Here is a 112,655-nt window from a genome sequence, read left to right on the forward strand (position 1 = left end):
CACCTACGAGGACCACCGCATGGCGACGGCCGGCGCGGTCATCGGCCTGGCCGTGGAGGGGGTGCGGATCGAGAACGTGGCGACGACCGCGAAGACCCTCCCGGACTTCCCCGAGTTGTGGACCGGGATGCTCGGGCAGTAGGGACGTACAGCATGCGCCGCTATGGCAAGCACACCGACGAGGACGACATCCGCAGCCGCCCCAACCGCAAGGGCAACCGGCCGCGGACCCACATCCGGCCCAAACACGAGGACGCCGCCGAGGGCATGGTCCTCACCGTCGACCGCGGACGGCTGACCTGCCTGGTCGACGACCGGGTCGTGCTGGCGATGAAGGCCCGCGAACTGGGTCGCAAGGCCGCCGTCGTCGGCGACCAGGTGGCCCTGGTGGGTGACCTGTCGGGGAAGAAGGACACCCTCGCGCGGATCGTGCGGATCGCGGGGCGCACGTCGGTGCTGCGCCGCACGGCCGACGACGACGACCCCTACGAGCGGGTGGTCGTCGCCAACGCCGACCAACTGGCGATCGTGACCGCGCTGGCCGACCCCGAGCCCCGCCCCCGGCTGATCGACCGCTGTCTGGTCGCGGCCTTCGACGGCGGCCTGACCCCGCTGCTGGTGCTGACCAAGTCGGACCTGGCCCCGCCGGACGGGCTGCTGGAGCTGTACGGCGACCTGGACATCCCCTACGTCGTCACCAGCCGCGAGGAGCTGTGGAACGGCGACGCGGCGGACCGGGTGCGCGCCCACCTGGACGGCAAGATCACCGCATTCGTGGGGCACTCGGGCGTCGGCAAGACGACGCTGGTCAACGCGCTGGTCCCGGAGGACCGGCGGCGTACGACGGGACACGTCAACGCGGTGACGGGACGCGGCCGGCACACCACGACGTCCGCCCTCGCCCTGCCGCTGAGCGGCGCGGACGGCTGGGTCGTCGACACCCCGGGCATCCGCTCCTTCGGGCTCGCGCACATCGATCCCTCGCGGGTGATCCTCGCCTTCCCCGACCTCGTCCCCGGCACGGAGGGCTGCCCGCGCGCGTGCAGCCACGACGAACCGGACTGCGCGCTCGACGCGTGGGTCGAGGAGGGGCACGCGGACCCGGCACGGCTGTACTCACTGCGCCGGCTGCTGTCCACGCGGGAGGCCACGGAGGACGACTGAGCACCGCGTTGTGCGCCGGGTGGGCGGCCGGTGAGTGCATAATCACACCGAGCCGGAGATCCGGACCAACGGGAGGACCGCACATGGCGTGGCTGCTGGTCATAGTGGCCGGTTTTCTGGAGACCGGCTTCGCCGTGTGCCTGAAGCTCTCCCACGGGTTCACCCGGCTGTGGCCGACGATCGCCTTCGCCTCCTTCGCCCTGGGCAGCTTCGGCCTGCTGACCCTGTCCCTGAAGAAGCTGGACGTCGGCCCCGCGTACGCCGTGTGGACCGGCATCGGCGCGGCGGGCACCGCCGTCTACGGCATGGTCTTCCTCGGCGACCTGGTGTCCACCCTGAAGATCGTCTCGATCAGCCTGGTCATCCTCGGCGTCATCGGCCTCCAGCTGTCGGGGTCGGCGCACTAGGCATCAGGGGGCGGACATGGGCCCGCAGAAGCCGCCGCCGGCCCGGGCTCTTCTCGGCTGTGGGCCCTCGGCCACTCCGTCCCCCTCCACCAGCCGCCCCCAGGTCCTCGCCGTCCGCTCCGGCCTCGCGAACTACGGGGCGAACGGTCTCGCCGACGTCGACTGCACGAAGGTGGGCCGGCTGAAGAAGTGACGGCACCGGCGGCCCGCCCTCACCCCAGGTGCCGCGGCAGCACCGCCCGGACCAGCTCGGCCATGCCGCCCTCCCCCGGCGGGGCCGCCACACAGGACAGCGCCAGGCGCACCACCAGCTCGCAGACGAGCAGCAGCTCGGCGGTGTCGGCCGGGGAGACACCGGGACCGGCCAGCACGCTCACCGCGCGGTCCCGGACCAGCCGCACGAAGTCACGGGGCGCCGGCAGCGGCCCGTCCGCCCGGCGCCGCGCCGGCACGGTGGTGGACGAGGGGACGGGGGCGGACGGCGGGACGGGCAGCCGCTCCGTCCAGCAGCCGGTGAGCAGCGCCCGCACCAGGGTGTTCTCCCGCGCCGCGGCGGCCGTCCACTCGGCGGTGGCGGTGAGCCGCTCGAACGGCCCGGCGGCGCTGCCGAGCGCCCGCTCCACACCGGCCAGGTAGCCGTCGGCCGCCCGCCGCACCAGCGCCCGGGCCAGCCCGTCCTTGCCGCCGAACTCGTTGTACAGGGTCTGCCGGGACACCCCGGCCGAGACGGCCACGTCGACCATCCGCACCGCGGACCACGGCCGGCGCGCGAGCGCCGCGTAGGCGGCGTCGAGCAGGGACTCCCGGGCAGCAGGCATCCTCGCCTCCCTGACGCACAGTCGCTGAACCCAGATTTGACGCCCCCTCAGACCCTGTCAAGCCCCGCCCCCACCGGAGGGCCAGGCTTCAGCCGCGAAGCACCGGCCCGCCCGACGGGGACGGGACGACGGGACTCGGCCGGGGGGGCGGCGGGGTCGGGGGCGGGATGACGGGAGTCGGCCGAGGACGGTGAGGACCGGGAACGGGACGTCGGGACCCGGCCGGTGACGGCGAGGGCCCGGAGGGACGGGCTCGGCCGCGGAATCGGCGAGAGCCGGGACGGGTCGCCGGGAACTCCGCCGCGGGAACGACACAGGCCGGGGCGGCGAGGACCCGGAGGTCCGGGCTCGACCGCGGAATCGGCGAGAGCCGGGACGGGTCGCCGGGAGCTCCGCCGCGGGAACGACGCAGGCCGGAGGTGGCGGTGATTCGCCGCAAGCGGCCGGGGCCGGGAGGCGGGCTTCGGCGCGAGGCGGCGGAGCCCGCCTCCCAGCTCGGCCGCGGGATCGGCGAGAGCCGGGGCGGGTCGCCCGGAGCTCCACCGGGGGAACGACGCAGGTCCGGGGGCGGCGGCGATCCGCCGCAAGCGGCCGGGCCGGCCGCGGAATCGGCGCGAGCCGGGGCGGGTCGCCGGGAGCTCCGCCGCGGGAACGACACAGGCCGGGGGTGGCGGTGATCCGCCGCAAGCGGCCGGGGCCGGGAGGCGGGCTTCGGCGCGAGGCGGCGGAGCGCGGGACGCGCTTCGGCCGCCGGGCGGCGGGCGGCGGGCGGCGGGCGGAGCGGTGGACCTCGGCCAACGGGCGTCGCGGTCGGGGCGAGGCACCGTCACCGGCCGGCGGAGCCGGAAAGCAGACGGCAGCCGCGGGACGGCGGAGCCGGGAAGCGGGGCACGGTCACCGGGACGGCAGTACCAGGGTGCCCACCGCAGGTGGGGGCACCACGACCGCAGGGGTGGCGGAGCCTGGGGGTGAGGTACGGCCGAGCTGGTGGGCCGTGCGCCACCGGGACGGTGACCCCGGGAAGCCCACCACCGCCGCCGGGGCGGTGGCACGGCCGGGCGCCGGGTCCGCTCACCGGAACGGCCGGTAAGGACGCCTGCCGCGGCCGGCGGTGCGGCGGGACCGGGCGCCGGGTGTCACCCGTGCGGCTCGGGTGGGCGCGGCATCCGGCCGCACCCGGGCGGCGCGACCGTGTCGCCGAAGTCCCTGGTGGCCCCCGCGCCCACCCGGCAGCTACCGTTCGTCACATGCCGGACTATCTCGACGACCTCGGACTCGCCCACGTCCTCGCGGACGCGGCCGACGCCGCCACCACGGCCCGATTCAAGGCTCTCGACCTCAAGGTGGAGACGAAGCCCGACATGACCCCGGTGAGCGAAGCCGACAAGGAGGCGGAGGAAGTCATCCGCAGCCGGCTCGCGCGCGCCCGCCCGAGGGACGCCGTCCTCGGCGAGGAGTACGGCGTCGAGGGCACCGGCCCCCGCCGCTGGGTGGTGGACCCCATCGACGGGACCAAGAACTACATCCGGGGTGTCCCGGTGTGGGCGACACTCATCGCCCTGATGGAGGCGGGTGAGGGCGGCTACGAGCCGGTCGTCGGCCTCGTCTCCGCCCCCGCCCTCGGCCGCCGCTGGTGGGCCGCGAAGGGCCACGGCGCCTTCACCGGCCGCAGCCTCACCTCCGCTTCCCGTATCCACGTCTCCCGGGTCGGCGGGCTGGCGGACGCCTCGTTCGCGTACTCCTCGCTGACCGGCTGGGAGGAGCAGGGCCGTCTGGGCGGCTTCCTGGACCTCACCCGCCAGGTGTGGCGCACGCGCGCGTACGGCGACTTCTGGCCGTACATGATGGTCGCCGAGGGCTCCGTCGACATGTGCGCCGAGCCGGAGCTGTCCCTGTGGGACATGGCCGCCACCGCGGTCATCGTGACGGAGGCGGGCGGTTCCTTCACCGGCCTCGACGGCCGGCCGGGCCCGCACAGCGGCAACGCGGCGGCGTCCAACGGCCTGCTCCACGACGAGCTGCTGGGGTATCTCGCGGAGCGCTCCTGACACACGGGTAAAGCGCGCGCACGCCGTCGAAGGGCGTCGCGCGCCCCCTTGTTGACCCTCCCTTTGCCTGGCACTCTGGGTCCACCCCCACTTGTGAACTTGTGCAGCGCCGTACGGGCGCCATCGGTGCCGGGCGTGACAACAGGCGGGGAACCCTCAGGAGGTGGCCCCTTCATGCTCGTCCGTGACGCCATGAGCACGGTGATTCTCACCCTCGGCCCCGCCCACACCCTCCGCCAGGCAGCAGTCCTGATGTCGGCGCGCCGCATAGGCGCGGCCGTGGTCCTCGACCCGGACGCCGGCGGCGTCGGCATCCTCACCGAACGCGACATCCTGAACTCCGTCGGTCTCGGCCAGGACCCGGACACCGAACGGATCCACGCCCACACCACCACCGACGTCGTCTTCGCCACCCCCACCTGGACACTGGAGGAGGCGGCCCGCGCCATGGCCCACGGCGGGTTCCGGCACCTGGTCGTCCTGGACCAGGGCGAGGTGGCCGGCATCGTCTCGGTGCGCGACATCATCCGTTGCTGGGTGCCGGACCTAGAGCCCGCCCCGGCACGCTGAGCACGCGAAGCGGGCCGGACCCCGAGCACCTGGGGTCCGGCCCGCTCCGGCCGCGAGGGGCGGCCGGTTCAGCCGCGCAGTGCCTGCACCGCGGCGTCCAGCCGCTTGCCGAAGTCGGCGTCGGCGTTGCGGAAGTTGCCGATGGCGCGGTCGGCGATGTCCTGGCGCGAGACCTGGGAGATCGCGCCGGCCAGGTTGGCGACCAGGCGCTCCTTCTCCTCCTCCGTCATCAGCCGGTAGAGGTTGCCAGCCTGCACGAAGTCGTTGTCCTCGGCGTGCACCGGCGTGGGGTGGTCACCGGTGCCGGCGCTGAAGCCGTCGAACGGCTGCCACAGCGGGCGGCCGGTCTGCTGCGGCCCGCCGAAGCTGTTGGGCTCGTAGTTCTTCGCACCGCCGTGCCGGCCGTCGTACAGCTGGCCGTCACGGGAGTTGGTGCGCGCCTCGGTGGCGTGCGGACGGTTCACCGGCAGGTGGTCGGCGTTGATGCCGACGCGGTAGCGGTGGGCGTCGCCGTACGCGAACAGCCGGCCCTGGAGCATCTTGTCGGGCGAGGGGCCGATGCCCGGCACGAAGTGCGCCGGGGAGAAGATCGACTGCTCGACCTCGGCGAAGACGTTCCGCGGGTTGCGGTTGAGCTCCAGCCGGCCGATCTCGATGACCGGGTAGTCCGCGTGCGGCCACACCTTGGTCAGGTCGAACGGGTTGAAGCGGTAGGTCGCCGCGTCCGCCGCGGGCATGATCTGCACGCCCACGGTCCAGCTGGGGAACTCGCCGCGCTCGATCGCCTCCCGCAGGTCGCGCTGGTGGGAGTCGGGGTCACGGCCCGCGAGGACCTCCGCCTCCCCGGCGGTGAGGGTCTTGATCCCCTGGTCGGTCTTGAAGTGGTACTTGACCCAGAAGACCTCGCCGGCCTCGTTGTTCCACTGGAAGGTGTGCGAGCCGAAGCCGTCCATGTGACGGTACGACGCCGGGATGCCCCGGTCGCCGAACAGCCAGGTCACCTGGTGCGTGGACTCCGGCGACAGGCTCCAGAAGTCCCAGACGTTGTCCGGCTCCTGGCTGCCCGTGTACGGGTCGCGCTTCTGGGTGTGGATGAAGTCGGGGAACTTGATCGCGTCCCGGATGAAGAACACCGGGGTGTTGTTGCCGACGAGGTCGTAGTTGCCCTCCTCGGTGTAGAACTTCAGCGAGAAGCCGCGGGGGTCGCGGACGGCGTCCGGCGCGCCGAGGTTTCCGGCCACGGTCGAGAACCGCAGGAAGACCTCGGTCTCCTTGCCTACCTCGGAGAGGAAGGCGGCCCGGGTGTACGGCGTGACGTCGGCGGTCACCGTGAAGGTGCCGTAGGCGCCGGCGCCGCGGGCGTGCACCACGCGCTCCGGGATGCGCTCCCGGTTGAAGTGCGCGAGCTTCTCCAGCAGCAGCTGGTCCTGGACGAGGACCGGCCCGCCGACGCCCGCCGTCTCGCTGTTCTGGTTGTCGGCGACCGGGGCGCCGGCCTCCGTGGTGAGCGGTCCCTGCGTCACGTGCGCCTCCTGCTGCGTCATCTCTGACTCGTCCTGTCCTGTAACCAAAGCCAGGCTCGATCCTACAATGGACTTTGTCTAAGTCAAGCGGTGTTCCAAAGTCACACCTATTCCCGACCTGGTCCGGTTTCCTGTTAGGCTGGTGGCCATGAGCGACCTACTGGAACGGCTGCGTGGACGCGGATGGCGGATGACCTCGCAGCGACGCGTGGTGGCCGAGGTCCTGAACGGCGAGCACGTCCATCTGACGGCCGACGAGGTCCACGCCCGGGCCGTCGCGAAGCTGCCCGAGATCTCCCGGGCGACCGTGTACAACACGCTGGGCGAGCTGGTCAGCCTCGGCGAGGTGCTGGAAGTCACGACGGACAAGCGCGCCAAGCGGTACGACCCGAACGCGCACCAGCCGCACCATCACCTGGTCTGCGCCCGGTGCGGCTCGATCCGTGACGTCCACCCGACGGGCAACCCGCTCGCCGACCTCCCCGACTCCGAGCGCTTCGGCTTCACGGTGTCGGACGTCGAGGTGACGTACCGGGGCCTGTGCCCCCAGTGCTCCGGCATCTGACGAGACGATCCCGAGCAGCCCCGGTGCCCGCACGGGCACCGGGGCTTCTCGTCCGTCCGGGAAAACACCGAGGGCCGGAACCCATTTCTGGATTCCGGCCCTCGGCTGGCAGTAGCGGGGACAGGATTTGAACCTGCGACCTCTGGGTTATGAGCCCAGCGAGCTACCGAGCTGCTCCACCCCGCGTCGATGAATATGACACTACGCGACCCGACCCCCACGAGGCAAATCCCTCCCCGCGAACCCCTCGGGACACCTCCCGCCACCGGCGCCCGGCGCTCCCCCGAGATGTACGGGTGCCGGTGCCGGGGGGAGGCACCAGCGCCCGCGACCGCACCAAGACTGGCGGACGTACGCGCGGCACACCACGGGCGCTCCCCGCCCGCCCCCTGCCCAACCGGGGCGGCGCGTCAGGCGGAGAGTTCCTCCCTCAGGGCGTCCCGCAGCCGGCCCGCCCGTTCGGCGACCTCTGTCGGCCCCAGGGCGACGGCCCGGTCGGCCCACTTCTGGCCCTCCGCCAGCTCCCCGCGACGCGCGTAGACAAGGGCCAGCCGAAGGGCCGCCCGTCCGTGCCCGGCGTTCGCGGCGCGGGTCCACCAGACCGCGGCCTCCGGCTCGCTGCCCTCGCGGGCGAGCAGCAGCCCGAGGTTGAACGCGCCGTTGCGCGACCCGGCCTCGGCCGCCGCCCGGTACCACCGCGCCGCCTCCACGACATCGCCCCGTGCCGCCGCGAGCATGCCGACCCGCACCTGCGCCCGCCGGTGCCCCTGGGACGCCGCGCGCTCGTACCACTCCTCGCACTCGGTCTTCTCGTGGACGATCTCCCCCAGCTCGTGCGCGGGCTCCAGCGGCCGACGCGCGTCGAGCAGGGCGGCCAGCCGGTACGCGCCCTCCGCGCTGCCGCCGCCCGCCGCGCAGCGCAGGTGCCGCTCGGCCTCCTGCTCGTCCCCGTCGCGCAGCCGGGCGATGCCGACCTGGAGCGCGGCCTCGGCGTGACCGGCGGCGGCCGCGCGCTCGTACCAGCGCAGCGCCATGACGTCCTCGTCGCGCCCGGCGTAGAGGATGCCGAGGTTGAACGCGGCGTCGACGCTGCCGGCCTCGGCGGCCTTGGAGAACCACGGTTCGGCCCCGGTCGTGTCGCCGCCGCGCAGCAGCAGGATGGCGAGGGCGTTCGCGGCCTCCCGGTGACCGGCGTAGGCGGCCCGCCGGTACCACTGCTCGGCCTGCGCGGTCCGTCCCTGTTCGGCGCAGAGGAGCCCCAGGTTGTACGCGCCGTTGTCGTCGCCGGCGTCCAGCGCGGCCCGGTACCAGCGTTCCGCGGTCTGGGTCTCGCCGCGTTCGGCGTGCAGCGCGCCGAGCGCGTTGGCGGCGTTGCCGTCGCCGTCCTGGGCGGCGCGCAGCCACCACACGGCGGCGCTGTCGGTGTCCCCGGCGTCCCGCAGCAGGAAGCCGAGCGCGCAGGCGGCCTGCGGTTCACCGTCCTTGGCCGAGGTCAGGTACCAGCGCCCGGCCTCCTTGAGGTCCCCGCGCTTCTCCAGGATCGCTCCGAGGTGCAACGCGGCCCGCCGGTGGCCGCGCGCGGCGGCCTGCCGGTACCACTGCTCGGCCTCCGCGACAGCGTTGTCGGCGGCCCCCTCCTCGCCGTGCCCGGCCGTACGGTCCAGCGCGCGCGCCAGCCGGTAGGCGGCCTCCCGGTGCCCGCGTTCCGCGGCGGCGCGCATCCAGTGCGCGGCGCCGATGTCCCCGCGGTGCTCCAGCAGGTCGGCGAGGGCGTAGGCCCCGAGGACGTGGCCCTGTTCGGCGGACTGGCGCAGCCAGTACTCGGCGGCCGGTTCGTCGCCGCGCTCGCGGTGGTGGCGGCCGAGGGCGTGCGCGGCGGCCGCGGAGCCGGCCACGGCGGCGATCCGCCACCAGCCGGCGGCCTCGTCGGCGTAGCCGCGCTGGTGCAGCAGGACGCCCAGGTTGTTGGCGGCGGCGCGGTCACCGGTCGCGGTGGCGGCGCGCAGGTGGGGTTCGGCCGCGTCGAGGTCGCCGCGGCGCAGCAGCATGGCTCCGAGGACGCTGGAGGCCTCGGCGTCGCCGTTCTGCGCGGCGAGCGCGAGGCGGGTCTCCTCCGCGGCTTCCCCCATGTCGCCCAGCTCGTCGCGGGCCGGTTCAGCACCGGAAGGCTGCACAAATCGCCCTGTCTCGAACAGAGTTCCCTTGTCCCCCATAACGTCCATCGTCGCACCACCCGCAACCTGGGTACACCCGGTATACCGCAACCCGTAAGGTCACTTCAGCGTTTTGTCGACATGCCCACAGGGAGACAAGTCAAACACATACCGCCCAACTCCCCACGGCGGCGCGGCGGTTTCTCTGCCCCCGTATCCGGGTTCACACACCACGAAGGCCCGGATCCCTGATGGGATCCGGGCCTTCGATGCAGTAGCGGGGACAGGATTTGAACCTGCGACCTCTGGGTTATGAGCCCAGCGAGCTACCGAGCTGCTCCACCCCGCGCCGTTGCAGGTCAACCGTACCACGGCGCGGGGGTCGCTCGATCAGCCGCCGTTCTTGCCGTTCTTCTCGCCGCTGCTCCCGCCGTTCTTGCCGTTGTCACCGGCGGCCTTGGACTGTGCCTCCTCGGCCCGCTTCAGCGCGTCCCTCAGATCCTTCTGCGCTGTGGCGTACGCCCCCCAGTCCGGTCCGTCCTTCAGTGCCTGCTGTCCGGCGTCGAAGGCCTTCTGGGCGTCCTGGAGCGCCTGCTTCACGGTGGGGTCGGCGGTGTCGGGCGGGTTGGCGGTACCGGTGTCCGGCGGCCTGCTGCCCGTACTCTTCGCGCCGAAGACCTTGTCGAGCGCCCCCTGGAGCGTGTTCTCGAAGGCGGTCCGGCCCTCGTAGGTGACCAGCACCTTGCGCAGCAGCGGGTACTTCAGTCCGTTGCCGCGCACGTAGACGGGCTCCACGTAGAGCAGGCCGCCGTCGAGCGGCACGGTCAGCAGGTTGCCGTACTCGATGTCGGAGTCGCCACCCTTGAGGAGTTTGATCGCGGCGGCGATGTCCTGCTGGGAGTTGAACTGGCTCTGCACCTGTTTGGGGCCGTCGACGGTCGTGCTGGTCGGCAGTTTCAGCAGTCGGATCTTGCCGTACTCGCTGCTGCCCGCCTCCGCGTCGACCGACATGAACGCGCTGAGGTTGTACCGGCCGTTGGGCGTGAACGTCGTGGACAGCGAGAACGCCTGCCGGCTCTGGTCGGGCATCCTCATGCTCAGGTAGTACGGCGGCACCGCGTTGCCCGACTTGTTGGTCGGATCGTCGGGTACCTGCCACACCTCACTGCCGGTGAGGAACGTCTGCGCGTCCGTCACGTGGTAGCGGGTGAGCAGCTCGCGCTGCACCTTGAACAGGTCCTGCGGGTAGCGCAGGTGGTGCAGCAGATCCTGGGAGATGGCGCCCTTGGGCTTCACCGTGCCGGGGAAGGCCTTCATCCAGGTCTTCAGGACGGGGTCCTTGGTGTCCCACTCGTAGAGCTTGACGTCGCCGGTGTACGCGTCGACGGTCGCCTTCACCGAGTTGCGGATGTAGTTGACCTGGTTCTGCTGGGCCACCACCGCGCGCGAGTTGTTCGTCGCGGTCAGCGAGTCGGCCGTCGTGTCACCGAGGGTCGTACGGGAGGCGTACGGATAGCCGTTCGTCGTGGTGTACGCGTCGACGATCCACTGGATGTGGTGGTTGACGACCGCCGGGTAGGCGTCGCCGTCGATGGTCAGCCAGGGGGCGACCGCCTCGACCCGCTCCTTGGGGGTGCGGTTGTACAGGATCCGCGAACCCTTGCCGATGGCGCCCGAGTAGAGGATCTGCGGCTCGTTGAACGCCACCGCGTACGCGGCCCGGTTCACCGGGTTGTCGAGGTTGACCCCGCTGCCGCCCCGGTAACTGGTCGTCTTCTCCCCGTCGTTGTCGGAGTAGTCGATCTCCTTCTGGGGACCGCCGACGATGGAGTAGGCGGTGGTCTTCTCGCCGTAGTAGACCCGCTGCTGGTAGGTCCCTAGATCGCCCCGGGACGGGAGGTCGTGCTCGGTGAAGACCGGTTCGCCGTTACTGTTCGCCTCGGTGCCCTTGGCGGCGACCACGCCGTAGCCGTGCGTGTAGCGGAAGTGGTCGTTGATCCAGTTGTTCTTGGGGACACCGTCGAGGTTCAGTTCACGCAGTCCGAGGACGGTGTCCTGCTCCTTGCCGTCCTTGGTGGGGTACCGGTCGACGTCCAGGTTGGTCGGGAACCCGTAGTAGTTCTTCATCTGCTGGAGGACCTGGAACGTCGGCGAGACGATGTTCGGGTCCAGGATGCGGATGCTGGCCGCGTCGTTGGCGTCGTCGCGCAGCTCGGTCTTGTCCTGGGTGGTGGACGTGCCCGGGTACTCGGTGACCTTGGTGTCGTCGATGTCGTACGCCTCGCGGGTCGCCTTCAGGTTCTTCTGGACGTACGGCGCCTCCTTGGCCTGCTCGTTCGGCTGGACCTGGAACTTCTGCACGATCGCCGGGTACAGCCCGCCGATCAGGATCGCCGACAGGACCATCAGGCCGAACCCGATGACCGGCAGCTGCCAGGTGCGCCGCCACAGGGTGGCGAAGAACAGCAGCGCGCAGATGACGGCGATGCAGAACAAGATCGTCTTGGCCGGCAGGTAGGCGTTGGCGTCGACGTAGCGCAGACCTGTCCAGTTGTCCGTCGCCTTGAAGTCGCTGGACTTCACGGCGAGGCCGTACCGGTCGAGCCAGTAGGCCACCGCCTTCAGCGCCACGAAGATGCCGAGCAGCACCGACAGGTGCCCGGTCGCGGCGGCGGTGGCCCGCGTACCCGGGCTGGTGACCCGCAGCCCGCCGTACAGGTAGTGGGTCAGCGCGGCGGCGATCAGGCACAGGATGGCGGCGGCGAAGCCGAAGCCCAGCAGGAACCGGTACCAGGGCAGGTCGAAGGCGTAGAAGGAGACGTCGAGGTGGAACTGCGGGTCCTTCTGGTGGAAGGGCACGCCGTTGACCCACATCAGCCACGTCCGCCACTGGCCCGCCGCGGACGCGCCGGCGATCAGCCCGACGAGCGCGGTCACCGCGAGCAGCAGCCACGTCTTGTACGGCGCGATGCCCATCCGGTAGCGGTCGAGGCTCTGCTGCTCCATGGACATGGCGCTGAGCGGGGGCCGCAGCCGGTGCGCGAGCCAGATGTTCACCCCGACCGCGACCGCCATCAGCAGACCGAAGACGAAGAACAGCCCGATCTTCGTCCACAGGGTGGTGGTGAACACGGACGAGTAGTGCACCGACCGGTACCACAGCCAGTCCGTCCAGAAACCCGCGAACATGGTGAACGCCATGCCGAGGACGGCGAGGACGCCCAGGGTCATGAGGAGGGTCCGGACACGCCGGGACGGGCGGCCCGCTCTCATCCGCGGCCCCGTCGGGCCTCCGCCGCGGTCGGGCATCTGGAATGCCAAGGTGCGCACCTCGAAGTCGCTGTCGATCCGTCAGGCCCCCGTGATCGCGGGCCCTCCGTGGCCCCCCGTGATCGTGGGCCCACACCTATGCAACTTACTCACGGCTTACTCGGTTCCCGATTCCGGCCGGGAACGAGGCAGGATTGTGACCATGTCCAACACTCCCATGGCAGCGAGCCCGCTGACCCGGGCCGTACTCGAGATCGACGAGTACGCCTCCGGCCTCGGCTGGGACCAGCCCGCCCGCCTCTTCGCCCTCGTCGACACCGCACGGCTGCGGGTTCAGGAACCGACGCTCGCGGCCCAGCTGGGCCTCCAGGACGAGCCCGAGACCACCGGTCTCACCCCGATCGAGCAGGACGAGATCCCGTCCGGCAAGCCGCTGGACGAGTTCCTCGGCACCATCGCCTGGCCCGACGCCGTCGTCGGCTGCGCGCTCACGGTGGAGCGGCTGATGCTGCCGCCGTCCGCGGAGGCCCAGGTCCCCTCCGGCCTGGACGAGGCCGGGCTGACCAGGTGGGTGGCCCAGCACCCGGAGCGCCAGGAGGTGCGCATGACGGTGGCGGTGCTGCGCGACGGCGGCCGTGAGTCGGCGCTGCGCCTGCGCGAGAAGGACTCCCCGACGGAGGTCCTCACCGGGCCGGACCTGGTGCCGGGCCTGGCGGAGGCGCTGGTGGCGACGTTCGCGGACTGACGCCCCGCGCGCGGTACGGCGAAGGGGCGCCCGTGTGACCACGGGGCGCCCCCTGCCTACGGCCGGGCCCGCTCAGCCCTTGGCGGTGCACCTGGGCAGCGCGGCGGTGTCCTTGCCGCGGATGTCCTTCAGCGCCTCCAGCGCGTCCCCGATCGTCCTGACCTTCACCAGGGTGAGTCCGCCGGGGGCGTCCTTGGCGGCGGCCGCGCAGTTGTCGGCGGGCGTCAGGAAGTACCGCGCGCCCCTGTCGCGCGCGCCGACGGTCTTCATCTCGACGCCGCCGATCGGGCCGACCGTGCCGTTGTCGTCGATGGTGCCGGTGCCGGCGACGAACGTGCCGCCGGTGAGGCTCCCCGGGGTGAGCTTGTCGTAGATCCCGAGCGCGAACATCAGACCGGCGCTCGGGCCGCCGACGTCGGCGAGCTTGATGTCGATGGTGAACGGGAAGGTGTGGTCGGTCCCCGCGGAGATCCCGACGATGGCCCGCTTGGTGCCGCCGTCGGCGGACGTCGCGGTCGTGAGGGTGACGTCCCGCTTCACGTCCGCCGTCCGGTGCGCCTTCTCGGCGGCGGCCTGCTCCTTGGCGGGGACGACCGTGAAGACGACGTCCTGGCCCGGCTTGTGCTTGGTCACGAGCTTGGCGACGTCGGCCGGCTGCTTCACCGCCGTACCGTCGACCGCCTTGATCACGTCACCGGCATGCAGCCTGCCCTCCGCCGGGGAGCCCTTGACGACGGTGGAGACGATCACCCAGGACCGCACCGGGACGCCCAGCTTCTTCAGGGCGGCGACCTTGGCGCTCTCCTGGGACTGGCTGAACTCCTCGGCGTTCTCCTGGGTCGACTGCTCCTCCGTCTTGCCGTCCGGGTAGAGCGTGTCGTGCGGGACGATCTTGCTGTCGCGGGACAGCCAGCCGTGGACGGCCTCCACCAGGTTCATCCGGTAGTCGGCGCTGGTGACCCGGACGGTGGTCATGTTCAGATGACCGTCCGTCGGGTAGGTGGTGTGACCGGAGATCTGGAGCACCGGCTCGCCGTCGTGCTCTCCGAGCGTGTTCACGGTCGGGCCGGGAGACATCTCCGCGTACGGCACGGGGATGAGCACTCCCGCGCACAGGAGCGCGATCAGCATCAGGGTGGAGGCGAGCATCGTCGCGGTGCGGCGTGGCATGTCACGACAGTACGGGACAGTCCTGTCGGCGCACCGTCAGGGCACCCCTGTCAGGCCTTGCCGGCACCCGTGTGGGACCGCTCCATCGCCTCGCGGAACCGGGCGTATCCGTCCAGCTCGGGACCGTCACCGCGCGCCTTGCGCGTCCGATTGGCCCAACTGCCCCACAGGCCGCCGCCCACCGCGGCCACCAGCGGGATCAGCAGCCAGACAAGGACCGCCATGCCGACCTCCGTACGTACCCATGAGCGTCCGCAACTGACTGATCAGCAGATTAACCTTCCGCAGACACAACGCTCACGCCGGGGTGCCGGTTACGCAACCGGATGCGCCGGACGTGGCGGCGATCGGGGGACCGGCCGCCGCCGAACGGGGTCAGCAGGCGCCGACCCACTCCTCGGTGCCGTCCGAGAAACTCTGGTGCTTCCAGATCGGCACCTCGTGCTTGAGGTCGTCGATCAGTTGCCGGCACGCGTCGAAGGCCTCCGCCCGGTGCGGGCAGGCCACGGCGACGACGACGGCGAGATCCCCGACCCTGAGGTCGCCCACCCGGTGGACGGCGGCCAGCGCCCGCACGGGGTGGCCGGCGACGACCTTCTCCGCGATCCGCCGCATCTCCGCCTCCGCGGTGGGGTGGCACGAGTAGCCGAGGGCGTCCACGTCGGCGCCCCCGTCGTGGTTGCGCACGGTTCCCACGAACAGCGCGATGCCCCCGGCCGCGTCGTCCCCGACGGCCCGGAACACCTCGTCCACGGAGAGGGCGGTCTCCCGGATGCCGATCAGCCTGATGGGGTCCGGGGCGGCCTGCTCACCCGGATGGTCGTTCGTGTGCGCCATGGCCCCATCGTGCCGCACCCGTCCGGCATCGGGAAATACGAGATTCACCCGTCACGGCCACGGACGACCTTGGATGCTCCTACAGCACCGGGGAGGGACGGCCGGGGACGGGCACGGGCCGGCACAGGGACGACCGGCGGCAGGGGCAGCGGCCCGGACCTGTGCGTGGCCAGCCCGTACTCCGGTGGTAAGGACCCGCTAGCGGCGTTGCCCGGCTCACCCCGGCGCACGCCGGCCCGCCGCTGATCCCGATCGCGTGGGCGTCTCGGGCCTTGCCCCGCCGGTACGTGTATCCGGTGAGGCCGCCATGCCGGCGCCTGGGCGCCTCCAGGGCATCGGGCGCCGGGTGCACGCACCGGCGGCGCCCGGCTTCGCCCGGAGCGCCGGGCTCATCGCAGGCCGAGGGCGACCGTCCCGGGACCGTGCCCGCGCCGACGGCAGCAGGCCCGTGCCGACCGGCACGGAACCCACGTGGTCGGGCACTGCGGCCCGGACCAGGGGCAGGGACCGCCGATCGGCCCCATGCCGCGGCACCCGGCGCCGGGCACGAACCGGCGCGCGCAGGCGACTGCCGGCCGGACCACGTGCCCTGGCCGTGCCGCCCAGGTCAGGCGGCGGGGGACGCCGGCCGGAGGGGGCCGGCGTTCACACGCGGCGGCGGGCCTTGCGGGCCCGGCGTACGACCGCCGCCGCGCCGAGCAGCGCCACCGTCGCCCCCGCGGCGCCCGCGGCCGTCGCGTCCTTGCGTCCCAGGCGCCGTCCGGCCACCGTGTGCCGCCCGGACACCTCCGCCAGGAGCTCCGCGAGCACCTCCTCGTTGGTCCACCTGGGCCGCCACCCGGCGTCGTGCAGCCGGCTCCCGCTGACCACCCAGGGGTACATCGTGTACGCCAGGTCGCCCGCCGGGGACGGGGTGAGCCCGATCCGGTGCAGCCGGGCCGCCGCGCCGAGCGCGACCGCCGACGGCAGCTCCATCCGCCGGATCCCGCTCAGCTCCTCGACCTCCTCCTGCTCCAGCCACCCGTCGCAGCCGACGGCCAGCTCCCCGTCGACCTTCTCCAGGACGGCGTACTCCAGGGCGCTGCACAGGTCCTCGACGTGGCAGAACTGCCACGCGGGCCGCGACCCGGCGACGACGAGCAGCCGCGGCGACTCGAAGTACCTGGTCAGCGCGGTGTCGGTACCGCCGACGAGGACGGCCGGCCGTACCACGGTGACGTTCAGCCCCGGATGCGCGCGCGGGGCGCGCCGGGCCAGCCGCTCGATCTCCAGCAGGTCCCCGACCCCGGTCGCCTCCGCGGTGGCCCGCAGCTCGGCGTCCTCCGACAGCGGCAGCTCGTTCTCCGGCAGCGCGCCGTAGACCATCGCCGAGGTGCACAACACCACCCGGTGCACCCCGGCCGCCGCGGCGGCGGTCAGGACGGTCTGCGTCCCCCGGACGTTGTAAGCCGTGCGCGCCGCCGGATCGGTCTCCAGATCGATGTCGAGGGCGAGGTGGACCACCACGTCGGCACCGCGCAGCTTGTCCGCGACCGCGGGGTCACGGACGTCGAGGATGTGCCACTGCGCGTCGGCGCACTCGCCGCGCCGCTCGTCGATGGCGAGGACCTGTCTGATCTCCCCGGACGCGGCGAGCCGCTCGGTGAGCAGGGCACCGACCCCGCCGGCGGCGCCGGTCACCGCGACGACGGGCCCGCGCACGGCGGGAGGGGTTGAGGGGTTTCGCGCTGCGCGAACCTGCGGATCTGGGGAACTCACCGGGCGTCTCCAGCGGTTGTCTTCAGTACGGGCGCGACTGACGCGTACGTACCAGGTGCATCCATCCTGCCGCAGGCCTTCCGTGGGCCAAGCACCGAGGCCCGATCGGGTTCGGGTGTCTACGCTGGGTGGTGTCGGGCAGCCGCGCCGCCGGAGCGAAACCGGTGGCCTTACCAGCCGAGGAATCCTGTGAGTGACACCCCATTCGGTTTCGGCCTTCCGCCGGAGGAGCCGGAGGACGGCGACGAGGGCAAGAAGAAGGACCAGCAGAGCGGTGGTGGGCAGGGGCCGGGCAGTCCGTTCGGTTTCGGTGACCTGCCCGGAGCCGGCGGGTTCGGCGGCCCCGGCGCCGACAACCCGCTCGCGGCCATGTTCGGTTCCCTGAACCCCACCGACCTGGGCGCTGCCTTCCAGCAGCTGGGCCAGATGCTCTCGTACGAGGGCGGCCCGGTGAACTGGGACATGGCCAAGCAGATCGCCCGCCAGACGGTCTCCCAGGGCACGCCGGACGGCACGAAGGACGCCAGTGTGGGTCCGGCCGAGCGCCGGGCGGTCGAGGAGGCCGTCCGCCTGGCCGACCTGTGGCTGGACGACGCCACGTCGCTCCCGTCGGGTTCCGCGTCGGCGGTGGCCTGGTCGCGCGCGGAGTGGGTCGAGGCGACCCTGCCCGCCTGGAAGGAGCTGGTGGACCCGGTCGCCGAGCGGGTCGGCGCGGCCATGGGCGATGTCCTGCCGGAGGAGATGCAGGCCATGGCGGGCCCGCTGATCGGCATGATGCGCTCGATGGGCGGTGCCATGTTCGGCACGCAGATCGGGCAGGCCGTCGGTGTGCTGGCGGGCGAGGTCGTCGGTTCGACCGACATCGGCCTGCCGCTGGGGCCGTCCGGCCGGGCCGCCCTGCTCCCGGCCAACGTGGAGGCGTTCGGCAAGGACCTGGGGGTGCCGCAGGAGGAGGTGCGGCTGTATCTGGCCCTGCGGGAGGCCGCCCACCAGCGCCTGTTCGCGCACGTGCCGTGGCTGCGCTCGCACCTGTTCGGCGCGGTCGACGGTTACGCGCGCGGCATCAAGGTCGACACGGCGAAGCTGGAGGACGTGGTCGGCCAGTTCGACCCGCAGAACCCCGAGCAGCTTCAGGACGCGCTCCAGCAGGGCATGTTCCAGCCGGAGGACACGCCCGAGCAGAAGGCGGCGCTGGCCCGTCTGGAGACCGCTCTGGCGCTCGTCGAGGGCTGGGTGGACGCGGTGGTCCACGCGGCCGCGAAGCCGCGTCTGTCGTCCGCCGACGCCCTGCGCGAGACGCTGCGCCGCCGCCGGGCCACCGGTGGGCCGGCGGAGCAGACGTTCGCCACGCTGATCGGCCTGGAGCTGCGTCCGCGCCGACTGCGGGACGCCTCCCGCCTGTGGGCCTCGCTCACGGACGCGCGCGGTGTGGACGGCCGGGACGGCCTGTGGGCGCACCCGGACATGCTGCCGACCGCGACCGACCTGGACGACCCGGACGGCTTCGTCCACCGCGAGCAGCTGGACTTCTCGGAGCTGGACAAGATGCTCGGCGAGGCCGCGCACGGCGCGACGGGCGGCCCCGACCTGCGCAAGAAGGACGGTGACGCGGGGGACGGCGGCAAGGACGACGAGAGCAAGGGCGACGACGGCCGGTGAGCCTGTACGACGACGCGGTCCTCGTCCTGAAGGGGTACGAGGGCCAGCCCGAGCTGCGCCAGGCCTACCTGGACCACCTCGCGGCGCATCCGGACGGCATGTGGAAGGCCTGCCACGCGGGCCACGTCACGGCCAGCGCCCTGGTGATCGACCCCGAGCAAGGCCGGGTGCTGCTCACCCTGCACCGGAAGCTGCGGATGTGGCTCCAGATGGGCGGCCACTGCGAACCGGGTGACGCCACGCTGCGGGAAGCGGCCCTGCGGGAGGCGGCCGAGGAGTCCGGCATCGCCGGGCTGACGCCGCTGCCGGGCGGCCCGGTGCGCCTGGACCGGCACCCGATCCCCGCGCCGTGCCACTGGCACTACGACGTCCAGTACGCGGTGCTGGCCCCGCCCGGCGCGGTGCACGAGATCAGCGACGAGTCGCTCGATCTGCGCTGGTACGCCTACGACGAGGTGGCGGGTGTGGCGGACGAGTCGGTCGTACGCCTGCTGGACGCCGCCCGCGCCAGGCTCTGACGGCGGCACGGGGGTGACCGCCACGGCGGCCACCCCCGGCGCCGGCCGCGGCTCAGCTCCAGACGTTCCCCTGGTTCTGGCCGCGCGCCCCCTGCTGTCCCATGCCGAACTGGGCGGCCAGGCCCTGTCCGATCTGGGCGTTCTGCGGCGGCAGCAGCTCGCTGGGCTGCACGAGCGCGAACCCGGACCCCATGAAGCTCAGCTCCCAGCCCTCCCCCGTGCTGCCGCGCCGGCGCCACACCCCGGAGGAGTGCGTCTGCGCCTGCATCTGCACGCGCAGCCCGGTCGACCAGGCCACGATCGCGTCGGCGTCACAGTTGACGTACGTGTCGGGTGTGACCCGCATCAGCAGCGGCGCCCCCGACGTCATCAGGGCGACCTTGCCGCGTCCGGTGATGTTGAGCTGGTACTTCCCGGAGCCGGAGATGCCGTAGAGGCTGTCGACGGCGATGACCTCGTGGTGCAGCGAGGAGTCCATGGCCAGCACGTAGGAGCTGTCGACGGTCAGCCCGTCCTGCTCCACGTCCATGACGTGGACGTGCTGGGCGAGGTTGGCCAGGTAGACGGTGCCCTGCCCGTGGCAGCGCATCAGGTCCAGGCCCTCGCCGGTGAACGCCCGCGCGCGTGCCTGGCCGCCCGGCCGGTACTCGGCGTCGAACTCGACCAGGCCCTGGTAGGCGACCATGGTGCCCTTGCGGGCGAGGATGTCGTCGTGGCCCTCCATGGTGACCCGGAGCATCTGGGTGTTCTGAAGGCTCCAGCGTTCCCGCGTCTGGGAATCGTTGTGCGCGAAAAGCGGACTCTGCATGGCTTTCTCCGACTCCCCCTTCAGCCCCGGAACCGAAGCCGGTCGGTGCTGTCCTCGCTGGGCTGGACGACGACGATGCCCTGGCCGGAGAAGGCCATCTGGTAGGCCTCGCCGCTGCCACGGCCGATCAGTGACTGCGCCTTGAAGCTGCGCTTGCCCTTCACCTTCAGGTTCGGCGACCAGGCGACGAGCGCGTCCGGGTCGACGTACGTCTCGTCCTCGCCGCCGCCGCAGTCCACGACGATCGGCTTGCCACGGGAGGTCAGCGCGACCCAGCCCTGCCCGGAGATCCTGGTGTTCCACAGGCCCTGTCCGGCGAACTTGGCGAGCCCCTTCACCCGCTCGACCCCCCAGGTGAGGTGCGCGTCGAAGGCGAGGAGGTTGGTGGCGTTGACGGAGATGCCGTCGCCGTCGAGGTTGATCACGACGACGTCGGCGCCGTAGTCGGCGAGGTAGAGCAGGCCGTCGCCGGAGCACTTCATCAGCGGCGCCCCCTCACCGGTGACCCAGTCGCGGGCGATCTGGCGGACGGCCGGCGGGTTCGGCTCGTACTGGACGAAGCCCTCGTAGGCGACCATGGACCCCACGCGCGCGAGGAGGTCGTTCCCGGTCTGGAGGGCCACCTTCAGCATGTGATTGCCGTGGTTCTCCATGCGGGCGGTGACGGGTGCGGGGGCGAAGCCCGCGAGCGGCTGGTTCATGACGGGCTCCCTCAGACCTCGTACGGCTGGACGACGATGAAGTTGCCGGGGGCGCCCCGGAACTGGAGGTTGACGCTCTCGCCGGTGTCGCCCGGGTAGGCGTTGCGGCGCATCCGGACCTGGCTGGAGACGATGACCTGGGCGGCCGCCGACCAGGCGACGACGGCGTTGCAGTCGGCGAAGGTGGTGGGGGTGACCGGCAGCACCACGGGCGTGCCGTGCGTCTTGACGACGATCGTGCCGGTGCCCTGGAACTGCATGGTGAAGAGGGCACCGCCCGGGATGCCGTGGCCCTCGACGCGCCGGACCTCGTACTGGAGGCTCTCGTCGAAGGCCAGCACGTTCTCCGCCGACACGCAGATGGCGTCGCCCTGGAGCTCGACGGGGTGCAGGTGGGTGGAGTTGTCGGCGAGGAAGACCTGGCCCTGGCCGGTGCAGCGCATCAGCTGCATCTCCTGGCCGGTGGCGTTGCCGACGATCCGCCCCGCGAAACCGGCGCCCTTGTAGCCGAAGTCGACCTTGCCCTGGTAGAGCACCATGCTGCCCTGCCGGGCCAGCACGGGCTGGCCACCGATGCCGAGGTCGACGCGGATCAGCTTCTTGTTCTGCTGCGTCCAGCGCTGCCCGGTGGGCGTCTCCTTGAACGCCTGGAGGGCGGCCGTCACCCCGGCGGCGCCCCCCGGCGCGCCCTGCGGCACCCCGTAGGGCCCGCCCGGCTGGCCGGGGACCTGGCCGTAGCCGGGCGGCATGGGCGGGGCCGGCTGGCCGCCGTAGCCCGGGGGCAGCGGCGCGCCGGGCGCGCCGCCGTACGACGGCTGCTGCGGCGGCCGGCCGTAGGGCGCGGGTGCGGGGGCCGGCGGTGGGACGCTGCCCACGGCGGGCGGGGTCATCGGGGCGATGACCGTGGGCGCGCCGTGCATGTTCGGCGCGGGCGCCGGCGAGGGGGGCGGGGTGTGGCCGGGCGGCGGGGCGAAGCCCTGCGCGACGGGTGCCGGGGCGGGCTGGAAGGCCCGCGCGGGAGCGGCATGGGCGGGAGCGGCGGGGGCGCCGAACACGGGCGGGGGCGTGGTCTGGGCGGGCGGTGCGAAGCCGGGTGTCGCGCCCGGCCGCTGCTGCGGTTCGGGCTGCGGCTGCTCCGGGGCGGCGGGGGCCTCCTCCTCGGCCACCTCGCCGCCGAAGTTCTTCAGCAGCGCCTCCAGCCCGCCGTCGAAGCCCTGCCCGACAGCGGCGAACCGCCACCCGTCCTTGAAGTAGAAGTCACCGAGCATCACGGCCCGCTCGGTGGAGAACTCCGCACCGCTGAAGGAGTACCGCGCGACCTCCTCACCACCGGCCACGATCCGCAGATGACCGGGCCCGACCTGCGACATCTGTCCGGTGCCGTCGACGGTCGCCGTGAATGACAGCTTCCGGATGTGCGCGGGGACGCGGTCGAGCGTGACCCGGAACGACTCCGTGTCGCCCGCCTGGGCGCCCAGCAGCTGGACGGACTCCTCGGGGGACTTCGGCTGGTTGAAGAAGACGAAGTACCGGTCGTCGGAGAGACGCTCGTCGGCGTCCAGACCGAAGCAGCTGATGTCGAAGGACAGTCCGGGGGCGGAGATCTGCACGCCTACGTACAGATCCGTGCCCGCCGTGAGGTCACTGATCCTGGCCTTGTGGCCGCGTTGGAATTCCCTGGCCATGCGTTACGACCGTCCCCCATCCCGAATGCGAGTGCGTCGCGCCAGGCTAACGGCAAAGACCGACAACGGCTCCGGGCGGCCGTCGTCGGTACGAACCCGGTACACAACCGCGCCCCGGCCGTCCGTCCGACCGGGGTCAGGCCTCCCGCTCGTCCGGCGCGACGGGCAGGTGCGGCAGCCGTCCGGCGGCGACGACCCCTTCGAGGTAGCCCCGGGCCCGCTCGGTGCGTGGATAGGCCTCCAGCAGCCGCCAGAAGTCGGGGCCGTGCCCGGGGACCAGCAGGTGGGCCAGCTCGTGGCAGAGCACGTAGTCGATCACGTACTCCGGCATCCCCTGCAAGCGGTGCGACAGCCGGATACTGCCCTCGGCCGGGGTGCACGAACCCCAGCGCGTGTTCTGGTTGGTGACCCATCGCACAGAGGCGGGCCGGGCGCGACCGGCGAAGTACTGGGCCGACAGCCGTTCCGCGCGCTCGCCCAGCTCGGTGTCGCCCAGCACCCGCCGGCTCTCCTGAGCGGCGAGTTTGTCGAGCATGACGGTCACCCAGCGCTGCTCCTCCGCCTTGGACATCCGGGCGGGGATCAGCACGACGGTGCGATCGCCCTCGCGATACGCGGAGACGGTCCGGCGGCGCCGGGCACTCCTGCGAACCTCGATCGCGCTCGCCCCCGAGCCGCCGGGCGGCTGGCTCGTCGTGCTGCGCGGTGGCGTTCCGGCACTGTGCAGGGGGTCGGCGGACACGCCCCGACGTTACCCGGTGCGCGGGGGCAAAGTCCCGGCTCGGGGACGGCTCGCTGCCGATCCCCCTCCATGTGTTTGATTCGTACGACCGGTCGCGGGGGCCGGGTCCGTCGGCGGGCGGGCCCGGCCTCCCACCGGCGGGTTCCCGATCAGCCGGCAGGTTCCTGATCAGTACGACGAACTCCCTTCAGTACGACGAACTCGCCGGCCTGTGGACAACCCGCGTCACGGGATGCGGGGGGACGGGCATGCTGGCCGGTGTCGGCGGAGCACGACCGGTTCCGCCGGCGGGACGGGCGCCCGGGAGGTCCCGGGGCGCCACGACGGGAACGGGGGCCGGGCATGCATCCGGTGATGAAGCCCGCGCTGCGGCGCGGCTGGCGTGACCTCAACACGGTGCAGTTCGGGATGACCCCGGCGCACGCGCTGACACTGGGCCCGGTGGCCACGGCCACCGGCAGCTTCCTGGAACTGCTCGACGGCACCCGCGGCCTGCCGCTGCTGCGCGAGGAGGGTCGCCGCATGGACGTGCCGGACGACCATGTCGACGCGCTGGTGGAGCGGCTGACCCGCGCGGGCCTCGTCGACGACGCGCGCGGCGGCGGGCCGGACGCGGACGCCCTGCGGGAGCGGACGGACGTTCTCGAACGCCTGCGCCCCGATCTCGCCTCCCTGTCCCTGACCACGTCCGAACCGGGCGGCGCCCTGGCCCGGCTCGCCGCCCGGCGGGCCCGGCGGGTACAGGTACGGGGCGCCGGGCGGGTCGGCGCCCTGCTGGCCTCGGTACTGTCCGGGGCCGGCGTCGGCGAGGTCGACGTGCGGGACGTGGGACGCGTGGAGCCCTGGGACGTGGCACCGGGCGGACTGCCCGCCGACTCGCTCGGCACCCGCCGGGACGCGGCGGCGCGCAGCGCCGTCCGCCACGCGGCACCGGACCGGCCCCCGCGCCGCATCTCCTCCCCCGGTCCCGGTCCCGGCCCGGAGGAGCCCGGCCTCTCCCTGGTGATCCTCGCGCCCCGGGACGACGTCGCCGTGCACGCACCGGACCCGTTCACCGCCGAGCCGCTCATGGCCTCCGGCACCCCTCATCTGTACGCCGGTGTCGTGGAGGGCACGGGCGTCGTCGGTCCGCTCGTGCTGCCCGGCGAGTCGGCCTGCGCCCGCTGCCTGCACGAGGACCGCACGGACCGGGACCCGGTCTGGCCCCGGCTGGTCGCCCAGTGGCGCTCCGGCCGGGCCCGCCGGATCGGGGCGTGTGACCTGGCCCTGGCCACGACGGTCGCCGGCCTCGCCGCGGCACACGCCCTGGCCTTCCTCGACGGGGAGTCGCCGTCCGGCGCGGGAACCCGCTGGGAGGTCTCCGTACCCGGTCTGACCTGGCACGCCCGGCCGGTCCGGCCGCATCCCGGGTGCGGCTGCGGGGCGGCGGGGCGAGCAAAACGGGAGGACTCCTCAACCAACGAGGAGCCACGCGCGACAATGGCGGTGCAACGGCCGTCGACGAAGCACCGACGCGTGGCAGGCGCGGCGCGGCCGACTGGGACCTGGAGGGCGCATGTCTGATCTTCCCCGCAAGGCGGTCACCCGGACCGCCAAGCTCGCCGCGCTCCCGCTCGGCTTCGCCGGCCGGGCGACCTGGGGGCTGGGCAAGCGGATCGTGGGCGAGTCCGCGGAGATCGTCGGCCGTGAGCTGCAACAGCGGACGGCGGACCAGCTCTTCAAGGTGCTCGGCGAGCTGAAGGGGGGTGCCATGAAGTTCGGGCAGGCCATGTCCGTCTTCGAGTCGGCGCTGCCCGAGGAGGTCGCCGGCCCCTACCGCGCCGCCCTGACCAAGCTCCAGGAGGCCGCGCCGCCGATGCCGACCCGCACGGTGCACGCGGTGCTCCAGGAGCGGCTCGGCCCGGACTGGCGCGAGCTGTTCGAGGAGTTCGAGGACAAGCCGGCCGCCGCGGCGTCCATCGGGCAGGTGCACCGGGCCGTGTGGCACGACGGCCGCGAGGTCGCGGTCAAGGTGCAGTACCCCGGCGCCGGTGAGGCCCTGCTCTCCGACCTGGGGCAGCTGAGTCGCTTCGCCCGGCTGCTCGGTCCGCTCATCCCGGGCATGGACATCAAGCCGCTGATCGCGGAGCTCAGGGACCGTGTCTCGGAGGAACTGGACTACGGGCTGGAGGCCCAGGCCCAGAGCGCGCACGCCGAGGTGTTCGCGGACGACCCGGACGTGGTGGTCCCGGCGGTGGTGCACCAGTGCGAGCAGGTCCTGGTGACCGAGTGGATCGACGGCATCCCGCTGTCGGAGGTCATCACGGACGGCACCCCGGAGCAGCGCGACCGGGCCGGCCAGCTCCTGGCCCGCTTCCTGTTCTCCGGTCCGGCCCGCACCGGCCTGCTCCACGCCGACCCGCATCCCGGCAACTTCCGGCTGCTGCCCGGCGGCCCCGCCGGTGAGGACGACTGGCGCCTCGGGGTCCTGGACTTCGGCACGGTCGACCGGCTCCCCGGCGGTCTGCCGCTCCAGATCGGCGTCTCGCTGCGGCTCACGCTGGACGGCGACGCCGAGTCGGTCTACGAACTCCTCCGCGAGGAAGGGTTCGTGAAGGACACCATAGAGCTGGACCCGGACGCGGTACTCGACTACCTGCTGCCGATCATCGAACCGGCCCGGGTCGACGCGTTCACCTTCACCCGCTCGTGGATGCGCGGCCAGGCCGCGCGCATCGCCGACCCCCGCTCCCCGGCCTACCAGCTCGGCAAGCGGCTCAACCTGCCCCCGGCCTATCTGCTGATCCACCGGGTGACCCTGAGCACGATCGGCGTGCTGTGCCAGCTGGGCGCCACGGTGCGGCTGCGGCAGGAGCTGGAGGAGTGGCTGCCGGGCTTCGTCGCCGACGGTCCCGCCGAGGAGGAGGAGAAGCCGGCAGCGGGCGCCTGAGCCCGGCCTTCACCGGCTGCGGCGCCGACCGGGTCACCACCAGGCCGAGTCCAGCCGTCCCTCGATGGCCCGCAGGTTCTCGCGGGAACAGGCGTCGCAGAAGTACTGGCGGACGCCGTTCTCCACCGAACAGGTCCAGGTGGCCGGCTGGGCACCGGCGGACGGGGCGCCGCAGCGGGCGCACACTACAGGGCCGCGCTCGGCGACGGAGCCGCCCTGATCAGTTGCTCCGGGAAGACTCGTCATCCGGCGACGATAACGCCGCGACCTCAGCGGCGCCGGGTGGAGCGCACGGCGGGGGCCGGTCCGTTCGGCCGGACCGGCCCCCGTGGGAAGACCTCGCCTCCCGCGCCGGGGAGGCCACCGCTTCCGAGGTGTGATCGTCACCGCATGACGGTCGTCACCGCGCGACCGTCGTCACCGCATGAGCGTCGTTACCGCATGCGTCGTTACTGCATGACGGCCATGGCGAGCGCGCGGCGGGCACGCATCGAGGCGCGCTCGGCCCGGCGCTGCATCCGCCGGGCGGTGGCCAGGCGCACGGCCCGGCGTTCCTGTGCGGCGTCGTGCAGCCGCTCGTGCATATGCGCACGAGCCAGGGCTTCTTGCATGAGTTGCATCTCTCGGTTCCTGTTCTGTCGCGCTTCCGTAGCGCCGGTGGTGGTGAAGTCTGGGATCGCGGAGCCTGTGTGCTCGCTGGTGGACGGCTTCATCGGGGCCTGCTTCTTGGGGTCGTGCGTGAGGGGACGGTCGATCGTTCCTGTGATGTTCATGCTGTGACCGGGTTCTTCCGCGGACGGCCACGCGGCCGCTTCCGGGCGACGACGACCCCCTGGACGAACAGCTCGCCACCCCAGACACCCCAGGGCTCGCGCCGCTCCTTGGCGCCGGCGAGGCAGGCCTCCATCAGCGGGCAGGTGCGGCAGAGGGACTTGGCGTACTCGACGTCGGCCGGCGACTCGGCGAAGAAGACCTCCGGGTCGTAGGAACGGCAGGGAACGGGTACGCCGAGGTTCTCGATGGCGTCGTCGAGCGCGGTGAGCGTGGTGAGGGCGATCAAGGCGGGGTCCTCCGTGAGACCGGGCGGGGGGATCGTTTGCGAAGGCGGTACGGACGGGGCGTGCGTCTCGAGTTGCACGGGTGGTCTTCCTCGTCTGGTCGGTCCGGCCGGTTGACCGGGTGTCGGCTGGGTACCGGGTTCTTCCTTGTCCCGAGGCCCCTTCGCTCCGTCGTCCCCGTTCGGGGCAAACAGAAGGGCCGCGGATCCCGGGTGGGGTTCCGCGGCCCTGAAGGCGCCGGCCTGATCGACGATCAGGCTGGATCACTCCAGGGTTCTGGCCCACGGAAGGCCCACATCAGGTGGTGCTGCGTCGTCTGCTTCCGGAATCCGGCACCGGCAGCCGCGAAGGCATAGGCATGCGCCTGTGCCGTTACCGCTTCCAGTGCCTTGGCCGGTCGCTCATTGCGCTCACGGACGGGGAGTCCCGCGAGGGCGAGGGAGGACGCCGGACGGACGGCACGGATGCCGAACAGACCGGTGCCCTGGTTCGAGGCGCCGAGCATGCACGTGGAGACGGCAGAGCGATCGGTCAGTTTGGCCGTGCTGACGGTGGTGCTGAAGTTGATGGTGATCACTCGACTCGCCTCCTCTCGGCGTCTTCGGGGACTGGGGTGAACCAGCCCGTTCGGGTATGCAAGTACAGCACGGAACCGGTGCCTTCGAGAAGGCCGCGGCTTCCGTGCCTAGAACCTATGGGGATTGCCGGGGCATGTGCAAACTATTTTTGCGACGAGTTCGGATCAGTCGCACAACCCGCCCTCGCCGGGCTTCTGACCTGCGCAGATGGCCAGGACATCGGCCCCGTAACTGCGCAGCTTGCGGCTGAGGACGCCAGGGATGCGGGACAGCTCGGCGGGGCTCTCCGGGCACGCCTCGGCGATGGCCATCAGGGTCCGGTCGGTGAAGACGCAGAAGTCCGGCTGGCCACTGCGCCCGGCTTGGACGGCGCGCCACTCCCGCAACCGCTCGTAGAGCCCTTCGTCCATGTCCGACGGACAGTCCTCGCAGCGCATCAGCTTCATCTCGCCCGCTTCGGTGAGCGTGCGGCCGCAGACCCGGCAGCGGGCGGGGGTGCGCTGGGCGCGACGCGGCACCGGGGCGGCGCCACCGACGGTCCCGCGCTCGACACTGCCGCCGGCACCGGCGCCGGCGGGACCGACGGTGGCGGTGGTGCCGGGGCGCAGCCCGTCGAGGAAGCGGCTCGGTCTGCGGTGCGGGCGCCCACCGGGTGAGCGGGACAGCGACCAGGAGACGTGCAGCCGCTCCCGGGCACGGGTCACGCCGACGTAGAGGAGACGCCGTTCCTCCTCGACCTGTTCGTCGGTCCTGGCGTAGGTGATGGGGAGCATGCCCTCGGCGACGCCGACCAGGAAGACGGCGTCCCACTCCAGTCCCTTGGCGGCGTGCAGGGAGGCGAGGGTGACGCCCTGGACCGTCGGCGCGTGCTGGGCGTTCGCCCGCTCGTCCAGCTCCGCGACGAAGTCGGCGAGGCCGGCGCCCGGTCTGGCGGCGGCGAGGTCGTGGGCGAGGTTGACCAGGGCGGCCAGGGACTCCCAGCGCTCCCTGACGGCGCCGGATCCGGCCGGGGGCGTGCTGGTCCAGCCCTCGCCGGAGAGGACGGCGCGCACCTGGGAGGGCAGGTCCACGACGTCGTCGAGGAGGGCGTCGTTGCCGCCGAACCGGGCCGCGCCGCGCAGGGCGATGCCGGCCTTGCGCACCTCGGGCCGGTCGAAGAAGCGCTCGGCGCCGCGCAGCTGGTAGGGGACGCCGGCGTCGGCGAGGGCCTGCTCGTAGGTCTCGGACTGGGAGTTCGTGCGGAACAGGACGGCGATCCCGGCCGCCGGCACGCCCGCGTCGATCAGCTCGCGGATGCGGCGGGCGGCGCCCTCCGCCTCGGCGGGCTCGTCCGTGTACTCGGTGTACACGGGATCGGGGCCAGGGGGGCGCTGGGAGACGAGTTCCAGCCGGTGGTCGGCGGCACGTCCGCGGGCCTGGGCGAGCAGCCCGTTGGCGAGGCGGACCACCTGGGGCGTGGAGCGGTAGTCGCGGACCAGTTTCACCACGGTGGCGCCGGGGTGCCGGGCGCGGAAGTCGAGGAGGTGGTCGGGCGTTGCGCCCGTGAACGAGTAGATCGTCTGGCTGGCGTCGCCGACGACGCACAGGTTGTCGCGGTCGCCGAGCCACAGGTCGAGCAGGCGCTGCTGGAGGGGGCTGACGTCCTGGTACTCGTCGACGACGAAGTGCTGGTACTGCGCGCGGACCTGTTCGGCGATGTCACGCCGGTCCTGGAGGACGGCGACGGTCAGCAGCAGGACGTCCTCGAAGTCGATCAGCGAGCGGTCGCGTTTGAGGTCCTCGTAGGCCGCGTAGAGATGGGCGATCTCGGCGGGGTCGCGGGGGGCCTCGCGGCCGGCCTTGGCAGCCGCGTACGGATAGTCGGTGGGTACGGTCTGGGTGACCTTGGACCATTCGATCTCGGCGGTCACGTCCCGCAGCTCGTTGCGGTCGAGCCGGGTACCCAGGGCCGCGGCCGCGTCGGCGACGAGCTGGAGCTTGCGGTCGATGAGCCGGGGCAGGGAACCACCGATGGCTTTCGGCCAGAAGTACTGGAGCTGGCGGAGCGCGGCGGAGTGGAAGGTGCGGGCCTGGACCCCCTGGGCGCCGAGCTGGCGCAGCCGACCGCGCATCTCCCCGGCGGCGCGGTTGGTGAAGGTGACGGCGAGGACGGCGGACGGCGGCAGGATGCCGGCGCGCACCCCGTAGGCGATGCGGTGGGTGATCGCCCGGGTCTTGCCCGTGCCCGCGCCGGCCAGCACGCACACCGGCCCGTGCAGGGCGGTGGCCACCTCGCGCTGCTCGGGGTCGAGCCCTTCGAGCACCGCGTCGGCCGAGTCCGGTACCCGCGGGAAGAGGGAGGAGTGCGTTGCTGCTGTCACACCGCCATGCTGCCAGGTCGCCCGGGACGGCTGTGCCGGTTGTCCACAGGCGTGGGTGCGCGGTCGTACTTATGCTGCGGGCGTCGGCGCGGTTGTTCGGCGGCGGTGGCCTCCCGGGGGCGTGGACGGGTGTGGCGGGCTTCACGGCCGGCGGTGGGCACGCGTCGGCCGGGACGGCCGGGGAGGGGGTGGCCCACGAGTGCTGTGCTTGTATCCGTGGGGTGAGCGCGCGTACCCGGGCGGGAATGGTGGCCCGGGCCGGTGCGTTCTACCACCCGAGGAACTTTCCCGAGCTGCCTGAGGAGCGCGAGACATGCAGGGCACTGTGACGATGTACAGCACGACGTGGTGCGGTTACTGCCGGCGGCTGAAGAGCCAGATGGACCGCGAGGGCATCGCGTACAGCGAGATCAACATCGAGCAGGACCCCGAGTCCGCCGCCTTCGTGGAGAAGGCGAACGGTGGCAACCAGACGGTGCCGACCGTGCTCTTCGCGGACGGCAGCACGCTGACCAACCCGTCGCTGGCCCAGGTGAAGCAGAAGCTCGCCGCGTGAGGTTCCGCACCGCCGCGCGGTGACGCACGACGTCCGACAGGGCGGCCCCGATCGCTCCGGGCCGCCCTGTCGTGTGTGCTCCCCCGGCGGAGCCGTGCAGCTCAGACGAAAGCGCGCGTCGGCAGGGGCTTGCCGTACCACATCTCGATCAGGCGGGCCGCGATCGAGATGCCGTAGGGCGGCGAGACCTCGCCCGACTCGAAGGCCGCGTGCAGCTCCTCGCGGGAGAACCAGCGGGCCTCGTGGATCTCCTCCCCGTCGACGTCGATCTCGGTGGACGTGGCGCGGGCCATGAAGCCGAGCATGAGACTGGACGGGAACGGCCAGGGCTGGCTGGCGACATACTCGACCGGACCGACGGTGATGCCGGCTTCCTCGGACACCTCCCGGCGCACTGCCTGCTCGATCGACTCCCCCGGCTCGACGAACCCGGCGAGCGTGGAGAAGCGGCCTTCGGGCCAGTGGACCTGGCGGCCGAGGAGGATGCGGTCGTCCTCGTCGGTCACGGCCATGATCACGGCCGGGTCGGTGCGCGGGTAGTGCTCCGCGCCGCAGGCCTGGCAGCGCCGGATGTGGCCGGCGGCGGCGATGACCGTGCGCTCGCCGCAGCGGGAGCAGAAGCGGTGGGTGCGCTGCCAGTTCTCCAGGCCGACCGCGTGCACCATGAGCCCGGCGTCCCGCGCCGACAGCAGCAGGCCGGCCTCGCGCAGGCCCGCGGGGCGCGCGGACTGGTCGATGCGGCCGGGCAGCGTGTCCTTCTGGAGGGCGAAGTAGCTGACGCCCTCCTCGTCGATGCCCAGGAAGTAGCGGTGCGCCTCGGTGAGCGGTGCCTCGAAAGAGGGCGTCATGACGAGTTCGGTCAGGCCGTCCGGGGTCTCGTCGATGAGCACCTGGCCGCCGGAGACCACGAAGCACCGGGTCGTGGGGTGGCTCCACGCCGCCGCGAGCCAGGCCTCGTCCAGCCGGTGGTGGGCGGCGCGGTCGATGCCGCTCGGGGCGGTCAGCGAGATGGGTCGGTCGGCTGTGTGGTCGGTCCAGGTGGTCACGGGTGGTTCCACTCCCCCAGAGCAGCGGTTCGTTCGGCGGGCGGTTCGGCGGGACGTAGGGCGGCAGGGCACCGGGCCGGGCGGTTCGGGGCGGTTCGGGGCGGTTCTTCCAGTGTGCCCCGCGCGCGGTGCGCCGCCGTGCGGCCCCGGCCGGTCAGGGTGCGGGACGCCAGTTCTCGGCCAGGTCACCCCACAGGTAGGCGCTGGTCTCGACGCCTTTGAGGAGGAGGTCCAGCTCCACCTTCTCGTTGGGGGCGTGCCAGCCGTCGGACGGGACGGAGATGCCCAGGAAGAGCACGGGGGCGCCGAGGACCTCCTGGAGGTCGGCGGCGGGCCCGGAGCCGCCCTCGCGGGTGAAGCGGACCGGTTGCTGGAAGGCGCGGCCCATCGCGCGGGCCAGGGACCGCAGCGCGGGGTGGTCGAGCGGGGTCAGGCACGGGCGGGTGGCCGAGCCGAACTCGATCTCGCACCGGATCCCGGCGGGCACCTGTTCGGCGGCCCACTCCCGGACGGCCTTCTCGACATGGCCCGGGTTCTGGCCCGCGACCAGCCGGAAGGACAGCTTCACCATGGCGGTGGACGGGATGATCGTCTTGCTGCCGGGGCCCTGGTAGCCGCCGCCGATGCCGTTGACCTCCGCGGTCGGGCGGGCCCAGATGCGCTCCAGGGTGGTGTGGCCGGCCTCGCCGTGGGCGGCGTGGGACCTGGCGGTGCGCAGCCAGCGGTCCTCGTCGAAGGGCAGCTCGGCGAAGAGTTCCCGCTCGCGGTCGGTCAGCTCCACCAAGCCGTCGTAGAAGCCGGGTATCGCCACGCGCGCGTGCTCGTCGTGGAGGGCGGCGACCAGGCGGGCGGCGGCGGTGGCCGGGTTGGGTACGGCGCCGCCGAAGGAACCGGAGTGGATGTCCTGGTCCGGGCCGTACAGCCGGATCTCGCACTCGGCGAGGCCGCGCATGCCGGTGCACACGGTCGGGGTGTCCTCGGACCACATGCCGGTGTCGGAGACGATCACGGCGTCGGCGGCGAGCCGCCCGGCCCGTTCCTCCACCAGGGCGCGGAAGTGCGGGGAGCCGGACTCCTCCTCGCCCTCGACCAGCAGTTTGAGGTGGACGGCGGGGACGGTGCGGCCGGTCGCGGCGAGGTGGGCGCGGACGCCGAGCGTGTGGAAGAACACCTGGCCCTTGTCGTCGGCCGCCCCGCGCGCGTAGAGGCGGTTCCCGCGGACGACCGGCTCGAAGGGGTCACTGTCCCAGCCGTCCTCGCGGGCCGCGGGCTGCACGTCGTGATGGCCGTAGACGAGGACCGTGGGCGCACCGGGGTCGTCCGATGGCCATTCGGCGAAGACGGCCGGGGCGCCCGGCGTCGGCCAGACCTCGACGGTCGGGAAGCCGGTCCGGGTGAGCTGGGCGGCGAGCCAGTCGGCGCTGCGCCGTACGTCGGGCGCGTGATCGGGCTGGGCCGACACGGAGGGGATCCGCAGCCATGCGGTGAGGTCGTCGAGGAAGGCTGCGCGCTGCTGCTCGATGTACGTGCGGACGGCGCTGTCCGGGGTCTGGCTCATGCTCACGAGCCTATCCGCCCACACCGACATCGTCGGCGGGGGTTCGTCACACTCAGCTCCCCCGTGGTGTGCTCTCCGTCTCCCCGGTGAGCAGCCGTTCCAGCGCGGCCCGGTCCGGCAGGCCCTCGGGGCGTACGACCTCGCCGCCGCGCACGTAGAGGAAGGCGGCGGTGACGGACTCGGGCGGCACGCCCTGCTGCTCGGCCCAGGCGATCCGGTAGACGGCGAGCTGGAGCGGATCGGCGCCATGGGTGCGGCCGGTCTTCCAGTCCACGATCTCGTACGTCGTCCGGTCGCCGTCGCCGTTCCGGTAGACGGCGTCGATGCGGCCCCGCACGACACGACCGGCCAGGGTGAGTTGGAAGGGGGCCTCGACGCGGTACGGGGTGCGCCGGGCGTACTCGGTGCGTTCGAAGGCTTCCTTCAGGGCTTCGAGGTCGCGTTCGTCGGCGATCTCGGCGTCGCCGCCGGGCAGCTCCTCCGGCTCCAGCAGGGGCAGGGTGAGTTCCTCGAAGCGGGCTTCCACCCAGGCGTGGAACCGGGTGCCCCGGCGCGCGGCCGGTTGCGGGGGGCGCGGCATGGGGCGCGCGAGTTCCTGTGCGAGCCGGTCGGGGTCCTCGGCGAGCCGCAGCAGCTGGGTCGCGGTGAGGGTGGCGGGGAGCGGGACGTCGGTGACGGCCTGCCGGGCGCGCAGGAGCTCCCCGGTGAGCGCGTCGAGGTCGCGGTCCCAGGAGGCGACGGTGCGGGCCTCCTCGGGCGTGAGGGCCTCCCCGCGCGGTGACTCGCGGCGGGGTGGGTCCTGCGGGGCGGACGCCTGGCGCGGAACGGCCGGCCGCGCACCGCTCCGAGGGAACCGCCCGGGGACGGCTTCCCCGGGGGCGGCCGCTCCCTGGGGGACAGTTTCGTCGTACGGGGGTTCCTCGTCGTACGGGGGTTCCTCGTCGTACGGGGGTTCCTCGTCGTACGGGGGTTCCTCGTCGTACGGGGGTTCCTCGGCGTACGGGGGTTCCTCGGCGTACGGGGGTTCCTCGGCGTACGGGGGTTCCTCGTCGTACGGGGGTTCCTCGGCGTACGGCGGCTCGTCGGCGTACGGCGGCTCGTCGGCGTAGGGCCACCGGTCGTACGGCGGCTCCTCGGCGCCGGGGTCGTCGCCGTGCGGGTCGGCCGGTGGGGCGGGCCAGTCCGCGTCGTCGGCGCCGGCGGGGTCGTGGCGGGGCGGTCCGCCGTTCCCGGGGTCGGCGGCCAGGGCGTCCAGGTGGGCGAGGACGGTCTCGGCGGCGGCACGGCGGCGGGCCAGGGCGCCGGCGTCGAGCGGGAGCGGCCACACCTGGTCGGCGGTGGCCGTGTGCAGGGCCGGGTTCTCCTCGTCCTCGGCGGGCTCGTCCGCCCACGCCTCGATCTCGCCGTGCCCGGCGGCGCAGTGGTCGTACAACGCGCGGAGGAAGTCGGACGGGCCGCGTGGCTTCTTCTGGCTGGGGCCCCACCAGTGGCCGGAACCGAGCAGGAGGGACCGGGGGCGGGTGAAGGTGACGTAGCCGAGGCGCAGTTCCTCGGTGTGCTGGTGCTCCTTCATGGCCTCGTGGAAGGCCTTCATGCTCCGGGAGTCCCAGGTGTCGATGTCGGGCAGGGTGTCGCGGTCGCCGCGCAGGGCGTGCGGGAGCACCTTGGCCTGGGCGGTCCACTTCTCGCGGCCCTGGGCGCTGGGGAAGGTGCCGGTGACCAGCCCGGGGACGGCCACGACGTCCCATTCCAGGCCCTTGGACTTGTGCGCGGTGAGCACCTTGACGGTGTTCTCGCCGCCGGGCAGGGCGTTGTCGAGGCCCTTCTCGTACTGGGCGGCGGTGCGCAGGAAGCCCAGGAAGGCCAGGAGGGTGGCCTCACCGTCACCGGCGGCGAAGGAGGCGGCGACGTCGAGGAAGTTGGACAGGGTCTCGCGGCGGCGGGCGGCCAGCGCGTGCGGGGACGCGGACAGCTCCACCTCCAGACCGGTGACGGCCAGCACCCGGTGCAGGACGTCCATCAGCGGGTCGGACAGCGAGCGGCGCAGGTCGCGCAGTTCCGTGGCCAGGCGGGCGAAGCGCACGCGGGCGTCCGGCGAGAACGGCAGCCCGTCGTCGGCGCCCTCGCCGAAGGACCCGGCCGACGGGGTCTCCAGGAAGGTGTCCAGGGCGTCGGCGAGCGATATCACCTCGGCCGGGTCGATGCCTTCCACGGCGGCGGCGAGCCGGCGGTCCGGGTCGTCGGTGCCGTCCACGCGCGCGTGGGCGACCAGCAGGCGGGCGCGGCGGCCCAGCAGGGCCAGGTCGCGGGGGCCGATGCGCCAGCGCGGGCCGGTCAGCAGGCGCACCAGGGAGGCGTTGGCGCCGGGGTCCTGGAGGACCTCGCAGACGGCGACGAGGTCGGCGATCTCGGGCAGGTGCAGCAGCCCGGACAGCCCGACCACCTCGACGGGGATGTCACGGGCGACCAGGGCGCCCTGTATCTCCGCGAAGTCGGTCGCGGTCCGGCACAGCACGGCGATCTCGCCGGGGGGCGTGCCGGTGCGGACCAGGTGGGCGAGCGAGTCGGCGATCCAGTCGATCTCCTCGGCGTGCGTGGGCAGCAGGGCGCAGCGGACCGTCCCGTCGTACTCGGCGCCGGGGGCCGGGCGCAGGGCCTCCACGCCCGCGTGCAGGGCGCGCAGCGGCTCGGCGAGCCCGTTGGCGAGGTCGAGGAGGCGCCCGCCGCTGCGGCGGTTCTCGCTGAGCGCCTGCCGGGTGGCGGGCCGCCCGTCGGCGTGCGGGAAGTGTTCGGGGAAGTCGTCGAGGTTGGCGACGGAGGCGCCGCGCCAGCCGTAGATGGCCTGGCAGGGGTCGCCGACCGCGGTCACCGGGTGGCCGGTGCCGCCGCCGAAGAGACCGGCCAGCAGGACGCGCTGGGCGACCGAGGTGTCCTGGTACTCGTCCAGGAGCACGACGCGGAACTCCTCGCGCAGCAGGCGGCCGACCTCGGGGATGCCTGCGAGGCGGGCGGAGAGGGCGATCTGGTCGCCGAAGTCGAGCAGGTCGCGCTCGCGCTTGGCGGCCCGGTAGCGCCTCACGAGGTCGGCGAGTTCCCGGCGGGCCGCGGCCGTCTCCGGGACCTTGCGCAGGTCTGCGTTGGTGAGCTTGGCGCCGTCCAGGGCGCGCAGCAGGTCGGCGTCCCAGGCGCGGGCCTCCTCCGGGTCGACGAGGTGTTCGGCGAGTTCGGAGTCGAGGTTGAGCAAGTCGCTGACCAGGTCGGCGAAGGACCGGGTCAGCGCCGGATAGGGGCCGGGGGCCTCGCGGAGCACGCGCGCGGCGAGCTGGTAGCGGGTGGCGTCGGCGAGGAGGCGGGAGGTGGGCTCCAGGCCGATGCGCAGGCCGTGATCGGTGAGCAGGCGCCCCGCGAAGGCGTGGTACGTCGAGATGGCCGGCTCGCCGGGCGGGTTGTCCGGGTCGATGACGTCCGGGTCGGTGACGCCGGCCGCGATCAGCGCCTTGCGGACGCGTTCGGCCAGCTCGCCGGCGGCCTTGTTGGTGAAGGTCAGGCCGAGGACCTGTTCCGGGGCGACCTGCCCGGTGCCGACCAGCCAGACGACGCGGGCCGCCATCACGGTGGTCTTCCCGGAACCGGCGCCGGCCACGATCACCTGCGGGGCAGGTGGCGCGGTGACGCAGGCCATCTGCTCCGGGGTGAAGGGGATGCCGAGGAGCTGCTTGAGCTGCTCGGGGTCGGTGATACGGGCCGGCATGTCGAAAGAGGCTAGCGGCGGCCACTGACAGTCGGGGACGAAACGGCCGCCGGCGGCGGGAAACCGCAGGTCAGCGCACGGAGTGCGGTGCGTCACCCCGGCCCGGTGCCGCTGTCACTCCACCACGTGGCGTCCCTCGGGGCGGGCGCTGCACGAGGCTCGGAAGGCGCAGTGCGCGCAGTGCTGGCCGGTGGTCGGTGTGAACCGCTCGTCGAGGACCTTGCCGGCGGCGGTCGCCAGCAGGTCGCCGACCCACTCGCCGGCCAGCGGCTCCTGGCCCTGCACCCGGGGCAGGGCGTCGCCCCCGTCGCGCTTGGCCGCGCCCTGCCTGAGGTGGACCAGTTCCGCGCCGCCCGGTTCGGGGCGCGTGCCGTCGAAGGCCGCGTCGACGGCGCCTTCGCGGACGGCGAGCTGGTAGACGGCGAGCTGCGGGTGGTGCTCGACCTCGCGCGCGGTGGGGGCGTGTCTGCCGGTCTTGAAGTCGACCACGTAGGCGCGGCCGTCGCCGTCGGTCTCGACGCGGTCCATCTGGCCCCGGATGCGGACCTCGTAGTCGCCGGCTCCGAGGGTGACGTCGAAGTCCTGCTCGCTGGCGACCGGGGTGCGGCCGGTGCGGGCCAGGACGTGCCAGTTCAGGAAGCGTTCGAGCGCCACGCGCGCGTTGTCCTTCTCCTGCTGCGACTTCCAGGGCGCGTCGAAGGCGAGCGCGTTCCACACGGAGTCCAGGCGCTCCATGAGCACGTCGAGGTCGGCCGGGGTGCGACCGGAGGCGACCTCGTCGGCGAGGACGTGGACGACGTTGCCGAAGCCCTGCGCGGTGGTGGCCGGCGCGTCGGCCTTCACCTCACGTCCGAGGAACCACTGGAGCGCGCAGGTGTTGGCGAGCTGGTCCAGGGCGCTGCCGGAGAGCACGACGGGCTGGTCGCGGTCGCGCAGCGGCACCTTGCTCTCGGTCGGCTCGAACATGCCCCACCAGCGGTAGGGATGCGCCGACGGCACCAACGGGCGGCCGTCGTCGTCGGTGAGCGCGGCCAGCCGGGCCAGCCGGCGGGCGGCGGCCTCCCGCAGCGTGGCGGACGCGCGCGGGTCGACCGTGGTGGCGCGCAGCTCGGCGACGAGCGCGGCGACGGACAACGGGCGCCGGGGGCGGCCGGTGACGTCCTTGGGCTCGACGCCCAGTTCGGTCAGGAACCGGGAGGGCTGGTCCCCGTCGTCGGCCGGTGCCTTCACCGCGGTGACGACGAGTCGTTCACGCGCGCGCGTGGCGGCGACGTAGAAGAGGCGGCGCTCCTCGGCGAGGAGCGCGCCCGGGGTCAGCGGCTCGGCGAGTCCGTCACGGCCGATGCGGTCGGCCTCCAGCAGCGAGCCGCGGCGGCGCAGGTCGGGCCACAGGCCCTCCTGGACACCGGCGACGACGACCAGACGCCACTCCAGGCCCTTGGAGCGGTGCGCGGTCATCAGGCGGACGGCGTCGGGGCGTACCGCGCGCCGGGTGAGCGTGTCGGCGGCGATGTCCTCGGCCTCGATCTCCGCCAGGAAGTTCAGGGCGCCACGGCCGCCGGTGCGCTCCTCCGCGCGCGCGGCGGTGGCGAACAGCGCGCACACGGCGTCCAGGTCCCGGTCGGCGTTGCGGCCGGCCGCGCCGCCGCGCCGGGCGGCCCGCTCCAGACGGGCGGGCCAGGGGGTGCCCTCCCACAGATCCCACAGCGCGTCCTCGGCCGTACCGCCGCCTGCGAGGCGCTCGCGGGCCTTGCGGAGCAGCGCGCCGAGGCGCTGCGCCCCGCGGGCGTACGCCGGGTCGTGCACCGCGAGGCGCTCGGGTTCGGCGAGCGCCCGGGTGAGGAGTTCGTCGGAGGGCGGCGGCAGGGGGTTGCCGGCGGCCCGCTCCTCCTCCCGCAGGGCGCGTCCGAGGCGGCGCAGGTCGGCGGCGTCCATGCCGGCGAGGGGGGAGGCGAGCAGGGTGAGGGCGGTCTCGGTGTCGAGCCAGCAGGTGTCCGGGGCCGGCCCCGGTACGTCATCGGCGGCCGGCCCACGGTCGCCGGCCGGCGTGACCGGCGACTCGGCGCCCGCGGCGGACGGCCCGTCCGTGGGTCCCGCCGCGGTCGGGGTGGCGGGGGGTACGTCGTCGCGGCGCCGTGCCTCCGCCGTGGCGACCGCTCGCAGCGCTCTGAGCAGGGGCGCAACCGCCGGTTCATGGCGCAGGGGCAGGTCGTCGCCGTCGATGTCCAGCGGTACGCCTGCCGAGGTGAGGGCGCGGCGCAGCGTCGGGAGGGTGCGGGAGCCGGCGCGGACCAGGACGGCCATGTCGCTCCAGGGGACGCCGTCCTCCAGGTGCGCGCGGCGCAGGATGTCCGCGATGTTGTCCAGTTCCGTGCCGGCGGTCGGGTACGTGTAGACCTCGACCCGGCCGCCGTCCCGCACGGCGGCGGGCTCCCGGTGGACGCGGACCTTGTCGGCGGGCAGCCGCGTCAGCGGCATCCGCTGGGTGAGGAGACGGGTCGCGGCGAGCAGGGCGGCGCCGGAGCGGCGGGAGGTGCGCAGCACCTCGACGGGGGCGGGGCGGCCGTCCGCGCGCGCGAAGGCGGCCGGGAAGTCGAGGATGCCGTTCACGTCGGCGCCGCGGAAGGCGTAGATCGACTGGTCGGGGTCGCCGAACGCGACCAGGGTCCGGCCGCCGCCGGCCAGGGCGTGCAGGAGCCGCACCTGGGCGGGGTCGGTGTCCTGATACTCGTCGACGTACACGGCGTCGTACCGGGCGGCGAGCCGTTCGGCCGTGTCGGGGTGCTGGGCGAGCAGGACGGCGCGGTGGACCAGTTCCGCGTAGTCCAGCACGCCCTGGAGGTCGAGGGTGTCGAGGTAGTCGGCGAGGAACGCGGCCGCCGCGCGCCAGTCGGGGCGGCCGGTGCGGCGCGCGAAGGCGTCCAGGGCGTCCGGGCCGAGGCCCAGTTCGCGGCTGCGGGCGAGGACGGCGCGGACCTCGTCGGCGAAGCCGCGCGTGGTGAGGCAGGCGCGCAGTTCGTCGGGCCAGCGCACGTGGGCGAGCCCGAGCCGCTCCAGCTCGGGCTGGCCGGCGAGCAGCTCACGGACGGTGACGTCCTGCTCGGGTCCGGAGAGCAGGCGCAGGGGCTCGGTGAACCGGCCGGCGTCCTGGTGGGCGCGGACCAGCGCGTAGCAGTAGGAGTGGAACGTGGTCGCCCGGGGCGCGCGGGCCGCGCCCATGCGCAGCGCCATGCGGTCGCGCAGTCCGACTGCGGCCTTGCGGCTGAACGTCAGCACCAGGATGCGTTCGGGATCGGCGCCCCGGGCGATCCGCGCGGCGACGGACTCGATCAGGGTGGTGGTCTTGCCGGTGCCGGGGCCGGCGAGGACGAGCAGCGGTCCGCCGCGGTGGTCAACCACGGCACGCTGCGCCGCGTCCAGACGGGGGGGAGCCACGGTGGCCGGGGGTGTGCGCACCAGCCGGTAGGCGCCACGGCTGCCCTGCCGCACCGACGGGTGCGGCAGCTGCCTGGTGGTGGAGGAGGAGCTCACGTGATCGGCCGGTCCTGGTGGTTGTGCTGGTGGGCGGGCGGTCACGCGTGCGAGGCGGTGGCCGCGGGGTGAGGGGGACACGTGCCGCCGACGCTACGCCGCCGCTCCGGACGGAAGCAGGGCTTCCGATTCTTCCCTCGCGGCGCTCGGGTCCCGTGCGTCCCTCACCCCACGAACGTACGGCATGCCGCGGACGTCCCCCCTGTCACCCGTACGGGCCACGGGTCCCCCCTGCCGGCGGCCGATGGCGGAAGCTGTCAGGTGTGACCCTCCGCGCCCGCGCCGTCCCACCGGGCCCGTCGCATGTCGAGCCGCGGCACGTGGCCCGCCGCACTCCTGGCCGCCTGCTTCAGCGGCGTGCCCTCGGCGCGGTAGTGCGCGAGCGCGCGCAGCTCGTGGCCGGGCAGCAGCACGCCGTCGGACCGTACGACCCGCCACCACGGGACGGCGCCCCCGTAGAGGGCCATCACCCGGCCGACCTGGCGCGGGCCACCTTCCTCGAGCCACTCGGCGACATCCCCGTACGTCATCACCCGGCCCGGCGGGATGCGCTCGGCGACATCGAGCACGCGCTCGGCGTACTCCGGCAGCACGTCCGCGTGTCCCCCGCGGGCCTCGTCGGCCGGGCTCTGCTCGTTCATTCGACCATCCTGCCGCACGCCGCGGGGCGTCCCGGCGCGGCCGGGGGAAAGCGCTGCCCTCGCACCGGCGCGGTCCTTCGGGCAGACTGTGCGCCCGCGCATGCGCACCCTGATGCCCGTGTGTGCCGGTGGGGCATGCCACCATCGTGCGGGCGGTGACTGGTGATACGAGACCAAGAAGAGACCACGAAGGAGCAGGGCGTGCACCCCGAAGCAGCGGCGGGCACCCCTGACGCCTCCGCGCGGCCCGGCACCGCCCGGGCGGACGCGGGCGGCACCGACGCGCGGCAGGAAGACAGCGGTCCGCACATGGACGACGGCACGCGCGGGGACGGACCCGCGGCCGGAGCCCCCGGCGACGACACCACACCCGCACGGGAGGACGACTCCGGCACCACGGGCGGCGACGCCACGCACGCGCGAGAGGCCACCGGGGGCGACGGCACGCGCGCGCGAGAGGCCACCGGGGGCGACGGCGGAGAGCCGCCCCCCAAGGACACGCCCGGCGGCGACCGCGTGTGCGCCGCCGACGACCCGCACGCCGAACAGGTCGAGGGCGACGAACCGCTGCTCCCCGCGCGCGTGCACCGCCCCTCCGACCTCGTGCGGCTCCTGGTGGGCGTACTGGCCATCGCGGTGCTACTCGCGATCGCCGCCTTCGCGCACGGCACCACCTCGGGCCTCGAACAGGACATCAACAAGGGCACCGGGCAGGCCCCGGACCTGCTCATCAAGATCGCGGGGCTGGGGTCCAGCATCGCGATCCTCCTCGTCCCGGTCGCCTTCGCCATCGAGCGGCTGATCAAACGGGACGGACTGCGCATCGCCGACGGTGTCCTCGCGGCCGTCCTCGCCCACGGCGTGACCCTCGCCACCGACCTCTGGGTCGCCCGGGCCGCCCCGAGCTCGATCCAGGAGGCGCTGACCCAGCCCTCGCCGGGCGACATCCACGCCCTCACCGACCCGGTGCACGGCTACCTGGCACCCGTCATCGCCTACATGACGGCCGTCGGGATGTCCCGCAGACCCAGATGGCGCGCGGTGCTGTGGATCGTGCTGATGCTGGACGCGTTCTCGATGCTGGTCACCGGCTACACCACCCCTTTCTCGATCATCCTGACGGTGCTGATCGGCTGGACCATCGCCTACGGCACCCTGTACGCGGTCGGCTCCCCCAACGTCCGTCCCACCGGGCAGACGCTGATGGCCGGCCTCGCCCACGTCGGCTTCCGTCCCGTCTCCGCGGCCCGCGAGGAGTCCGGGGAGACGGAGAACGGAGACCGGGGCCGGCGCTACTTCGTCACCCTGGAGGACGGCCCCCCGCTGGACGTGACGGTCGTCGACCGCGAGCAGCAGGCACAGGGCTTCTTCTACCGGGCGTGGCGCAATCTGACCCTGCGCGGCTTCGCCACCCGCTCCAGCCTCCAGTCGCTGCGCCAGGCACTGGAGCAGGAGGCGCTGCTGGCGTACGCGGCGATCGCGGCTGGCGCCAACGCACCGAAGCTGATCGCCACCTCCGAGCTGGGCCCCGACGCGGTCATGCTCGTCTACGAGCACACCGGTGGGCGCACGCTGGACTCGCTGGCCGACGAGGACATCACCGACGAGCTGCTGCGCAACACCTGGGACCAGGTGCGGGCCCTCCAGTCGCGGCGCATCGCGCACCGCAGGCTGGCCGGAGACGCCATCCTGGTGGATCGTTCCGGCAAGGTGATCCTCACCGAGCTGCGCGGCGGCGAGATCGCGGCCGGTGAACTGCTGCTGCGGATGGACGTCGCGCAGCTGGTCACCACGCTGGGCCTGCGGGTCGGCGCACAGCGGGCGGTGGCCTCGGCCGTCGGGGTGCTCGGCCCGGACGCGGTCGCCGACTGCCTGCCGATGCTCCAGCCGATCGCGCTGACGCGCTCCACGCGCGCGACGCTGCGCCGGCTGGCGCGCGAGCGGGCACAGCGCGAACGCGACGCGGTGCTCGAGGCCTCCCGGCACAGCAGACCGGCCCGCCCGGAGGAGACCGCCGACACGGCGGCGCCCACCCTGGAGAAACCCGACAAGAAGACCGTCCGCGCCGAGCAGCGCGCGGAGAAACGGGCCATCGACGAAGCCCTCGACGAGGCCCGCGAAGAGGATCTGCTCACCCAGATCCGGCACGAGGTACTGCTCATCAGGCCCCAGGCGCCCGTGGAACCGGCCCGGCTGGAACGGGTCAGGCCGCGCACGCTGATCAGTTTCATCGCCGGTGCGATCGGCGCGTACTACCTGCTGACGCAGCTCACCCACATCGAGTTCGGCACGCTCTTCGCGCAGGCCCAGTGGGGCTGGGTGGCCGCCGCCGTGCTCTTCTCCGCGCTCAGTTACGTCGCCGCCGCCATGGCGCTGCTGGGCTTCGTGCCGGAACGGGTGCCGTTCCCGCGGACGGTGGCGGCACAGGTGGCCGGATCCTTCGTGAAGATCGTGGCGCCGGCCGCGGTGGGCGGTGTCGCCCTCAACACGCGCTTCCTCCAGCGCGCGGGCGTGCGCCCGGGACTCGCGGTCGCGAGCGTCGGCGCCTCCCAGCTGTTCGGGCTGGGCTGCCACATCCTGATGCTGCTGTCCTTCGGTTACCTGACCGGCACCGAGAAGACGCCGTCCCTGTCGCCGTCCCGCACGGTCATCGCGGGCCTGCTGACGGTGGCCGTGCTGATCCTCGTGGTCACCTCGGTGCCGTTCCTGCGGAAGTTCGTCGTCACGCGCGTGAGGTCCCTGTTCGCCGGTGTCGTGCCCCGCATGCTCGACGTGCTCCAGCGGCCCCAGAAGCTCGTCACCGGCATCGGCGGCATGCTGCTGCTGACCGCCTGCTTCGTGATGTGCCTGGACGCCTCCATCCGGGCCTTCGGCGACGGTTCGGCGTCGCTGAGCCTGGCCAGCGTCGCCGTCGTCTTCCTCGCCGGCAACGCGCTCGGCTCGGCGGCGCCCACCCCCGGCGGCGTCGGCGCGGTCGAGGCGACGCTGACCGTCGGTCTGATCGCCGTGGGGCTGCCCAAGGAGGTCGCCGCCCCGGCCGTCCTGCTGTTCCGGCTGCTGACCCTGTGGCTGCCGGTGCTGCCCGGCTGGTTCGCCTTCAGCCATCTCAGCCGCAAGGGAGCCCTTTAAAGGCTCTCACCGGGGCTGTTGCGTGTCCGTGGTGCCGTAGCCCGGACGGCCCGCGCCCCGCGCGCCCCGGCGCGCACGCCCCCAGGATGGGAGCATGGCGAACCCCTTCCGGCTGCGCGCCGGCGCCCTGACGTCCACCGCCGTGCTGCTCACCGCCGTACTGGCCGGATGTGGCGGTCACACCGAGCACGGGGACCTGTCGGCGCAGAAGCTGGACTGGAAGGACTGCCCGGCCCCGTCGGAGGCGGAGGGCGGCGGCAGCGCCCCGTCCCCGCTGCCGAACGGGACCGAGTGGCAGTGCGCCACCATGAGGGCGCCCCTGGACTGGGGCAGACCCAAGGGAGACACCATCGGGATCGCCCTGATCCGGGCCGAGGCCAGTGGGCCCGCGAGCCGGCGGATCGGCTCGCTCGTGTTCAACTTCGGCGGACCGGGCGGCAGTGGCGTGACCGCGCTGCCGTCGTTCGGCGAGGACTACGCGGCCCTGCGCACCCGCTACGACCTGGTGAGCTTCGATCCACGCGGGGTCGGTCGCAGCGCGCCGGTGGAGTGCGAGAGCGACGCCCAGCTGGACGGGTACTTCCAGCAGGACGCGACCCCGGACGACAGCGCGGAACGCGCCGAACTGCTGAAGCGCACCCAGCGGTTCAACGCGGCCTGCGAGAAGAACTCCCCCAAGGTCCTGCCGCACGTGCGGACCACGGACGCGGCCCGCGACATGGAGCTGATGCGCCAGGTCCTCGGCGACGACAAGCTGTACTACTTCGGGATCTCCTACGGCACCGAACTCGGCGGCGTCTACGCCCACCTGTACCCGCACAACGTCGGACGCGCCGTCCTCGACGGTGTCGTCGACCCCACCCAGGATCCCGAGCAGAGCGCGCTCGGCCAGGCCCGGGGTTTCCAGCTGGCGCTGGACAACTACGCGGAGGACTGCACCTCCAAGACCACGGAATGCCCGGTCGGGGACACCCCCAAGGAGGTCAAGGACCGCATCGCGAAGCTGCTGACCGACCTGGAGAAGAAACCGATCACCGGTATCTTCCCGCGCAGGCTGACCCAGACCGCCGCCACGAACGGCATCGCGCAGTCCCTGTACTCCAAGGACTTCTGGGAGTACCTCACGGAGGGGCTGGAGGAGGCGTACGACGGCGACGGCAGGACCCTGATGCTGCTGTCCGACCTGATGAACGGCCGCGGCGAGAACGGCGAGTACAGCAACATCACCGCGGCCAACATCGCCATCAACTGCTCCGACGAGAAACCGCGGTACAGCACCGAATACGTCCAGCGGAAGCTGCCCGAGTTCCAGACCGCCTCCCCGCTCTTCGGTCACTACCTGGCCTGGAGCATGGTCGGCTGCACCGACTGGGCGGTGCCGGGCGCCGCCGACCACCCCGACGTCAGCGCGCCCGGTTCCGCACCGATCGTCGTCGTCGGCAACACCGGCGACCCGGCCACCCCGTACGAGGGTGCGAAGAAGATGGTCGACGCACTCGGCAAGGGTGTCGCGGTCGAGCTGACGTACAAGGGCCAGGGGCACGGGGCGTACGACAGCAAGAACCGGTGCGTGCAGAAGGCGGTGAACGGCTACCTGCTGGACGGGACGGTGCCGAAGGCGGGCACGGTCTGCTCGTGACGCGACCCACCCAGCGGAGAAACTCGCAGGTCAGGAGGTTATCCACAGGCTTACACGGGCCAGGCCGGGGACGCCTACGATGGCCTGGACGCCCGGCGCGGCACGACGCGGAGGGCATGCGAGGGGGGACACATGAGGCGACTTCGGTGCGGGGTGGCCGCGGTGGCCGCGGCACTGCTGCTGGCCGGCTGCGGCCGTTCGTCCGGCGGGAGCGGGAACGAGGGCAAGGGGACCGGTACGCCCGCTCCACCGGCGGGCCTCCCCTCCTCGCTCACGGCGCAGCACCTGGACTGGCGGCGCTGCGAGGCGACCGGTGAGTCGGCCGCGCCCGGCGACGACTGGCGGTGCGCCACGCTCAGGGCGCCGCTGAACTGGTCGGAACCGGACGGTCCGACGATCGGGCTGGCCCTGATCCGCGCCCGGACGATCGGCGATGACCGCATCGGATCGATGCTGTTCAACTTCGGTGGCCCCGGCGGTTCGGGAGTCTCCACGATGCCGTACTACTCGGCGACCGTCTCCGCGCTCCACGAGCACTACGACCTGGTGAGCTGGGACCCGCGCGGGGTGGGCGCGAGCGAGGGCGTCCGCTGCCGGGACGACCGGGCCGTCGAGGCCGCCGAGGCCGTGGACACCACACCGGACACCCCGGCCGAGGAGAAGGCGTACCTCCGGGACGCCACCGACTTCGGCAAGGGCTGCCGGAAGGCGGCCGGATCCCTGCTGGCCCACGTGTCCACCACCGACAGCGCCCGCGACATGGACCTGATGCGCCATGTCCTCGGCGACGAGAGGATGCACTACTTCGGCATCTCCTACGGCACCGAACTCGGCGGCGTCTACGCCCACCTGTTCCCGAAACGCGTGGGACGGATGGTGCTCGACGCCGTGGTCGACCCGACCGCCGACACGGTGGGCCACGCGCGGAACCAGGCACTCGGCTTCCAGCGGGCGCTGGACGACTACCTGAGGTCCACCGGCCAGGACCCGGCGCGGGGTTCGCGGAGGATCGCGGACCTGCTGAGGCGGCTGGACACCCGTGCGCTGCCGACGTCGTCCGGACGGAAGCTGAACCAGACCCTGGCGACCACCGGGATCATCCTGCCGCTGTACAGCGAGTCGAGCTGGCCACGGCTGACGAGTGCCCTGAAGTCGGCGGAGGCGGGCGACGGTTCGGGACTGCTCGCGCTCGCCGACGCGTACGACGACCGTGACTCCTCGGGCCACTACGGCACGACGTCCCACTCCCAACGGGTCATATCGTGCCTGGACGACCGCCGGCGGCCGACGCCCGCCGAGACCCGGAAGCGGCTGCCCGAGTTCAGGCGGATCTCCCCGGTGTTCGGGGACTTCCTCGGGTGGGACACGGCCGGCTGGTGCCACGACTGGCCGGTGCCGGGCCAGTTCGACACGCCGGAGGTGAGCGCACCCGGCGCGGCACCGATCCTGCTGGTCGGCAACACCGGCGACCCGGCGACCCCCTACGAGGGTGCCCGCAGGATGGCCGACGAACTGGGCCGGGGCGTGGGTGTCGAAGTGACCTGGAAGGGCGAGGGCCACGGGGCGTACGGCAACGGCAGCGACTGCGTCGACTCGACGGTGAACGCCTATCTGCTGCGCGGCAGGGTGCCGAAGGACGGCAAGGTCTGCTCCTGAGGGACCCGCGGGGGTCCGGCGCCGGAACCGGGCCGGACGGCTGCCGCCACAGGCGGTGTTCAGCCCGCACGTCGGCGGTCCTGGCCGCTTGTCGCCGGCGGGACGGCCGGGAGCTTCGCGTCGAGCCGCACCCAGGACACGTCCGGGCCCCCGATCCCCCTGGGGCCCGGTGCGGACGGCGCAAGCCCACGGCTCCCGAGCGGGTCAGGGCCGTGGGCTTCGTCAGCCTCGCCGATGAGCGGGACCGGTGGTCAGTAGACCGGCTTCTCGGGTTCGATCTGGTTGACCCAGCCGATGACGCCGCCGCCGACGTGCACGGCGTCGGCGAAGCCCGCGGACTTCAGGACCGCCAGGACTTCCGCACTGCGGACACCCGTCTTGCAGTGCAGGACGATCTTCCTGTCCTGCGGGAGGCCGCCCAGGGCGGTGCCCATGAGGAACTCGTTCTTCGGGATCAGCTTGGCGCCCGGGATGGAGACGATCTCGTACTCGTTCGGCTCGCGGACGTCGATGATCTCGATGTTCTCGCCCTCGTCGATCCACTCCTTGAGCTGCTTCGGGGTGATCGTCGACCCGGCGGCGGCCTGCTGGGCCTCCTCGGAGACGACACCGCAGAAGGCCTCGTAGTCGATGAGTTCGGTGACGGTCGGGTTCTCACCGCAGACCGCGCAGTCGGGGTCCTTGCGAACCTTGACCTGGCGGTACTGCATCTCCAGGGCGTCGTAGATCATCAGACGGCCGACCAGCGGCTCACCGATGCCGGCGAGGAGCTTGATCGCCTCGTTGACCTGGATGGAGCCGATGGACGCGCAGAGCACGCCCAGGACGCCGCCCTCGGCGCAGGAGGGCACCATGCCGGGGGGCGGGGGCTCCGGGTAGAGGCAGCGGTAGCAGGGGCCGTGCTCCGACCAGAAGACGGACGCCTGACCGTCGAAGCGGTAGATCGAGCCCCACACGTACGGCTTGCCGAGCAGCACGCACGCGTCGTTGACCAGGTAGCGGGTCGCGAAGTTGTCGGTGCCGTCGACGATCAGGTCGTACTGACTGAAGATGTCCATCACGTTGTCGGCTTCGAGCCGCTCCTCGTGGAGGACGACGTTCACGTACGGGTTGATGCCCTTGACGCTGTCGCGCGCGGACTCCGCCTTGGAGCGGCCGATGTCGGCCTGGCTGTGGATGATCTGACGCTGGAGGTTCGACTCGTCGACCTCGTCGAACTCCACGATGCCGAGGGTGCCCACGCCCGCGGCGGCCAGGTACATCAGCGCCGGCGAGCCCAGGCCGCCGGCGCCGACACAGAGCACCTTGGCGTTCTTCAGCCGCTTCTGCCCGTCCATGCCCACGTCGGGGATGATCAGGTGGCGGGAGTACCTGCGGACCTCGTCTACGGTGAGCTCAGTAGCTGGCTCGACCAGGGGTGGCAGCGACACGGGGGCTCCGTTGATCGGTCAATCACTACAGTTGTTCTCCCCGTAACACTGCCACGGCCTTCTTCATTCCGAGACACCTGTCCCGAGCCGCGAGACAAGGCCGTCCCAGCAACCGGGCACACGCCCGTGCCGGTGCCCGGTTCCGGTCAGATCCGGCAGGCCGCCTCCATCCAGATGTCGGCCAGGGACTCCTCCAGGGCGATGCGCGGCCGCCAGCCGAGCCGGTCGCGGGCGGTGCGCACGTCGGCCTGCTGCCAGCTGCCGCAGCCGTCCGGGTACGGGTACGCCATCGGGATCGTGTGGTCGGAGTCCGACCGGGGGTGGCCGATGGCGCCGCGCAGCGGCCCGGGCGGGACGTCGAGTTCGTGGAGGGCGCCGCCGTACCCGGCCACGCGCGCGAGGACGGCGGCGGCGTCCCGGAGGCGGACCGCGCGGCCGGACCCGATGTTGATCACGCCCTGCGCGGCGGAGAGCGAGGCGGCGTGCACGGCCCGGGCGACGTCACGGACGTCGATGAAGTCGCGCTGCACGCCGAGGCCGCCGAGCTTGAGTTCGCCGTCGCCGGACTGCATCGCCCGGCGCATCGCCTCGGCGAGCCGGCCGAGCGGGGAGCCGGCGGGGGTCCCGGGACCGGCCGGTGAGAAGACGCGCAGGACGACGGCGTCCAGTCCGGAGCCGAGGACCAGTTCGGTCGCGGCGAGCTTGCTGACGCCGTACGGGCCGCCGGGGCGCGGTACGGCGTCCTCGGCCGTGGAGGAGCCGGGCTGGCTCGGGCCGTACTCCGCACCGCACCCGACCTGCACCAGCCGGGCGCCGCAGCCGCTGCGGCGCAGGGCCTCGCAGACGGTGGCCACGGCGACGGTGTTGTGCCGGGTGAGTTCGCGGGCGCCGCCGCGGGTGGCGCCCGCGCAGTTGACGACGACCCCGGGGTGGACCGCGTCCAGGAAGCGGGTGAGGGCGCCGGGACTGCCGGTGGCGAGGTCGAAGCGGACGTCGGCGTCGTCGCCGCGGCCGAGCGCGGTGAGCTGGACGGCCGGGTCGGCGAGGAGACGGTCGGCGACGAAACGGCCGATGAATCCGTTGGCTCCGATCAGCAGAATCCTCATCGGGCGGCTCCCGGGGTGTGCGTGGCGGGGGTACCGGCCGCTGCGAGCGTCCCTGCGGCTGCTCCGGCCGCTCCGGGTCGGGAGGTGGTCATCTGGTGTTCTCCTTCAACGGGGTGATGCGGGTGCCTCCGGCGGCTTGTCGGACCGGTGGGCGAAGAGTCACTCGGTTGCTCCCGTGGGCGCGTGGGCCGAGGCCTGGGTGAGGACGTGGGCGGCGTGCACCAGCAGGGCCAGTGCCGCGGTGCCGCAGGCGAGGGCGGGTACGGCGGTCTCCCCCGCGGCGGCGACCAGGGTCCGGACGGGGAGCGCGAGGAAGGCGCAGCCGGGCAGCCGGCCGGCCGACGACAGCCCTAGGACAGCCGCCTCGGTCGCCGCCGCGGCGCCGAGCGCGAGTACGGGGGCGTGCCGGTGGCGGTGCGTGGTGAGCAGGCGGGCCGACAGGAGGAGGGCGCCCAGGGCGAGGGCCTGCGGGCGGGCCGCGGGTTCGCGCAGGACCGTGGCGCACAGCTGGAGCAGACCGGCGAGAGCGCCCAGGAACAGGGCGAACGTGCCGAGCAGCAGCGGCCTGGCGGCGGCGGTGAAGTCCCCGAGGCCCCTGCTGCCGGCCAGCCTGCGGCGGGCACCGGCGGTGAGGAGGTGAGCGCACCAGGCCGCGGGGGCGCAGGCCAGCAGGAGAGCGAGGACCGGGGCGGTGGTGGTGGCGGTGGGCCGGAGGAGGTCGGCGGCGGTGACCGGGGCACCGGGACCGCCCGTCACGAGGCGGTGGAGGAGGTCGTCACCGACCAGGGCGTACGCGAGCAGCCACAGGGTGCACGCCCGTGCGGCGTACGCGGATCGTCCCGCGCGGGCGCCGGGCGGGGCGGCGAGGGGGCCGTGACGCAGCGCGGTGCGCGTGGCGAGGGCCACGGCGAGGATGCCGCCGAGGGCCACCAGCAGGCGGGGATGTCCGTGGGTCAGACGCAGTCCGGTCACGGTGAGCACGCCGAGCGTCCCGGGCAGGAGGCCGGCCAGGACCCAGGTCACCCGGACCCGGGGCACGTTCGCCGGTACCGGCGCCGGGCGTGGCTCACCGGGGCGGGGGACGCGCGCGTACAACTCCTCGGCGAGCGAGAAGACGTCACGGTGCCGGTAGCGGGCGGCGGTCCGGTCGGTCACGCCGCGTGCCTCCAGCCCGGCGGCGATCTCCAGCGGGTCCACGGCCCGCTCGCACAGCTCACGGTGCCGGTGCAGGAGGACCTTCACCGGGTCGGCCGATCCCCGACGGACCCCGGCCGACTCCCCCCGGCCGGGGTCCGGCACGTTCCCGACGCGAGGCACGGACACGGCTTCGGCTTCGGCTTCGGCTTCGGCTTCGGCTTCGGCTTCGGCTTCGGCTTCGGCTTCGGCGACACCGTCCCCTGCGTCCCAGGGCCCGGTCACCACCTCAGTGGCACCGCTCCCTGCCTCCCCGGGCGTGGGCACAGTCCTGGCGCCGCCATCCCCCGCCGAGTTACTGGACCCGGGCGGGGCCGGGGTGAGGCTGGGGAGCTGGTTGCCGGAGGGGGCGGTCGGCTCGGTGGGCAGCCACTCGCCGGACCGGGCGTCCCACGGATCGGCTCCGCCGGGCGTGCCCGGACGGTCAACGCCGGTCTCGTCCCGTCCGCCCCCGGCGCCCTCCATGAGGACCGCGCGCCCGGCGGCGGAATCCGGCGCGCGCCACGCGCCCGGCCACCCTGCTGCCCGGCTGCCCACGTCGCTCATCGGGGAACCTCCGCGGTGGCCGGCGCGGTCGCCCGGACGGGGGTGGCCGTGGCCCAGCCGGGCAGGGCGCGGGGCGTGGGGGCGGTCCAGTGGCCGGGGACGCGGGACTCGGCGGGCGTGGCGAACGGCAGCGGTGCGCCGGTCCCGTCGAGGACGACCCGGCGGACCGGGCTGTGCGAGACGATCTCCAGGTAAATGCCGTGAAATGCCGCGATGTTCTGCTCGACGGTGAACAGTTCGAGCGCGCGGGCACGCGCGGCGGCGCCGAGGCGCGCACGGCGTTCGGGGTCGCGCAGCAGTCCGGCGCACGCCTCGGCGAGCGCCCTGGGGTTGCGCGGGGGCACGACCAGTCCTGTGCCGCCGATGACCTCCACGACCGCGCCGACGTCCGTGGAGACCGTGGCCCGTCCGCAGAGCATCGCCTCGACGAGCCCGACCGGGAAGCCCTCCACGACGCTGGAGAGGACGACGACCGCGCCGGCGGCGTAGGCGTCGGCCGGGGTGGGGGCCTCGGGACCGCCGATCTCCTCGAAGGAGACGGGGTTGTCGCCGACGGCGTGGACACCGTCGGCCTCGTCCGGGAAGAGCTGCGCGGCGAGCGCCCGGCAGTGCCCGAGATAGGCCGCTCCCTCGACGCCCAGGGGCGCGCCGACGATCCGCAGGCGGGCCTCGGGTCTCTCCTTGCGCACCTCGGCGAAGGCGTGCAGCAGCGAGACGAGGTCCTTGCCGGGTTCGACGCGTCCGACCCAGACCAGGGTGTGCGGGTCGGCGCGGTCCGGGGACTCACCGGCCTGCGTGAAGCGGTCGGCCGCCATGCCGGGGTGGACCGTGCGGATGCGGGCCCGGTCGGCGCCGCACCGCTCCTGCCAGCGGCGTGCGTGCGCGTTGCCCGGGGTGAGGAGCGTGGCCGCGCGGTACACCTCGGCGGCGAGCCGGCCGTGGAAGGCGGCGAGCAGGGCGCGTACGGCGGGAGTGGCGGTGCCGGGGCCCGCGCCCAGGTAGCGCGAGCGCAGTTGGACGCCGTACTCGGTGACGAGCAGCGGTACGCCGGAGAAGTGCCGGACGAGGAGTCCGGCGAGGGCGGTGCGGCCGCCGGTGGTGGCGTGGCAGAGGTCGGCCGCGCCCAGGCCGTCGTCGCCGTACCAGTCGAGGGAGAGGGGGCGCAGGGCGTGTTCGAGGTGGGCGGCGACGGCGAGCAGCTCGGGCACGCGCGCCTCGCGTGCCGTGCGCGGTGCGCCGGGCGCGCGGCAGGCGCGTTCCAGGGCGCGCAGGGCGGTGTCGGAGCACAGGGCGCCGGCGGGCGCGCCTTCGTCGCGGGCGAGTTCGGCGAGCCCGTACAGGGCGTTGCGGAAACGGTCCGCCAGCTCACCGGACGCGCTGTCGGGGGCGGTGACGGGGGTGGCGACGGAGGCTCCGGCGGTCATCGCGGCCACCAGTTCGCCGTAGCACTCGGTGAAGCGCCGGCGTGCGCGCCGTCCGTACGCGACCTCGTGGGTCCCGGTCGTCCGCGGCGGTTCCGTGCGTACCCGGCGGACCTGCGGGGGGAGGGGGGTGGGGCGTTCGCCGCCGTCCCGACGCCGGTCGGGGCCGAGCGCGTAGACGTCGAAGTCGTGCTGCCCGAGCCCGCGCACGAGCCGGTCGCACCAGCGTGCGGTGTCACCGCTCACATACGGACAGCCACCGTCCGTGACCAGTCCTACGCGCATGTGTGCACCCCCGATCTCCCGTCTGGGGAGCCGCCGTTGTCCCGGCGGCTCGCGGCGGGACGAACGTAAGCGGACAAGGCGGTGGGGGGGGGGGGGGGGGGGGGGGGGGGGGGGGGCCCCCGGGGGGGGGGGGGGGGGGGGGGGGGGGGGGGGGGGGGCCCCCCCCCCCACCACCGGAAGGGGTGAACGGTCGTGACTTTCGCGTACGGACCGCGTTACGCCGCGCTAAGGAAGGAGCGATGGGCACCGGACGGAGGCCCAGTGACCACCCGAACCCGGTGGCCCGGAGCTACGCCGCCGCCGGTTCGCGGCGGGCCGCGCGGCGCCGGGCCGCCACCTCGGGGTCGAGCGCGGGCACGGCGGCCAGGAGCTGCCTGGTGTACGTCTCGCGCGGGGTGTCGTACACCTCGTCGGCCGGCCCGTACTCGACGAGCCGGCCGCGCCGCATCACCGCGACCCGGTCGCTGACCTGGCGGACGACGGCGAGGTCGTGCGCGATGAACACCAGGGCGAGGCCCAGTTCCCGCTGGAGTTCGCCGAGGAGGGCGACCACCTGGGCCTGCGTGGTGACGTCCAGCGCGGAGACCGGTTCGTCGCAGACGATGACGCGCGGTTCGGCGGCGAGGGCGCGGGCGATGCCGATGCGCTGGCGCTGTCCGCCGCTGAACTCGTGCGGGTAGCGGTCGTAGTGCGCCGCTTCGAGCCCCACTCGCTCCAGCAGTTCCGTGACGCGTCCGCGGATGCGGGCCTCGTCGTTCCCGCCCGCCCGGCCCCGTCCGCCCGCGCCGGGCGCCCTCGTCCCGCGCGCGCGGAGCGGATCGGCGATGGACTCGCCCACGCTGCGACGGGGGTTGAGGGAGGAGACGGGGTCCTGGAAGACCATCTGGACGGACGGGTTCACACCAGTGTGCGGGCGTCCCTCGTAGCGGATCGCGCCGGCGGTCGGCTCCAGCAGGCCGACGAGCATGCGGCCGAGGGTGGTCTTGCCGCTGCCGCTCTCCCCGACGACGCCGAGGGTCTCCCCGCGGCGCACGGTCAGCGAGATGTCATCGACGGCCGCGAACGCCTTCCTGCCGCGCCCGAACTCACGCCGCACGCCGGTGGCCTCCAGCACGACCTCGTCGGTGGCCGGGGAGCCGGTGCGGCGGGCGTCCACGCGGGGGACGGCGTCGAGGAGGGCGCGGGTGTACGCCTCGGCGGGGGCCGCGAGGACCGCGCCGACCGGTCCGTGCTCGACGGCCCTGCCGTGCCGCATGACGAGGACGTCGTCCACGCTCTCGGCGGCGACGCCGACGTCGTGGGTGACGAGCAGCAGGCCCATGCCGGTCTCCTCGCGCAGCGTGTGCAGCAGGTCGAGGATCTGGGCCTGGACGGTGACGTCGAGCGCGGTGGTCGGCTCGTCGGCGATCAGCAGGCTCGGCTCGCAGGCGAGGGCCATGGCGATGAGGGCGCGCTGGCGCATACCGCCGCTGAACTCGTGCGGGCGGGACCGGGACCGGCGGGCCGCGTCCGGGATGCCGACCCGGTCCAGTACCTCGACGGCACGCGCGCGGGCGGCGCGGCGGGACACGCGCGCGTGGACGCGGTAGACCTCGGCGATCTGGTCGCCGATGGCGTAGTACGGGTCGAGCGAGGACAGCGGGTCCTGGAAGACCATGGCGGCCCCGGCGCCGCGCAGCCGCCGCAACTCCTCGTCGGAGGTGGTCCCCACGTCGGTGCCGGCCACCCGGACCGAGCCGCCGACGCGGGCCCCGGTGCCCCGGTGCAGGCCCAGCAGGGCGCCCGCGACCGTGGACTTGCCGGAGCCGGACTCGCCGACGAGGGCGAGGGCACCGCCCTCGGCCAGGCTGAAGGAGATCCCGTCGACGGCCCGCACGGAGCCGAACTCCACGGTCAGGTCCCTGACGTCCACGAGGCTCATGCGAGTACCACCCGTCGGTCGGCCACCGCGTACAGCACGTCCGCGACGGCATTGGCGAGGATCACGAAGAAGCCGGTGACCAGCACCATGCCGACGACCACCGGCAGGTCGACGACCGTGACCGCGTGGACCAGTTCCTGGCCGATGCCCGGCAGGCCGAAGAGGGTCTCGGTGAGAACGGCGCCGCCGACGGCGGAGCCGAAGGTGACCGCGTTGAGGGCGATGACGGACGCCGTCGCCCCGCGCAGCGCGTGCCGGACGATCACGGCGCGTTCGCTGACGCCGTAGGCGCGGAACGTGCGGATGTGGTCCTCGGCCAGCGTCTCCAGCATGGACGCCCGGGTCAGCCGCGCGAAGTTGGCGGCCTCGATGAGCGCGAGGGAGAACCAGGGCAGCAGCAGGTTCCACGCCCACTGCTCGGGGTCGTCGGTGAAGCGCACGTACTGCGGGAAGGGCAGCAGCTGGAGCTCGCCGCAGACGACGATCATCAGGACGAGGCCGATGACGAAGACGGGGGTGGCCGTGCCCGCCAGGGTGACCGCGGTCAGGACGCGCTCGGAGAGCCGGCCGCGCCGCCAGGCGGAGAGGACGCCGGTGCCGACGCCGAGCAGCAGCCAGATCACCATCGCCCCGAGGACGAGCGAGAAGCTCACCGGCAGCTTGGTCAGGATGATGTCGGTGACCTGCTGGTCGGTGCGGTACGACTGGCCGAGGCAGGGCGCCGGGCAGTGCTCCACGGAGGTGCCGGTGGAGTAGTCCTGGCCCGCGACGAGCCCTTGGAGGAAGTGCCAGTAGCGCACGTACAGCGGGTCGCCGAGGTGCAGTTGCTGGGCCACCTGGTGGACCTGGGCCGGGGAGCAGCGCGGGCCGCAGGTGATCTGGGCGACGTTGCCGGGGGTGACGTAGAAGACGACGTAGACGATCACCGAGAGCACGAACAGGGTGACCAGTGCGCCCACGACGCGGCGCAGGACGAAGCCGGCGAAGCCGTTCACGCGCGCTCCTCCTTCCGCGGGGCGGCACCCGGTACGCCGTCCGGTACAGCGCCCGGTACGGCCCCCGAGGCGGCGCCCGGGGTGGCCGTCCGCGCGCGGTCCTCCCGCCTGCGGCCGGTGCCGACGCGCAGGCGGGAGGCCGCGCGCGGGTCGAGGGCCACGCGGACGCCGTCGCCGAGGACGGTCATCGCGAACACGGTGGCGAACAGGGCGAGGGCCGGCAGCAGCAGGTACTGCGGGGCGGCCTGGTACCAGACGTCGGCGGAGGTCAGCATCTGCCCCCACGACGGCGTGGGCGGCTTCACGCCGACGCCGAGGAAGGACAGGGCCGCCTCGGCGCTGATGTTCTGCGGGATCAGCAGCGCGGCGTAGGTGATGACCGGCGCGGCGAGGCCCGGGAGCAGTTCGCGCACGGCGGTCCGACCGATGCTCCAGCCGCTGAGCCGGGACGCGGCGACGTAGTCGAGGTTCTTCAGGGTGAGCGTCTGCGCGCGCACCATCTTCGCCGTGGTGCTCCAGCCGGAGACCAGGGCGATGATCAGCGCGACGAGGACGGGCCGCGGGAAGCCGCTGGGCACGACGGCCAGCAGCGCGAGCGCCATGACCATCAGGGGCAGCGCGACGAAGATGTCGGTGACGCGGCTGAGGACGGCGTCGACCCAGCGGTTGCCGAGCCCGGAGGCCACGCCCACGGCGACGCCGAGGGCCACCTGCACCACCGTGGCGCCCAGCGACACGCCGAGCGAGACCCGCGCCCCGTACACGAGCCGGGCGAACATGTCGCGTCCGGTCTGCGGTTCGACGCCGAGCCAGTGGTCGGCGCCGGCGCCGCCGAAGGAGCCGATGGGCACACCGCCGCGCGCGGAGTCGATCAGCGAGGGGTGGTAGGTGGTGGGGTCCTGGCCCTCCAGGGCGGTGAGCAGGGGCGCGGCGAGCGCCACCAGGACGAGCAGCGCGACGACGGCCGCGGCGACCAGGGCGGCGCGCTGCGCCCGCAGCCGCCGCCAGAACTGATGTGCCCCCGGTGCCGCCGGGACGGACGTGTCCGTCCCGGCGGCACCGACGGCGGCAAGTGCCTCGCTCACTTGGCTACTTCACCGCGATCTGGGAGACGTCCAGGACGCCGGTCCAGTCGCTGATGACGACGTTCCTGACGTGCGAGCCGTACAGCCGCTTGTAGACCGGGTGGAACAGCGGCACGACGAGGGCCTTGTCGCCGATCTTCTTGTCGAGGGCGCCCCACCGCTCGGCGGCGGCGGAGAGGTCGGTCAGCTTGTTGATCCGGTCGATCTCGTCGTTGACCGACTTGTCGTCCAGGAGGCCCGTGTTGAAGTTGGCTCCGTCCCTGACGATCTGCCGGCCGTCGAAGATCGGGGCGAGGAAGGGGCCGCCGGAGGGCCAGTCGGCACCCCAGTGGGCGAGGAAGAACCCGGGCTCGGTCTTCACGCTGTGGATCTCGTCCCGGTAGTCGTTGTCCTCCAGCCCCTGGAGCTTCACCGTGATGCCGGCCTTCTTGAGCGCGTCCTGGAGGGCGGTGGCGATCTCCGGGCTGGTCTCGAAGTCCTTGTTGTCGGAGTGGGTCAGCGTGATCGTGAGCCCGTTCTTGTGACCTGCCCGGGCGAGCAGTTCCCGGGCCTTGGCCGGGTTGCCGGCGCGGCCGGCCGGGAACGGGTCGTACGGCGTGTAGCCGAAGGACTTCTGGTTCGGCAGGAAGGTGGTGGCGGGCTCGGCGAGAGCGCTGCCGCCGGCCGCGTTGACCACCGACGACCGGTCGACGGCGTACGCGATCGCCTGGCGCACCTTGGGATCGTCGAACGGCTTCACGGCCGGGTTGAACGCGATGTAGTCCGTGTAGCCGAAGTGGCCGGTGCCCACGCGCGCGGCCAGCTTCTTGTCGCCGGTCACCTTGGCGAGTTCGGCCGGACCGAGGTTGGTGTCGGTGGTGACGGCGGCGGAGTCCGCTCCCTGGGACGCGGACAGCCGCTGGTTGATCACCGAGGAGTCGAGGCCGGAGCGGACGTCGATCCGGTCCGGGTAGGCCTTGCGCTCGGGGTCCGTGGCCGCCGACCAGGCGGTGTTGCGCGCCAGGACGAGGTGCTCGCCGTCGTTCTCGTTGCGGACCACCTTGTAGGGGCCGGAGGAGACGGGGTGCGACTCGTACTTGGTGCCCGTGTCCTTGCCCCTGGGCACGGGGGTGAACTGCGTCTGCGTGGCGAGGAACGGGAACTCGCCCTCGGGCTTGTTCAGGTGGAAGACGATGGTCCGGGAGTCCGGCGTCCGGATCGCGGACAGGCCCTTCTTGTCCTTGTAGGGGCCCTGGTAGTCGGCGGCGCCGGTCAGCCAGTCCCGCAGGTAGGGCGCTCCGCCGGAGAGTTCGGGGGCGAAGGAACGCTCGATGCCGTACTTGATGTCGGCGGAGGTGATCGGCGTGCCGTCCTCGTAGCGCAGGCCCTTCTTCAGGGTGTACGTCCACACGGTCGCGTCCTTGTTGGGGCGTCCGGTGTCGGTGGCGAGGTCCGGGACGACCTTGGCGCCGGCCGCGCCGTTCTCGCGGTTGCGCGTGGTCAGCGTGCGGAACACGAGCGAGGGGATGTTGCCGCCGCCGGAGGTGTACAGGCGCGCGGGGTCGAAGTCGCTCTGCGGCTGGGAGTTCAGCACCGTGAGCGTGCCGCCCTTGTGGGGCGTGGAGTCGCCGGAACCCTTGGCATCGCTGTCCTTCGGGCCGCAGGCGGCGGCGCCCGCTGCCACGACCAGGCTGACGGATGCCGCTGCCACGCGGCGCGCTATGACGGACGGTTGATGCATCGGAATGACGACCTCTCGGGGAACTGATCGAGGATTTCTCGAAGAGTGAGACATGCGGACAAGGGGTGAGACGTCTGCGGACAGACGTCGGCCCGGCGCCGGGTCGTCGAAACGCCCGTGACACGGTCACGGACGGAGGGGAGAAGGGTCGCGACGCGAGCGCCGGGGAGGCGGCGTCAGCGACAGTGGATGTCGGCCACGCAGAGCGCGGTCACGCCGATCAGCGCCAGCTCGATGGCGGCGCTGAGAGAGACGGCGTGACGGGACCACATGGGCAGAAATATGAACGAACATGCGACTCATGTCAATGTGACATAAGTGGCCGCGGTCAACTCCTGGGATAGGGCCACGGGTTGGGCCGGCAGTGGATGCCGTCGTGGTCGAGGAACTTGGTCTGCTGCTGCATGACCGGCGCCAACTCGTTGTCCTTCTGGCAGGTCACGTGCCCGTGACCGAGCCGGTGGCCGACCTCGTGGTTGATCAGCATCTGCCGGTACGCGTGGATGGCGCTGCCGTACGTCCGGCTCCCCTGGGCCCACCGGTACGCGTTGATCATCACGCGCTCGGTGGCGGCCGAGTCGCAGGAGACGTTGTCCTCCGTGGTGTCCAGGCCCGACTTGGCGCACCAGGTGGCGGTGGTGCCGGGGCTGGCCAGCGTGATCACGAAGTCGGGCCTGCCGGAGGAGACGCGCTCGAAGGTGCGGGCACCGCCGTGGGCCCAGCTCCGGTCGTCGTTCAGGGTCTTCTGCACGGCCTCGGCGAACAACTCGCCGTCCAGCCCCAGGCCCCGCTCGACGTCCACGCGGTACCGGTACTTGCGGCCGGTGCCGGGCGCCTCGGCGGAGCCGGGCACGACGTCGAACTTCCCCGAACCCTTCAGCGCGGCGCCGAGCGGGTACGTCCGGTTCATCTTCTGGTCGTACGTCAGCGCCACCACCGGCTCGGTGGACGGCGCGGGCGTGCCGGAGGCTCCGGCACCGGCGGTCCGCCCGGCGGACGGCGACCGTGCGTCGTCGTCCCGGCCCTTGGTCACCTGCCCGGCGACCACGACCGCGAGCACGGTGGTGACGGCGGCCGCCGCGATACCGGTGAAGGCCCGGCCCCGGTTCCCGCCCCGCTGGGCGGGCACCGATGCCCCGCCGGCCGGCTGTCCCGGCCCGGTGCGGCGGACGCGGTCCGCGCGCGCAGTGGAGACGCCGTCACCCTCGGGACGGTCCGCGTCGGCGTGTCCGTCGAAGGCCCGGAGGTACTCCTGCCGGGGCCCGGGGCCACGCCCCGGCCCGTCCGGTCCCGACTGCCGCTGCCTCGGCAGCACCACGCCGGTCCCGTCGGCACCGGCCGCCCGGCCCCCGAGCCGGCCCCAGCCGCCCCCGGCTTCCCGCTGCTCAGGGTGGGCGCCCCGCGCGACCCCGCCCTCCCGCGCCCGGGGCACATCGTGCCCGGAGCCGCCGTCGGACGGACCGGCCGCGCCCCGCGGGGGCGCGCCGGCCGGAAGCCGCGACTCGTCACCCCGACGGTCGTCGGGGCGTGCCTCACGAGGACCGTCGGGGAACGCCTCCCGACGCTCACCGGGACCGTCGGCCCGCGCGCCCCGGCGCTCGCCGGCCCGCGCCTCACGCAGACCATCCGCCCGCGCCTCCTCGCGGCCGCCCGAGTACGCGCCCCCGCGCTCACCCGAGAGACCATCGCGCCGGTCCTCGGAGCGCGCCTCCCGCCGGCCGACCGGATACGCACCGCCCGTCTCACCCGAGCGACCGTCACGCCGGTCCTCGGCACGTCCGTCCCCCCGATCGCCCGGATGTCCACGCCGGCGCTCGCCCGGACGCGCCTCCCCCAGGCCATCCGCCCGCGCTTCCTCGCGGCCGCCCGGATACCCGCTCCCGCGCTCACCCGAGCGACCATCCCGCCGGTCCTCGGAGCGCACTTCCCGCCGGCCGTCGGGGTGTGTGGTCCCGGGGCCGTCGACGGCCGGATGCCGCGCGTCCTCACGGCGCCCGGGGTTCCCGGGGTCCCCCTCGCGACGGTCGTCGCGCTGCGGCGCCGGTCGGGCCGCTATGTCCGCGGCGGCGTCCTTCGGCGCCGGTCCGCGGCGGCTGTGGCGTCCCACGCTGCCCCTCAGCCCCTCGTGTCCGCGGCGGTGTCCTCAAGGAGCTCCCGGAAGGCTCCGGCGACGATGTCCGGGTACTCCATCATCGCCACGTGCCCGGCGTCGGGCAGGGTCAGCAGGCGCGCGCGGCGGAAGGCGCGGGCGGCCTTGCGGGCCATGCGGAAGCCGACCAGCTGGTCCCGGGCGCCGTAGACCAGCAGCGTCGGGGCGAGCACCCGCTCGGCCTGGCGCCACAGTCCGTGCTGCCCGCCGAGCGTGTAGGCGTTGACGATGCCGCGCGCGGAACGGGCCATCGCGTCCCAGAAGTACGGCAGGCTCTGCCGGCGCTCCAGTTCCTCGACGGCCTGCTGGAACGCCTCGGGCGAGACCCGCCCGGGGTCGCCGTAGCAGAGGGCCGTGACCCCGCGCACCCGCTGCTCGGCCGTCCACTCGCGGGTGACCCGGGTGAAGAGGGCGGCGACGCCGGGTACGCCGAGCAGTCCCGTCGGTACCGCCGAGCGCTGCACGCGCAGCTCGGGCAGGGCGGGCGAGACGAGGGTGAGCGTGCGGACGAGGTCGGGCCGTACGGCGGCCACGCGGGTGGCGACCGCGCCGCCGAGCGAGTTGCCGAAGAGGTGGACCGGGCCGCGGCCGACCGCGTCGAGGTGGCGGATCACCGCGCGCGCGTGCCCGGTGACGGAGTAGTCGCCGTCGTCCGGGGGCGGGGAGTCGCCGAAGCCCGGCAGGTCCAGCGCCTCGCTGTCCACGACGCCGTCCAGCTCGGCCATGAGGAGCGACCAGTTCTGCGAGGAACCGCCGAGTCCGTGCACGTACAGCGCGGGTGCCAGGCCCTCGCGCGTGGCGGGCCGGGAACGCACCGTCAGGGTGACGCCGGGCAGCCGCACGGTCCGCAGCCGCTCGCCCTCGCCGACCCGGACGGGCGCCACCCTCGGGAGCACACTGGCGGCCGGTACGGACGGCACCTCGGTCGAAGACATGCGGCAATGTTACGAGGTGATCACGTCGGGATCCGTGTGTTCGCCGTCACAGCGTGAACCGGGGGTGGCCGGAGAACCGGACAGCGGGCTGGCCTGACGGCATGGCGTCCCCGTCAGGTGTCTCCTAGGCTCGTACAGAGGGCACCCTCGTGTGGCCCCTGCATTCACCAGGGACGTTCGTCGGAAGGGAGCCCATCATGACCCATGACCCCACCGAACCCGACGCGGTCGAGGAACTGGAGGCCGACGCGGGGCCCGACATCGACGTGGAGGCGCCCGACGCGGACGCCGTCGAGCAGCACGCGCCCGTCAGGCCGGACCGCGACGACCCGCTGACGGCGCTCGACCCGGACCGCGCGAACGAGGCCGACCTGGTCGAACAGGCGCGCGTGGTCTCACTCGACGAGGACGACTACCGCTGACCCCACCTGGGCCTCCGGAGCGCTCCGGGGGCGCCGCACGGCTTTCGCCGTCGTCCGGTACGTGAAATTCTGCGTCCGCACCGCGCACACCGGGGTTACCGAAAAGTACGATGGCCGCGCGGCCGACACCGCATGTGGACGACTCAGGGAGGCGGCGTGACAGCCATCGAGCAGACCGAGGCGGTACGCCCGCGTGGCACCCGCCTGCCGCGCCGCGCCCGGCGGAACCAGTTGCTGGGCGCCGCCCAGGAGGTTTTCGTCGCGCAGGGCTACCACGCTGCGGCGATGGACGACATCGCCGAGCGGGCCGGGGTGAGCAAGCCGGTGCTCTACCAGCACTTCCCCGGCAAACTGGATCTCTATCTCGCTCTGCTGGACCAGCACTGCGAGTCGCTGATCCAGTCCGTGCGCGGCGCACTGGCGTCGACGACCGACAACAAGCAGCGCGTACGGGCGACGATGGACGCCTATTTCGCGTACGTGGAGGACGACGGCGGCGCCTTCCGGCTGGTGTTCGAGTCGGACCTGACCAACGAGCCCGCGGTGCGCGAGCGCGTCGACAAGGTCACCAACGAGTGCGCCGAGGCCATCTGCGAGGTCATCGCCGAGGACACGGGTCTCTCGCGCGCGGAGTCGATGCTGCTGGCCTCCGGTCTGGGCGGGCTCGCGCAGGTGGTGGCCCGGTCCTGGCTGCACAGCGACCGCAGCGTGCCGCGCGACCAGGCGGTGCAACTGCTGACGTCGCTGGCCTGGCGGGGCATCGCCGGGTTCCCGCTGCACGGCATCGACCACCACTGACCGCGAGGTGCCGGGGCGCCGCCGGGCGGTGTTCGCTCCTGGCGTTCCGGCCCGCAGCGTGTACGTCCCCTCACCGGGCTAATGTGTGCGGAGTACGGCGCGGAAGATCGCGCACATCACTGACCGTCGGAGGGACATAGCCGTGGAGGTCAAGATCGGCGTGCAGCACGCGCCCCGCGAGATCGTTCTGGAGAGCGGTCAGAGCGTCGAGGAGGTCGAGCGTCTGGTCAGCGAGGCGCTCTCCGGGAAGACGCAGCTGCTGAGCCTCCAGGACGAGAAGGGCCGCAAGGTCCTGGTGCCGACGGACCGTCTGGCGTACGTGGAGATCGGCGAGCCCACCGTGCGCAAGGTGGGGTTCGGCACGCTGTAGGCCGAGGTCGTGAGGAGGGCCCGGCGGCCGTGTGCCGCCGGGCCCTTCTCCGTGCGGCGCGCGCACGGACGGAGCACACGTCCGCCACGGCCGATGATTGCCGTCCGCAGGTCACGGGTATGACGGGCTACGAACGTCGAGCGAGACCGGCTGTGGGAGGGACCCCCGACATGATCTTGGAAGCACTCGGCTCGGCCGCGCTCGGTCTCGTCCTCGCGTGGGCGGCGGCCCACCGCCTCGCCCACCGGCTGCCGGCCCGCCCGCTGGTGTACTCGACGGGCCTCGCGGGCGCCCTCTTCGGCGACTTCGTCACCCACTCCGCCCTGGGCCCGGGCACCGGTCCGCTGAGCCTGCTGGGCGCCGCGGTCATCGCGGTGGCGTCGCTGTCGTTGCTGCTGCGCCCCGCGGGCCACCTCGGCCGGCGGTCGGCGACGGCGTAGGCACCCGGGCCCCGCCGCGTACCAGCCGTCCGGGCTCCGCCGCGTGTCAGGCGGCCAGACCCAGCGCGGCCATGCGCTTGGTGTGCGCCTCGGTGATCCGCGAGAACATCCGCCCGACCTCGGCGAGGTCGAACCCGTCGGCAACCCCGCCCACGAGCATCGTGGACAGCGCGTCCCGGTCGGCGACGACCCGCTGGGACTGCGACAGCGCCTCCCCCATCAGCCGCCGCGCCCACAGCGCGAGCCGTCCGCCGACGCGCGGGTCGGCGTCGATGGCGGCGCGCACCTTCTCCACCGCGAACTCGGCGTGCCCGGTGTCGTCGAGGACGGCGAGCACCAGCTCGCGGGTGTCCGAGTCGAGCCGGGCCGCGACCTCCCGGTAGAAGTCGCTCGCGATCGAGTCGCCGACGTACGCCTTGACCAGGCCCTCCAGCCAGTCCGAGGGCGCGGTCTGCCGGTGGAAGCCGTCCAGCGCGGCGACGAACGGGTCCATCGCGGCCGTCGGGTCCTCGCCGACCTCGGTCAGCCGGTCGCGCAGCCGCTCGAAGTGGTGGAACTCGGCGGAGGCCATCTTCGCCAGCTCGGCCTTGTCCCCGAGGGTCGGCGCCAGCTTGGCGTCCTCCGCGAGTCGCTCGAACGCCGCCAGCTCCCCGTACGCGAGGGCGCCGAGCAGGTCCACGACGGCGGCGCGGTACTGCGGGTCGGCGGAGGCCTGCGCCCAGTCCTGGGCGGCGACACCGGTGGGTCCGGCGGGTGCGGCGGACGTGTTCTCAGGCTTGTCAGAGCTAGTCATGAGCCGCACAATAGCCCGCTCATCCCGCCGTCCGAGCCCTGGTCAGCCAGGGTGGTCACCACTACGTGACCGAATCGGCCATCGCATGTGCGGCAATCCGGGGTATGGTGGTAATGCGCCTGCTGAGTGCGTCGACGGTTTTCGACGTGTCCCGACGGGCCGCACGCATGAGGATGCCCGGTCGGTGGCCCGATCGGCTCCGACCCGACAGCCCTCCCTGGCCGTACGGAAGTGACCGTACGACGACAGGAGGGACACCCTCAGCGGTACGAGCGCTAGAGCGTCGGCAGAGGTCCCGTGTCTTACGGCTTGCCCGAGTGGCCGGCCCGTACGGCAGCCGACGTCCCCGGCACGGTCAGACATGACCCCCGCGCTCGCCTCGCACCGCGCACACAGAAGAGGCATAACCCTGACTACGACGTTCAGAGATCTCGGAATCCTCCCCGAGACCGCCGAGGCCCTCGAGGCCGTCGGCATCATCACGCCCTTCCCCATCCAGGAGATGACCCTCCCCGTCGCCCTCACCGGCACGGACGTCATCGGCCAGGCCAAGACGGGCACCGGCAAGACGCTGGGCTTCGGTCTGCCGCTCCTCGAGCGCGTGACCGTCCCCGCCGACGTGGAGGCCGGACGCGCCACCCCCGACGCCCTCACGGACGCGCCGCAGGCCCTCGTCGTCGTCCCCACGCGCGAGCTGTGCACCCAGGTCACCAACGACCTGCTGACCGCCGGCAAGGTGCGCAACGTGCGCGTCCTCGCGATCTACGGCGGCCGGGCCTACGAGCCGCAGGTCGAGGCGCTGAAGAAGGGCGTCGACGTCATCGTCGGCACCCCGGGCCGGCTGCTGGACCTCGCGGGCCAGAAGAAGCTGGACCTGAGCCACGTCAAGAGCCTGGTCCTCGACGAGGCCGACGAGATGCTCGACCTGGGCTTCCTGCCCGACGTCGAGAAGATCATCAAGCTGCTCCCGGCCAAGCGCCAGACCATGCTGTTCTCCGCGACGATGCCGGGCGCGGTCATCGGCCTCGCACGCCGCTACATGACGCAGCCCACGCACATCCGCGCCACCTCGCCGGACGACGAGGGCGTGACGGTCGCGAACATCAAGCAGTTCGTCTACCGCGCGCACTCCATGGACAAGCCGGAGATGATCGCCCGCATCCTCCAGGCCGACGGCCGCGGACTGGCGATGATCTTCTGCCGCACTAAGCGCACGGCCGCCGACATCGCCGAGCAGCTCCAGCGCCGCGGGTTCGCCTCCGGCGCGGTCCACGGCGACCTCGGCCAGGGCGCGCGCGAGCAGGCCCTGCGGGCCTTCCGCAACGGCAAGGTCGACGTCCTCGTCTGCACCGACGTCGCCGCGCGCGGCATCGACGTCGAGGGTGTCACCCACGTCATCAACTACCAGTCCCCCGAGGACGAGAAGACGTACCTGCACCGTGTCGGCCGCACCGGCCGCGCGGGCGCCAAGGGCACGGCGATCACGTTCGTCGACTGGGACGACATCCCGCGCTGGCAGCTCATCAACAAGGCGCTGGAGCTGGACTTCAACGACCCGGTGGAGACCTACTCGAGCTCCCCGCACCTGTTCGCGGAGCTCGGCATCCCCGCGGGTACCAAGGGCATGCTGCCGCGCGCGGAGCGGACCCGCGCCGGTCTTGAGGCGGAGGTCCTGGAGGACCTCGGCGAGACCGGCGGGCGGAACGCACGCGGCCGCGGCCGCAATGACCGGAACGACCGCAATGACCGCGACCGCAATGACCGTGACCGCGGTGGCCGTTCCGAGGCGGCCCCGGCCGAGCGGGAGCGCCCGGCCCGTACGCCGCGCCGTCGCCGCCGCACGCGCAACGGCGCACCGCTGGACGCCGCCCAGGGCGCCCGCACCGCCCCGGTGACCGAGTCCGCCTCGGCCGCGCCCGCGGCCACGGCGGCACCCGTGGAGGAGACCCCGGCGGGGGCCCGTACCCCGCGCCGTCGTCGCCGTACCCGCGGTGGCGCGGGCGCGGAGCCGGTGACGGCCGCCGTGGCGCAGGCCGAGGCCGCCGAGGTCGTCGGCAGCGCCACCGAGACGGTGCCGGTGGCGGAGGCTCCCGCCGTCCAGGACGTTCCCGTGGCGTCGGAGGCCCCGCGTCGCCGCCGCACCCGCAAGGCCGTGACGGCGGAAGCGGTGGCGCCGGAGCCGGTGGCCACCGCGGCGCCGGAGCCGGTGGCGGCGCCCGAGCCGGTGGCGGCGCCCGAGGCCGCCGAGCCCAAGCCGCGTCGCCGTACCCGCAAGGCGGCCGAGCCGGTCGCCGGCACGGAGTCGGCGCAGGCCACCGAGGAGCCCACCGAGGCGAAGCCCCGCCGGACCCGGAAGACCGCGGCTGTCGCCGAGACGGCCGTGGACACCGCCGAGGCCGCCGAGGCCAAGCCGCGCCGCACCCGCAAGACCGCGGCAACCGCCGCCGTCGACGCGACCGACACGGCCGAAGCCCCCGCCCCCAAGGCCCGCCGCACCCGCAAGACCGCGGCTGTCGCCGAGACAGCCGTGGACACCGCCGAAGCCCCGGAGGTCAAGCCGCGCCGGACCCGCAAGACCGCCGCGACCGCCCCCGAGGCACCCCAGGCCGACACCGAGGCCGAGGCCAAGCCCCGCCGCACCCGCAAGACGGCAGCCACCACCGCCGCCACCGCGACCGACACGGCCGAAGCCCCCGCCCCCAAGGCCCGCCGCACCCGCAAGACCGTTGCCGAGGTGACCGCTCCGGAGATTCCGGCGCAGGCCACCGAGGAGCCGCAGGTCAAGCCGCGCCGCACCCGCAAGACCGCGGCGTCCGCCGCCGAGGCGGCCGGTGAGGGCGCCGGGACGACGACGCCGAAGCCGCGCCGGACCCGCAAGGCCGCGGCGGCCGTGGAGGCTCCGGAGGCCTGATCCGGACGCCGCGTCCCGCGGCGGCGTCAGCCGGTCCGATGGCCGGGTCCACCGAGGTGGGCCCGGCCATCGGCGTTCCCGCCGGACGCCACCCCCGCCGCCCTGCCCGCCGCCGGCCCGCCCGTTAGCCTCTTCGCATGAGCAGGCCTCCCTCCTTCGTCCCGCCCCCCGGTGCGCGCGCGTACCGCCTCCGTACGGCTCGCGGTGAGTTCGCCGTGGTCGACGCCCCCGCGGCCGCCGGGGTCGAGCCCAGGGGTGTGGCGCTGCTGCTGCCGGGGTTCACGGGCAGCAAGGAGGACTTCAACCCGCTGCACGTGCCGCTCGCCGGGCGCGGCTACCGGACCGTCGCCGTGGACGGGCGGGGCCAGTTCGAGTCGGACGGCCCCGAGACGGACGAGTTCCCTTACGCACAGGAGGAGTTGGCGCGGGACGTGCTCGCCCAGGCGGAGGCGGTCGGCGGCCCGGTGCATCTGCTGGGGCACTCCCTGGGCGGGCAGATCGCGCGCGCGGCCGTTCTGCTCGACCGCGCGCCCTTCCTGTCGCTCACCCTGATGGCCTCGGGGCCGGCGCAGATCTCCACCGCCCAGCAGGAGCGGGTGAAGCTGCTGCGGGACGCGCTGGCCGTGCTGGGCATGGCGGAGGTGTGGCAGGCGATCCAGGACATGGAGGCGCCGGAGGAGACGGGGACGCCCGCCCTGGACGACGGGCTGGACGACCGGGACGACCTGCGGCGCCGTTGGCTGGCCACCAAGCCGGCCCAGCTGCTCGCCACCGGACGCCAGCTGTGCGTGGAACCGGACCGGGTGGCGGAACTGGCCGCCGTGGACCTGCCGTTCCACGTCCTGTCGGGTTCCCGGGACGAGACCTGGCCGCTGCCGCTGCTCGACGACATGGCGGTGCGGCTGGGGGCCCGGCGCACGGTGGTCGAGGGCGCCGAGCACTCCCCGAACACCGACCGTCCGCTGGAGACGGCCCGCGCGATCGCCGGTTTCTGGGACGGCACCGCGCGGACGCTCCCCCGGCGCTAGGCGGCGGTGGGACCGCGCGGGGTCAGTACTGTCCCTGGAGGTGGTCCCAGAAGCCGTCCCGCAGAGCGCGGCGGAGGTCGGCCTGGCCGCGCAGGGAGTACTGGAGCAGGGCCTCGGCCTCGACCAGCAGGTCCTGGTCGACGGAGCCCGGCAGGTAGGGGTGGCCGGGGAACAGTTCGACGAGTGTGTCGCGGCCCCGGGAGACGAGCCATTTGGCGGCGATCTGGGCGCCGACGAAGCGGACGTCCTCCCGGGTGGGCCGGGTCCCGGCGGTGGCGTCGTAGGCGGCGGCCGTGCGCCGGGAGACGTACGGCTTGAAGAACTCCAGGTCGAAGGTGCGCTGGCTGTCGACCTCCCAGAGCAGCGGCTCGGCCTGGTTGCGCCCCTCGGGGGCCTCGATGCCCCACAGGTGCACGCGGGCGCCGTAGCCCTGGGCCGCCTCGACCGCCGAGACCAGGTCCTCGTCGCCGCCGAGGAGGGCGGCGTCGCTGATCGCGCGGTGCCGGGCCAGTGACTCCAGGTCCGTGCGGATGAGGGAGTCGACGCCCTTCTGCTGGTTGTTGGCGTTGAGGTTGCCGAGGCGGACCTTGACGTCGGGCAGCTCGGCGATGGTCTGCTGCTCGGCGGTGTGGATGCGGCGGCGCGCGCCGTCGTACCAGTACACGCGCAGCAGCCGGCTGTCCGCGAAGATCGAGCGGGCCTTGTCGATCAGCGCGTCGATCAGGCCCTCGGCGTCCACGTCGAACGCCCGGCGGTCCTCGGTCCCGGCGACGAGCCGGCCCGCGGCCGCGTACAGGTAGCCGGCGTCCACGAAGATCGCGTGGGTGGAGGGCGTCTTCGCCACCTCGGCGAGCATGCGTTCCAGCAGCTCGTTGGTGTGGCTGATGCGGGCGCCGAGGTCCGCCAGGTCGTCGTTCATCGCCCTCATTGTCCCGGTGGTCACGCTCCGGACACAACCGGTCCCGGTCGGTCCCACGAGTGCCGCTTACCGGTCAGTAATTAGCCGTTCGAAAAATTTATTTAGTGTAGGGAATGTTTGTAACAAGCAGCACGTTGACTCTGTACGAGACCGGATACACATCCGGTGCTCTCGAGTAGTTCTCCGCAGGAGGATGACCAGACGAAGGGAGAAGCCATGCGCTTCGAAATCATGCGACTCGACGAGGTCGACGGCACCACCGTGGACAGCACCGTCGTGGACGCCGCCTCCGTCAACCGGATCGTGCAGCAGGCAGCCGCCATAGGGCAGCGCCTGTGGATCCGCCCGGCCGACACCCCGGCCTCGTAGCCCGTACGCGGGCGCTCGCGGGGGTCCGCCACTCAAGCTTTCCGGGGGAGCCGAGACGACGAAGGCTCAGCTCCCCCGGATCACCTGAGTGACCCCGTTGATGATCTGCTGCACGGCGATCGCGGACAGCATCATGCCCGCCAGCCGCGTCACGAGGACGACACCGCCGTCCTTGATGACCCGGATGATCAGCAGCGAGTAGCGCATCACCAGCCACAGCACGACGTGGATCGCGAGGATCGCGGACCACACCGAGACCTGCGTGGCCACCGTGCCGGCCTTCTGCACGGCCAGGATCACGGACACGATCGCGCCGGGCCCCGCCAGCAGCGGCATGCCCAGCGGTACGAGAGCGACGTTGACGTCCTTGGTCTGCTTCGGCTCGTCGTTCTTGCCGGTGAGCAGGTCCAGCGCGATCAGCAGGAGCAGCAGCCCGCCCGCGATCATCAGCGCCGGGACGGAGACGTGCAGATAGTTCAGGATCTGGTGGCCCAGGACGCCGAAGACGGCGATGACCCCGCCCGCCACGCAGACGGCCTGGAAGGCCATCCGGCGCTGCACCTTGGCCGGCCGGCCGGCGGTCAGGGCGAGGAAGATCGGAGTGATCCCGGGGGGATCCATGATGACGAAGAGGGTCAGGAACAGGGAGCCGAAGACGGCGACGTCGAACATGGGGGAAGTACAGGCCTTGCGGGAAGAGGAAGTACGGGCGTGAGGTGGCGCGGGCGGCCCTTAGGGGCCGTCAGGATCCGCCGGCGCCCGGCACGGGGAAGGCGCCCGTCGCCCGCCGGGTGATCTCGCCGTACACCTCGGGGTCGGTCGTGTACGCGCCGAGCGCCACGGTCTTGCGGCTGCCGTGGTAGTCCGAGGAGCCGGTGACCAGCAGTCCGAGATCCTTCGCGAGACCCCGTAGCCGGGCCCGGGCGTCCGGGTCGTGGTCCATGTGGTCGGCCTCTAGGCCGTCGAGACCGGCCGCGGCCAACTCGGCGATGCGGGCCTCCGGCACGGTGCGGCCGCGCTTGGCGGCGGCCGGGTGCGCGAACACGCAGACCCCGCCCGCGGCCTTGACCAGCCGGATCGCCTCGAACGGGTCGGTCTCGTGCTTCGCCACGTACGCGCGCCCGCCGTCGGCCAGCCACTCCTCGGTGAACGCGTCGCTCACCGTGGGCACGACTCCCAGCTCGACCAGCGCGGACGCCACGTGCGGGCGGCCCACCGAGCCGCCGGCGGCGATCCGCTCGACCTGTTCCCAGGTGACCGGCACACCCAGCGCGTTCAGCCGGGCGACCATGGCCTTGGCCCGCGGCACCCGGTCGTCCCGCAGCAGCTCGCGCTCGGCGAGCAGGGCGGGCTCCTCGGGGTCGAAGAGGTAGGCCAGCAGGTGCATCGAGACGCCGTCGACCCGGCAGGACAGCTCGGCACCGGTGACCAGGGTGAGTCCCTCGGGCAGCGCGGCGATGGCCTCGCCGTACCCGCGGGTGGTGTCGTGGTCGGTCAGCGCGACGACGTCGAGACCGGCCGCGGCGGCGGCCCGCACCAGCTCGGCCGGGGTGTCCGTGCCGTCGGAGGCGGTGGAGTGGCAGTGCAGATCGATGCGCACGGCGACTCCAGGATGGTGACGGACGGGGACGGGTCGCCTAAGGATAGCCGGGTTTCCGGCACGCCCCGTCACACCCGCAGGCGCCCAGCGCCCCCTACGGTGCCGCCCCGAAACGGGACGCTACGGGCGCAGCAGGCGCGGCGACAACGCCCCGCACGGCACCAGGTCGATCTCCGCGCCCGCCTCCCGCAGGTCGGTCAGCACCAGTTCGTCGTACATGAGCAGGCCCGACTGCTCCGGCCACATCACCGCCCACACCCACATCCCGAGGGCCTCGCCGGCGAAGACGGCACGGTCGTCGGGGGTGCGGAAGACATGCCAGAGGGGGGTGGGGCGGCCCGCCGCCAGCACCTTGGCCTGGGGCGGCTTCTCCACGTTCATGTACGACCCCGGGTCCGGGCCGTCGATGCCGGCGTAGCGCGCGCCGAGGCCGACGCCGAGTTCCTCGGCGATCAGGATCATCTCGCCCGGGCCGCCCAGCGGGCCGGGGCCCGAGCAGGCCACGGCGGTCGCACGGCCGCCGCTGCGGTCGTCCCCGGCGTAGGCGACGCCGGTGAACAGCCAGCCGACCGGCAGCGGCCACGGCATCCACACCGGCACCCGGGTGCGGTGGACCACGACGTTGAGCGCCTCGACGCTGGGCGGGATCACGGGCTGTAGCGGGTGGACCGTGCCGTGCACGTCGCACTGCCACGTATCGGCGAAGAGGCCGGGAGCCCTGACCCGGCCACCACATCTCGGGCAACTGGGTTCGCCCCTCATAGGGCTCCACGGTCCTACCCCGGCCCGTCCGCGTCAAGGACGATCACCCGTCCGGACGGAAGAGCCGGTCGCACCCCGGCCGCGAACAGGTAGATGCGTCTTGCATTAATTAGCCGACCTAACTTACTATGTGCATATACCAACTATCTGTCCGCCCGAGACGGGAGAAGCACATGGACCCCCTCGACGCGGGAGCCGGCGGCCTCCTGCGGCAGCCCAAGGCGGTCTGGGCCACGGCCGGCGCCTCGGTCGTCGCCTTCATGGGCATCGGCCTCGTCGACCCGATCCTGCCCTCGATCGCGCAGGGCCTGCACGCCACACCCGGGCAGGTGTCCCTGCTCTTCACCTCGTACTTCCTGATCACCGCCGTGGCGATGCTGCTGACCGGCTTCGCCTCCAGCCGGATCGGCGGACGGAGGACCCTGCTGCTCGGCCTGGCCTTCGTGATCGTCTTCGCGGGCCTCGCCGGCACGTCGGACACCGTCGGCCAGCTCGTCGGGTACCGGGCCGGCTGGGGCCTCGGCAACGCGCTGTTCGTCTCCACCGCCCTCGCGGTCATCGTCGGCGCGGCGGCCGGCGGCAGCGCGGCGGCGGTCCTGCTGTACGAGTCCGCGCTCGGCCTCGGCATGGCCTGCGGCCCCCTGCTCGGCGCGGTCCTCGGCAACCTCAGCTGGCGCTACCCCTTCTTCGGCACGGCCACGCTGATGGCGGTCGGCTTCCTGTGCATCACCGCGTTCCTGAAGGAGCAGCCCAGGCCCGCCCGCCGGACCTCGGTCCTGGACCCGCTCCGGGCGCTCGGCCACGGTGGTCTGGCCTCGGCGGCGGTCTCGGCGTTCTTCTACAACTACACGTTCTTCACCGTGCTGGCCTTCACGCCGTTCGTGCTGGACATGACGCCGTACCGCTCGGGCGCGGTGTTCTTCGCCTGGGGCGTGCTGCTCGCCGTCTTCTCGGTGATCGTCGCCCCGCGCATGCAGGCGCGGTTCGGCTCGCTGAAGGTGCTCGGCGGCTCGCTGGTGCTGCTCGCCGCGGACGTCCTCGTGCTCGGCTACGGCGACCACACCACGGCCGTCGTCTGCACCATCCTGTCCGGGGCCTTCATCGGCGTGAACAACACCGTCTACACCGAGCTGGCCCTCGGGGTGTCGGACGCGCCACGCCCGGTGGCGAGCGCGGGCTACAACTTCGTGCGCTGGTTCGCGGCCGCCGCGGCGCCCTACTTCGCGCCGAAGATCGAGGAGTGGACCGACGTCCACGTCCCGTTCGTCGTCGCCGCGGCCACCGCGGCGCTGGGCGCGCTCGTGGTCGTCGTACGGCGCCGGGCCCTCACCGCGGAGGCCGAGGAGCGGGCGCCGGAGCACGCCACCGAGGACGGCGTCACCGTCTTCGCCGACTGACCGGACCGGGTGCGCGCGGTGCCGGCCGGACCGGCGCACGCGGTGTCAGTCGTCGAGCGGGACGGACCGGCGGACGGGATCCCTCAGGTCCGTCCCGTGCGCGAGCCAGCGCTCCTGGAGCGCCTGGGCGCCGTGCACCCGCTTCCAGGCGGCCTCGTTCGGGGTCATCGGCAACAGCGGCAGGAACCGCACGGGGTCCATCGGGGCGTCCAGGTCCAGGTCCTCGACCAGGCCGCCGGACTCGCCCACCAGCACCGAGGTGAACGGGGCGCCGGGCCACAGCGGGCCGCCCACGTCCAGCGAGGCGCCCGGCGCCACGACCAGCCCCTCCACCTGCGGGGAGGCGGCCAGCACCGCGAGCGGGCGGAGCACCCTGTCGGTGTCGGCGCGGCCGGCGCGGACGGAGAGGACCAGTTCGGCACGGGGCCCCGCGACCGGGTCCGCGAGCATCGCCGTGGGGTCGGTCATGGGGTGCGCGGACATGCCGAGGGTGGCGTAGCGGACGACGTCCCCCTCGTGGAAGCGGAGCACCTCGATGCGGTCCGTGCCGAGGAAGGTGACCGCCGCCCGGGCGTCCGGCTCGCCCAGCGCGCCGCTCAACCGGGCCTCGACCAGAGGAAGAACATCAGCCATGCGCCGAGCATAGAACTCGTCAGCGGCGGGCAAAGCGGCGCCTTGACAGTATGGGCGGCTGGTACTCTGAGCCGGTGGTTCGGGGCAGCGCGCCGTCAGGAGTGCCCCCAGGCCCTCCAGGCGCAGGCGGATTCGCTGTCGAGTCCCGGCGCCGTTGAGACTCCCTCACGAGGGACCGGCTGGAGGAGGTGGGGCTGTCATGGATCGAAGTCGACCGTGCAGTACCACTCGCTCTTCCGACCGCTGATCTGATTACCGGCTGGCCGTCGCCTTCCCTTTCGCGTCGTCGTTCGGAAGAGCACTTCGTCTCGCTTTGCCTGATCCGTCTGACCTGAATCAGTTCTGCATCAGTAGCGAAGTCGCCACCGCGACGGTGCGGTGCTCCCCGCTTTGTGGACGTGCCAAACATCCGCACTCAGGACGTCCCCATTCCGGGTGGTTCCATCCGTCGCCGCGCGCTTTCGCTGCCCGCCCGCGAAGGAGCCCGCCCATGTCGATGATCCGCGACCTGCGCGCCGTGGTCCGCCCGTCGTCCCGTGTCTCGCTGCGCAAGGAAGCGAACACCTCGTACGACACCACGCGTGATCCGGGCACGCCCTCGGCCGTGGTCGACTGCGCGGTCTACCGGGACGGCGCCCGGGTGCACACCCCCGCGCCGCTGACCCCGCACGAGGCGATGCGGCGGGTGCGCCGCGACGGCGGTTTCGTCTGGATCGGCCTGCACGAGCCGACCGAGGCCGAGTTCGCCGGGATCGCGGGCGAGTTCGGGCTGCACCCGCTGGCCGTGGAGGACGCGGTCCAGGCCCACCAGCGGCCCAAGCTGGAGCGCTACGACGACTCGCTGTTCACCGTCTTCAAGACCATCCACTACGTGGAGCACGACCGGCTCACCGCCAACAGCGAGGTCGTCGAGACCGGCGAGGTCATGTGCTTCACCGGCCGGGACTTCTTCATCACCGTCCGGCACGGCGGCCAGGGCTCCCTGCGGGCCCTGCGGCACCGGCTCCAGGACGACCCGGAACTGCTCGCCAAGGGCCCCTCGGCCGTGCTGCACGCCATCGCCGACCATGTCGTGGACGGCTACATCGCCGTCGCCGACGCGGTGCAGGACGACATCGACGAGGTGGAGACCGAGGTCTTCTCGCCGGGCCGAAAAGGCGGGGTCTCCCGCGGTGTGGACTCGGCGCGCATCTACCAACTCAAGCGTGAGGTGCTGGAGTTCAAGCGCGCGGTGGCGCCGCTGCTGCGGCCGATGCAGCTGCTGAGCGAGCGGCCCATGCGGCTGGTCGACCCGGACATCCAGAAGTACTTCCGGGACGTCGCCGACCACCTGGCCCGGGTCCAGGAGCAGGTCATGGGCTTCGACGAACTGCTCAACTCCATCCTCCAGGCCAACCTCGCCCAGGCGTCCGTCGCGCAGAACGAGGACATGCGCAAGATCACCGCATGGGCGGCCATCATCGCCGTACCCACGATGGTGTGCGGGGTCTACGGCATGAACTTCGACCACATGCCCGAACTGCACTGGAAGTACGGCTATCCGGCCATCATGGGCGTCACCGTCGTGCTGTGCCTGGGCATCCACCGCACGCTGAAGCGCAACGGCTGGCTGTGAGCGGGGCCGGGCACCCTGGATAGGCTGGGCCGCATGACTGGTGAGCTGCTCGACCGGGCCCTCGTCGAGGAGGCCGTGAAGAAGTCCGGCCTCGTGTGGGTCCGGGGCGCCGGTGCGTCGGCCGCCCGTGCCCTGTGGCACGTGTGGCACGAGGGCGCGGTGTGCCTGGTCGGCGGCGGGCCCGGTGAGCAGCCGCTGGAGGCGCTGGCCGACGGCGGGACCGCCGAGGTGACCGTGCGCAGCAAGGACAAGGGCGGCCGGCTGGTGACGTTCCCGGCGGCCGTGACCGAGCTGGCGTCCGGGTCCCCGGAGTGGGAGGCGGCCGTCGCCGAGCTGAAGGGCAAACGGCTGAACGCCCCCGACGGCGAGCGGATGCCGGACCGCTGGGCCCGCGAATGCCGGGTGCTGCGCCTGGTACCGGCGGGCACCGGGGAGCCGCTGCCCTCCGGCACGCTCGCGCAGCGGCCGGTCCCGACCCCGGCGACGACCCGCACCCCGGCCCCGGCGGGCCTGCCCAGACTGCTGCTCAAGAGGCGCCGGCGGAAGTGAGGGGCGGGCGGCGCCACGCCCCGTGCCGGTCCGCCGCTCAGGACGCCGGCAACTGCTTGCCGTAGTCCACCGTGTCCGAAGGGGACGGCTCGGTGAGGGCGAAGCCGCGGCCCCAGTCCGAGAAGCGAAGCGTGCCCGCGCCGCCGGCGCGGACCAGGCGCAGCGGGTACGGCGTGCCCCGCAGGGACACGTCCAGCGTGCCGCCGGAGCCCTTGTCGCCGGTGATCCGGACCGTGGGGGTGCCCGCCTGGTCGTGGTGGCCCTCCGTCGCCAACTTGCCGTGCAGCGTCAGCAGACCGTCGAGGAGGACGTCCTTGTCCGTGAAACCGCTGAACTTGCGGTACGCCGGGTCCCCCTGCGGCACCTTCACGTACTTGCCGTCGAGCTTGCCGACCGTGCCGTCGCCGCTCTTGCCGTCGGCGTGGTCCCAGAAGTCCGCGCCGGCCTTCAGGTACAGCTCCCGCCCGATCCGCAGCAGCCTGAACGCGGCCCCCTGCGAGGTCACCGACCCGGTGCCGCCGTCGGCCTTGAGCCGCATGTCCAGCCGGTACGTACGGCCGCTGGTGACCACGGTCCCCGACAGCCGCACCGTCGGCGCGCCGTCCGCCGCGGCCCGCGTCCGCGACTGGATCGTGCCGGCGGGCAGCTTGCCCACCCCGTTGGTCCCCGCGTCCGGATCGTCACCGCCGCCGCACCCCGACAGTGCCATGACCCCTGTCACGGCCAGAGCGCAGGACGCGGTCACCAGCACGGCGCGGCGGGTACGGCCCCGGCGAATCGCAGTCACGGATGGGGCTGCCTTTCTGACGGATCCTGAACGGCGTACCGCAGCGTACCGGTGCCCCGTCCACCCCACGGAGCCGGACCGTCGGGACCGCCCACCAGGGCGTGGCCGACCGGTACGAGCTAGCCTGAAGCGCACCCGAGCGGGTAGATCCGAGCAGATCACACACCCAGCGGTCACCCGCGAAACCCCAGGCAGAGGAAGCAGAGCCATGGCAGCCGGCGCCCCCCGGATCTTCGTCTCGCACATCGCCGGGGTCCCCGTCTTCGATCCGGCCGGCGACCAGGTGGGCCGCGTCCGCGACCTGGTCGTCATGCTGCGCGTCGGCAGACGGCCCCCACGCGTCCTGGGGCTGGTCGTCGAACTCTCCACCCGGCGCCGCATCTTCCTGCCCATGACCCGGATCACCGGCGTCGAGTCCGGCCAGGTCATCACCACCGGCGTGCTCAACGTCCGCCGCTTCGAGCAGCGGCCCACCGAGCGGCTGGTCTTCGGCGAGCTGCTGGACCGGCGGGTGACGCTGGTGGAGACCGGCGAGGAGGTCACCGTCCTCGACGTGTCCGTGCAGCAGCTGCCCGCCCGCCGGGACTGGGAGGTCGACCGGGTCTTCCTGCGCAAGGGACGCAAGGGCGGCGCGTTCCGGCGGGCCAAGGGCGAGACGCTGACCGCCGAGTGGTCGGCCGTCACCGGGTTCTCCCTCGAGGAGCACGGGCAGGGCGCGGAGAGCCTGCTCGCCACCTTCGAGCAGCTGCGCCCCGCCGACCTCGCCAACGTCCTGCACCACCTGTCGGCCAAGCGGCGCGCCGAGGTCGCGGCCGCCCTGGACGACGACCGGCTCGCGGACGTCCTGGAGGAGCTGCCCGAGGACGACCAGATCGAGATCCTGGGCAAGCTGAAGGAGGAGCGGGCGGCGGACGTGCTGGAGGCGATGGACCCCGACGACGCCGCCGACCTGCTCTCCGAGCTGCCCGAGGAGGACAAGGAACGGCTGCTGAGCCTGATGCGGCCCGCCGACGCGGCCGACGTGCGGCGCCTGATGTCGTACGAGGAGCACACGGCCGGCGGGCTGATGACCACCGAACCGATCGTGCTGCGCCCGGACGCCACCGTCGCCGACGCGCTGGCCCGGGTCCGCAACCCGGACCTCTCCCCCGCGCTCGCCGCCCAGGTGTACGTCTGCCGGCCGCCCGACGAGACCCCGACCGGCAAGTACCTCGGCACGGTGCACTTCCAGCGGCTGCTGCGCGACCCCCCGTACACGCTGGTCAGCTCGCTGGTCGACGACGACCTCCAGCCGCTGGCCCCGGGAGCCGCGCTGCCGGTCATCGCCGGGTTCTTCGCGACGTACGACATGGTCGCCGCACCCGTGGTCGACGAGTCCGGGTCGCTGCTCGGGGCGGTGACCGTGGACGACGTACTGGACCACATGCTGCCCGAGGACTGGCGGGAGACCGAGTTCCACCTGGACGAGGACGAGGGAGAGGAGGCGCCCACACATGGCTCCTGAGCGCGAGACCGGGACCAGGGAACGTCATCCGGCGGGCGCCACGGCCGCCGGCCGGCCCCGCGGCGCCCGGCTGGACCAGCCGCGCACGCCGCGCCACCGGATGCTGCCCGAGTGGGACCCGGAGGCCTTCGGCCGGCTGTCGGAGCGGATCGCCCGGTTCCTGGGGACGGGACGCTTCATCGTCTGGATGACGATCGTCATCATCGCCTGGGTGGTGTGGAACATCGCCGCCCCCGACCACCTGCGGTTCGACTCCTACCCGTTCATCTTCCTGACGCTGATGCTGTCGCTCCAGGCGTCCTACGCCGCCCCGCTGATCCTGCTGGCGCAGAACCGGCAGGACGACCGCGACCGGGTCAACCTGGAGCAGGACCGCAAGCAGAACGAGCGGTCCATCGCCGACACCGAGTACCTGACCCGGGAGGTGGCCGCGCTGCGCATCGGCCTCGGCGAGGTGGCCACCCGGGACTGGATCCGCTCGGAGCTACAGGACCTGGTGAAGGAGCTGGAGGAGCGCAGGCGCCACGACGGGCACGTCGTATTCCCGGCAGAGCGGGCGGAACGGTCGCCGGGACGTGACGCAGACGACCGCTGAGGGGCTACCCGCGGGCCCCTCGGCGCGCCGTACCATCGTCCTTATGGCTACGGAAGACGCGGTGCGCGAGGCACTGGCGACGGTGAACGACCCCGAGATCAACCGTCCGATCACCGAACTGGGGATGGTCAAGTCGGTGGAGATCGGCGCGGACGGAGCGGTCGCGGTCACCGTGTACCTGACCGTGTCCGGCTGCCCGATGCGCGACACCATCACCCAGCGCGTCACCGAGGCGGTCTCCCGGGTGGAGGGCGTCACCCGCGTCGACGTCACCCTCGACGTGATGAGCGACGAGCAGCGCAAGGAGCTGGCGAACGCCCTGCGCGGCGGCCAGACCGAGCGCGAGGTGCCCTTCGCCAAGCCGGGCAGCCTCACCCGGGTCTACGCGGTCGCCTCCGGCAAGGGTGGCGTCGGCAAGTCCTCCGTGACGGTCAACCTGGCGGCGGCGATGGCGGCCGACGGCCTGAAGGTGGGCGTGGTCGACGCCGACATCTACGGCCACAGCGTGCCGCGCATGCTGGGCGCCGACGGCCGTCCCACCCAGGTCGAGAACATGATCATGCCGCCGTCCGCGAACGGCGTGAAGGTCATCTCGATCGGCATGTTCACCCCGGGCAACGCGCCGGTGGTCTGGCGCGGCCCGATGCTGCACCGCGCGCTCCAGCAGTTCCTCGCGGACGTCTACTGGGGCGACCTGGACGTGCTGCTGCTCGACCTCCCGCCGGGCACCGGCGACATCGCGATCTCCGTGGCGCAGCTGGTGCCCAACGCCGAGATCCTGGTGGTGACGACCCCCCAGCAGGCGGCGGCCGAGGTGGCCGAGCGCGCGGGCTCCATCGCCGTGCAGACCCACCAGAAGATCGTCGGCGTGGTCGAGAACATGTCCGGCCTGCCCTGCCCGCACTGCGGCGAGATGGTCGACGTCTTCGGCACGGGCGGCGGCCAGCGGGTCGCCGACGGCCTCACCCGGACGACGGGCGCGACCGTCCCGGTCCTCGGCAGCATCCCGATCGACGTCCGCCTGCGCGAGGGCGGCGACGAGGGCAAGCCGGTGGTCCTGACCGACCCGGCCTCCCCGGCGGGCAGCGCGCTGCGGGCCATCGCCGGGAAGCTGGGCGGCAGGCAGCGGGGGCTGTCGGGCCTGTCCCTGGGGATCACGCCGAAGAACAAGTTCTGACGGGTCGCCCGGCGGCGGACATGCCGTCAGGGGGCCTGTGACGAGGGGGTGCCGGCCGCGGGCCGGCGCCCCCTCTTCGTGCGTGGGCGCCGGTGCCGTCAGGCGTAGGCGCCGATGTCCTTCACCACGGCGAAGCCGAGCCCGTACGCGCTCATCCCGCGCCCGTAGGCGCCCAGGTGCACGCCTTCCCCGGTCGTGCCGGCCAGCACCCAGCCGAACTCCGACTCCCGGTAGCAGAACGAGGCGGCGACCCCGTCCACCGGGAGGGAGAGTCTGGACCACTCCGGGCCGTCGAGGTCGTCGGCCAGGGCCCACGCGGTCTCGGTCTGCTGGTCCAGCCAGTCGTCCCGCAGGGTGTGGTCCATCTGGCCGGGCCAGGTGAAGGACAGCAGTCCCACGCCGGCCAGCCACGCCGCCGAGGACACCGATGTCGCCTCCAGCAGCCCCGTGCCGTCGGCGCTGCGTCTGGACGGCTGTGCGGCGACGGTCACCACGACCGCGAACTTCTCCCGCGCCTCCCCGGCGGAACCGGTCTCACCGCGCACGGACGGCTCGTCACCGTGCCCGATCGACCCGTGCTCGACGGCTCCGTCGGCCGCCGTGCCGACCTGCATCAGCCAGCGCGGCCCCGTGAACGCCTCGTCGAGGCCGTACCAGGGGAAGGGCGCCCGCAGGTAACCGTCGACCGTGCGCCGGGCGGAGGGGAGCTGCTGCGCGCCCTCCGCGGCCGGCGGCTGCGCGCCCACCCGACTCGTCGTCTCCATCTGCCCGGACGCCTCCTCGCTCTCGTCGGACCGGGGTCGCCCGCCCCCCTTCGGGCGTACGCGTCCGGTCCGCACAACAACTCGGCAGCATATCCACACCACCGGCGGCGACAGGGCAGGCTCCGGCCGCGCGAGGCGCGGGAAGCGCCTGTTCAGGCCGTGCGCGGTGGGTGCGCGCTATGACACGCGTCACGTGGGCGGAGCGCGCCCGCACGCGCGTGTCGGCGTGGGCGGGCGGCCCTCAGGTGGCGTCCGCGTCGAAGACCGGCCGTTCGTCCACGCCGGCCGCCTCGGGCTTCTTCGTCATGTCGACGCGGCCGCCGGACGACGTGGCGGGCGGGGACGACGGGGCGGAGGAGTCGCCGGCGCGGCCGTTGACCGCGTCCGTGACCTCGGCCATCTCCTTCTTCAGGTCGAAGCCGCTGCGGATCTCCTTCAGCCCCAGGTCGTCGCTGTCCAGGTGCTTGCGCAGGTACGTCTTGGGGTTGAGGTCCTCGAACTCGAAGTCCTTGAACTCGGGGCCCAGTTCCTGGCGGATGTCGTGCTTGGCGCTCTCCGAGAACTCGCGGATCTTCCGGATCGTGCGCGTCACGTCCTGGATGACCTTCGGGAGCTTGTCCGGACCGAAGACGAGCACGGCGAGCACGATGATCGTCACCAGCTCCAGCGGTCCTATGTCATTGAACACCTGACGCTCCTTGCGATGTCCTCGGTCGCTCAACCGTACCCGGCGTTCCCGCCGGACCGGTACCGCCCCGAGGTGAGACTTCGGTCAGTTCCGTCCCGGGGCGCCGGCACGGTTGACCGCGCCCCGGCGCCGCCGGCCGGCGGCGCCGGGCCCGTGCGGGCCGGTCAGGACGACGGGCGGGGAGCGATGGGGAACACGGAGGGCGCGGGGGTGGTGTCCGGGAGGACCGCGTCTGCGGCGGACAGCAGACCCGAGCCGGTGGCCCCGGGGAGCGCGGACCGGTCCGGGAGCGGCAGGTCCGGCACGGACATGGTCCGCTCCAGGGGGCGTATCAGCGGGGACACGGCGGCCACGCCGGCCAGTACCGGCGCCGTCAGGCCGCCCGCCGCGCCGGCCCGGGCCCGGGCCGCGCCGGGCGGCGGTCCGGGCAGCAGCGGCGCGGACAGGGAGGTCGGGACGCCTGGCACCGGCGCCGTCAGGGCGCCGGCGCGGGCGAGCAGCGGTCCCACCGGGCGGCGCCGCCGGCTGTCCGGCGTGACCGCCCCCGGACCCGCCGCGGTGTCCGCCGAACGCGCCGGGGTCACGTTGCTGCCGGTGCCCGCGCCGCCGCGGGCCTCCGCGGCCGGGCCGCCGGGGACGGCGGTGGTGACGCCGCCGAGGGCGACGGCGGCCAGTGACACCGCGCCGGCGGCGGCGAACGCGAAGCGCAGCCCGCGCGAGGACGGGCGGCCGTCGTCGGAGCGGCCGACGGGATGGACGCGGAAGCCGCGGTCCACCGGTGCGGCGCGGTCCTCGGCGAGGGGCGGCCAGCCGGGGGCACGGTGCGGGGCGTACCCGAACGGGAGGTGGTCGCCGCGCCGCGCGCCGAAGGCCCCGGTGCTCCCGGTGCCGGGGCCGGCCGCGAACGGGCCGCCGCCGGGCACCGCGCCGCCGTCCTGGCCTCCCCCGGGCAGGCCCTGGAGGCGGGCCAGGAAGCTCGCCGAGGGCGGCGGTGGGGCCGCCTCCGCGAAGACGTTCTTCAGGGCGCGCTGGGCGTCCGCCTCCGCCTTGCACCGGGCGCAGGTGGCCAGGTGGGCGAGGACCCGCTCGCGCGTCTCATGACCCAGCTCGCCGTCCACCAGGGCGGAGAGGCGGTCTCCCAGGTGCTGCTCTGCGAGGTGCGGCTCCTCGACGGGGTCCGGCCGAGATCCACTCACGCGGTCGCGCCCCCTCCCCCCAGTGCGGGGACCCGGGCCCGGAACGAGTGCCGCTCGGCCGCGCGGGCCTCCGGGGAGCGGTGCGCGAGGGCCTTGCGGAGCTGGGACCGGCCGCGGTGGATGCGGGAGCGGACCGTGCCGAGCTTCACGCCCAGGGTGGCGGCGATCTCCTCGTAGGACAATCCCTCGATGTCGCACAGGACGACGGCGGCCCGGAACTCGGGCGCCAGGGTGTCCAGGGCCTGCTGGACGTCGGCGTCGAAGTGGGCGTCGTTGAAGAGCTGCTGCGGGTTGGGTTCGCGGCTGGGCAGGCGCTCGGCCGCGTCCTCGCCGAGGGCGTCGAAGCGGATGCGCTGCTTGCGCCGCACCATGTCGAGGAAGAGGTTGGTGGTGATGCGGTGCAGCCAGCCCTCGAAGGTGCCCGGCGAGTACGTCGACAGGGAGCGGAAGACCCGGACGAAGACCTCCTGCGTGAGGTCCTCGGCGTCGTGCTGATTGCCCGTCAGACGGTAGGCCAGCCGGTAGACGCGGCCGCTGTGCGTGCTGACGATCTCGTCCCACGTGGGCGGGGTCCACGCCTGCGCGTCCGCGTCGGTGGCGAAGGTCGCGGTCTGGGTCCCGCCCGCGGCGGGACCGGAGGCGTGGCTGTCAGCGGTGTCGGTCACGGATTTCGGCCTGCCCGCCGACCCGAGGAAGCGCCGAAGCACTCCGCCCCGGTCCCCGGGTACGGCCGCACCTCCCCTGTCGGCTCTGGTGGTGTCCAGTGGAGCCCCTACCATAGCCACCTCGCCCGTTAGCTCCGGATAAGCGGTTTTACGAAAATTTGATACACGCTGATACAGCTCATACTGCTGCGTCAGCAGTTGCTCCGCCGCCTGCGCCACCTCTGCCCCCCGTCGTCTCCCCGGCCATCGGCCCCGCCAGGTAAACGCCCGGTCCCATCTGCGGGTTCCCGACGCCAACGGATACAGTCACGCCCAGGCAACCAGGGGACAGGAGAGGGTCATTACCGGCAACCGGCAGACGAGCTGGGCGTTCGCCGACGCCTTTGTCGCCGAGGACGAAGCGCTGCGCTGGGCCCGCGACCGGGCCCGCGAGGCAGGGCTGCGCTCGGTGTCGCCCGCCACGGGCGCCGCGCTCGGACTGCTCGCCGCCTCCGTGGACGCGAAGGCGGTCGCGGAGATCGGCACGGGCTGCGGGGTCTCCGGGCTGCACCTGCTGCACGGGATGCGGCCGGACGGCGTGCTCACCACGGTGGACCCGGAGCCGGAGCACCAGCAGTTCGCGCGGCAGGCCTTCCGCATCTGCGGTTTCGCCAGCAACCGGGCCCGCTTCATCCCCGGCCCCGCCCTGGACGTGCTGCCGCGGCTCGCGGACGCCGGCTACGACCTCGTCTTCTGCGACGGGGACCGGCTGGAGTACCCGGACTACCTCGCTGAATCGTTGCGTCTGCTGCGCCCCGGCGGGCTGGTGGTCTTCGAGGGCGTCTTCGCCAACGGCCGTACCGTCGACTCCGGGCCGCAGCCGACCGAGGTGCTGCGGCTGCGGGAGCTGCTGCGCGCGGTGCGCGAGAGCACGGAGCTGATCCCCTCGCTGCTGCCGGTGGGCGACGGGCTGCTGTGCGCGGTCAAGCGGTGAGCGCGGCGGGCGGCCCGGCCGGGCCGCGTGAGCGCGGCGGGCGGTGGAGCCGCGGGTGGGAGATCGGAAGACGCGGCTGCCCCGACATCGCTCACGATGCCGGGGCAGCCGGGAGGACTGATCTCCGGGACCTCAGACGACGACCTTCTTGAGGGCGTCGCCGAGCGCCTCGGCCTCGTCAGGGGTCAGCTCGACGACGAGTCGACCGCCGCCTTCGAGCGGAACGCGCATGACGATGCCCCGCCCCTCCTTGGTCACCTCGAGCGGGCCATCACCCGTCCGCGGCTTCATGGCCGCCATGCTCGTTCCCCTTCCTGAAACCAGCTCATCGTCTGCCGATACCTCCCGGAGGGAGGCACCCGCCGTCCGGAACGGACACGCGACACCGGCATCGAACACATTGCTTCCAGGCCATTATCCCGCATGGCAGGACCCGATGACCAACATCGGTCGGCATCGCTTGGGCAACGCGCGCGAGCAAAACCACTCAATTCGGCGATGTGACTGCGATACTGCGCCACCGCACGGAGCCCCGCCGACCCGGTCCGCCGGGTTTTTCTTTGACGCAGGTCACACGTCCGCTCCGGCTGCCGGGCGGTGATCTCCGTCATGCTGTCCTCAGACCTGGGCGTACCGAGCGGTACGTCACCAGCCCGGACACCGGAGGGGACCGCCATGACCGACACCGTGCTCTACGAGGTGAGCGACGGACTCGCGACGATCACGCTGAACCGCCCGGAGGCGATGAACGCGCTGGACATCGCGACGAAGACCGCCCTCCGGGAGGCGGCGGAATCCGCGGCCTCGGACACGGCCGTACGGGCGATCCTGCTGACCGCCGCCGGGGACCGGGCGTTCTGCGTGGGCCAGGACCTCAAGGAGCACATCGGACTGCTGGCCCGCGACCGGGAGACCGGGTCGGGACAGACGATGAGCACGGTCAGGGAGCACTACAACCCGATCGTGCGGGCCCTGACCGGGGCGCCGAAGCCGGTGGTCGCCGCGGTGAACGGCGTCGCGGCCGGCGCCGGCTTCGGCTTCGCGCTCGCCGCGGACCACCGGGTGGTGGCCGACACGGCCGCGTTCAACACGTCGTTCGCGGGCGTGGCGCTGACCGCCGACTCCGGCATCTCCTGGACCCTGCCGCGGGTGATCGGCCCGAGCCGCGCCACCGACCTGCTGCTCTTCCCGCGCAGCATCGGCGCGGCGGAGGCGCTGGAGCTGGGCATCGCCAACCGGGTCGTCCCCGCGGCGGAGCTGCGCGCGGAGGCGGAGCGGACGGCGCGGGCGCTGGCCGCGGGGCCGACGGTGGCGTACGCGGCGATCAAGGAGGCGGTGGCCTACGGGCTCGCCCACTCGCTCGCCGAGACGCTGGAGAAGGAGGACGAGCTCCAGACCCGGGCCGGCAGCTCCGAGGACCACGCCATCGCCGTGCGGGCGTTCGTGGCCAAGGAGCGGCCGACCTACCTGGGCCGGTAGCGCGGGGCGGTCCCGCGCCCCTCAGCGGGCGCCCCTGGCCACGCACCCCTCCAGGTGGTCGTCGACCAGCCCGCACGCCTGCATCAGGGCGTAGGCCGTCGTCGGGCCGACGAACCTGAGGCCACGCTTCTTCAGGGCCTTGGACAAGGCGGTGGACTCCGGGGTGATCGCGGGGACGTCGGCGAGGGTCCGCGGGACCGGGCGGCCCGCCGGGTTGGGTGCGTGGGACCAGACCAGGTCGTCCAGCTCGCCCTCCGCCCAGCCGGCCAGGACGCGCGCGTTGGCGAGGGTGGCGTCGACCTTGGCGCGGTTGCGGATGATGCCGGGATCGGCCAGCAGGCGGGCGCGGTCCTCGTCGGTGAAGGCGGCGACCTTCTCGATGTGGAAGCCGGCGAAGGCCGCGCGGAAACCCGGGCGGCGGCGCAGGATCGTGATCCAGGACAGGCCCGACTGGAAGGCCTCCAGGCTGATCCGCTCGAAGAGGGCGTCGTCGCCGCGGACCGGCCGGCCCCACTCCTCGTCGTGGTACGACACGTAGTCCTCGGTCGACAGGGCCCACGGGCAGCGCAGCGCGCCGTCCGGCCCGGCCAGGGCCGCTGCACCGGTCATCGCTGCTCCTCCTGCTCGCCGCCGCGGTCGGCGCGGGCGTGCGCGGCGGCCCGGGCGCCGGCCAGCGCGGACTCCAGGTCGGCGATGCGGGCGTCCCGTTCGGCCAGTTCGGCGGCGAGCCGGCCGAGCGCGTCGTCCACGTCGGCCATGCGGTAGCCGCGCGGGGTGACCGGGAAGCGCAGCGTCTCCACGTCCGCGCGGCCCACCGGGCGGTCCGCGGGCAGCGGGTCACGCAGCCGCTCCGGCGCCGCCTCGGGCAGCGGGCCGCTCTCCCCGCCGCCCACCACGGCCAGGGACACCGCGGCGACCACGACGGCCAGCGCGACGACCAGGAACAAGAACATCACCATCGCGAGGGGTCCCCACGCTCGTTACCGGACGCTGTGCCGGCAGCTGAATGTGTCAGGCTCCGATCGTGCCATGCGCGTGCGGCGGTTAGGGTCGCAGGCGGCCGTACTGCGGGACGTACTAGGAGAGGGCACAGCGGATGCTCAGGCTGGGCAGGCGGGAATTCGGGCCGCACGAGCCGGTGATCATGGCGATCGTCAACCGGACACCGGATTCCTTCTACGACCGGGGAGCGACCTTCCGCGACGAACCGGCCCTCGCGCGCGTGGAGCGGGCGGTGGCCGAGGGCGCCGCGATCATCGACATCGGCGGGGTCAAGGCGGGGCCCGGCGAGGAGGTCACGGCCGAGGAGGAGGCGCGGCGCACGGTCGGTTTCGTGGCGGAGGTGCGGCGCCGCTTCCCGGACGTGGTCATCAGCGTCGACACCTGGCGGGCCGAGGTCGGCGAGGCGGTGTGCGAGGCGGGCGCGGACCTGCTGAACGACGCGTGGGGCGGGGTCGACCCGGGGCTCGCGGAGGTCGCCGCGCGGTACGGGGCGGGGTTGGTGTGCACGCACGCGGGCGGCGCGGACCCGCGGACCCGTCCGCACCGGGTGACCTACGACGACGTGGTGGCCGACATCCTGGCGGTGACGCTGGGGCTGGCCGAGCGGGCGGTGGCCCTCGGGGTGCCCCGGGAGTCCGTGCTGATCGACCCGGGGCACGACTTCGGCAAGAACACGCGGCACAGTTTGGAGGCGACGCGGCGGCTGGACGAGATGGTCGCCACGGGGTGGCCGGTGCTGGTGTCGCTGTCCAACAAGGACTTCGTCGGCGAGTCCCTGGACCGGCCGGTGAAGGAGCGGCTGATCGGCACGCTGGCGACGACCGCGGTGTCCGCGTGGCTCGGCGCGCGGGTGTACCGGGTGCACGAGGTCGCCGAGACCCGTCAGGTGCTGGAGATGGTGGCGTCCATCGCGGGCCACCGGCCCCCCGCGGTGGCCCGCCGGGGTCTGGCGTAGGTCCGGTGGCGCCCCCCGGTCCGCCGGGAGGCGGGACCGGGGAGGGGACGCCGGGCACGGTCCCGCGCCGCGGACAGGTCCTAGCGGCCCGCCTCCTTGGAGACGAGGGCCACCGCCTCCTCCACGTCGTCCGTCACGTGGAACAGCAGCAGGTCCTTCTCCGCGGCCTTGCCCTGGGCGACCAGGGTGTTCTTCAGCCAGGCCACCAGGCCGCCCCAGTAGTCGGTGCCGAACAGGACGATCGGGAAGCGGGTGACCTTCTGGGTCTGGACCAGGGTGAGGGCCTCGAAGAGCTCGTCGAGGGTGCCGAGGCCGCCGGGGAGGACCACGAAGCCCTGCGCGTACTTCACGAACATCATCTTGCGGACGAAGAAGTAGCGGAAGTTGAGGCCGATGTCGACGTAGGGGTTGAGCCCCTGCTCGAAGGGAAGCTCGATGCCGAGGCCGACCGAGATGCCCTTCGCCTCGCACGCGCCCTTGTTGGCCGCCTCCATCGCGCCCGGGCCGCCGCCGGTGATCACCGCGAAGCCGGCCTCCACCAGACCGCGGCCGAGCCGTACGCCCGCCTCGTACTCCGGTGAGTCCGCCGCCGTCCGCGCGGAGCCGAACACGCTGATGGCCGGCGGGAGTTCGGCGAGGGTGCCGAAGCCCTCGATGAACTCCGACTGGATGCGCAGCACCCGCCAGGGGTCGGTGTGCACCCAGTCGGTGGGGGCGCGTTCGTCCAGCAGCCGCTGGTCGGTCGTGCTGGCCGTCACCTGCCCCCGCCGCCGGAGGACCGGTCCGAGCCGCTGCTCGTCCGGCGGCTGCTTCTTCCCCTCGGGGTTTCCGGTAGCCATGTGCGCTCCCTCCGCTTGCCGGTAGTTCGATCTCAGCCTAGATCCACCCGGGTTACGGAGGGGGGACGCGCGCGTGACCGCCGCGGGTTGCGCCGCGCGCGTCCGCTACGCGGTGAGCCAGTCGCGCAGGCGCTCCTCGCCGGCCAGGATCTTCGCCGTCTCCACCCTCTCGTCGCGCTTGTGGGCCAGGTGCGGGTTGCCGGGGCCGTAGTTGACCGCGGGGATGCCGAGCGCGGAGAAGCGGGAGACGTCCGTCCAGCCGTACTTGGGCCGCGGGAGGCCGCCCACCGCCTCGATGAAGGCCGCGGCGGCCGGGTGGGAGAGGCCGGGCAGCGCCCCGCCGCTGTGGTCGTCCACCACGAACTCCTCGACGCCGCAGTCCGCGAAGACCTCGTGGACGTGCGCGACCGCCTCCTCCTCGGTGCGGTCGGGGGCGTAGCGGAAGTTGACGGTCACCACGCACTCGTCGGGGATGACGTTGCCCGCCACTCCTCCGGCGATCCCCACGGCGTTCAGGCCCTCGCGGTACTCCAGGCCGTCGATGACCGGCCGGCGGGGCTCGTAGGACGCCAGCCGGGCCAGCACGGGGGCGGCCGCGTGGATGGCGTTGGAGCCCATCCAGCCGCGCGCCGAGTGCGCCCGCTCGCCGCCGGTCCGCAGCAGCATCCGCAGCGTGCCCTGGCAGCCGCCCTCGACCTCCCCGTCGGAGGGCTCCAGCAGGATGGCGAAGTCGCCCGCCAGCCACTCCGGGTGGGCCTCGGCGACGTGCTTGAGGCCGTTGAGGTCGGCGGTGACCTCCTCGTTGTCGTAGAAGACGAAGGTCAGGTCGCGGTTGGGGGCGGGGACCGTGGCCGCGATGCGCAGCTGGACCGCCACGCCCGACTTCATGTCACAGGTGCCGCAGCCCCACAGCACGCCGTCCTCGTCCAGCCGCGAGGGCACGTTGCCGGCGATCGGGACGGTGTCGATGTGGCCGGCCAGGATGACCCGCTCGGCCCGGCCCAGGTCCGTACGGGCGATCACGTTGTTGCCGTGGCGGTCGACCGTCAGGTGCGGCAACGCGCGCAGGGCGGCCTCGATCGCGTCCGCGAGCGGCTTCTCGGTGCCGCTCTCCGAAGGGAGGTCCACGAGCCGCGCGGTGAGCGCGGCGGCGTCCAGCGTGAGGTCAAGCGAGGTGTCGGCCATGGCCCCGACCCTAGCGCGCCGGCCGGCGGCGCCGGGGTCCGCACGGAGCGGTCCCCCGGCCGGGGCCGGCCGCCCGCTCCAGTACCTTGTACGCGTGTCAGAGCCGACCCCCACCCGTTCCCGGCGTCGAGGCCGCCTCCTGCGCCTCGCCGCGGCCCTGTTGGTCCTGTGCGGTGTCGTCGCCTACCTCGTCGTGCAGTACGTCACCGGCGGTGGCGGACGCGGCTGCGAGGTGGTCCCGGCCGCGGGCGGCGGGGCGTCGTACCAGTTCACTCCCGAGCAGGCGGTGAACGCGGCGACGATCGCCGCCGTCGGCACCGGGCGCGGGATGCCCGAGCGGGCCGTGACCATCGCGCTGGCCACCGCCCTCCAGGAGTCGGGGCTGCGTAACATCGGGCACGGCGACCGGGATTCGCTCGGCCTGTTCCAGCAGCGGCCCTCGCAGGGCTGGGGCACCGAGCGGCAGATCATGGACCCCGCGTACGCGGCGGGCATCTTCTACGCGCATCTGGCGAAGGTGCCGGACTACACCGGCCTGCCGCTGACGGTGGCCGCGCAGCGGGTGCAGCGCAGCGGCTACCCGGAGGCGTACGCCAAGCACGAGCCGGACGCGGCGCTGCTGGCGGCGGCTCTGACCGGGCGGGCGGCGGCCTCACTGACCTGCGACGGGCGCCCGCAGCGCACGGCCTCGCCGACCGGCCCCGACGCCGTACGGGCGGCGCTGGTGCGGGACTTCGGGCGCGACGCGCTCCAGGAGACCGGCGCGGAGGTCGGCGGGACGCCCGTGCCGTCGCCCTCGCCCTCGCCGAGCGTGACGGCGAGCGCGCACGGGCGGACGGTGACCGTTCCGGTGTCGCGGGGCGCGCGGCGGGACGCGAGCGGGCGCGGCGAGCTGGCGCGGGGCTGGCAGCTGGCGCAATGGGCGGTCGCCAACTCCTCGGCGCTGCACATCCGGCGGGTGTCGTACGCGGGACGGGTGTGGACCGCCGAGAGCGGGGGCGACGCGTGGGGCCGGTCCCGTCCGCAGGGGGCCGGCGGCGCGGAACGGTCCGTGGGGGCCGTGCGGATCGAGGCCGGACAGTAGTACGACGGGTCACTCCGGCGGGTTGCGCGGTGCCGGGGTGCCCGGCGGCCCGGCCGGTGGGGGCGCGGACCGGCGAAGCCCTTGGGGCACACGGGGTGGAAGGATTCTGCCGACTACTTACGCCACACTGTTTGCCCGTTTTTATCCACACCTGATAATGCGATGCGTTATCCATTCTTTACCCGGGCCGTCCGCAACCTTCGCGGCGCTCGAGCGGTAGTCACGGCGTCCGGGACCGGACACACCCCGTCCCGGACACACCGTTTACCTCCCGTCGAATGGAGCACCATGTCCCTCCCCCTGACCCGCCGGATCGCCCGTGCCGCGCTGCTCGTCGCAGCGGGAGCGGCCGCCGGGGTCGGTGCGGCCGGCTCCGCCGGTGCGGCCACGAACCTGCCGGCCACCCCGAACCTGGGCGGCCTGACCGCCCTGGACGGGGCGCACCTCGGCAAGACCGTGGACGGTGCCGCGCAGGGCGCCACCGGTCTCGCCGGCGAGGCCGGCGCGAAGACCGTCAAGCAGGCGGTGCCGGCCGCGGGCAGGACCGGCGGCGGCGCCGTGAAGAAGGCGGCGCCCGCGGCGCAGCGGGCCGCGGGGGACGTGGCCGGGGGCGCGGGCGGTGTCCTCGGGGACGCCGCGGCCGGCGCGACGAAGGGTGGGCTGCCGACGGACTCGCTGACCAAGGGCGGCCTGCCGACCGGGTCCCTCACCAAGGGCGGCCTGCCCACGTCGTCCCTGCCGACCAAGGGCCTGCCGCTCGGCTGAGCCTCCGGTCCGGCCGCCGAAGGGGTCCAGGTCCTCCTGGGCCCCTTCGGTCCGTCCGGCGGACGGCGCCCGGCGGTGCGGCGGCTACGCGGTCAGCCGGGCCGCCGCCGCGTGGACGCGTTCGTCCGTCGCGGTCAGGGCCACGCGGACGAAGTTCCCGCCCGCCGGACCGTAGAAGTCGCCCGGGGCCACCAGGATGCCCAGGTCGGCCAGGTGGGACACGGTGGTCCAGCAGGACTCGTCCCGGGTGGCCCAGAGGTAGAGGCTCGCCTCGCTGTGCTCGATGCGGAAGCCGTGGGACAGCAGGGCCGCCCGGAGCACGTCGCGGCGGGCCGCGTAGCGCGCGCGCTGCTCCAGGACGTGCGTGTCGTCGCCGAGGGCGGCGACGATCGCGGCCTGCGTCGGCGCGGAGGTCATCATGCCGCCGTGCTTGCGGATCTCCAGCAGCGGGCCGAGCACCGCCGGGTCGCCGGCGACGAACGCCGCGCGGTAGCCCGCCAGGTTGGACCGCTTGGACAGGGAGTGGACGGCGAGGATGCCGTCGTAGGAGCCGCCGTTGACGTCGGGGTGCAGCACCGAGACCGGGTCGGCCTCCCAGCCCAGCTCCAGGTAGCACTCGTCGGCGACCAGCAGGACGCCGTGCTCACGGGCCCAGGCGACGATCCGGGCCAGCTCCCGCTTCGGGACGACCTTGCCGGTCGGGTTCGACGGGGAGTTGAGCCACAGCAGCCGCAGCCGCGACGGGTCCAGCTCGGTGGGGTCGTCGTACACCTCGTGCTCCGCGCGGGCGAGGCGGGCGCCGACCTCGTAGGTCGGGTAGGCGAGGCGCGGATGAGCGACCGTGTCGCCGGGGCCGAGACCGAGCTGGGTGGGCAGCCAGGCGACCAGTTCCTTGGAGCCGACGACCGGCAGGACGTGCCGGTGGGTGAGGTCGCGGGCGCCGAGGCGACGCTCCAGCCAGCCGGTGATCGCGTCACGCAGCGCCGGGGTGCCCCAGACCGTCGGATAGCCCGGGGAGTCGGCCGCGTCGACGAGGGCCTTCTGGATCAGCTCGGGGACCGGGTCGACGGGGGTGCCGACGGAGAGGTCGACGATGCCGTCCGGGTGGGCCGCCGCCGTCTGCTTGTACGGGGCCAGCCGGTCCCACGGGAAGTCGGGAAGGCGGTCGGTGACTGCGGACACGATGGATGGCTCACTTTCGTCGGGGCGGCCCTGCGCCTCGGTCCCGTGCGGCGGCGATCGGGACGATCGGGCCGTACGGGACCGGGGCGGCACCGGAGTCCCCCGGTCCGGGCGGGGCCGGGTTCCGGGGGCGGGGCCGCTCGGCGCTCAGACGGTCACTCGCCCTGCGGCGGCAGCGCGGCGACGAAGGGGTGGTCGCGCTCGATCAGTCCCAGTTTGCTGGCACCGCCGGGCGAGCCCAGGTCGTCGAAGAACTCGACGTTGGCCTTGTAGTAGTCCTTCCACTCCTCCGGAGTGTCGTCCTCGTAGAAGATCGCCTCGACCGGGCAGACCGGCTCACAGGCACCACAGTCGACGCATTCGTCCGGGTGGATGTACAAGGACCGCTGGCCCTCGTAGATGCAGTCGACCGGGCACTCCTCGATGCACGCCTTGTCCTTCACGTCGACACAAGGCTGCGCGATGACGTAGGTCACGCTGTCGTTCCTCCTCGATAGGGCGCTGGCGGGCCTCCTCAGGCTCCGCCGCCTGGCGCGCGGGAGCGCGGCGTCGTCGATGCCCGCCCCTAGTATCTCCGTTCCGGAGCATGATCCGAACAGGAGGGGTGAACTGACCAGTGGAAATCTCGGCGAGTGGACGCCTCGAAGTCCGTATCACCCCAGATGACGTGGGAAAACGAGTCTCCGTCAGGCGCCTGGCCGAACCCGGTGCGGCGCCCGAGAAGTTCACCGACACGGTCGGTGTTCTCACATCATGGGACGATGGCGTGCTCATGATCACACGACGGGACGGCGAGCGGGTCGGAATCCCGCAATCCGCGCTGGTGGCGGGGAAGGTCGTCCCCGCCGCGCCGGCGCGCCGCCGGGGGCCCGCCGCCTCCTACCGGGAGCTGGCGCACGTCGCCGCGCGCGCGTGGCGACCGGTGGAGAGCGAGCGGCTCGGCGAGTGGGAGCTGCGGGCCGCCGCCGACGCGGCGCCGCACGAGCCGGGCCGGGCGCCCGCACCGCGCACGGGCTTCACCCGGCGGGCCAACAGCGTGCTCCCGCTCGGCGACCCCGGCCTCCCGCTGGACGCCGCCCTGGACGCCGTACGACGCTGGTACGGCGAGCGCGGCCTGCCCGCCTACGCGCAGATCGCGACCGGCGCCGAGGGCACCCAGGAGGTGCTGGCCGCCGAGCTGGAGCGGCGCGGCTGGACGCGGGAGGTGAGTGCCGGACTGTGGACCGCCGCCCTCGCGCCCGTCGCCGACCGGGCCGGCGGCGCGGACGTGGTCCTGTCCCGCACCGTGGACGAGGCCTGGCTCGCGCGCTACCGGCGCGCGGGGGTGGGCGAGGCGGCCCTGCGGGTGCTCGGGGGCGGGAGCGGGGACGGGCCGTCGCTGTGGTTCGCGTCCGTGCCCGGCCCGGCGGCCGGTGAGCCGCCGGCGGCGATCGGGCGGTGTGCCGTGGACGGGCGGTGGGCCGGGTTCGCGGCGGTCGAGGTCGATCCCGGCCGGCGGCGGCAGGGACTGGCCACCGAGGTGATGGCCGCGCTGGCCCGGCGCGCGCTGGACGAGGGCGCGTCGGCGGCCTGGCTCCAGGTCGAGACGGACGACGAGGCCGCGCGGGCGCTGTACACGGCGCTCGGTTTCACCCCGCACCACGTGTACCACCACTACCGGGCACCGTCCTCGGGACCGCGGGAGCCCGCCGGTCCCGGACCGACGTAGAACCGGGACCGGAAGACGGTCGTAGAACGGCCGTGGGAAGGGCAGGAGCCTGCCATGCATCACCCGTATCTGCCGCCCCCCTACCCGCCGCCGCCGGAGCGCTCCGCCGAACTGCGGCAGCGGTTCGCCGAGGAGGCCCGCTCCGAGCGGCCGGACCTGTCCGCCCTGTGCCTGCTGATCGGCGCGGAGGCGGACGGCTCGCTGGACGAGGCCGGCATCGACACCGCGCAGGCGGAGCTGGACCGGCTGGCGGGCGAGCTGCCCTACCGGCCGGGCGGGCCGCGGGCGTGGGCCGAGGCCGTGCGGGGGCTCCTGGGCGCCCGCCACGGGTTCCGCGGGACGCCCGGCGACTACCAGCGGCTGGAGTCCTCGCTGCTGCACGAGGTGCTGCGGCGGCGGCGCGGGCTGCCGATCCTGCTGTCGGTGGTGTGGCTGGAGGTCGCGCGCCGGGCCGGCGCCCCGGTGTACGGCGTCGCGCTGCCGGGGCACTTCGTGGTCGGGTTCGGGTCGGGACCGGAGCAGGTGCTGGCCGATCCGTTCGACGAGGGCCGGGTGCTGACCGGGGCGGACGCGGAGCTGCTGGTGGCGGGCGGCACGGGCGCGTCGCTGGATCCGGCCCTGCTGGAACCGGCGCCGCCCCTGGAGGTCGTGCAGCGGGTCCTGAACAACATCCGGGCGTGGGCCGCGGCGCGGCCGGAACGCTCGGACATCGCCCTGCGCGCGGTGGAGCTGGGGCTGCTCGTCCCCGCGCATCCGGCGCGGCTGCGCTACGAACGCGGACAGCTGCTGGTGCAGCGCGGCCAGTTCACCGCGGGCGCCGACGAGCTGGACGCGTACGCCGAGCTGATCGAGGTGGTCGACGAGCCGGCCGCCGGCAAGGTGCGCCAGGAGGCGCGCATCGCGCGGTCCAAGCTCAACTGAAGACCGGCCCGCGCCACCGTCGTCCGGCGGCGGCCCCTCACAGCCAGCCCTTCTCCCGGGCGATCCGCACGGCCTCCGCGCGGTTGCGCACGGCCAGCTTCTGTATGGCGGTGGAGAGGTAGTTGCGGACCGTGCCCTGGGACAGGTGCAGGGCGCGGGCCAGTTCGGCGTTGGTGGAGCCGTCGGCCGCCGCGCGCAGCACCTCGCGCTCGCGCTCGGTGAGCGGGTTGGCGCCGTCGGCGAGCGCGGCGGCGGCCAGGGTCGGGTCGATCACCCGCTCCCCGGCCAGCACCCGGCGGACCGCCTCGGCGAGCTGGGCGGCCGGGGCGTCCTTGACGAGGAAGGCGTCGGCGCCCGCCTCCATGGCGCTGCGCAGGTAGCCGGGCCGGCCGAAGGTGGTGAGGACGACCAGCTTGACCAGCGGGAAGGCGCGGTGGACCTGGGCGGCGGCCTCGATGCCGGTGCAGCCGGGCATCTCGATGTCGAGCAGGGCGACGTCCACACCGTGCTCGTCGACGGCCGCGAGCACCTCGTCGCCGCGCGCGACCTGGGCGACGACCTCGATGTCGTCCTCCAGGCCGAGCAGTGCCGCCAGCGCCTCGCGGACCATCGACTGGTCCTCGGCCAGCAGGACTCTGATCATGCTCGTCATGCCCCGGATCCTATGTCCGCCGGGGCGGCCGCGGGCACGCGGGCCACCAGCCGGAACCCGTGCCTGATCCGGCCCGCCTCCAGGCCGCCGCCCGCCTTCTCCAGCCGCTCGGTCAGCCCGGTCAGGCCGTTGCCGGGGCCCGCCCCGGAGCCGCCCTTGCCGTCGTCCTCGACGCAGAGTTCGAGCACCGGCCCGTCCAGGGTCTGGCGGCGATGCAGCCGGACGGCGCAGCGGTCGGCGCCGCTGTGCCGGACCACGTTGGTGACCGCCTCGCGCAGCGCCCAGGCGAGCGCGGACTCGGCCTCCTCGCCGACTCCGTCGAGGTCGGGCTCGGCGGGCAGGTCGGCGGTGACCCCGGCGGCGGTCAGGGCGACCTGGACACCGGCGAGTTCGGCGGCGAGCCGGGGCCGGCGGTAGCCGGTGACGGCCTCCCGCACGTCGATCAGGGCCTGCCGGCTGACCTGCTCGATGTCGGCGACCTGCTGCGCGGCCCCCTCGGGCCGGTCGGGCAGCATCCGGCCGGCCAGCTCGCTCTTCAGCGTGATCAGCGACAGCGAGTGGCCGAGCAGGTCGTGCAGGTCGCGGGCGAGGCGGAGGCGCTCCTCGTTGGCGGCGAGCTGGGCGACGGTCGCCCGGGCCTTGCGCAGCTCGATCGTGGTGCGCACGAGCTGGCCGACCCCCGTCATCGCGAACCCGATGAGCAGCACGAGGATGAGCAGCCCTCGCGCCTCGCGCTCGTCGGAGCGCAGGCCGATCAGATACATCACCAGCGCGGAGGCCGGGATGGCCCAGTAGGCCGCCCGCAGCGGCAGGGTGGCTCCCCAGGCGACCGACAGGTAGACGAAGAGGCCCAGCCAGGCGCTGCCCAGGGTGAGGGCCAGCACGGGGGCGAGGACGCCCAGGACCCCGCCCAGGGTGAGCACCACGCGCGGGGCGAACGGGCGGCCGATGTTGCGGAAGACCAGCGTCAGGTAGACGCCCACGAACGCGGCGAGGCCCAGTGAGCCGGCCACGGTGGCACCGGTGGTGTGGTCGCCGTGGACCAGGTCGCCGACCGGGGAGCTGAGGAAGACCAGCCAGACGCCGATCCAGAGCGTCTTGACCATCAGCTCGCGCCGGTTGCGGGGCGGCCAGCCCACGGGGGCGGGCCGCGCGGTTCCTGCCTGCCGGTCTTCCGTCATGACGCTCACGCCTTCAGCGTGTCCTTCCGGTACAGCCAGGCCGCGCCACCCGCGAAGACGGCGAAGGAGACGGCGAGGACGGCGAGGTCGCGGGTGTGCGGGGCCTGGCTCTGTTCGATCGCCCGCCCGAGGGAAGCGTACGCGTGCGTGGGCAGCCACTCGGCGATGTCCTGGAGCCAGCCCGGGAAGGTCGTCGTCGGCATCCAGAGGCCGCCCAGCATGGACAGCCCGAAGTAGGTGATCATGGTGATCGGGCGGACCGCGTCGCCGCTGGCGAGGTAGCCGAGGGCGACGCCGAGCGCGGCGAAGACCAGGCTGCCGGCCCAGATGGCGCCGCTGAGGGCCAGCCACTGCCAGGCCTCCAGGCGTACGTCCTTCACCGCCGCGGCGACCACGAACACGATCAGGATGGACGGCAGGCTGACCACGGCCGCGCCGGCGGTCTTGGCGAGCACGTAGCCGCGCCCGGGCAGGGTGGTCAGCCGCAGTTGCCGTACCCAGCCGTTCTCGCGCTCCTTGGCGATGCGCTCGCTGTTGCCCATCAGGACGGCCGTCAGCGCGCCGAAGGACGCCATGGAGACCATCATGTACGTCGGCAGGGTCAGGCCCGTGCCGTCGATCTTCTCGTGGCTGTCGGCGTTGCCCGCGATGAGCAGGAACAGGCCGGCGGGATAGATCACGGAGAAGAACAGGAACTTGCGGTTGCGCAGGGCGCGGGTGAGTTCCAGTCTGATCAGGCTGTTCACGACTGCTTCGCCTCCTCGGCGGCGGTGATGGCGACGAAGGCCTGCTCCAGGCCGAGCCCGGCGACTTCGAGGTTGCGGGGGTACAGGCCGAGGCCGTACAGGGCGTGGACGGTCGCGTCGGCGTCGGCGGACTGGATGCGGACGGTCTGGCCCGACACGTCCAGGGACGTGAGGTGCGGCAGGGCGCGCAGGGCGCTCGTGTCGATGTCGCCCGTCAGGTCGAAGGAGACGCGGCGGGCACCGGCCCTGGCCTTGATCTCGGCGGCGGTGCCGTCGGCGAGGAGCCGTCCCCGGTGCAGCACCAGCACCCGGTCGGCGATGGCGTCGGCCTCCTCCAGGTAGTGCGTGGCGAAGAGGACCGTACGGCCCCGGTCGGCCTGTTCGCGCATGGTCGCCCAGAACGCCTGCCGGGCGGAGACGTCCATGCCGGTGGTCGGTTCGTCCAGCACGATCAGGTCGCTGTCGCCGGCGGTGGCGAGGGCGAAGCGGACGCGCTGGGCCTGGCCGCCGGAGAGCTTGTCGACCTTGCGGCCGGCGATCTGCGTGACACCCGCCCGGGCGAGCACGTCGGCCACCGGGTACGGCCTGGGATGCAGCGAGCAGGCCAGCTTGACCAGCTCGGCGACGGTGACCTCGTCCATCAGGCCGCCGCTCTGGAGCATGGCCCCGACCCGTCCCGCGACGATCGCCTCGCGCGGGCTGGTGCCGAACAGGCGGACCGCGCCGCTGTCGGCCTGCTTCAGCCCGAGGAGCAGGTCGAGGGTGGTGGACTTGCCGGCCCCGTTCGGGCCGAGGAGGGCGACGGTCTCGCCCGGTTCCAGCCGGAGCGTGAGGCCGTCGACGGCCCGCACGCTCCCGTACGTCTTGGTCACCTGGTCGAACCCGACCACCGGGGTGGTGGTGGCCGGCGCCGCTGTCGTCGTCATGCCGTCCATGCTGGCGGAGCGGGCACCCGACCCGGCAGTGCCGGGGGTCCTGTGTGCCGGATGACAGATGTCATGCGGCCCGGATGACACCGCCCGGGGGCGCCCGCGAAGGGGGCGCCCCCGGGCGGGCGCGGCTAGGGCCTGTCGTTCGGATCACGCCGGGCTCGGGGGCCCTGGCACCGCGCCTCGCCGCGATGCACGGCACCGGACCCCGCTCCCTGATCCGGCCCGATCCGAACGAACGAACCTAGTTGGGCTCGGTGTCGATCACCGCGACGCGGTTGGTCCTGCTCATCAGGGCCTGGCGCAGGGCGGCGTAGACGTCCTGGGGGGTGACGGCCGTCTTCTTGCCGTTGCCTCGGGTGATGAGCACCCCGTCGAAGGCCTGCCCGTACAGCTGCTTCAGCGCGGTCAGGTCGGGCTTGTCGACCAGCTTGCCGTCGACGGCGGTGACCCGGAGGAACTTCCACAGCGAGTTCTGCGGGCTCATCGGCACCGCGTGGGCCGCGTCCGTGCGCACGGTGACGTTCCCGGACATCGCCGGCTGCGCGAAGTCCTTCATCATCCGGTCGACCTCGGCGTTCGACACCGTCGGCTGCTTGGTGGTCGTCGGCACGCCGACCGACGACGCGGTGCCCGTCTCCACCAGGGTGCGGTACGCCTGTTCGACCGCCTGGGTCGAGCGGGCGGCGTCGATGGCCTTGCCCGGCCTGCCGTAGACGGCGACCGCCCGGCCGTGGTCGAACCTGATGGTGCCGTCGGTGACCGAGCCGGAGCCGCCGCCGGCCTGCTGGAGGGCGGCTTGGAGCTTCTCCTCGTCCACCGGCATGGCCGGCTGGACCACGCGCTTCTGCCCGAACAGGGAGCCGACCACGTGGACCGGGTTGTAGTCGCTCTTGGCGGCCTCGCTCACCGTGGCCTGGTAGTCGAACTGGAGCCCGGCGTTCTCCGGGGTCAGGGTGACCGTACGGCCGCCCACCGCCAGCTTCAGCGGCTTGTTCACCCGGCTGCCGAAGGCGTCGTCCAGCTTTCTGACGGCCTCGTCGCGGGTGCCGCCGCCGATGTCGACGCCGAGCACGGTGGTGCCCTTGGGCACGTCGGTGTGGTTCATCAGCAGTCCGGCGCCGTAGGCACCGCCCGCGACGACGATCACGCCGACGGCGAGCAGCACCAGCTTGCTGCGGCCCTTCTTCTTGGGCCTGGCCGCCGCCTTGGGCGCGGGGGCCGGTTCCGGCCGGGGCGCGGCGGGCGCCGCCGGACCGCCGTCGGCACCGCCGAACGGGGGCTTCCCAGCGCTGGGGACGACCGGGATGCCGCTGGTGACGGTGTGTCCGGAGACGTTGTCGGCGGCCGGGGAACGGTAGCCGGGCGTGCCCGGTTCCGGGGCCGGCTTCTGCGGGGTGAGGATCGCGGTGTCGTCGCTGAGCCCGCCGGGACCGCGTCCCGCGGGACCGCCGCCGGGGGTGGAGCGCGGGCCGCCGGGGCCGCCCGGACCGGTGGGCCCGTCGAGGCCGGCGAGGGCGCTGCGGCCGGGCGCGGTGCCCTGGCCGGCGCCCGGGGTGCCGTGGGCGGGGCCGCCGAAGGGCTCGCCGACCGGCGGGACGAGGGGACCGTCGCCGGTGGCCGGACCGCTGGTCGGGCCGGCCGGTCCCTGCGGGCCACCGGGACCGCCGTGGCCGCCCGGGCCGCTGAAGCCGCTCGGACCGCCGGGTCCGCCGGTGCCGTTGGCGCCGCCCGTGCCCGGGGTCCCGCCGAAGCCGCCGTCCTGCCCGGCCGCACCGGCCTTACCCGCGCCCGCGCCTGCGGCGAAGCCGTCCTGGCCGCCCGCCGCGCCCGCGCCCGCCGTGCCGGGGCCGCCGTAGCCGTCCTGGCCGGAGCGCTCCGAGAAGTACGGCAGGTCATCGCGGCGGGGCTCGCCGGGGCCGGCCGCGACGGGGCGGGAGCCGCCGCCCCGAGGACCCGAGGTCAGCGCCTCGGTCACGTCGAAGGAGCCGGTACCGCCGCCGTGGCCGGGGGCGACCGGGCCGCCGGTGGCGCCGGGCAGGCCCTTGCCGTTGGTACCGCCGGACCGGGCGCCCGGCACGCTCATGGAACCGACCACACCACCGGGACGCGCGCCGGTGGTACCGGCCGCACCGGGTGCTCCCGGACCACCCGTACGGGCGGCCGGCACGGTGGGGGCGGCCGGGGTCGACGCGGAACCACCGGGCGTCCCGGCGCCGTTCGTGCCGCCGCCGCCCGGAGCGCCCTTGCCGGGCGCGGACTTGCGGGGCGCGAACCAGTCGCTGGTCTTCTCGTCGCCCGGGGCCACGGGCTCGGCGGGGGCCTCGGCCGCGCCGGCCGGACTCCGCTCGGCCGGGGCCGCCTGCACCGGCTCGGCGGCGGGCTGTTCCTCGCCCGCGCCCTCGCCGTCCCCGACGGGCTTGCGCATGACCACCGGCGGGATGGGACGCGATCCGGGGATGTTGATCCGGATCCGGGTCGTCAGCGTGGTCTCGGTCTTCTTCTCCTCCGGCCGCGTGCCCGAACGGCCCGCGCCGGCGGCGTCGTCGGGAGCCAGGGGGGTCCCGTACGGCGGCGTGCCGGAGGGGTACGCGGCTCCGCCGCGCCCGCTGGGCCCGGAGGACGGAGTGTCAGTTTCACGACTCAAGGCAGGTTCTCCCGGTTGGCTCCGCCGCCCGTTACGACCTCACTGCACGTGAGGGTCCCCCGGCACCAGCGAGGTCGAGCGCTAGGGGGAGGCTCGGCGGCGCGCACCACCATACTGGCCACTTCTGGCGCGTATCCCATGACCGCTGACTTAACCCCCACAGGACCCGCACCCGCGGCCCACGGCGAAGTGGTACGTCACTTGTCAAGTCGGGCGGGAGGGCCGCCGGGTTGCCGCCCGAGGCCGACGGTGGCGCAGATCACAGCCAGTGCCATGCCGCCGAGCAGGAAGAGGTAGGAGCCGGCCCCGGCGCCGAACAGGAAGTCGCCCTCGGGGCGTGAGGTGGTGAGCAGGATGACGGTGACGATCCAGCCGGCCGCCGGTGCGACCGCCCCGCCCCGGCCGCCGGTGGCGTACGCCCCGCCCAGGAACAGTCCGCCGGCGCCCGCGAGGGCGAGCAGCAGCCCGCCGGGGAACCAGCCGGCCTGGACCAGCGCCCCGGCCAGCGCCACCACCGCGCCGAGCAGGAAGAGGCCGGCGTGGGCGGCGGCCCGCCCGGCGGACGGCGGGCGCAGCGGCTGGGCGAGCAGGGAGCCCGGTCGGGTGTCGCTCATGCCGTCTCCTCGACGCCGGCGAACAGGTCGGTCTCGCCGGGCTGCCCGCTGCCGCGGACCAACTCGTAGTACTCGCTGGTGAACAGGGGCTGCGCGAGGGCGTTGGAGAGCGCGAAGTACGGCTCGGCGACCGCGATCTGGGTGGCGTGCGCGCGCATCGCGGCGGCCTTGGCGGCGGCGTACGCGGTGCCGTCGACCGCGGTGGTGATCCGCTCGTCGTCCACGACGCCGGGTACGTCGTCCACGGAGGCGGCCTCGTCGAACGGGAGGACGGGCAGTTCCTCGTGGAGGCGGGCGAAGGCGGCCTCCACGACGGAACGGGGAACGCGGTTCCAGTACACCTTGGCGACCCGGTGCCCCCGCGCCTCCGCCAGGTCGACGGCGCGCATGGCGACGCGGTGGGCCTGGATGTGGTCCGGGTGGCCGTAGCCGCCGTCGTCGTCGTAGGTGACGAGGACCTGCGGGCGGACCTCCAGGATCACCTCGGCGAGGCGGGAGGCGGCCTCGTCCACGTCGGCCTGCCAGAAGGAGCCGGGGTCGTCGTTGTCGGCGAGGCCCATCATCCCGGAGTCGCCGTACCGCCCGGCGCCGCCGAGCAGCCGGGCGTCCGTGACGCCGAGCGCGCCCAGGGCGGCGGTGAGTTCACCGCGCCGGTGGGCGCCCAGCGCGGGCCCGGTCAGGTGCCGCAGCTCCGGCGGGATGACCTCCCCGCGCTCCCCCAGGGTGCACGTGACCAGGGTCACGTGGGCTCCCTCGGCCGCGTACCGGGCCATGGTGGCGCCGTTGTTGATCGACTCGTCGTCCGGGTGCGCGTGCACCAGCAGCAGACGCCGCGCTGGCAGTTCCGTCATGGGGCCAGCCTAAGAGGCACCCGGACGCTTCGCCGAACCCCGGCCGCTCACCCCTCGTCACCGGGCGGCCTCCTCCGGTGCGGTTCGGCAGTCGCGGCAGCGGGCCGCGGGGTCGGGTGAGCGGATGGCGCGGTCGCAGCCGTCGCAGTTCCGCATGGCATACCGGGGTGGTCGCGGGGCGGCCGGCGCCCGGAACGGCGGTGGGGGCGGCAACTGGGCCGCCAGGCGGTGCGCCAGGAGGGCCACGGGGCGGCGCACGCCCTCGGGCGGCAGGTCGGCGGTCAGGGCGTGGCGGACGGCGGCGGGGGCGACGTCCCGCTCCAGCCAGGCGGCGACACCCGGGGCCAGGTGGGCCGTGTCGCGGGCGGAGAGGAGCAGCCGGGGGTCGTGGCGGTGGAGGTCCGCGAGCAGGGCGGTGGCGGCCTCCAGGAGCGGCGGGGCGGCGCAGGCGGGGCTCGGCACGGCGGGGAGCGGTCTGCGGGGGGCCGCCTTCTCGCGCGCCTCGCACGCCGTGCCCTCCTCGCGCGTCTCCTGCCTCCGCGGCGCCTCAGCCGACCGGGTCCGCGGGTGGCCGGGGACCTCGGGGTGCCGGTGGGCCGCCGCCGGCTGGTTGCAGGAGGTCGTGCGGGTGACGATGCGGCCGGTGGCCGTGCGGTGGCGTTCGCGGCGCAGGTAGCCGTGGGCCTCCAGCTCGCGCAGGGCGGCGGCGATCCGGGTGGCTCCCTCGGGGAACCGGGTGGCGAGGGTCTTGATGTCGGCCGGGGCGCCCTTCGGCAGCGACTGGAGGTGCACGCCGAGCCCGATCGCGAGGAGCGAGAGTTCCCCGTGCTGGGCCAGGTGGTTGCCGACCACCGTGAAGCACATGGTGTGGCGGGTGTTGTCGTGCTGGAGCCCGCCGGGGCGGTGGGCCGGGCCGGGCCGCCGGTTCGGGTGCTTGTTGCCCGCAACGCGGGCCGGGGCACGCGGGGGCACGCTACGGTTCTGGGTACCCATCGGGAAGCTCTCTTCTTCCTCGGTGGTCAGGCCCTCGCACTGGGATTGCCGTCCCGGCGGGGGCCGTCTCATGTCTGCGGTTGTGGTGGTGCGCTGCGCCGAGCGTCGGGCCTCGCGGGTTGCGAGGTCCAGCCGGTCCGGGGATGTTCACCCTCCCGGGTGAGTGCAGGCCGTGGGCGGGAGGGGTGGGGCTCGGCGGGGTTCTTTCTCCCGCCGTTCTTTGTCCTTCAGTCGCCGAAGGCACCGGAGCACGTGGTCCCGGGTTCCGGTGGCGCGAGGCCGATCTCCGCCCAGACGGTCTTGCGCGGAATGCGCCCCTCACTGGTTCCCCAGCGGTCGGCGAGCGCGTCCACGAGCAGCAGACCCCGGCCCGACTCGGCACAGGCTCCGGACTCCCGGAGCACGGGTCGCCGGTCACCGCGCGTGTCGGTGACCTCGATGCGGAGGGTGCCGCCGACCACGTAGAGCGTCAGGCGGAAGCTCCGTCCGGGGACGCGGCCGTGGGTGGCCGCGTTGGCCGCCAGCTCGGCGACGACATGGCTCGCCCTCTCGTCCGGGAGACCCCAGTTCCGCAGCGCGTCCACCGCGAGCAGGCGGGCGAGGCGGGCACCGCGCGGGGTGCAGGACAGCAGCATGCTGAAGTTGCGGACCCTGCCGTCGGGTTGGGTCCTGCTCTCGGCGAATTCCTGGTTCACGTCACTCAGCGTGGCCGACCGGTCGTACCGTGAACAGTGATCGCAGGGTTGCGTACGGTGACCGTCCGGCGCTTGTCCGGTGCTGTCCGGACTGTCGGCACGGCGCCCGCACGCAGCACGTGACGGTACGGAACAGCGCTACGGAGGGGCACGCATGTCGGTGAACGATGAGGCGGTGCGGGGCGGGGCCGGGACGGGGCAGACCGACGAACCGGGCTGGGAGGTGGACCCGGACGACGCCTGGGCACTCGCCGTGGTGGCCACGGTGGGACGGCAGTTGAGGCTCCGCCGGGAGGCTGCCGGGATGCGGGCCGGCGAGTTCGCGGTGGCGGTCGGGTACGGCGAGGACCTCGTCTACAAGATCGAGAGCGGCAAACGCATCCCCCGGCCCGAGTACCTGGACACGGCGGACGAGGTGCTGCGCGCCGGGGGCCTCATCGCGGCGATGAAGGAGGATGTGAAGAGGGTCAGGTATCCGAAGAAGGTGCGGGATCTGGCGCAGATGGAGGCGCGGGCGGTGGAGCTTCAGCTCTACGACCCGCTCAACATTCATGGGCTGCTACAGACGCCGGACTACGCACGCGGGCTGCTCCTCATGAGGCGCCCCGCCTACTCGGCGGAAGAAGTCGAGCGGTTCTTCTCGGCACGTGTGGCCCGCAAGGCCGTGTTCGAACGGGACCCCGCCCCCGAACTCAGCTTCGTTCTGGAGGAGTGGACCCTTCGGCGCCCACTGGGAGGGAGGACACGTCTGCGTCAGCAACTGGAACACCTGCTGGAGGTCGGGCAGTTGCGCAACGTCGAGCTTCAAGTGATGCCGACGGATCGCGAGGAGCACGCCGGCCTGGCCGGCGGCATCGAAGTGCTGAAGTTCGAGGACGGTTCGATGGTGGGTCGTTCACCGGCAGTCGCCAACGGCCGACCCGTTTCCGAGCCGAGGCAGCTCCGTATCCTGGAACTCCGGTATGGCATCATCCGGGCCCAGGCCCTCACGCCACGTGAGTCAGCTTCGTTGATCGAACAACTGCTGGGGGAGACATGAGCCGCAAGACCTTGTCCGAGGAAGCCTCCGGCCTGGCCTGGTTCAAGAGCAGCTACAGCAGCAGCAGCGAGGGCGACTCGTGCGTGGAGGTCGCCACCGGGTCCGGCACCGTCCACGTCCGTGACTCGAAGAACGTCGAGGGCCCGCGACTGGCCTTCGCACCCGCCGCGTGGGCCGGCTTCGTGCCGTACGCGGTCGAGGGCTGAACCGGCGGCTCCTACGCGGCGGGACGAGACGGCCGGCGACCCAGGCGGGTCGTCGGCCGTCCTCGCGCCGCCGTCAGAACTTGATGCTGCCGATCATGCCCGCGACGTTGGTCGTCAGCTCTCTGATCGTGGGCGCGACGGTCGAGGAGCTGAGATAGAAGCCGAGCAGGACGCAGACGACCGCGTGGCCGCCCTTCAGCCCTGACTTCTTGATCAGCAGGAAGACGATGATCGCCAGCAGCACCACCGCCGAAATCGAGAGTGCCACGGCGGCTCACCTCCAAAGATCCCAGGGACGCGGGGGGACGTAGAGCAACTCCATGCAGACGCGAGCAGGTTCATACCCACACAGCGGTAGTGATCATAACTATCCGTGCTCGCGCATCGCTCGGCGCACGGCCGCACAAGGGGGCGCATGGCCAATATGGTCGGGGTATGACGACCGAGGCTGACTCCTTCCCCCGTCGGCACGCCCGGACCCAGCGGTTCACGCTCGGCGCGCCGCGCGCCTTCGGCGTGGCACCCGACGGTTCGCGTGTCGCGTTCCTGCGCTCCGACTCCGGCACCGACCGCGCCAACTCCCTGTGGGTACTGGATCTACCGGGGGGCGCGGAGCGTCTCGCGGCCGACCCGCGTGCGCTCCTCGGGGGCGCCCGCGAAGAGCTGTCCGCCGAGGAGCGGGCCCGCCGAGAACGCAGCCGGGAAGGCGGCGCCGGCATCGTCGGGTACGCCACCGACGGCGCCCTGGAGCTGGCGTCTTTCGCCTTGTCAGGGCGGCTTTTCACGGCAGACCTGCGGACCGGCGGGACACGGGAACTTCCCGTTCCGGGACCGGTGATCGACCCCCGCCCCTCGCCCGACGGGCGGCTCGTCGCCTACGTCGCCCGGGGTGCGCTGCGAGTGGTGGACGCCGGTGGCGACGGCGACCGGGCGCTGGCCGAGCCGGAGTCGGCGGACGTCTCCTACGGCCTCGCGGAGTTCGTCGCGGCGGAGGAGATGTCCCGGACGCGGGGGTTCTGGTGGGCGCCGGGATCGGACCGGCTGCTCGTGGCGCGCGTGGACGACACGCCGGTACGGCGGTGGTGGATCGCGGACCCGGCCCGTCCCGACCGGGAGCCGCTCCACGTCAGGTACCCCGCGGCGGGCACACCGAACGCGGACGTGCGCCTGTTCGTGTACGGGCTGGACGGGGCGCGCACGGAGGTCTCCTGGGACCGGTCCCGCTACCCGTACCTGGCGCGTGTGCACTGGTCAGAGGCGGGTGCGCCGCTCCTGCTCGTGCAGGCGCGAGACCAGCGGAGCCAGTTGTTCCTGGCGGTCGACCCGGACACGGGCGCCACGCGGATGGTGCACGCCGATGAAGATCCAGATTGGCTGGAACTTTTCGCCGGAGTGCCCTGCTGGAGCCCCTCCGGGCACCTCGTGCGGATCGCGGACGAGGGCGGCGCCCGGGTGCTGACGGTCGGCGAACGGCCGCTGACCAGCGCCCAGTTGCACATCCGTGCGGTCCTGGACGTAGGTGCGGACGACGTATTGGTTTCCGCCTCTTCCGGACCGGAGGCCCAGTCGCCCGAGATTGGCGAAGTCCATGTGTACCGGGTGAACGAACTGGGCTTCGAACGGCTTTCCCAGGAGCCCGGCGTGCACGGCGCGGTGCGCTCCGGGGGCGTGACCGTCCTGGTGTCCGCCGCACTGGACCGGCCCGGTACCCGGGTCCAGGTACTGACCGACGGGAACCCGGCGGTGACTGTCCCGTCGTACGCCGAAGATCCCGGTATGTCCCCGCGGGTGACGCTCACCGAGGGGGGCGCACGCCGAATTCCGTGCGCCGTGCTTATGCCACGGGACTACCACGGTGACACTCCCCTGCCCGTGCTCATGGACCCCTATGGTGGCCCGCACGGCCAGCGGGTCGCCGCCGCGCACAACACCCATCTGACCTCCCAGTGGTTCGCCGACCGGGGCTTCGCCGTGGTCGTGGCCGACGGCCGGGGCACCCCGGGCCGCTCGCCCGCCTGGGAGAAGGCGGTCCGGGACGACCTGGCGGAGGTCGTGCTCCAGGACCAGGTCGACGCGCTGCACGCCCTCGCCGAGCAATACCCGCTGGACCTGGGCCGGGTGGCGATCCGGGGCTGGTCCTTCGGCGGCTACCTGGCGGCCCTCGCGGTGCTGCGCCGCCCGGACGTGTTCCACGCGGCGGTGGTCGGCGCCCCCGTCACCGACCTGCGCCTGTACGACACCCACTACCAGGAGCGCTACCTCGGCCATCCGGACGAACAGCCGGAGGTCTACCGCCGCAACTCGCTGATCGACGACGCGGGACTGGTCGCTCCGGCCGAGCCGCACCGCCCGATGATGATCATCCACGGGCTGGCCGACGACAACGTGGTCGTCGCCCACTCCCTGCGCCTGTCCTCCGCCCTGCTGGCCGCCGGCCGCCCGCACGAGGTGCTGCCGCTGTCCGGGGTGACCCACATGACCCCGCAGGAGGAGGTCGCGGAGAACCTGCTCCGGCTCCAGCTGGACTTCCTGCGGCGCTCCCTGCCGCAGCCGGGCACCTCCGCGTGAACGGGGTTAACACACAGGCAACTTGACGGACGCGGCACCGATATACGGACACGGGAGGCTGAACAGCGTACGGCCGTGCGGGTGCCGTGGACGGGCCGGGGTGCGCGATGTCACCCCGGCCCGTCGCCGTTCGCCCCCGGCCCCACCGGTTCCCCCGGACCCATCGGTTCACCCGGCCGTGCCGGTTCGTCCGGCCCCGCCCGCTCCCCCGGCACCGCCTCCTCCGCGAAGTGGCACGCCGAAGGGTGGGCGGCCGGACCGGAGGTGTCCCGGAAGGCGGCGGGAACCGCGAGCGCCGGGACCTCCCGGGCGCACCGGTCACGTGCCTTCCAGCAACGGGTGCGGAACCGGCAGCCGGAGGGGACGTCCGTCGGCGAGGGCACGTCACCGGTGAGGATGATCCGCGCCCGGTGCGCGCGGGCCCCGGGATCGGGCACGGGCACGGCCGACAGCAGTGCCTGGGTGTACGGGTGGGTGGGGCGGTCGTAGATCTCGCTGTCCCGCCCGGTCTCCACGATCCGCCCCAGGTACATCACCGCGACCCGGTCCGAGATGTGCCGCACGACGGACAGGTCGTGCGCGATGAAGACGTACGACAGCTCGAACTCCGACTGGAGCCGGTCCAGCAGGTTGATCACCTGGGCCTGCACCGACACGTCCAGCGCGGACACCGGCTCGTCGGCGACGATCACCTCCGGCCGCAGCGCCAGCCCGCGCGCGATGCCGATGCGCTGGCGCTGACCGCCGGAGAACTGGTGCGGATAGCGGTCGACGTAGTCCGGGTCCAGACCGACCACGTCCAGCAGGTCCCGCACCCGACGGCGCCGCTCGCCCTTCGGCGCCACCTCGGGGTGGATGTCGAAGGGCTCCCCGACGATGTCGCCCACCGTCATCCGGGGGTTGAGGGAGGTGTAGGGGTCCTGGAACACCATCTGGATGTTGCGGCGCACCGCCTTCATGGCCCTGCCGGACAGCCCGGTGATGTCCTCGCCCTTGAACCGGATCGACCCGGCCGTCGGCCGTTCCAGGCCGGTGAGCAGCTTCGCCAGCGTCGACTTGCCGCAGCCCGACTCCCCGACGATGCCCAGCGTCTCGCCCCTGCCGAGGGTGAAGTCGACGCCGTCGACGGCCCGCACCGCGCCCACCCGCCTGCGGAACAGGACGCCCCGCGTGAGGGGGTAGTGCTTGACGAGGCCGGTGACCTCCAGGAGCGGCTCAGTCATCCAGGCACTCCCGCCAGAAGTGGCAGGCACTGGTCCGCTCGCCGGAGACCTCGTACAGCGGGGGCACCTCGGTGCGGCACACGTCCCGGGCCATCGGACAGCGCGGATGGAAGGCGCAGCCCGGCGGGACGCGCGTCAGGTTCGGCGGCTGGCCCTTGATGGCGTACAGCTCCCGGCCCTTGCGGTCCAGACGGGGCACGGAGTCCAGCAGGCCGCGGGTGTAGGGGTGGGCCGGGGCCCGGTAGAGATCGCGCACGGGCGCCGACTCCACGATCCGCCCCGCGTACATCACCGCGATCCGGTCGGCGGCGTCCGCGACCACGCCCAGGTCGTGCGTGATCAGGATCAGCGCCATGCGGTACTCGCGCCGCAGCTCGGCCAGCAGGTCCATGATCTGGGCCTGGACGGTGACGTCCAGCGCGGTGGTCGGCTCGTCGGCGATGACGAGCGCCGGCTCCAGGGCCAGCGCCATGGCGATCATGATGCGCTGGCGCATGCCGCCGGAGAACTGGTGGGGGTGGTCCCGCGCGCGCTGGGCGGCGGCCGGGATGCGCACCCGGTCCATCAGCCCGACCGCCCTCGCCCGGGCGTCCTTCCTCGACATCCCGCGGTGGACGGTGAACATCTCCGCCAGCTGGTCCCCCACCGTCATCACCGGGTTGAGGGCGGACAGCGCGTCCTGGAAGATCATCGCCATCGCGCTGCCCCGGACCCTGCGCCGCTCCTCCTCCTTCAGCGTCAGCAGGTCCCGTCCCTGGAAGAGGATCCGCCCGCCGGTGATCCGCGCCGGTGGTGTGTCCAGGATGCCCATCACGGCCTGGGCGGTGACGGACTTGCCCGACCCGGACTCGCCGAGCACCGCGAGCGTCCGCCCGGCCTCCACCTGGTAGCCGACGCCGTCGACGGCCCGGGCGATCCCGTCCCGGGTCCGGAACTCCACGCGCAGGTCACGCACTTCGAGCAGCACCACGGCGTCACCTCAGCTTCGGGTCGAGGGCGTCGCGGACCGCGTCGCCGAGCATGATGAAGGCCAGCACCGTGACGGCGAGGGCGCCCGAGGGCCACAGCAGGGCGTGCGGGGCGTTGCGGATGTACGGGGAGGCGGCGGAGATGTCGATGCCCCAGGAGACGCTGGGCGGTTTGAGGCCCACACCGAGGTAGGACAGGGTCGCCTCCAGGGCGATGTAGGTGCCGAGGGCGATGGTCGAGACGACGATGACCGGGGCCACCGCGTTGGGCGCGATGTGCCGCAGCAGGATCCGCGTGTCGGAGGCGCCGAGGGCGCGGGCGGCCTGGACGTAGTCGTGGTGCCGGGCGGTGAGGACCGAACCGCGCGCGATGCGGGAGATCTGCGGCCAGCCGAGCAGCACCATGAACCCGATGACCGGCCAGACCGTATTGCTGGTCACCACGGAGAGGAGGACGAGACCGCCGAGGACGACCGGGATGGCGAAGAAGACGTCGGTGATCCGGGACAGCACCGCGTCCCACCGCCCGCCGAAGTAGCCCGCGAGTCCGCCGAGCACCGAGCCGAACAGGCAGACGCCCAGCGTGGCGCACACACCGACCGTGACGGACGTACGGGCGCCGTAGACGGTCCGCGTGTAGACGTCGCACCCCTGGCCGTCGTAGCCGAAGGGATGGCCGGGCGCGGGGCCGTCCTGGGCCTTGGCGAGGTCGCACCGCAGGGGGTCGCCGGAGGCGATCGCCGAGGGCCACAGGGAGATGACGACGAGGAAGACGATGACCAGGGCGGAGAGCAGGAAGACGGGGTTGCGGCGCAGGTCGTGCCAGGCGTCGGACCACAGCGAGCGCGGCCGGCCGACCGGGCCCGCGCCGTCGGGGCCGGCCGCGCCCGCCACGCCGGCCGGGGTCT

At 73.3% G+C, this 112,655-nt stretch carries 103 protein-coding genes and 2 tRNA genes (2 of these 105 cut by a window edge); 39 read left to right on the forward strand and 66 right to left on the reverse strand.

The genetic code is table 11. The features are described 5' to 3' along the window. The 4 genes from aroA to ACIQVT_RS10020 all read left to right on the forward strand — a co-directional run. Positions 1-142, forward strand: partial view of a 3-phosphoshikimate 1-carboxyvinyltransferase gene (aroA, locus tag ACIQVT_RS10005; protein ID WP_403750229.1) — the 3' end only. Its footprint begins 1,175 nt before the window's first position; 142 of the gene's 1,317 nt are visible here — the last part of the coding sequence; its start codon lies off the left edge, out of view; it ends in the stop codon at positions 140-142. Positions 143-153: 11 nt separating this feature from the next. Next, on the forward strand, positions 154-1,164 hold the full coding sequence (gene rsgA, locus ACIQVT_RS10010) for a ribosome small subunit-dependent GTPase A (protein WP_403750231.1): 1,011 nt from the start codon (positions 154-156) through the stop codon (positions 1,162-1,164). Positions 1,165-1,247: 83 nt separating this feature from the next. Then, complete coding sequence (locus ACIQVT_RS10015) at positions 1,248-1,571, forward strand: DMT family transporter (protein ID WP_403750233.1); 324 nt, start codon at positions 1,248-1,250, stop codon at positions 1,569-1,571. Between the two features lie 16 nt (positions 1,572-1,587). Next, positions 1,588-1,764: a hypothetical protein gene (locus ACIQVT_RS10020; RefSeq protein WP_403750236.1), complete on the forward strand. Its 177-nt coding sequence runs from the start codon at positions 1,588-1,590 to the stop codon at positions 1,762-1,764. 19 nt (positions 1,765-1,783) lie between these two features. Here the strand turns inward: ACIQVT_RS10020 and ACIQVT_RS10025 are convergent, their stop codons facing one another. Further along, positions 1,784-2,389: a TetR/AcrR family transcriptional regulator gene (locus ACIQVT_RS10025; RefSeq protein WP_403750239.1), complete on the reverse strand. Its 606-nt coding sequence runs from the start codon at positions 2,387-2,389 to the stop codon at positions 1,784-1,786. Positions 2,390-3,636: 1,247 nt separating this feature from the next. Here ACIQVT_RS10025 and hisN point away from each other — a divergent pair. Beyond that, positions 3,637-4,437 (forward strand): histidinol-phosphatase, encoded by an 801-nt coding sequence (gene hisN, locus ACIQVT_RS10030; RefSeq protein ID WP_403750242.1) that lies wholly within the window; start codon positions 3,637-3,639, stop codon positions 4,435-4,437. Between the two features lie 174 nt (positions 4,438-4,611). Then, positions 4,612-5,007, forward strand: coding sequence for a cyclic nucleotide-binding/CBS domain-containing protein (locus tag ACIQVT_RS10035; protein WP_403750245.1), 396 nt, complete (start codon positions 4,612-4,614; stop codon positions 5,005-5,007). Between the two features lie 68 nt (positions 5,008-5,075). Here ACIQVT_RS10035 and ACIQVT_RS10040 read toward each other — a convergent pair whose 3' ends face one another. After that, complete coding sequence (locus ACIQVT_RS10040) at positions 5,076-6,530, reverse strand: catalase (RefSeq protein ID WP_403750927.1); 1,455 nt, start codon at positions 6,528-6,530, stop codon at positions 5,076-5,078. A gap of 148 nt (positions 6,531-6,678) precedes the next feature. Between ACIQVT_RS10040 and ACIQVT_RS10045 the strand changes: the two genes are divergently transcribed. Further along, on the forward strand, positions 6,679-7,095 hold the full coding sequence (locus tag ACIQVT_RS10045; protein WP_403750248.1) for a Fur family transcriptional regulator: 417 nt from the start codon (positions 6,679-6,681) through the stop codon (positions 7,093-7,095). A 112-nt stretch (positions 7,096-7,207) separates the two neighbouring features. On the opposite strand, the gene ACIQVT_RS10050 is transcribed toward ACIQVT_RS10045, so the two are convergent. From ACIQVT_RS10050 to ACIQVT_RS10065, 4 genes are all read right to left on the reverse strand, one after another. After that, positions 7,208-7,281: transfer RNA gene (locus tag ACIQVT_RS10050), tRNA-Met, on the reverse strand. Between the two features lie 224 nt (positions 7,282-7,505). Further along, positions 7,506-9,317, reverse strand: coding sequence for a tetratricopeptide repeat protein (locus ACIQVT_RS10055; protein WP_403750251.1), 1,812 nt, complete (start codon positions 9,315-9,317; stop codon positions 7,506-7,508). Positions 9,318-9,523: 206 nt separating this feature from the next. Then, positions 9,524-9,597: transfer RNA gene (locus ACIQVT_RS10060), tRNA-Met, on the reverse strand. A gap of 41 nt (positions 9,598-9,638) precedes the next feature. Then, positions 9,639-12,557 (reverse strand): UPF0182 family protein, encoded by a 2,919-nt coding sequence (locus tag ACIQVT_RS10065; RefSeq protein ID WP_403750929.1) that lies wholly within the window; start codon positions 12,555-12,557, stop codon positions 9,639-9,641. Positions 12,558-12,720: 163 nt separating this feature from the next. Between ACIQVT_RS10065 and ACIQVT_RS10070 the strand changes: the two genes are divergently transcribed. Then, the gene (locus ACIQVT_RS10070; RefSeq protein ID WP_403750254.1) at positions 12,721-13,263 is read left to right on the forward strand and encodes a PPA1309 family protein; all 543 of its coding nucleotides are present in this window, start codon (positions 12,721-12,723) and stop codon (positions 13,261-13,263) included. A 72-nt stretch (positions 13,264-13,335) separates the two neighbouring features. Here ACIQVT_RS10070 and ACIQVT_RS10075 read toward each other — a convergent pair whose 3' ends face one another. The 4 genes from ACIQVT_RS10075 to ACIQVT_RS10090 all read right to left on the reverse strand — a co-directional run bounded on the left by ACIQVT_RS10075 (position 13,336) and on the right by ACIQVT_RS10090 (position 17,028). Beyond that, positions 13,336-14,433, reverse strand: coding sequence for a PDZ domain-containing protein (locus tag ACIQVT_RS10075; protein ID WP_403750257.1), 1,098 nt, complete (start codon positions 14,431-14,433; stop codon positions 13,336-13,338). Positions 14,434-14,483: 50 nt separating this feature from the next. Continuing rightward, positions 14,484-14,657, reverse strand: coding sequence for a hypothetical protein (locus ACIQVT_RS10080; RefSeq protein WP_403750259.1), 174 nt, complete (start codon positions 14,655-14,657; stop codon positions 14,484-14,486). 151 nt (positions 14,658-14,808) lie between these two features. Then, positions 14,809-15,270: a molybdenum cofactor biosynthesis protein MoaE gene (locus tag ACIQVT_RS10085; RefSeq protein WP_403750262.1), complete on the reverse strand. Its 462-nt coding sequence runs from the start codon at positions 15,268-15,270 to the stop codon at positions 14,809-14,811. 645 nt (positions 15,271-15,915) lie between these two features. Continuing rightward, a complete protein-coding gene (locus tag ACIQVT_RS10090; protein ID WP_403750264.1) occupies positions 15,916-17,028 on the reverse strand; it encodes an SDR family oxidoreductase in 1,113 nt (370 codons plus the stop codon). 189 nt (positions 17,029-17,217) lie between these two features. Between ACIQVT_RS10090 and ACIQVT_RS10095 the strand changes: the two genes are divergently transcribed. Together ACIQVT_RS10095 and ACIQVT_RS10100 are read left to right on the forward strand one after the other, a co-directional pair. Then, positions 17,218-18,687 carry a zinc-dependent metalloprotease gene (locus ACIQVT_RS10095; protein ID WP_403750266.1) on the forward strand — a complete coding sequence of 490 codons (1,470 nt, stop codon included), beginning with the start codon at positions 17,218-17,220 and terminating at the stop codon, positions 18,685-18,687. Beyond that, a complete protein-coding gene (locus ACIQVT_RS10100) occupies positions 18,684-19,205 on the forward strand; it encodes an NUDIX hydrolase (protein ID WP_403750269.1) in 522 nt (173 codons plus the stop codon). Before ACIQVT_RS10095 ends, ACIQVT_RS10100 begins: the two co-directional genes overlap by 4 nt. 52 nt (positions 19,206-19,257) lie before the next feature. Here ACIQVT_RS10100 and ACIQVT_RS10105 read toward each other — a convergent pair whose 3' ends face one another. The 4 genes from ACIQVT_RS10105 to ACIQVT_RS10120 form a co-directional block, all read right to left on the reverse strand. Next, the gene (locus ACIQVT_RS10105) at positions 19,258-20,013 is read right to left on the reverse strand and encodes an AIM24 family protein (protein ID WP_403750272.1); all 756 of its coding nucleotides are present in this window, start codon (positions 20,011-20,013) and stop codon (positions 19,258-19,260) included. A gap of 20 nt (positions 20,014-20,033) precedes the next feature. Continuing rightward, positions 20,034-20,714, reverse strand: a complete 681-nt coding sequence (locus ACIQVT_RS10110) for an AIM24 family protein (RefSeq protein ID WP_403750275.1) — start codon at positions 20,712-20,714, stop codon at positions 20,034-20,036. A gap of 11 nt (positions 20,715-20,725) precedes the next feature. Further along, positions 20,726-22,399 (reverse strand): TerD family protein, encoded by a 1,674-nt coding sequence (locus ACIQVT_RS10115; protein WP_403750277.1) that lies wholly within the window; start codon positions 22,397-22,399, stop codon positions 20,726-20,728. Between the two features lie 136 nt (positions 22,400-22,535). Continuing rightward, a complete protein-coding gene (locus ACIQVT_RS10120) occupies positions 22,536-23,141 on the reverse strand; it encodes a M48 family metallopeptidase (protein WP_403750279.1) in 606 nt (201 codons plus the stop codon). Positions 23,142-23,483: 342 nt separating this feature from the next. Between ACIQVT_RS10120 and ACIQVT_RS10125 the strand changes: the two genes are divergently transcribed. Beyond that, on the forward strand, positions 23,484-24,704 hold the full coding sequence (locus tag ACIQVT_RS10125; RefSeq protein WP_403750282.1) for a TOMM precursor leader peptide-binding protein: 1,221 nt from the start codon (positions 23,484-23,486) through the stop codon (positions 24,702-24,704). Beyond that, positions 24,697-26,070, forward strand: a complete 1,374-nt coding sequence (locus ACIQVT_RS10130; RefSeq protein ID WP_403750284.1) for an ABC1 kinase family protein — start codon at positions 24,697-24,699, stop codon at positions 26,068-26,070. Before ACIQVT_RS10125 ends, ACIQVT_RS10130 begins: the two co-directional genes overlap by 8 nt. Before the next feature lie 33 nt (positions 26,071-26,103). On the opposite strand, the gene ACIQVT_RS10135 is transcribed toward ACIQVT_RS10130, so the two are convergent. From ACIQVT_RS10135 to ACIQVT_RS10155, 5 genes are all read right to left on the reverse strand, one after another. Beyond that, a complete protein-coding gene (locus ACIQVT_RS10135) occupies positions 26,104-26,316 on the reverse strand; it encodes a hypothetical protein (protein ID WP_403750287.1) in 213 nt (70 codons plus the stop codon). Between the two features lie 203 nt (positions 26,317-26,519). Beyond that, complete coding sequence (locus ACIQVT_RS10140; RefSeq protein WP_403750290.1) at positions 26,520-26,843, reverse strand: hypothetical protein; 324 nt, start codon at positions 26,841-26,843, stop codon at positions 26,520-26,522. Continuing rightward, entirely contained in the window at positions 26,840-27,208 is a 369-nt protein-coding gene (locus ACIQVT_RS10145) for a WhiB family transcriptional regulator (RefSeq protein ID WP_403750293.1), read from the reverse strand. The genes ACIQVT_RS10140 and ACIQVT_RS10145 overlap by 4 nt, the downstream gene beginning before the upstream one ends. A 173-nt stretch (positions 27,209-27,381) precedes the next feature. After that, the gene (locus tag ACIQVT_RS10150; protein WP_403750296.1) at positions 27,382-27,705 is read right to left on the reverse strand and encodes a hypothetical protein; all 324 of its coding nucleotides are present in this window, start codon (positions 27,703-27,705) and stop codon (positions 27,382-27,384) included. Between the two features lie 165 nt (positions 27,706-27,870). After that, positions 27,871-30,066, reverse strand: a complete 2,196-nt coding sequence (locus ACIQVT_RS10155; protein WP_403750299.1) for an ATP-dependent DNA helicase UvrD2 — start codon at positions 30,064-30,066, stop codon at positions 27,871-27,873. A 313-nt stretch (positions 30,067-30,379) separates the two neighbouring features. Between ACIQVT_RS10155 and ACIQVT_RS10160 the strand changes: the two genes are divergently transcribed. Beyond that, positions 30,380-30,622: a mycoredoxin gene (locus tag ACIQVT_RS10160; RefSeq protein ID WP_356819894.1), complete on the forward strand. Its 243-nt coding sequence runs from the start codon at positions 30,380-30,382 to the stop codon at positions 30,620-30,622. Between the two features lie 101 nt (positions 30,623-30,723). Here ACIQVT_RS10160 and nudC read toward each other — a convergent pair whose 3' ends face one another. From nudC to ACIQVT_RS10185, 5 genes are all read right to left on the reverse strand, one after another. Next, a complete protein-coding gene (gene nudC / locus ACIQVT_RS10165; protein WP_403750301.1) occupies positions 30,724-31,668 on the reverse strand; it encodes an NAD(+) diphosphatase in 945 nt (314 codons plus the stop codon). Between the two features lie 154 nt (positions 31,669-31,822). Beyond that, positions 31,823-33,226 carry a dipeptidase gene (locus ACIQVT_RS10170; protein WP_403750304.1) on the reverse strand — a complete coding sequence of 468 codons (1,404 nt, stop codon included), beginning with the start codon at positions 33,224-33,226 and terminating at the stop codon, positions 31,823-31,825. Between the two features lie 52 nt (positions 33,227-33,278). Beyond that, positions 33,279-36,977 (reverse strand): UvrD-helicase domain-containing protein, encoded by a 3,699-nt coding sequence (locus ACIQVT_RS10175; protein ID WP_403750306.1) that lies wholly within the window; start codon positions 36,975-36,977, stop codon positions 33,279-33,281. A 114-nt stretch (positions 36,978-37,091) separates the two neighbouring features. After that, positions 37,092-40,508 (reverse strand): ATP-dependent helicase, encoded by a 3,417-nt coding sequence (locus ACIQVT_RS10180; RefSeq protein WP_403750309.1) that lies wholly within the window; start codon positions 40,506-40,508, stop codon positions 37,092-37,094. A gap of 257 nt (positions 40,509-40,765) precedes the next feature. Continuing rightward, positions 40,766-41,149 carry an MGMT family protein gene (locus ACIQVT_RS10185; protein ID WP_403750313.1) on the reverse strand — a complete coding sequence of 128 codons (384 nt, stop codon included), beginning with the start codon at positions 41,147-41,149 and terminating at the stop codon, positions 40,766-40,768. Between the two features lie 201 nt (positions 41,150-41,350). Here ACIQVT_RS10185 and ACIQVT_RS10190 point away from each other — a divergent pair, with 201 nt between their 5' ends. From ACIQVT_RS10190 to ACIQVT_RS10200, 3 genes are all read left to right on the forward strand, one after another. Further along, positions 41,351-44,278, forward strand: a complete 2,928-nt coding sequence (locus ACIQVT_RS10190; protein ID WP_403750315.1) for a YbhN family protein — start codon at positions 41,351-41,353, stop codon at positions 44,276-44,278. Positions 44,279-44,372: 94 nt separating this feature from the next. Further along, positions 44,373-45,917 carry an alpha/beta hydrolase gene (locus ACIQVT_RS10195; protein WP_403750318.1) on the forward strand — a complete coding sequence of 515 codons (1,545 nt, stop codon included), beginning with the start codon at positions 44,373-44,375 and terminating at the stop codon, positions 45,915-45,917. 132 nt (positions 45,918-46,049) lie between these two features. Continuing rightward, the gene (locus tag ACIQVT_RS10200; protein ID WP_403750320.1) at positions 46,050-47,573 is read left to right on the forward strand and encodes an alpha/beta hydrolase; all 1,524 of its coding nucleotides are present in this window, start codon (positions 46,050-46,052) and stop codon (positions 47,571-47,573) included. Positions 47,574-47,824: 251 nt separating this feature from the next. Here the strand turns inward: ACIQVT_RS10200 and moeZ are convergent, their stop codons facing one another. The 11 genes from moeZ to ACIQVT_RS10255 form a co-directional block, all read right to left on the reverse strand. Continuing rightward, a complete protein-coding gene (gene moeZ, locus ACIQVT_RS10205) occupies positions 47,825-49,003 on the reverse strand; it encodes an adenylyltransferase/sulfurtransferase MoeZ (RefSeq protein WP_403750323.1) in 1,179 nt (392 codons plus the stop codon). Positions 49,004-49,149: 146 nt separating this feature from the next. Then, positions 49,150-50,109 carry an NAD-dependent epimerase/dehydratase family protein gene (locus ACIQVT_RS10210; RefSeq protein WP_403750325.1) on the reverse strand — a complete coding sequence of 320 codons (960 nt, stop codon included), beginning with the start codon at positions 50,107-50,109 and terminating at the stop codon, positions 49,150-49,152. Between the two features lie 159 nt (positions 50,110-50,268). After that, positions 50,269-51,351, reverse strand: a complete 1,083-nt coding sequence (locus ACIQVT_RS10215) for a hypothetical protein (protein ID WP_403750327.1) — start codon at positions 51,349-51,351, stop codon at positions 50,269-50,271. Between the two features lie 494 nt (positions 51,352-51,845). After that, positions 51,846-53,555, reverse strand: a complete 1,710-nt coding sequence (locus ACIQVT_RS10220; protein ID WP_403750330.1) for a DUF3492 domain-containing protein — start codon at positions 53,553-53,555, stop codon at positions 51,846-51,848. 289 nt (positions 53,556-53,844) lie between these two features. Next, complete coding sequence (locus tag ACIQVT_RS10225; protein WP_403750332.1) at positions 53,845-55,476, reverse strand: dipeptide ABC transporter ATP-binding protein; 1,632 nt, start codon at positions 55,474-55,476, stop codon at positions 53,845-53,847. Beyond that, positions 55,473-56,471, reverse strand: coding sequence for an ABC transporter permease (locus tag ACIQVT_RS10230; protein ID WP_403750334.1), 999 nt, complete (start codon positions 56,469-56,471; stop codon positions 55,473-55,475). The genes ACIQVT_RS10225 and ACIQVT_RS10230 overlap by 4 nt, the downstream gene beginning before the upstream one ends. Continuing rightward, the gene (locus ACIQVT_RS10235; RefSeq protein ID WP_403750336.1) at positions 56,468-57,556 is read right to left on the reverse strand and encodes an ABC transporter permease; all 1,089 of its coding nucleotides are present in this window, start codon (positions 57,554-57,556) and stop codon (positions 56,468-56,470) included. The genes ACIQVT_RS10230 and ACIQVT_RS10235 overlap by 4 nt, the downstream gene beginning before the upstream one ends. Before the next feature lie 4 nt (positions 57,557-57,560). Beyond that, positions 57,561-59,276 (reverse strand): ABC transporter substrate-binding protein, encoded by a 1,716-nt coding sequence (locus ACIQVT_RS10240; RefSeq protein ID WP_403750338.1) that lies wholly within the window; start codon positions 59,274-59,276, stop codon positions 57,561-57,563. Positions 59,277-59,452: 176 nt separating this feature from the next. Continuing rightward, the gene (locus ACIQVT_RS10245; RefSeq protein WP_403750340.1) at positions 59,453-59,548 is read right to left on the reverse strand and encodes an Ms4533A family Cys-rich leader peptide; all 96 of its coding nucleotides are present in this window, start codon (positions 59,546-59,548) and stop codon (positions 59,453-59,455) included. 56 nt (positions 59,549-59,604) lie between these two features. Beyond that, complete coding sequence (locus ACIQVT_RS10250) at positions 59,605-60,897, reverse strand: DUF3152 domain-containing protein (protein ID WP_403750931.1); 1,293 nt, start codon at positions 60,895-60,897, stop codon at positions 59,605-59,607. Positions 60,898-61,391: 494 nt separating this feature from the next. Further along, complete coding sequence (locus ACIQVT_RS10255; protein ID WP_403750343.1) at positions 61,392-62,360, reverse strand: alpha/beta fold hydrolase; 969 nt, start codon at positions 62,358-62,360, stop codon at positions 61,392-61,394. 197 nt (positions 62,361-62,557) lie between these two features. Here ACIQVT_RS10255 and ACIQVT_RS10260 point away from each other — a divergent pair, with 197 nt between their 5' ends. The 4 genes from ACIQVT_RS10260 (at position 62,558) to ACIQVT_RS10275 (ending at position 64,390) form a co-directional block, all read left to right on the forward strand. After that, positions 62,558-62,782: a hypothetical protein gene (locus ACIQVT_RS10260; protein WP_403750345.1), complete on the forward strand. Its 225-nt coding sequence runs from the start codon at positions 62,558-62,560 to the stop codon at positions 62,780-62,782. A gap of 156 nt (positions 62,783-62,938) precedes the next feature. Then, positions 62,939-63,580, forward strand: a complete 642-nt coding sequence (locus tag ACIQVT_RS10265; RefSeq protein ID WP_403750348.1) for a TetR/AcrR family transcriptional regulator — start codon at positions 62,939-62,941, stop codon at positions 63,578-63,580. Positions 63,581-63,722: 142 nt separating this feature from the next. Beyond that, positions 63,723-63,950, forward strand: a complete 228-nt coding sequence (locus ACIQVT_RS10270; RefSeq protein WP_163010685.1) for a DUF3107 domain-containing protein — start codon at positions 63,723-63,725, stop codon at positions 63,948-63,950. Positions 63,951-64,120: 170 nt separating this feature from the next. After that, the gene (locus ACIQVT_RS10275) at positions 64,121-64,390 is read left to right on the forward strand and encodes a hypothetical protein (RefSeq protein ID WP_403750351.1); all 270 of its coding nucleotides are present in this window, start codon (positions 64,121-64,123) and stop codon (positions 64,388-64,390) included. Between the two features lie 46 nt (positions 64,391-64,436). Here ACIQVT_RS10275 and ACIQVT_RS10280 read toward each other — a convergent pair whose 3' ends face one another. After that, positions 64,437-65,183 (reverse strand): ferritin-like fold-containing protein, encoded by a 747-nt coding sequence (locus tag ACIQVT_RS10280; RefSeq protein WP_403750354.1) that lies wholly within the window; start codon positions 65,181-65,183, stop codon positions 64,437-64,439. A 502-nt stretch (positions 65,184-65,685) separates the two neighbouring features. On the opposite strand from ACIQVT_RS10280, the gene ACIQVT_RS10285 reads away from it, so the two are divergent. Both ACIQVT_RS10285 and ACIQVT_RS10290 read left to right on the forward strand, forming a co-directional pair. Beyond that, positions 65,686-68,094: a DEAD/DEAH box helicase gene (locus tag ACIQVT_RS10285; protein ID WP_403750357.1), complete on the forward strand. Its 2,409-nt coding sequence runs from the start codon at positions 65,686-65,688 to the stop codon at positions 68,092-68,094. Between the two features lie 137 nt (positions 68,095-68,231). Then, on the forward strand, positions 68,232-69,122 hold the full coding sequence (locus ACIQVT_RS10290; RefSeq protein ID WP_403750360.1) for an alpha/beta fold hydrolase: 891 nt from the start codon (positions 68,232-68,234) through the stop codon (positions 69,120-69,122). Between the two features lie 22 nt (positions 69,123-69,144). Here the strand turns inward: ACIQVT_RS10290 and ACIQVT_RS10295 are convergent, their stop codons facing one another. Next, the gene (locus ACIQVT_RS10295; protein WP_403750933.1) at positions 69,145-70,050 is read right to left on the reverse strand and encodes an NYN domain-containing protein; all 906 of its coding nucleotides are present in this window, start codon (positions 70,048-70,050) and stop codon (positions 69,145-69,147) included. A 207-nt stretch (positions 70,051-70,257) separates the two neighbouring features. On the opposite strand from ACIQVT_RS10295, the gene ACIQVT_RS10300 reads away from it, so the two are divergent. Further along, entirely contained in the window at positions 70,258-70,410 is a 153-nt protein-coding gene (locus ACIQVT_RS10300) for a hypothetical protein (protein ID WP_018571269.1), read from the forward strand. A gap of 66 nt (positions 70,411-70,476) precedes the next feature. Here the strand turns inward: ACIQVT_RS10300 and ACIQVT_RS10305 are convergent, their stop codons facing one another. The 3 genes from ACIQVT_RS10305 to ACIQVT_RS10315 form a co-directional block, all read right to left on the reverse strand. Next, positions 70,477-71,082 (reverse strand): MarC family protein, encoded by a 606-nt coding sequence (locus ACIQVT_RS10305; RefSeq protein WP_403750364.1) that lies wholly within the window; start codon positions 71,080-71,082, stop codon positions 70,477-70,479. Positions 71,083-71,152: 70 nt separating this feature from the next. After that, positions 71,153-72,010, reverse strand: coding sequence for a PHP domain-containing protein (locus ACIQVT_RS10310; RefSeq protein WP_403750366.1), 858 nt, complete (start codon positions 72,008-72,010; stop codon positions 71,153-71,155). Between the two features lie 120 nt (positions 72,011-72,130). After that, positions 72,131-72,772 carry a DUF6758 family protein gene (locus tag ACIQVT_RS10315; RefSeq protein ID WP_403750368.1) on the reverse strand — a complete coding sequence of 214 codons (642 nt, stop codon included), beginning with the start codon at positions 72,770-72,772 and terminating at the stop codon, positions 72,131-72,133. Positions 72,773-72,945: 173 nt separating this feature from the next. On the opposite strand from ACIQVT_RS10315, the gene ACIQVT_RS10320 reads away from it, so the two are divergent. Continuing rightward, positions 72,946-74,169: an MFS transporter gene (locus ACIQVT_RS10320; protein ID WP_403750371.1), complete on the forward strand. Its 1,224-nt coding sequence runs from the start codon at positions 72,946-72,948 to the stop codon at positions 74,167-74,169. A gap of 45 nt (positions 74,170-74,214) precedes the next feature. Here the strand turns inward: ACIQVT_RS10320 and ACIQVT_RS10325 are convergent, their stop codons facing one another. After that, positions 74,215-74,802 carry a suppressor of fused domain protein gene (locus ACIQVT_RS10325; RefSeq protein WP_403750373.1) on the reverse strand — a complete coding sequence of 196 codons (588 nt, stop codon included), beginning with the start codon at positions 74,800-74,802 and terminating at the stop codon, positions 74,215-74,217. 490 nt (positions 74,803-75,292) lie between these two features. Between ACIQVT_RS10325 and ACIQVT_RS10330 the strand changes: the two genes are divergently transcribed. Both ACIQVT_RS10330 and ACIQVT_RS10335 read left to right on the forward strand, forming a co-directional pair. Continuing rightward, positions 75,293-76,417, forward strand: a complete 1,125-nt coding sequence (locus ACIQVT_RS10330) for a magnesium and cobalt transport protein CorA (protein WP_403750375.1) — start codon at positions 75,293-75,295, stop codon at positions 76,415-76,417. Between the two features lie 33 nt (positions 76,418-76,450). Beyond that, the gene (locus ACIQVT_RS10335; RefSeq protein WP_403750378.1) at positions 76,451-76,966 is read left to right on the forward strand and encodes a hypothetical protein; all 516 of its coding nucleotides are present in this window, start codon (positions 76,451-76,453) and stop codon (positions 76,964-76,966) included. A 37-nt stretch (positions 76,967-77,003) separates the two neighbouring features. Here ACIQVT_RS10335 and ACIQVT_RS10340 read toward each other — a convergent pair whose 3' ends face one another. Beyond that, positions 77,004-77,753: a hypothetical protein gene (locus ACIQVT_RS10340; RefSeq protein WP_403750381.1), complete on the reverse strand. Its 750-nt coding sequence runs from the start codon at positions 77,751-77,753 to the stop codon at positions 77,004-77,006. A 208-nt stretch (positions 77,754-77,961) separates the two neighbouring features. On the opposite strand from ACIQVT_RS10340, the gene ACIQVT_RS10345 reads away from it, so the two are divergent. Genes ACIQVT_RS10345 through ACIQVT_RS10355 form a run of 3 tightly spaced genes read left to right on the forward strand, consistent with a single transcriptional unit; the run spans position 77,962 to position 81,029 of the window. After that, entirely contained in the window at positions 77,962-79,257 is a 1,296-nt protein-coding gene (locus tag ACIQVT_RS10345; RefSeq protein ID WP_403750384.1) for a magnesium transporter MgtE N-terminal domain-containing protein, read from the forward strand. Then, positions 79,247-79,852 carry a DUF1003 domain-containing protein gene (locus ACIQVT_RS10350; RefSeq protein ID WP_403750388.1) on the forward strand — a complete coding sequence of 202 codons (606 nt, stop codon included), beginning with the start codon at positions 79,247-79,249 and terminating at the stop codon, positions 79,850-79,852. The genes ACIQVT_RS10345 and ACIQVT_RS10350 overlap by 11 nt, the downstream gene beginning before the upstream one ends. 43 nt (positions 79,853-79,895) lie before the next feature. Continuing rightward, complete coding sequence (locus ACIQVT_RS10355) at positions 79,896-81,029, forward strand: Mrp/NBP35 family ATP-binding protein (RefSeq protein WP_403750391.1); 1,134 nt, start codon at positions 79,896-79,898, stop codon at positions 81,027-81,029. Positions 81,030-81,127: 98 nt separating this feature from the next. On the opposite strand, the gene ACIQVT_RS10360 is transcribed toward ACIQVT_RS10355, so the two are convergent. The 4 genes from ACIQVT_RS10360 to sigE all read right to left on the reverse strand — a co-directional run bounded on the left by ACIQVT_RS10360 (position 81,128) and on the right by sigE (position 84,384). Next, entirely contained in the window at positions 81,128-81,793 is a 666-nt protein-coding gene (locus ACIQVT_RS10360) for a hypothetical protein (RefSeq protein WP_403750393.1), read from the reverse strand. A 241-nt stretch (positions 81,794-82,034) separates the two neighbouring features. Next, positions 82,035-82,481 carry a sec-independent translocase gene (locus ACIQVT_RS10365; protein WP_403750396.1) on the reverse strand — a complete coding sequence of 149 codons (447 nt, stop codon included), beginning with the start codon at positions 82,479-82,481 and terminating at the stop codon, positions 82,035-82,037. A gap of 164 nt (positions 82,482-82,645) precedes the next feature. Beyond that, complete coding sequence (locus ACIQVT_RS10370) at positions 82,646-83,677, reverse strand: zf-HC2 domain-containing protein (RefSeq protein WP_403750399.1); 1,032 nt, start codon at positions 83,675-83,677, stop codon at positions 82,646-82,648. Next, entirely contained in the window at positions 83,674-84,384 is a 711-nt protein-coding gene (sigE, locus tag ACIQVT_RS10375) for an RNA polymerase sigma factor SigE (protein ID WP_403750401.1), read from the reverse strand. The genes ACIQVT_RS10370 and sigE overlap by 4 nt, the downstream gene beginning before the upstream one ends. Before the next feature lie 235 nt (positions 84,385-84,619). Between sigE and ACIQVT_RS10380 the strand changes: the two genes are divergently transcribed. Next, positions 84,620-85,315 (forward strand): O-methyltransferase, encoded by a 696-nt coding sequence (locus ACIQVT_RS10380; protein ID WP_403750935.1) that lies wholly within the window; start codon positions 84,620-84,622, stop codon positions 85,313-85,315. A gap of 132 nt (positions 85,316-85,447) precedes the next feature. Here the strand turns inward: ACIQVT_RS10380 and ACIQVT_RS10385 are convergent, their stop codons facing one another. Continuing rightward, positions 85,448-85,615 carry a DUF3117 domain-containing protein gene (locus tag ACIQVT_RS10385; RefSeq protein WP_018544333.1) on the reverse strand — a complete coding sequence of 56 codons (168 nt, stop codon included), beginning with the start codon at positions 85,613-85,615 and terminating at the stop codon, positions 85,448-85,450. A gap of 375 nt (positions 85,616-85,990) precedes the next feature. Here ACIQVT_RS10385 and ACIQVT_RS10390 point away from each other — a divergent pair, with 375 nt between their 5' ends. Continuing rightward, positions 85,991-86,794 (forward strand): enoyl-CoA hydratase/isomerase family protein, encoded by an 804-nt coding sequence (locus ACIQVT_RS10390; RefSeq protein ID WP_403750403.1) that lies wholly within the window; start codon positions 85,991-85,993, stop codon positions 86,792-86,794. 21 nt (positions 86,795-86,815) lie between these two features. On the opposite strand, the gene ACIQVT_RS10395 is transcribed toward ACIQVT_RS10390, so the two are convergent. Further along, the gene (locus ACIQVT_RS10395) at positions 86,816-87,403 is read right to left on the reverse strand and encodes a DNA-3-methyladenine glycosylase I (RefSeq protein ID WP_403750405.1); all 588 of its coding nucleotides are present in this window, start codon (positions 87,401-87,403) and stop codon (positions 86,816-86,818) included. Further along, the gene (locus ACIQVT_RS10400) at positions 87,400-87,753 is read right to left on the reverse strand and encodes a DivIVA domain-containing protein (RefSeq protein WP_403750408.1); all 354 of its coding nucleotides are present in this window, start codon (positions 87,751-87,753) and stop codon (positions 87,400-87,402) included. The genes ACIQVT_RS10395 and ACIQVT_RS10400 overlap by 4 nt, the downstream gene beginning before the upstream one ends. 137 nt (positions 87,754-87,890) lie before the next feature. Here ACIQVT_RS10400 and folP point away from each other — a divergent pair, with 137 nt between their 5' ends. Further along, entirely contained in the window at positions 87,891-88,751 is an 861-nt protein-coding gene (gene folP / locus ACIQVT_RS10405) for a dihydropteroate synthase (protein WP_403750411.1), read from the forward strand. A gap of 80 nt (positions 88,752-88,831) precedes the next feature. Here folP and ACIQVT_RS10410 read toward each other — a convergent pair whose 3' ends face one another. Beyond that, entirely contained in the window at positions 88,832-89,590 is a 759-nt protein-coding gene (locus ACIQVT_RS10410; protein ID WP_403750414.1) for a TIGR00730 family Rossman fold protein, read from the reverse strand. Positions 89,591-89,695: 105 nt separating this feature from the next. Beyond that, entirely contained in the window at positions 89,696-90,775 is a 1,080-nt protein-coding gene (gene dapE, locus ACIQVT_RS10415; protein ID WP_403750417.1) for a succinyl-diaminopimelate desuccinylase, read from the reverse strand. A gap of 94 nt (positions 90,776-90,869) precedes the next feature. Between dapE and ACIQVT_RS10420 the strand changes: the two genes are divergently transcribed. Together ACIQVT_RS10420 and ACIQVT_RS10425 are read left to right on the forward strand one after the other, a co-directional pair. Further along, entirely contained in the window at positions 90,870-91,859 is a 990-nt protein-coding gene (locus tag ACIQVT_RS10420) for a heavy metal transporter (protein ID WP_403750420.1), read from the forward strand. Positions 91,860-92,147: 288 nt separating this feature from the next. Continuing rightward, positions 92,148-92,624 carry an ATP-binding protein gene (locus ACIQVT_RS10425; protein WP_403750423.1) on the forward strand — a complete coding sequence of 159 codons (477 nt, stop codon included), beginning with the start codon at positions 92,148-92,150 and terminating at the stop codon, positions 92,622-92,624. Between the two features lie 84 nt (positions 92,625-92,708). Here the strand turns inward: ACIQVT_RS10425 and ACIQVT_RS10430 are convergent, their stop codons facing one another. Beyond that, positions 92,709-93,806: a bifunctional succinyldiaminopimelate transaminase/glutamate-prephenate aminotransferase gene (locus ACIQVT_RS10430; protein WP_403750426.1), complete on the reverse strand. Its 1,098-nt coding sequence runs from the start codon at positions 93,804-93,806 to the stop codon at positions 92,709-92,711. Between the two features lie 155 nt (positions 93,807-93,961). Then, a complete protein-coding gene (fdxA, locus tag ACIQVT_RS10435; protein ID WP_121787075.1) occupies positions 93,962-94,282 on the reverse strand; it encodes a ferredoxin in 321 nt (106 codons plus the stop codon). 140 nt (positions 94,283-94,422) lie between these two features. Here fdxA and ACIQVT_RS10440 point away from each other — a divergent pair, with 140 nt between their 5' ends. Both ACIQVT_RS10440 and ACIQVT_RS10445 read left to right on the forward strand, forming a co-directional pair. Then, positions 94,423-95,514: a GNAT family N-acetyltransferase gene (locus ACIQVT_RS10440; RefSeq protein ID WP_403750428.1), complete on the forward strand. Its 1,092-nt coding sequence runs from the start codon at positions 94,423-94,425 to the stop codon at positions 95,512-95,514. A gap of 54 nt (positions 95,515-95,568) precedes the next feature. Beyond that, positions 95,569-96,435 carry a tetratricopeptide repeat protein gene (locus ACIQVT_RS10445; protein WP_403750430.1) on the forward strand — a complete coding sequence of 289 codons (867 nt, stop codon included), beginning with the start codon at positions 95,569-95,571 and terminating at the stop codon, positions 96,433-96,435. A gap of 37 nt (positions 96,436-96,472) precedes the next feature. Here ACIQVT_RS10445 and ACIQVT_RS10450 read toward each other — a convergent pair whose 3' ends face one another. The 9 genes from ACIQVT_RS10450 to ACIQVT_RS10490 all read right to left on the reverse strand — a co-directional run bounded on the left by ACIQVT_RS10450 (position 96,473) and on the right by ACIQVT_RS10490 (position 105,743). Continuing rightward, the gene (locus ACIQVT_RS10450; protein WP_403750432.1) at positions 96,473-97,087 is read right to left on the reverse strand and encodes a response regulator; all 615 of its coding nucleotides are present in this window, start codon (positions 97,085-97,087) and stop codon (positions 96,473-96,475) included. Then, on the reverse strand, positions 97,084-98,277 hold the full coding sequence (locus ACIQVT_RS10455; RefSeq protein WP_403750434.1) for a sensor histidine kinase: 1,194 nt from the start codon (positions 98,275-98,277) through the stop codon (positions 97,084-97,086). The genes ACIQVT_RS10450 and ACIQVT_RS10455 overlap by 4 nt, the downstream gene beginning before the upstream one ends. After that, on the reverse strand, positions 98,274-99,014 hold the full coding sequence (locus ACIQVT_RS10460) for an ABC transporter permease (RefSeq protein ID WP_403750436.1): 741 nt from the start codon (positions 99,012-99,014) through the stop codon (positions 98,274-98,276). Before ACIQVT_RS10460 ends, ACIQVT_RS10455 begins: the two co-directional genes overlap by 4 nt. Continuing rightward, positions 99,011-99,940: an ABC transporter ATP-binding protein gene (locus ACIQVT_RS10465; RefSeq protein WP_403750438.1), complete on the reverse strand. Its 930-nt coding sequence runs from the start codon at positions 99,938-99,940 to the stop codon at positions 99,011-99,013. Before ACIQVT_RS10465 ends, ACIQVT_RS10460 begins: the two co-directional genes overlap by 4 nt. Before the next feature lie 247 nt (positions 99,941-100,187). Continuing rightward, on the reverse strand, positions 100,188-102,590 hold the full coding sequence (locus ACIQVT_RS10470) for a hypothetical protein (protein WP_403750440.1): 2,403 nt from the start codon (positions 102,588-102,590) through the stop codon (positions 100,188-100,190). A gap of 197 nt (positions 102,591-102,787) precedes the next feature. After that, positions 102,788-103,204 (reverse strand): DUF6113 family protein, encoded by a 417-nt coding sequence (locus ACIQVT_RS10475; protein ID WP_403750442.1) that lies wholly within the window; start codon positions 103,202-103,204, stop codon positions 102,788-102,790. Then, positions 103,201-104,055, reverse strand: a complete 855-nt coding sequence (mshB, locus tag ACIQVT_RS10480; RefSeq protein ID WP_403750444.1) for an N-acetyl-1-D-myo-inositol-2-amino-2-deoxy-alpha-D-glucopyranoside deacetylase — start codon at positions 104,053-104,055, stop codon at positions 103,201-103,203. Before mshB ends, ACIQVT_RS10475 begins: the two co-directional genes overlap by 4 nt. A gap of 57 nt (positions 104,056-104,112) precedes the next feature. Then, the gene (locus ACIQVT_RS10485; RefSeq protein WP_403750446.1) at positions 104,113-105,048 is read right to left on the reverse strand and encodes a helix-turn-helix domain-containing protein; all 936 of its coding nucleotides are present in this window, start codon (positions 105,046-105,048) and stop codon (positions 104,113-104,115) included. Between the two features lie 227 nt (positions 105,049-105,275). Then, the gene (locus ACIQVT_RS10490; protein ID WP_403750448.1) at positions 105,276-105,743 is read right to left on the reverse strand and encodes an ATP-binding protein; all 468 of its coding nucleotides are present in this window, start codon (positions 105,741-105,743) and stop codon (positions 105,276-105,278) included. Positions 105,744-105,897: 154 nt separating this feature from the next. Between ACIQVT_RS10490 and ACIQVT_RS10495 the strand changes: the two genes are divergently transcribed. Continuing rightward, on the forward strand, positions 105,898-106,782 hold the full coding sequence (locus tag ACIQVT_RS10495) for a helix-turn-helix domain-containing protein (RefSeq protein WP_403750450.1): 885 nt from the start codon (positions 105,898-105,900) through the stop codon (positions 106,780-106,782). Next, positions 106,779-106,988 carry a DUF397 domain-containing protein gene (locus ACIQVT_RS10500; protein ID WP_403750452.1) on the forward strand — a complete coding sequence of 70 codons (210 nt, stop codon included), beginning with the start codon at positions 106,779-106,781 and terminating at the stop codon, positions 106,986-106,988. The genes ACIQVT_RS10495 and ACIQVT_RS10500 overlap by 4 nt, the downstream gene beginning before the upstream one ends. A gap of 73 nt (positions 106,989-107,061) precedes the next feature. Here the strand turns inward: ACIQVT_RS10500 and ACIQVT_RS10505 are convergent, their stop codons facing one another. Beyond that, positions 107,062-107,256: a hypothetical protein gene (locus ACIQVT_RS10505; RefSeq protein ID WP_403750454.1), complete on the reverse strand. Its 195-nt coding sequence runs from the start codon at positions 107,254-107,256 to the stop codon at positions 107,062-107,064. 167 nt (positions 107,257-107,423) lie between these two features. Between ACIQVT_RS10505 and ACIQVT_RS10510 the strand changes: the two genes are divergently transcribed. Beyond that, complete coding sequence (locus ACIQVT_RS10510; RefSeq protein ID WP_403750456.1) at positions 107,424-109,556, forward strand: prolyl oligopeptidase family serine peptidase; 2,133 nt, start codon at positions 107,424-107,426, stop codon at positions 109,554-109,556. Positions 109,557-109,666: 110 nt separating this feature from the next. Here the strand turns inward: ACIQVT_RS10510 and ACIQVT_RS10515 are convergent, their stop codons facing one another. The 3 genes in view from ACIQVT_RS10515 to ACIQVT_RS10525 are tightly spaced (at most 7 nt apart) and all read right to left on the reverse strand, a layout consistent with a single transcriptional unit that may run on beyond the window. Beyond that, complete coding sequence (locus ACIQVT_RS10515) at positions 109,667-110,779, reverse strand: ABC transporter ATP-binding protein (protein ID WP_403750458.1); 1,113 nt, start codon at positions 110,777-110,779, stop codon at positions 109,667-109,669. Further along, the gene (locus ACIQVT_RS10520) at positions 110,772-111,746 is read right to left on the reverse strand and encodes an ABC transporter ATP-binding protein (RefSeq protein WP_403750937.1); all 975 of its coding nucleotides are present in this window, start codon (positions 111,744-111,746) and stop codon (positions 110,772-110,774) included. Before ACIQVT_RS10520 ends, ACIQVT_RS10515 begins: the two co-directional genes overlap by 8 nt. A 7-nt stretch (positions 111,747-111,753) precedes the next feature. Continuing rightward, positions 111,754-112,655, reverse strand: partial view of an ABC transporter permease gene (locus tag ACIQVT_RS10525; protein WP_403750460.1) — the 3' portion only. Its footprint extends 97 nt past the window's final position; the window shows 902 of its 999 coding nt (coding positions 98-999); its start codon lies beyond the right edge, outside the window; it ends in the stop codon at positions 111,754-111,756.

This window comes from Streptomyces sp. NPDC100445, assembly GCF_044759735.1.
Taxonomy (GTDB): Bacteria; Actinomycetota; Actinomycetes; order Streptomycetales; family Streptomycetaceae; genus Streptomyces.

Excerpts from the sequence above, each read along its gene's own strand:
- ACIQVT_RS10070 (WP_403750254.1), top strand. The coding sequence starts at position 12,721 with ATGTCCAACACTCCCATGGCAGCGAGCCCGCTGACCCGGGCCGTACTC.
- ACIQVT_RS10105 (WP_403750272.1), bottom strand. The coding sequence starts at position 20,013 with ATGCAGAGTCCGCTTTTCGCGCACAACGATTCCCAGACGCGGGAACGC.
- ACIQVT_RS10385 (WP_018544333.1), bottom strand. The coding sequence starts at position 85,615 with ATGGCGGCCATGAAGCCGCGGACGGGTGATGGCCCGCTCGAGGTGACC.
- ACIQVT_RS10210 (WP_403750325.1), bottom strand. The coding sequence starts at position 50,109 with ATGAGGATTCTGCTGATCGGAGCCAACGGATTCATCGGCCGTTTCGTC.
- ACIQVT_RS10275 (WP_403750351.1), top strand. The coding sequence starts at position 64,121 with ATGATCTTGGAAGCACTCGGCTCGGCCGCGCTCGGTCTCGTCCTCGCG.
- ACIQVT_RS10445 (WP_403750430.1), top strand. The coding sequence starts at position 95,569 with ATGCATCACCCGTATCTGCCGCCCCCCTACCCGCCGCCGCCGGAGCGC.
- ACIQVT_RS10085 (WP_403750262.1), bottom strand. The coding sequence starts at position 15,270 with ATGGCGCACACGAACGACCATCCGGGTGAGCAGGCCGCCCCGGACCCC.
- ACIQVT_RS10300 (WP_018571269.1), top strand. The coding sequence starts at position 70,258 with ATGCGCTTCGAAATCATGCGACTCGACGAGGTCGACGGCACCACCGTG.
- ACIQVT_RS10425 (WP_403750423.1), top strand. The coding sequence starts at position 92,148 with ATGTCCCTCCCCCTGACCCGCCGGATCGCCCGTGCCGCGCTGCTCGTC.
- ACIQVT_RS10475 (WP_403750442.1), bottom strand. The coding sequence starts at position 103,204 with ATGAGCGACACCCGACCGGGCTCCCTGCTCGCCCAGCCGCTGCGCCCG.
- ACIQVT_RS10335 (WP_403750378.1), top strand. The coding sequence starts at position 76,451 with ATGACTGGTGAGCTGCTCGACCGGGCCCTCGTCGAGGAGGCCGTGAAG.
- ACIQVT_RS10025 (WP_403750239.1), bottom strand. The coding sequence starts at position 2,389 with ATGCCTGCTGCCCGGGAGTCCCTGCTCGACGCCGCCTACGCGGCGCTC.
- ACIQVT_RS10255 (WP_403750343.1), bottom strand. The coding sequence starts at position 62,360 with ATGTCTTCGACCGAGGTGCCGTCCGTACCGGCCGCCAGTGTGCTCCCG.
- ACIQVT_RS10280 (WP_403750354.1), bottom strand. The coding sequence starts at position 65,183 with ATGACTAGCTCTGACAAGCCTGAGAACACGTCCGCCGCACCCGCCGGA.
- ACIQVT_RS10315 (WP_403750368.1), bottom strand. The coding sequence starts at position 72,772 with ATGAGGGGCGAACCCAGTTGCCCGAGATGTGGTGGCCGGGTCAGGGCT.
- ACIQVT_RS10395 (WP_403750405.1), bottom strand. The coding sequence starts at position 87,403 with ATGACCGGTGCAGCGGCCCTGGCCGGGCCGGACGGCGCGCTGCGCTGC.
- dapE (WP_403750417.1), bottom strand. The coding sequence starts at position 90,775 with ATGGCCGACACCTCGCTTGACCTCACGCTGGACGCCGCCGCGCTCACC.
- ACIQVT_RS10240 (WP_403750338.1), bottom strand. The coding sequence starts at position 59,276 with ATGCATCAACCGTCCGTCATAGCGCGCCGCGTGGCAGCGGCATCCGTC.
- ACIQVT_RS10285 (WP_403750357.1), top strand. The coding sequence starts at position 65,686 with ATGACCCTCCCCGTCGCCCTCACCGGCACGGACGTCATCGGCCAGGCC.
- ACIQVT_RS10290 (WP_403750360.1), top strand. The coding sequence starts at position 68,232 with ATGAGCAGGCCTCCCTCCTTCGTCCCGCCCCCCGGTGCGCGCGCGTAC.
- ACIQVT_RS10015 (WP_403750233.1), top strand. The coding sequence starts at position 1,248 with ATGGCGTGGCTGCTGGTCATAGTGGCCGGTTTTCTGGAGACCGGCTTC.
- ACIQVT_RS10325 (WP_403750373.1), bottom strand. The coding sequence starts at position 74,802 with ATGGCTGATGTTCTTCCTCTGGTCGAGGCCCGGTTGAGCGGCGCGCTG.
- rsgA (WP_403750231.1), top strand. The coding sequence starts at position 154 with ATGCGCCGCTATGGCAAGCACACCGACGAGGACGACATCCGCAGCCGC.
- ACIQVT_RS10345 (WP_403750384.1), top strand. The coding sequence starts at position 77,962 with ATGGCAGCCGGCGCCCCCCGGATCTTCGTCTCGCACATCGCCGGGGTC.
- ACIQVT_RS10320 (WP_403750371.1), top strand. The coding sequence starts at position 72,946 with ATGGACCCCCTCGACGCGGGAGCCGGCGGCCTCCTGCGGCAGCCCAAG.
- ACIQVT_RS10140 (WP_403750290.1), bottom strand. The coding sequence starts at position 26,843 with ATGAACATCACAGGAACGATCGACCGTCCCCTCACGCACGACCCCAAG.
- ACIQVT_RS10260 (WP_403750345.1), top strand. The coding sequence starts at position 62,558 with ATGACCCATGACCCCACCGAACCCGACGCGGTCGAGGAACTGGAGGCC.
- ACIQVT_RS10080 (WP_403750259.1), bottom strand. The coding sequence starts at position 14,657 with ATGGCGGTCCTTGTCTGGCTGCTGATCCCGCTGGTGGCCGCGGTGGGC.
- ACIQVT_RS10020 (WP_403750236.1), top strand. The coding sequence starts at position 1,588 with ATGGGCCCGCAGAAGCCGCCGCCGGCCCGGGCTCTTCTCGGCTGTGGG.
- ACIQVT_RS10220 (WP_403750330.1), bottom strand. The coding sequence starts at position 53,555 with ATGCGCGTAGGACTGGTCACGGACGGTGGCTGTCCGTATGTGAGCGGT.
- ACIQVT_RS10065 (WP_403750929.1), bottom strand. The coding sequence starts at position 12,557 with ATGCCCGACCGCGGCGGAGGCCCGACGGGGCCGCGGATGAGAGCGGGC.
- ACIQVT_RS10390 (WP_403750403.1), top strand. The coding sequence starts at position 85,991 with ATGACCGACACCGTGCTCTACGAGGTGAGCGACGGACTCGCGACGATC.
- ACIQVT_RS10135 (WP_403750287.1), bottom strand. The coding sequence starts at position 26,316 with ATGACGAGTCTTCCCGGAGCAACTGATCAGGGCGGCTCCGTCGCCGAG.
- ACIQVT_RS10185 (WP_403750313.1), bottom strand. The coding sequence starts at position 41,149 with ATGAACGAGCAGAGCCCGGCCGACGAGGCCCGCGGGGGACACGCGGAC.
- mshB (WP_403750444.1), bottom strand. The coding sequence starts at position 104,055 with ATGACGGAACTGCCAGCGCGGCGTCTGCTGCTGGTGCACGCGCACCCG.
- ACIQVT_RS10160 (WP_356819894.1), top strand. The coding sequence starts at position 30,380 with ATGCAGGGCACTGTGACGATGTACAGCACGACGTGGTGCGGTTACTGC.
- ACIQVT_RS10195 (WP_403750318.1), top strand. The coding sequence starts at position 44,373 with ATGGCGAACCCCTTCCGGCTGCGCGCCGGCGCCCTGACGTCCACCGCC.
- ACIQVT_RS10045 (WP_403750248.1), top strand. The coding sequence starts at position 6,679 with ATGAGCGACCTACTGGAACGGCTGCGTGGACGCGGATGGCGGATGACC.
- ACIQVT_RS10295 (WP_403750933.1), bottom strand. The coding sequence starts at position 70,050 with ATGAGGGCGATGAACGACGACCTGGCGGACCTCGGCGCCCGCATCAGC.
- ACIQVT_RS10350 (WP_403750388.1), top strand. The coding sequence starts at position 79,247 with ATGGCTCCTGAGCGCGAGACCGGGACCAGGGAACGTCATCCGGCGGGC.
- ACIQVT_RS10330 (WP_403750375.1), top strand. The coding sequence starts at position 75,293 with ATGTCGATGATCCGCGACCTGCGCGCCGTGGTCCGCCCGTCGTCCCGT.
- ACIQVT_RS10175 (WP_403750306.1), bottom strand. The coding sequence starts at position 36,977 with ATGCCGGCCCGTATCACCGACCCCGAGCAGCTCAAGCAGCTCCTCGGC.
- ACIQVT_RS10500 (WP_403750452.1), top strand. The coding sequence starts at position 106,779 with ATGAGCCGCAAGACCTTGTCCGAGGAAGCCTCCGGCCTGGCCTGGTTC.
- ACIQVT_RS10510 (WP_403750456.1), top strand. The coding sequence starts at position 107,424 with ATGACGACCGAGGCTGACTCCTTCCCCCGTCGGCACGCCCGGACCCAG.
- hisN (WP_403750242.1), top strand. The coding sequence starts at position 3,637 with ATGCCGGACTATCTCGACGACCTCGGACTCGCCCACGTCCTCGCGGAC.
- ACIQVT_RS10305 (WP_403750364.1), bottom strand. The coding sequence starts at position 71,082 with ATGTTCGACGTCGCCGTCTTCGGCTCCCTGTTCCTGACCCTCTTCGTC.
- ACIQVT_RS10200 (WP_403750320.1), top strand. The coding sequence starts at position 46,050 with ATGAGGCGACTTCGGTGCGGGGTGGCCGCGGTGGCCGCGGCACTGCTG.
- folP (WP_403750411.1), top strand. The coding sequence starts at position 87,891 with ATGCTCAGGCTGGGCAGGCGGGAATTCGGGCCGCACGAGCCGGTGATC.
- ACIQVT_RS10355 (WP_403750391.1), top strand. The coding sequence starts at position 79,896 with ATGGCTACGGAAGACGCGGTGCGCGAGGCACTGGCGACGGTGAACGAC.
- ACIQVT_RS10170 (WP_403750304.1), bottom strand. The coding sequence starts at position 33,226 with ATGAGCCAGACCCCGGACAGCGCCGTCCGCACGTACATCGAGCAGCAG.
- ACIQVT_RS10130 (WP_403750284.1), top strand. The coding sequence starts at position 24,697 with ATGTCTGATCTTCCCCGCAAGGCGGTCACCCGGACCGCCAAGCTCGCC.
- ACIQVT_RS10465 (WP_403750438.1), bottom strand. The coding sequence starts at position 99,940 with ATGACGACGACAGCGGCGCCGGCCACCACCACCCCGGTGGTCGGGTTC.
- ACIQVT_RS10400 (WP_403750408.1), bottom strand. The coding sequence starts at position 87,753 with ATGGTGATGTTCTTGTTCCTGGTCGTCGCGCTGGCCGTCGTGGTCGCC.
- ACIQVT_RS10515 (WP_403750458.1), bottom strand. The coding sequence starts at position 110,779 with ATGACTGAGCCGCTCCTGGAGGTCACCGGCCTCGTCAAGCACTACCCC.
- ACIQVT_RS10450 (WP_403750432.1), bottom strand. The coding sequence starts at position 97,087 with ATGACGAGCATGATCAGAGTCCTGCTGGCCGAGGACCAGTCGATGGTC.
- ACIQVT_RS10360 (WP_403750393.1), bottom strand. The coding sequence starts at position 81,793 with ATGGAGACGACGAGTCGGGTGGGCGCGCAGCCGCCGGCCGCGGAGGGC.
- ACIQVT_RS10485 (WP_403750446.1), bottom strand. The coding sequence starts at position 105,048 with ATGGGTACCCAGAACCGTAGCGTGCCCCCGCGTGCCCCGGCCCGCGTT.
- ACIQVT_RS10245 (WP_403750340.1), bottom strand. The coding sequence starts at position 59,548 with ATGTGGTCCCGTCACGCCGTCTCTCTCAGCGCCGCCATCGAGCTGGCG.
- ACIQVT_RS10075 (WP_403750257.1), bottom strand. The coding sequence starts at position 14,433 with ATGCCACGCCGCACCGCGACGATGCTCGCCTCCACCCTGATGCTGATC.
- ACIQVT_RS10055 (WP_403750251.1), bottom strand. The coding sequence starts at position 9,317 with ATGGACGTTATGGGGGACAAGGGAACTCTGTTCGAGACAGGGCGATTT.
- ACIQVT_RS10115 (WP_403750277.1), bottom strand. The coding sequence starts at position 22,399 with ATGGCCAGGGAATTCCAACGCGGCCACAAGGCCAGGATCAGTGACCTC.
- ACIQVT_RS10110 (WP_403750275.1), bottom strand. The coding sequence starts at position 20,714 with ATGAACCAGCCGCTCGCGGGCTTCGCCCCCGCACCCGTCACCGCCCGC.
- ACIQVT_RS10495 (WP_403750450.1), top strand. The coding sequence starts at position 105,898 with ATGTCGGTGAACGATGAGGCGGTGCGGGGCGGGGCCGGGACGGGGCAG.
- ACIQVT_RS10035 (WP_403750245.1), top strand. The coding sequence starts at position 4,612 with ATGCTCGTCCGTGACGCCATGAGCACGGTGATTCTCACCCTCGGCCCC.
- ACIQVT_RS10410 (WP_403750414.1), bottom strand. The coding sequence starts at position 89,590 with ATGGCTACCGGAAACCCCGAGGGGAAGAAGCAGCCGCCGGACGAGCAG.
- ACIQVT_RS10225 (WP_403750332.1), bottom strand. The coding sequence starts at position 55,476 with ATGAGCCTCGTGGACGTCAGGGACCTGACCGTGGAGTTCGGCTCCGTG.
- ACIQVT_RS10125 (WP_403750282.1), top strand. The coding sequence starts at position 23,484 with ATGCATCCGGTGATGAAGCCCGCGCTGCGGCGCGGCTGGCGTGACCTC.